The 115,343-nt window shown below is 60.4% G+C and carries 99 protein-coding genes, 1 tRNA gene, 2 rRNA genes and 3 pseudogenes (2 of these 105 only partly in view); 51 read left to right on the top strand and 54 right to left on the bottom strand.

The window, feature by feature from the left end:
• Positions 1-817 carry the 3' portion of a chemotaxis response regulator protein-glutamate methylesterase gene (locus C4J86_RS10325; RefSeq protein WP_124370304.1) on the top strand. The gene continues 266 nt to the left of window position 1, outside the view, so 817 of the gene's 1,083 nt are visible here — the last part of the coding sequence; its start codon lies beyond the left edge, outside the window; its stop codon occupies positions 815-817.
• A 240-nt stretch (positions 818-1,057) separates the two neighbouring features.
• Here the strand turns inward: C4J86_RS10325 and C4J86_RS10320 are convergent.
• The 7 genes from C4J86_RS10320 to C4J86_RS10290 all read right to left on the bottom strand — a co-directional run bounded on the left by C4J86_RS10320 (position 1,058) and on the right by C4J86_RS10290 (position 6,098).
• Positions 1,058-1,133, bottom strand: a tRNA-Gly gene (locus C4J86_RS10320).
• A 59-nt stretch (positions 1,134-1,192) separates the two neighbouring features.
• Positions 1,193-1,753, bottom strand: coding sequence for a CDP-diacylglycerol--glycerol-3-phosphate 3-phosphatidyltransferase (gene pgsA / locus C4J86_RS10315; RefSeq protein ID WP_034119069.1), 561 nt, complete (start codon positions 1,751-1,753; stop codon positions 1,193-1,195).
• A gap of 32 nt (positions 1,754-1,785) precedes the next feature.
• Positions 1,786-3,609 (bottom strand): excinuclease ABC subunit UvrC, encoded by a 1,824-nt coding sequence (gene uvrC / locus C4J86_RS10310; protein WP_124366574.1) that lies wholly within the window; start codon positions 3,607-3,609, stop codon positions 1,786-1,788.
• A 1-nt stretch (position 3,610) separates the two neighbouring features.
• Positions 3,611-4,252, bottom strand: coding sequence for a UvrY/SirA/GacA family response regulator transcription factor (gene uvrY, locus C4J86_RS10305; RefSeq protein WP_017530522.1), 642 nt, complete (start codon positions 4,250-4,252; stop codon positions 3,611-3,613).
• A 151-nt stretch (positions 4,253-4,403) separates the two neighbouring features.
• Positions 4,404-4,769, bottom strand: coding sequence for a helix-turn-helix domain-containing protein (locus C4J86_RS10300; protein ID WP_124366573.1), 366 nt, complete (start codon positions 4,767-4,769; stop codon positions 4,404-4,406).
• A 141-nt stretch (positions 4,770-4,910) separates the two neighbouring features.
• Complete coding sequence (locus C4J86_RS10295; RefSeq protein WP_124370303.1) at positions 4,911-5,348, bottom strand: GNAT family N-acetyltransferase; 438 nt, start codon at positions 5,346-5,348, stop codon at positions 4,911-4,913.
• Complete coding sequence (locus tag C4J86_RS10290) at positions 5,349-6,098, bottom strand: carbon-nitrogen hydrolase family protein (RefSeq protein WP_124370302.1); 750 nt, start codon at positions 6,096-6,098, stop codon at positions 5,349-5,351.
• A 615-nt stretch (positions 6,099-6,713) separates the two neighbouring features.
• Between C4J86_RS10290 and C4J86_RS10285 the strand changes: the two genes are divergently transcribed.
• Positions 6,714-7,793, top strand: a complete 1,080-nt coding sequence (locus tag C4J86_RS10285; protein ID WP_124370301.1) for a 3-deoxy-7-phosphoheptulonate synthase — start codon at positions 6,714-6,716, stop codon at positions 7,791-7,793.
• 43 nt (positions 7,794-7,836) lie between these two features.
• On the opposite strand, the gene C4J86_RS10280 is transcribed toward C4J86_RS10285, so the two are convergent.
• From C4J86_RS10280 to C4J86_RS10245, 8 genes are all read right to left on the bottom strand, one after another.
• Positions 7,837-8,259 carry a chemotaxis protein CheY gene (locus C4J86_RS10280; protein ID WP_124370300.1) on the bottom strand — a complete coding sequence of 141 codons (423 nt, stop codon included), beginning with the start codon at positions 8,257-8,259 and terminating at the stop codon, positions 7,837-7,839.
• 133 nt (positions 8,260-8,392) lie between these two features.
• On the bottom strand, positions 8,393-12,007 hold the full coding sequence (locus tag C4J86_RS10275) for a transporter substrate-binding domain-containing protein (RefSeq protein WP_124370299.1): 3,615 nt from the start codon (positions 12,005-12,007) through the stop codon (positions 8,393-8,395).
• Positions 12,008-12,013: 6 nt separating this feature from the next.
• The gene (locus C4J86_RS10270; protein ID WP_124362148.1) at positions 12,014-12,640 is read right to left on the bottom strand and encodes a response regulator transcription factor; all 627 of its coding nucleotides are present in this window, start codon (positions 12,638-12,640) and stop codon (positions 12,014-12,016) included.
• Positions 12,641-12,942: 302 nt separating this feature from the next.
• On the bottom strand, positions 12,943-13,659 hold the full coding sequence (locus C4J86_RS10265; protein WP_124370298.1) for an MgtC/SapB family protein: 717 nt from the start codon (positions 13,657-13,659) through the stop codon (positions 12,943-12,945).
• Between the two features lie 28 nt (positions 13,660-13,687).
• Complete coding sequence (gene mgtA, locus C4J86_RS10260; protein ID WP_124366567.1) at positions 13,688-16,393, bottom strand: magnesium-translocating P-type ATPase; 2,706 nt, start codon at positions 16,391-16,393, stop codon at positions 13,688-13,690.
• 499 nt (positions 16,394-16,892) lie between these two features.
• Positions 16,893-17,504, bottom strand: coding sequence for a GNAT family N-acetyltransferase (locus tag C4J86_RS10255; protein ID WP_256681731.1), 612 nt, complete (start codon positions 17,502-17,504; stop codon positions 16,893-16,895).
• A gap of 571 nt (positions 17,505-18,075) precedes the next feature.
• The gene (locus C4J86_RS10250; RefSeq protein WP_124370296.1) at positions 18,076-18,420 is read right to left on the bottom strand and encodes an FKBP-type peptidyl-prolyl cis-trans isomerase; all 345 of its coding nucleotides are present in this window, start codon (positions 18,418-18,420) and stop codon (positions 18,076-18,078) included.
• A gap of 375 nt (positions 18,421-18,795) precedes the next feature.
• Positions 18,796-19,416, bottom strand: coding sequence for a hypothetical protein (locus C4J86_RS10245; protein ID WP_124370295.1), 621 nt, complete (start codon positions 19,414-19,416; stop codon positions 18,796-18,798).
• A 214-nt stretch (positions 19,417-19,630) separates the two neighbouring features.
• Between C4J86_RS10245 and C4J86_RS10240 the strand changes: the two genes are divergently transcribed.
• The gene (locus C4J86_RS10240) at positions 19,631-21,127 is read left to right on the top strand and encodes a helix-turn-helix transcriptional regulator (RefSeq protein WP_124370294.1); all 1,497 of its coding nucleotides are present in this window, start codon (positions 19,631-19,633) and stop codon (positions 21,125-21,127) included.
• Positions 21,128-21,229: 102 nt separating this feature from the next.
• Positions 21,230-21,502 carry a DUF1652 domain-containing protein gene (locus tag C4J86_RS10235; protein WP_124370293.1) on the top strand — a complete coding sequence of 91 codons (273 nt, stop codon included), beginning with the start codon at positions 21,230-21,232 and terminating at the stop codon, positions 21,500-21,502.
• Here C4J86_RS10235 and C4J86_RS10230 read toward each other — a convergent pair.
• The 3 genes from C4J86_RS10230 to C4J86_RS10220 all read right to left on the bottom strand — a co-directional run bounded on the left by C4J86_RS10230 (position 21,465) and on the right by C4J86_RS10220 (position 23,755).
• A complete protein-coding gene (locus tag C4J86_RS10230; RefSeq protein ID WP_124370292.1) occupies positions 21,465-22,658 on the bottom strand; it encodes an MFS transporter in 1,194 nt (397 codons plus the stop codon). The genes C4J86_RS10235 and C4J86_RS10230 overlap by 38 nt on opposite strands.
• Before the next feature lie 89 nt (positions 22,659-22,747).
• A complete protein-coding gene (locus C4J86_RS10225; protein WP_124370291.1) occupies positions 22,748-23,056 on the bottom strand; it encodes an RcnB family protein in 309 nt (102 codons plus the stop codon).
• A gap of 240 nt (positions 23,057-23,296) precedes the next feature.
• Positions 23,297-23,755: a transposase gene (locus C4J86_RS10220; RefSeq protein ID WP_124372414.1), complete on the bottom strand. Its 459-nt coding sequence runs from the start codon at positions 23,753-23,755 to the stop codon at positions 23,297-23,299.
• A gap of 297 nt (positions 23,756-24,052) precedes the next feature.
• Here C4J86_RS10220 and C4J86_RS10215 point away from each other — a divergent pair, with 297 nt between their 5' ends.
• A complete protein-coding gene (locus C4J86_RS10215) occupies positions 24,053-24,610 on the top strand; it encodes a helix-turn-helix domain-containing protein (RefSeq protein ID WP_124370290.1) in 558 nt (185 codons plus the stop codon).
• An 11-nt stretch (positions 24,611-24,621) separates the two neighbouring features.
• Positions 24,622-25,968, top strand: coding sequence for a glutamine synthetase family protein (locus C4J86_RS10210; RefSeq protein WP_124370289.1), 1,347 nt, complete (start codon positions 24,622-24,624; stop codon positions 25,966-25,968).
• Between the two features lie 141 nt (positions 25,969-26,109).
• Here C4J86_RS10210 and C4J86_RS10205 read toward each other — a convergent pair whose 3' ends face one another.
• On the bottom strand, positions 26,110-27,000 hold the full coding sequence (locus C4J86_RS10205; protein ID WP_124370288.1) for a LysR family transcriptional regulator: 891 nt from the start codon (positions 26,998-27,000) through the stop codon (positions 26,110-26,112).
• A gap of 129 nt (positions 27,001-27,129) precedes the next feature.
• Between C4J86_RS10205 and C4J86_RS10200 the strand changes: the two genes are divergently transcribed.
• The 6 genes from C4J86_RS10200 to C4J86_RS10175 all read left to right on the top strand — a co-directional run bounded on the left by C4J86_RS10200 (position 27,130) and on the right by C4J86_RS10175 (position 34,860).
• Positions 27,130-28,776, top strand: coding sequence for a GMC family oxidoreductase (locus tag C4J86_RS10200; RefSeq protein ID WP_124370287.1), 1,647 nt, complete (start codon positions 27,130-27,132; stop codon positions 28,774-28,776).
• 65 nt (positions 28,777-28,841) lie between these two features.
• A complete protein-coding gene (locus tag C4J86_RS10195) occupies positions 28,842-30,464 on the top strand; it encodes an MFS transporter (protein ID WP_124370286.1) in 1,623 nt (540 codons plus the stop codon).
• Between the two features lie 165 nt (positions 30,465-30,629).
• Complete coding sequence (locus tag C4J86_RS10190; protein WP_124372413.1) at positions 30,630-32,579, top strand: DNA topoisomerase III; 1,950 nt, start codon at positions 30,630-30,632, stop codon at positions 32,577-32,579.
• A 132-nt stretch (positions 32,580-32,711) separates the two neighbouring features.
• Positions 32,712-33,152 (top strand): CBS domain-containing protein, encoded by a 441-nt coding sequence (locus tag C4J86_RS10185; protein WP_124370285.1) that lies wholly within the window; start codon positions 32,712-32,714, stop codon positions 33,150-33,152.
• Between the two features lie 8 nt (positions 33,153-33,160).
• A complete protein-coding gene (locus tag C4J86_RS10180; RefSeq protein WP_124370284.1) occupies positions 33,161-34,003 on the top strand; it encodes an NAD-dependent protein deacetylase in 843 nt (280 codons plus the stop codon).
• 527 nt (positions 34,004-34,530) lie between these two features.
• The gene (locus C4J86_RS10175; protein WP_057725643.1) at positions 34,531-34,860 is read left to right on the top strand and encodes a hypothetical protein; all 330 of its coding nucleotides are present in this window, start codon (positions 34,531-34,533) and stop codon (positions 34,858-34,860) included.
• A gap of 59 nt (positions 34,861-34,919) precedes the next feature.
• On the opposite strand, the gene C4J86_RS10170 is transcribed toward C4J86_RS10175, so the two are convergent.
• The gene (locus C4J86_RS10170; protein ID WP_124370283.1) at positions 34,920-35,822 is read right to left on the bottom strand and encodes a LysR family transcriptional regulator; all 903 of its coding nucleotides are present in this window, start codon (positions 35,820-35,822) and stop codon (positions 34,920-34,922) included.
• Between the two features lie 132 nt (positions 35,823-35,954).
• Here C4J86_RS10170 and C4J86_RS10165 point away from each other — a divergent pair, with 132 nt between their 5' ends.
• Genes C4J86_RS10165 through C4J86_RS10155 form a run of 3 tightly spaced genes read left to right on the top strand, consistent with a single transcriptional unit; the run spans position 35,955 to position 38,539 of the window.
• A complete protein-coding gene (locus C4J86_RS10165) occupies positions 35,955-36,653 on the top strand; it encodes a CoA transferase subunit A (RefSeq protein WP_124362130.1) in 699 nt (232 codons plus the stop codon).
• Positions 36,654-36,686: 33 nt separating this feature from the next.
• Complete coding sequence (locus C4J86_RS10160; RefSeq protein WP_003211625.1) at positions 36,687-37,346, top strand: CoA transferase subunit B; 660 nt, start codon at positions 36,687-36,689, stop codon at positions 37,344-37,346.
• 11 nt (positions 37,347-37,357) lie between these two features.
• Positions 37,358-38,539 carry an acetyl-CoA C-acetyltransferase gene (locus tag C4J86_RS10155; protein WP_124370282.1) on the top strand — a complete coding sequence of 394 codons (1,182 nt, stop codon included), beginning with the start codon at positions 37,358-37,360 and terminating at the stop codon, positions 38,537-38,539.
• Positions 38,540-39,217: 678 nt separating this feature from the next.
• Here the strand turns inward: C4J86_RS10155 and C4J86_RS10150 are convergent.
• Positions 39,218-40,303, bottom strand: a complete 1,086-nt coding sequence (locus C4J86_RS10150; protein ID WP_124370281.1) for a DUF1615 domain-containing protein — start codon at positions 40,301-40,303, stop codon at positions 39,218-39,220.
• 235 nt (positions 40,304-40,538) lie between these two features.
• Between C4J86_RS10150 and C4J86_RS10145 the strand changes: the two genes are divergently transcribed.
• Positions 40,539-45,332 carry an RHS repeat-associated core domain-containing protein gene (locus tag C4J86_RS10145; RefSeq protein ID WP_124370280.1) on the top strand — a complete coding sequence of 1,598 codons (4,794 nt, stop codon included), beginning with the start codon at positions 40,539-40,541 and terminating at the stop codon, positions 45,330-45,332.
• On the top strand, positions 45,329-45,715 hold the full coding sequence (locus tag C4J86_RS10140; RefSeq protein WP_124370279.1) for a hypothetical protein: 387 nt from the start codon (positions 45,329-45,331) through the stop codon (positions 45,713-45,715). Before C4J86_RS10145 ends, C4J86_RS10140 begins: the two co-directional genes overlap by 4 nt.
• Positions 45,716-45,761: 46 nt before the next feature.
• Here C4J86_RS10140 and C4J86_RS10135 read toward each other — a convergent pair.
• A pseudogene (locus C4J86_RS10135) lies at positions 45,762-46,007 on the bottom strand (porphobilinogen synthase); the annotation flags it as partial.
• A 346-nt stretch (positions 46,008-46,353) separates the two neighbouring features.
• Here C4J86_RS10135 and C4J86_RS10130 point away from each other — a divergent pair.
• Both C4J86_RS10130 and C4J86_RS10125 read left to right on the top strand, forming a co-directional pair.
• Positions 46,354-46,740, top strand: coding sequence for a hypothetical protein (locus tag C4J86_RS10130; RefSeq protein ID WP_124370278.1), 387 nt, complete (start codon positions 46,354-46,356; stop codon positions 46,738-46,740).
• 235 nt (positions 46,741-46,975) lie between these two features.
• Positions 46,976-47,425, top strand: coding sequence for a hypothetical protein (locus tag C4J86_RS10125; RefSeq protein ID WP_305955296.1), 450 nt, complete (start codon positions 46,976-46,978; stop codon positions 47,423-47,425).
• Positions 47,426-47,513: 88 nt separating this feature from the next.
• Here C4J86_RS10125 and hemB read toward each other — a convergent pair whose 3' ends face one another.
• The 3 genes from hemB to C4J86_RS10110 all read right to left on the bottom strand — a co-directional run bounded on the left by hemB (position 47,514) and on the right by C4J86_RS10110 (position 50,138).
• The gene (hemB, locus tag C4J86_RS10120; protein ID WP_016977356.1) at positions 47,514-48,488 is read right to left on the bottom strand and encodes a porphobilinogen synthase; all 975 of its coding nucleotides are present in this window, start codon (positions 48,486-48,488) and stop codon (positions 47,514-47,516) included.
• Between the two features lie 117 nt (positions 48,489-48,605).
• Positions 48,606-49,436, bottom strand: coding sequence for a PhzF family phenazine biosynthesis protein (locus tag C4J86_RS10115; RefSeq protein ID WP_124370277.1), 831 nt, complete (start codon positions 49,434-49,436; stop codon positions 48,606-48,608).
• Between the two features lie 3 nt (positions 49,437-49,439).
• A complete protein-coding gene (locus C4J86_RS10110) occupies positions 49,440-50,138 on the bottom strand; it encodes a glutathione S-transferase N-terminal domain-containing protein (protein ID WP_124370276.1) in 699 nt (232 codons plus the stop codon).
• Positions 50,139-50,392: 254 nt separating this feature from the next.
• Between C4J86_RS10110 and C4J86_RS10105 the strand changes: the two genes are divergently transcribed.
• Both C4J86_RS10105 and C4J86_RS10100 read left to right on the top strand, forming a co-directional pair.
• Positions 50,393-51,094, top strand: coding sequence for a histidine phosphatase family protein (locus C4J86_RS10105; protein ID WP_124370275.1), 702 nt, complete (start codon positions 50,393-50,395; stop codon positions 51,092-51,094).
• A gap of 57 nt (positions 51,095-51,151) precedes the next feature.
• Positions 51,152-52,207 (top strand): permease, encoded by a 1,056-nt coding sequence (locus C4J86_RS10100; protein ID WP_124370274.1) that lies wholly within the window; start codon positions 51,152-51,154, stop codon positions 52,205-52,207.
• A gap of 244 nt (positions 52,208-52,451) precedes the next feature.
• Here C4J86_RS10100 and mnmH read toward each other — a convergent pair whose 3' ends face one another.
• The 4 genes from mnmH to C4J86_RS10080 all read right to left on the bottom strand — a co-directional run bounded on the left by mnmH (position 52,452) and on the right by C4J86_RS10080 (position 55,712).
• Positions 52,452-53,555, bottom strand: coding sequence for a tRNA 2-selenouridine(34) synthase MnmH (gene mnmH / locus C4J86_RS10095; RefSeq protein WP_124370273.1), 1,104 nt, complete (start codon positions 53,553-53,555; stop codon positions 52,452-52,454).
• Entirely contained in the window at positions 53,555-54,589 is a 1,035-nt protein-coding gene (gene selD / locus C4J86_RS10090) for a selenide, water dikinase SelD (protein ID WP_124370272.1), read from the bottom strand. Before selD ends, mnmH begins: the two co-directional genes overlap by 1 nt.
• Positions 54,590-54,682: 93 nt before the next feature.
• Positions 54,683-55,432, bottom strand: a complete 750-nt coding sequence (locus tag C4J86_RS10085) for a TerC family protein (RefSeq protein ID WP_124362117.1) — start codon at positions 55,430-55,432, stop codon at positions 54,683-54,685.
• A 28-nt stretch (positions 55,433-55,460) separates the two neighbouring features.
• Positions 55,461-55,712: a hypothetical protein gene (locus C4J86_RS10080; RefSeq protein WP_124362116.1), complete on the bottom strand. Its 252-nt coding sequence runs from the start codon at positions 55,710-55,712 to the stop codon at positions 55,461-55,463.
• 134 nt (positions 55,713-55,846) lie between these two features.
• Between C4J86_RS10080 and nhaR the strand changes: the two genes are divergently transcribed.
• Entirely contained in the window at positions 55,847-56,749 is a 903-nt protein-coding gene (nhaR, locus tag C4J86_RS10075) for a transcriptional activator NhaR (RefSeq protein ID WP_124362115.1), read from the top strand.
• 161 nt (positions 56,750-56,910) lie between these two features.
• Positions 56,911-58,131: a serine/threonine transporter SstT gene (gene sstT, locus C4J86_RS10070; RefSeq protein WP_124370271.1), complete on the top strand. Its 1,221-nt coding sequence runs from the start codon at positions 56,911-56,913 to the stop codon at positions 58,129-58,131.
• Positions 58,132-58,195: 64 nt separating this feature from the next.
• Here sstT and C4J86_RS10065 read toward each other — a convergent pair whose 3' ends face one another.
• Positions 58,196-58,705 carry a DUF1993 family protein gene (locus C4J86_RS10065; RefSeq protein WP_124362113.1) on the bottom strand — a complete coding sequence of 170 codons (510 nt, stop codon included), beginning with the start codon at positions 58,703-58,705 and terminating at the stop codon, positions 58,196-58,198.
• Between the two features lie 115 nt (positions 58,706-58,820).
• On the opposite strand from C4J86_RS10065, the gene C4J86_RS10060 reads away from it, so the two are divergent.
• Complete coding sequence (locus C4J86_RS10060; RefSeq protein ID WP_124370270.1) at positions 58,821-59,471, top strand: YceH family protein; 651 nt, start codon at positions 58,821-58,823, stop codon at positions 59,469-59,471.
• Positions 59,472-59,529: 58 nt separating this feature from the next.
• Here the strand turns inward: C4J86_RS10060 and C4J86_RS10055 are convergent, their stop codons facing one another.
• The gene (locus C4J86_RS10055) at positions 59,530-60,348 is read right to left on the bottom strand and encodes a shikimate 5-dehydrogenase (protein WP_124370269.1); all 819 of its coding nucleotides are present in this window, start codon (positions 60,346-60,348) and stop codon (positions 59,530-59,532) included.
• A gap of 156 nt (positions 60,349-60,504) precedes the next feature.
• Here C4J86_RS10055 and C4J86_RS10050 point away from each other — a divergent pair, with 156 nt between their 5' ends.
• From C4J86_RS10050 to C4J86_RS26830, 3 genes are all read left to right on the top strand, one after another.
• Positions 60,505-60,864 carry a hypothetical protein gene (locus C4J86_RS10050; protein WP_124362110.1) on the top strand — a complete coding sequence of 120 codons (360 nt, stop codon included), beginning with the start codon at positions 60,505-60,507 and terminating at the stop codon, positions 60,862-60,864.
• Positions 60,865-61,095: 231 nt separating this feature from the next.
• Positions 61,096-61,290 (top strand): hypothetical protein, encoded by a 195-nt coding sequence (locus C4J86_RS10045; RefSeq protein ID WP_033899765.1) that lies wholly within the window; start codon positions 61,096-61,098, stop codon positions 61,288-61,290.
• Between the two features lie 91 nt (positions 61,291-61,381).
• Positions 61,382-61,558: a hypothetical protein gene (locus tag C4J86_RS26830; RefSeq protein WP_164484521.1), complete on the top strand. Its 177-nt coding sequence runs from the start codon at positions 61,382-61,384 to the stop codon at positions 61,556-61,558.
• Here C4J86_RS26830 and C4J86_RS10040 read toward each other — a convergent pair.
• Positions 61,555-62,622, bottom strand: coding sequence for an AI-2E family transporter (locus tag C4J86_RS10040; RefSeq protein WP_124362109.1), 1,068 nt, complete (start codon positions 62,620-62,622; stop codon positions 61,555-61,557). The genes C4J86_RS26830 and C4J86_RS10040 overlap by 4 nt on opposite strands.
• A gap of 175 nt (positions 62,623-62,797) precedes the next feature.
• Between C4J86_RS10040 and yegQ the strand changes: the two genes are divergently transcribed.
• Positions 62,798-64,111 (top strand): tRNA 5-hydroxyuridine modification protein YegQ, encoded by a 1,314-nt coding sequence (yegQ, locus tag C4J86_RS10035; RefSeq protein WP_124370268.1) that lies wholly within the window; start codon positions 62,798-62,800, stop codon positions 64,109-64,111.
• 1 nt (position 64,112) lies between these two features.
• On the opposite strand, the gene C4J86_RS27355 is transcribed toward yegQ, so the two are convergent.
• From C4J86_RS27355 to C4J86_RS10025, 3 genes and pseudogenes are all read right to left on the bottom strand, one after another.
• A complete protein-coding gene (locus C4J86_RS27355) occupies positions 64,113-64,868 on the bottom strand; it encodes a methyl-accepting chemotaxis protein (protein WP_370004746.1) in 756 nt (251 codons plus the stop codon).
• Between the two features lie 102 nt (positions 64,869-64,970).
• A pseudogene (locus C4J86_RS27350) lies at positions 64,971-65,792 on the bottom strand (cache domain-containing protein); the annotation flags it as partial.
• 173 nt (positions 65,793-65,965) lie between these two features.
• On the bottom strand, positions 65,966-67,285 hold the full coding sequence (locus C4J86_RS10025; protein ID WP_164487793.1) for a Na+/H+ antiporter family protein: 1,320 nt from the start codon (positions 67,283-67,285) through the stop codon (positions 65,966-65,968).
• 925 nt (positions 67,286-68,210) lie between these two features.
• On the opposite strand from C4J86_RS10025, the pseudogene C4J86_RS27345 reads away from it, so the two are divergent.
• Positions 68,211-68,306: pseudogene (locus tag C4J86_RS27345) on the top strand (N-acetyltransferase); the annotation flags it as partial.
• A 62-nt stretch (positions 68,307-68,368) separates the two neighbouring features.
• Here C4J86_RS27345 and C4J86_RS10020 read toward each other — a convergent pair.
• Genes C4J86_RS10020 through C4J86_RS10005 form a run of 4 tightly spaced genes read right to left on the bottom strand, consistent with a single transcriptional unit; the run spans position 68,369 to position 70,960 of the window.
• Entirely contained in the window at positions 68,369-69,682 is a 1,314-nt protein-coding gene (locus C4J86_RS10020) for a sensor histidine kinase (RefSeq protein ID WP_124370265.1), read from the bottom strand.
• Entirely contained in the window at positions 69,679-70,347 is a 669-nt protein-coding gene (locus tag C4J86_RS10015) for a response regulator transcription factor (RefSeq protein ID WP_124370264.1), read from the bottom strand. Before C4J86_RS10015 ends, C4J86_RS10020 begins: the two co-directional genes overlap by 4 nt.
• Entirely contained in the window at positions 70,347-70,658 is a 312-nt protein-coding gene (locus C4J86_RS10010) for a PepSY domain-containing protein (protein WP_124362103.1), read from the bottom strand. Before C4J86_RS10010 ends, C4J86_RS10015 begins: the two co-directional genes overlap by 1 nt.
• On the bottom strand, positions 70,658-70,960 hold the full coding sequence (locus C4J86_RS10005; RefSeq protein ID WP_124362102.1) for a PepSY domain-containing protein: 303 nt from the start codon (positions 70,958-70,960) through the stop codon (positions 70,658-70,660). Before C4J86_RS10005 ends, C4J86_RS10010 begins: the two co-directional genes overlap by 1 nt.
• Positions 70,961-71,143: 183 nt before the next feature.
• Here C4J86_RS10005 and C4J86_RS10000 point away from each other — a divergent pair, with 183 nt between their 5' ends.
• The 4 genes from C4J86_RS10000 to codA all read left to right on the top strand — a co-directional run bounded on the left by C4J86_RS10000 (position 71,144) and on the right by codA (position 75,464).
• On the top strand, positions 71,144-72,223 hold the full coding sequence (locus C4J86_RS10000; protein ID WP_124370263.1) for a patatin-like phospholipase family protein: 1,080 nt from the start codon (positions 71,144-71,146) through the stop codon (positions 72,221-72,223).
• Between the two features lie 76 nt (positions 72,224-72,299).
• Entirely contained in the window at positions 72,300-72,656 is a 357-nt protein-coding gene (gene queD / locus C4J86_RS09995; protein WP_017736453.1) for a 6-carboxytetrahydropterin synthase QueD, read from the top strand.
• Positions 72,657-72,894: 238 nt separating this feature from the next.
• On the top strand, positions 72,895-74,163 hold the full coding sequence (gene codB / locus C4J86_RS09990; RefSeq protein ID WP_124370262.1) for a cytosine permease: 1,269 nt from the start codon (positions 72,895-72,897) through the stop codon (positions 74,161-74,163).
• 65 nt (positions 74,164-74,228) lie between these two features.
• Complete coding sequence (gene codA / locus C4J86_RS09985) at positions 74,229-75,464, top strand: cytosine deaminase (RefSeq protein ID WP_124370261.1); 1,236 nt, start codon at positions 74,229-74,231, stop codon at positions 75,462-75,464.
• 9 nt (positions 75,465-75,473) lie between these two features.
• Here the strand turns inward: codA and C4J86_RS09980 are convergent, their stop codons facing one another.
• The 5 genes from C4J86_RS09980 to C4J86_RS09960 form a co-directional block, all read right to left on the bottom strand.
• Complete coding sequence (locus C4J86_RS09980) at positions 75,474-77,612, bottom strand: lipase family protein (protein ID WP_124370260.1); 2,139 nt, start codon at positions 77,610-77,612, stop codon at positions 75,474-75,476.
• Between the two features lie 15 nt (positions 77,613-77,627).
• The gene (locus C4J86_RS09975) at positions 77,628-78,407 is read right to left on the bottom strand and encodes a hypothetical protein (RefSeq protein WP_124370259.1); all 780 of its coding nucleotides are present in this window, start codon (positions 78,405-78,407) and stop codon (positions 77,628-77,630) included.
• Positions 78,400-79,236, bottom strand: a complete 837-nt coding sequence (locus tag C4J86_RS09970; protein WP_124372411.1) for a DUF4123 domain-containing protein — start codon at positions 79,234-79,236, stop codon at positions 78,400-78,402. The genes C4J86_RS09975 and C4J86_RS09970 overlap by 8 nt, the downstream gene beginning before the upstream one ends.
• Positions 79,236-81,254: a type VI secretion system tip protein TssI/VgrG gene (tssI, locus tag C4J86_RS09965; protein ID WP_124370258.1), complete on the bottom strand. Its 2,019-nt coding sequence runs from the start codon at positions 81,252-81,254 to the stop codon at positions 79,236-79,238. The genes C4J86_RS09970 and tssI overlap by 1 nt, the downstream gene beginning before the upstream one ends.
• A 291-nt stretch (positions 81,255-81,545) precedes the next feature.
• On the bottom strand, positions 81,546-82,529 hold the full coding sequence (locus C4J86_RS09960; protein ID WP_124362095.1) for a diaminopimelate epimerase: 984 nt from the start codon (positions 82,527-82,529) through the stop codon (positions 81,546-81,548).
• A 228-nt stretch (positions 82,530-82,757) separates the two neighbouring features.
• Here C4J86_RS09960 and C4J86_RS09955 point away from each other — a divergent pair, with 228 nt between their 5' ends.
• On the top strand, positions 82,758-83,909 hold the full coding sequence (locus C4J86_RS09955; RefSeq protein WP_124362094.1) for an MFS transporter: 1,152 nt from the start codon (positions 82,758-82,760) through the stop codon (positions 83,907-83,909).
• Positions 83,910-83,964: 55 nt separating this feature from the next.
• Here the strand turns inward: C4J86_RS09955 and C4J86_RS09950 are convergent, their stop codons facing one another.
• Entirely contained in the window at positions 83,965-84,909 is a 945-nt protein-coding gene (locus C4J86_RS09950; protein ID WP_256657462.1) for a hypothetical protein, read from the bottom strand.
• 610 nt (positions 84,910-85,519) lie between these two features.
• Positions 85,520-86,317 carry a hypothetical protein gene (locus tag C4J86_RS27045; RefSeq protein ID WP_256681401.1) on the bottom strand — a complete coding sequence of 266 codons (798 nt, stop codon included), beginning with the start codon at positions 86,315-86,317 and terminating at the stop codon, positions 85,520-85,522.
• Between the two features lie 412 nt (positions 86,318-86,729).
• On the opposite strand from C4J86_RS27045, the gene C4J86_RS09935 reads away from it, so the two are divergent.
• The 3 genes from C4J86_RS09935 to C4J86_RS09925 are packed head-to-tail and all read left to right on the top strand — an operon-like array spanning position 86,730 to position 90,248.
• Positions 86,730-87,530: a glucose 1-dehydrogenase gene (locus C4J86_RS09935; protein ID WP_124370256.1), complete on the top strand. Its 801-nt coding sequence runs from the start codon at positions 86,730-86,732 to the stop codon at positions 87,528-87,530.
• On the top strand, positions 87,523-89,349 hold the full coding sequence (locus tag C4J86_RS09930) for a glycoside hydrolase family 15 protein (RefSeq protein WP_124370255.1): 1,827 nt from the start codon (positions 87,523-87,525) through the stop codon (positions 89,347-89,349). Before C4J86_RS09935 ends, C4J86_RS09930 begins: the two co-directional genes overlap by 8 nt.
• Positions 89,337-90,248, top strand: coding sequence for an alpha/beta fold hydrolase (locus C4J86_RS09925; protein WP_124370254.1), 912 nt, complete (start codon positions 89,337-89,339; stop codon positions 90,246-90,248). The genes C4J86_RS09930 and C4J86_RS09925 overlap by 13 nt, the downstream gene beginning before the upstream one ends.
• Here C4J86_RS09925 and C4J86_RS09920 read toward each other — a convergent pair.
• Positions 90,237-91,202 (bottom strand): GlxA family transcriptional regulator, encoded by a 966-nt coding sequence (locus C4J86_RS09920; protein ID WP_124370253.1) that lies wholly within the window; start codon positions 91,200-91,202, stop codon positions 90,237-90,239. The genes C4J86_RS09925 and C4J86_RS09920 overlap by 12 nt on opposite strands.
• A 91-nt stretch (positions 91,203-91,293) precedes the next feature.
• Here C4J86_RS09920 and C4J86_RS09915 point away from each other — a divergent pair, with 91 nt between their 5' ends.
• From C4J86_RS09915 to C4J86_RS09855, 13 genes are all read left to right on the top strand, one after another.
• A complete protein-coding gene (locus C4J86_RS09915) occupies positions 91,294-91,974 on the top strand; it encodes a DJ-1/PfpI family protein (RefSeq protein WP_124370252.1) in 681 nt (226 codons plus the stop codon).
• A 412-nt stretch (positions 91,975-92,386) separates the two neighbouring features.
• On the top strand, positions 92,387-93,826 hold the full coding sequence (locus tag C4J86_RS09910) for an undecaprenyl-phosphate glucose phosphotransferase (RefSeq protein WP_124362087.1): 1,440 nt from the start codon (positions 92,387-92,389) through the stop codon (positions 93,824-93,826).
• Positions 93,826-95,286 carry a mannose-1-phosphate guanylyltransferase/mannose-6-phosphate isomerase gene (locus C4J86_RS09905; RefSeq protein ID WP_124370251.1) on the top strand — a complete coding sequence of 487 codons (1,461 nt, stop codon included), beginning with the start codon at positions 93,826-93,828 and terminating at the stop codon, positions 95,284-95,286. The genes C4J86_RS09910 and C4J86_RS09905 overlap by 1 nt, the downstream gene beginning before the upstream one ends.
• Before the next feature lies 1 nt (position 95,287).
• Positions 95,288-96,199: a glycosyltransferase family 2 protein gene (locus C4J86_RS09900; RefSeq protein WP_124370250.1), complete on the top strand. Its 912-nt coding sequence runs from the start codon at positions 95,288-95,290 to the stop codon at positions 96,197-96,199.
• Positions 96,200-96,228: 29 nt separating this feature from the next.
• Entirely contained in the window at positions 96,229-97,005 is a 777-nt protein-coding gene (locus C4J86_RS09895; RefSeq protein WP_124370249.1) for a polysaccharide biosynthesis/export family protein, read from the top strand.
• A 14-nt stretch (positions 97,006-97,019) separates the two neighbouring features.
• A complete protein-coding gene (locus tag C4J86_RS09890) occupies positions 97,020-99,011 on the top strand; it encodes an exopolysaccharide transport family protein (RefSeq protein ID WP_124362083.1) in 1,992 nt (663 codons plus the stop codon).
• On the top strand, positions 99,011-100,201 hold the full coding sequence (locus C4J86_RS09885; protein WP_124370248.1) for a glycosyltransferase: 1,191 nt from the start codon (positions 99,011-99,013) through the stop codon (positions 100,199-100,201). The genes C4J86_RS09890 and C4J86_RS09885 overlap by 1 nt, the downstream gene beginning before the upstream one ends.
• Positions 100,191-101,519 carry a cellulase family glycosylhydrolase gene (locus C4J86_RS09880; protein ID WP_124370247.1) on the top strand — a complete coding sequence of 443 codons (1,329 nt, stop codon included), beginning with the start codon at positions 100,191-100,193 and terminating at the stop codon, positions 101,517-101,519. The genes C4J86_RS09885 and C4J86_RS09880 overlap by 11 nt, the downstream gene beginning before the upstream one ends.
• A gap of 8 nt (positions 101,520-101,527) precedes the next feature.
• Entirely contained in the window at positions 101,528-102,745 is a 1,218-nt protein-coding gene (locus tag C4J86_RS09875; RefSeq protein WP_124370246.1) for a glycosyltransferase family 4 protein, read from the top strand.
• Positions 102,736-103,839, top strand: coding sequence for a glycosyltransferase family 1 protein (locus C4J86_RS09870; protein WP_124370245.1), 1,104 nt, complete (start codon positions 102,736-102,738; stop codon positions 103,837-103,839). The genes C4J86_RS09875 and C4J86_RS09870 overlap by 10 nt, the downstream gene beginning before the upstream one ends.
• A complete protein-coding gene (locus C4J86_RS09865; RefSeq protein ID WP_124370244.1) occupies positions 103,836-105,269 on the top strand; it encodes an O-antigen ligase in 1,434 nt (477 codons plus the stop codon). Before C4J86_RS09870 ends, C4J86_RS09865 begins: the two co-directional genes overlap by 4 nt.
• The gene (gene murJ / locus C4J86_RS09860) at positions 105,269-106,678 is read left to right on the top strand and encodes a murein biosynthesis integral membrane protein MurJ (protein WP_124370243.1); all 1,410 of its coding nucleotides are present in this window, start codon (positions 105,269-105,271) and stop codon (positions 106,676-106,678) included. Before C4J86_RS09865 ends, murJ begins: the two co-directional genes overlap by 1 nt.
• A gap of 22 nt (positions 106,679-106,700) precedes the next feature.
• Positions 106,701-107,744 carry an acyltransferase family protein gene (locus C4J86_RS09855; RefSeq protein ID WP_124370242.1) on the top strand — a complete coding sequence of 348 codons (1,044 nt, stop codon included), beginning with the start codon at positions 106,701-106,703 and terminating at the stop codon, positions 107,742-107,744.
• Positions 107,745-107,890: 146 nt separating this feature from the next.
• Here C4J86_RS09855 and C4J86_RS09850 read toward each other — a convergent pair whose 3' ends face one another.
• The 4 genes from C4J86_RS09850 to C4J86_RS09835 all read right to left on the bottom strand — a co-directional run bounded on the left by C4J86_RS09850 (position 107,891) and on the right by C4J86_RS09835 (position 112,224).
• Positions 107,891-108,463 (bottom strand): DUF4174 domain-containing protein, encoded by a 573-nt coding sequence (locus C4J86_RS09850; RefSeq protein ID WP_124366507.1) that lies wholly within the window; start codon positions 108,461-108,463, stop codon positions 107,891-107,893.
• A 151-nt stretch (positions 108,464-108,614) separates the two neighbouring features.
• Positions 108,615-109,247, bottom strand: coding sequence for a glutathione S-transferase N-terminal domain-containing protein (locus tag C4J86_RS09845; RefSeq protein ID WP_124362074.1), 633 nt, complete (start codon positions 109,245-109,247; stop codon positions 108,615-108,617).
• A 48-nt stretch (positions 109,248-109,295) separates the two neighbouring features.
• Positions 109,296-111,653, bottom strand: coding sequence for a DNA polymerase II (locus C4J86_RS09840; RefSeq protein ID WP_124370241.1), 2,358 nt, complete (start codon positions 111,651-111,653; stop codon positions 109,296-109,298).
• 103 nt (positions 111,654-111,756) lie between these two features.
• Complete coding sequence (locus C4J86_RS09835) at positions 111,757-112,224, bottom strand: SRPBCC family protein (protein WP_124370240.1); 468 nt, start codon at positions 112,222-112,224, stop codon at positions 111,757-111,759.
• Positions 112,225-112,324: 100 nt separating this feature from the next.
• Here C4J86_RS09835 and C4J86_RS09830 point away from each other — a divergent pair, with 100 nt between their 5' ends.
• The gene (locus C4J86_RS09830; RefSeq protein ID WP_124370239.1) at positions 112,325-112,726 is read left to right on the top strand and encodes a GFA family protein; all 402 of its coding nucleotides are present in this window, start codon (positions 112,325-112,327) and stop codon (positions 112,724-112,726) included.
• 1 nt (position 112,727) lies between these two features.
• On the opposite strand, the gene mrdA is transcribed toward C4J86_RS09830, so the two are convergent.
• The 3 genes from mrdA to C4J86_RS09815 form a co-directional block, all read right to left on the bottom strand.
• Positions 112,728-114,620, bottom strand: coding sequence for a penicillin-binding protein 2 (mrdA, locus tag C4J86_RS09825; protein ID WP_124370238.1), 1,893 nt, complete (start codon positions 114,618-114,620; stop codon positions 112,728-112,730).
• Between the two features lie 262 nt (positions 114,621-114,882).
• Positions 114,883-114,998: ribosomal RNA gene (rrf, locus tag C4J86_RS09820) — 5S ribosomal RNA — on the bottom strand.
• Between the two features lie 157 nt (positions 114,999-115,155).
• Positions 115,156-115,343 (bottom strand): 23S ribosomal RNA (locus C4J86_RS09815) (it continues 2,704 nt past the right edge of the window).

Below are 115,343 nucleotides of genomic sequence, written 5' to 3'. Positions count from 1 at the left end.
GAAAGGCGCCGAAACCTCCCTGCAGGCATTGTCGGCCGGAGCAGTGGAAATCATCACCAAACCCACCACCGGGCTGAAGAACTTCCTGATCGAGTCGGCGGGCGAGCTGGTCGCAGCCATCCGCGCGGCGGCGAACTCCAACGTCAAGAACCTGGGCAAACGAACCGTCCAACCAACACCCGCCCTCGCGCCACCCGGCAAGCTCAGCGCAGACGCAATCCTGCCCGCCGCCAACGGCCACGCCATGGCCCAGACCACTGAACGCATCGTCGCCATCGGCACCTCCACCGGCGGCACCCAGGCCTTGGAGGCTGTGTTGACTGCTCTACCGAGGGTGTGCCCTGGCATGGTGATCGTGCAGCACATGCCCGAAAAATTCACCGCCTCCTTTGCCGAGCGCCTCAACAGCGTGTGCCAGATCGAAGTGCGCGAAGCACGCAACAACGACCGCATCCTGCCCGGCCTCGCCCTGATCGCTCCCGGCGGCAAACACCTGATGGTGACCCGCAGCGGCGCCTATTATCACGCCCAAGTCATCGACGGCCCACTGGTCAACCGCCATCGCCCGTCGGTGGACGTGCTGTTCCGCTCGGTAGCCAAGTTCGCCGGCAAGAACGCCACCGGCATCATCATGACCGGCATGGGCGACGACGGCGCACGCGGGCTAAAGGAAATGCTCGAAGCCGGCGCCGCCACGGTAGCCCAGGACGAAGCCAGTTGCGTGGTGTTCGGCATGCCCAAGGAAGCCATAAAACTCAACGCTGCCCAGCGCATCATGGCGTTGGAGAATATTCATCAGGCGATTTTGTATAAGTGAGCCTGAGCACCAAAGGTATAGGTGTCTTTACAACTTTGGCTCAAGGTTGAACGCTGAACGCCCGGCAGATAGGGCTATTGTGGCGAGCGTGCTTGTCGAATTGTCGCACCGCTCTCGTTGGGCTGCGTGCAGTCCTAGTAAAGTCATGGATGGTGCTGAATTTCCGGAACGAAAAAAGGACCCGAAGGTCCTTTTTTTCAATCGCTTACAGAATTCAGTGGAACTCTGTAGCGCAATATTTGGAGCGGGAAACGAGACTCGAACTCGCGACCCCGACCTTGGCAAGGTCGTGCTCTACCAACTGAGCTATTCCCGCTTGGTGATGCGCATTCTATAGAATCCCCAGCACCCGTCAACCCCTTGATTCAAAAAAGTTTATTTCTTTTCAACGGTGGTGCGCAGGTGGGGCCAGGCGGCGCGCAGGTATTGCAGCATGGACCACAGCGTCAGGCCTGCAGCGATGAGCAACAAGGCGTAGCCGGTGAGGACCCAGAACGAGAAGTCCGACGGATTGGCCAGCAGGATGACCAGCGCGAGCATTTGCGCGGCGGTTTTCCATTTGCCCATGTTCGATACGGCGACGTGGGCGCGGGCGCCGATTTCGGCCATCCATTCGCGCAGGGCCGAGACAACGATCTCGCGACCGATGATCACGGCAGCCGGCAGGGTCAGCCACAGGTTGCCGTGTTCCTGTACCAAGAGCACCAGGGCCACGGCGACCATGAGTTTGTCGGCCACCGGGTCAAGGAACGCGCCAAACGGGGTGCTTTGCTCCAGGCGGCGCGCCAGGTAGCCGTCGAGCCAGTCGGTGGCGGCGGCAAAGGCGAATACCGAACTGGAGGCGACATAGCTCCATTCATACGGCAAATAGAACAGCAGGATAAAAATCGGGATAAGCAGGACGCGTAGAACGGTGATCAGATTAGGGATATTCATCGGCACAACTGGCTACGAGGTGAGAAGGCATTCTATTCGCTGTGCAGATTGGCATAAATCAATTCAGCGAGCTTTTTACTGATACCGGGTGCTTTGGCTATTTCGTCAATGCTGGCACGGGAGAGCTCCTGCAAGCCACCAAAATGTTTAAGCAAGTCGCGACGCCGCGTCGGGCCGACCCCCGCCACCCCTTCCAGGGTTGAGGTTCGGCGGGTTTTGCCGCGTCGTGCACGGTGGCCGGTAATGGCGAAGCGGTGGGCTTCGTCACGAATCTGTTGAATCAGGTGCAGCGCCGGAGAGTCGCCCTTCAAAGTGAACTCATGCGCGGCATCATTCAAGTACAACGTCTCGAAACCGGCCTTGCGCGTGGCGCCCTTGGCCACGCCGAGCAGGATCAGGTCGGGCACGGCCAGTTCATTGAGGACGTCGCGGGCCATGGATAACTGGCCCTTGCCGCCGTCCACCAAGAGGATATCGGGCAATTTGCCCTCGCCGTCCTTCAATCTGCTGAAGCGCCGCGTGAGGGCTTGGTGCATGGCGGCGTAGTCATCGCCGGCGGTAACGCCTTCGATGTTGTAACGCCGGTAGTCGGCCTTGATCGGGCCTTCAGGGCCGAACACTACGCAGGAGGCCACGGTGGCTTCGCCGCTGGAGTGGCTGATGTCGTAGCACTCCAGGCGCTGGGGTGGCTCGTCCAGGTTGAGCACCTCGGCCAGGGCTTCGAAGCGCGCGGCAACGTGCTGTCGATTGGCCAGGCGCGCGCCCAGGGCCTGTTCGGCGTTGGTCACGGCCAGCTGCTGCCAGCGGGCACGGGTGCCGCGAACGCGGTGGCTGATGTCCAGCTCGCGACCGCGCAGTTCATGGATCGCCTCGATCAGGGTCGGGAAATCTTCGTGGACCACGTTGACGATCAGCTCCGACGGCAAGTCGCGCTCAGGACTGCTCACATAATATTGGCCGAGAAACGCGGCCATCACCTCGGAGACGTCTTCATCGATCCCGGTTTGCGGGAAGAAGTTCTTGCTGCCCAGCACCCGCCCGCCACGCACGCTGATCAGGTGCACACAGGCGCCACCCGGGTTGACGAAGGCCGCGATCACGTCGACGTCGCCGGTGCCGCCTTCCATGCTCTGCTGGTCCTGGACGCGGCGCAGCAGCGATATCTGGTCGCGCAGCTCGGCAGCCTTCTCAAAATCCAGGGTGCTGGCCGCCTGCTCCATGGCCCCGGACAGTTCATCGGTCAGCGCATTGCTGCGCCCCTCGAGGAACATCACCGAGTGACGCACATCCTCGGCGTACTCCGCCGGCTCCACCAGGCCCACACAGGGCGCCTTGCAGCGCTTGATCTGGTACTGCAGGCACGGGCGCGTACGGTTCTTGTAGAAGCTGTCTTCACACTGGCGCACAAAAAACGTCTTCTGCAGCAGGCTCAAGCTCTCGCGAATGGCGCCGGCGCTGGGGTAAGGCCCGAAATACTTGCCCTTCTGCTTCTTTGCACCCCGGTGGATGCTCAGGCGCGGGAAAGCGCCATCCGACAAAAACACGTAGGGGTAGGATTTATCGTCACGCAGCAGGATGTTATACGGCGGCCGCCATTCCTTGATCAGCGTCTGCTCAAGCAGCAGCGCTTCAGTTTCATTGGCGGTAATGGTGGTTTCGACCTGGGCGATACGCGCAACCAGGGCGGCGGTTTTCGGCGCGAGACCGGTCTTGCGAAAATAGCTCGCCAGACGGTTTTTCAGGTTCTTGGCCTTGCCCACGTAGAGCAGGCGCGCCTCGCTGTCGAACATACGGTACACGCCGGGGCGGCCGCTGCAGGTCGAGAGAAAGGCACTTGGATCAAACGGTGTGGTCATGTCAGGCGCTAGCGTCCACCATGCCGTGGCGCACCGCGAGCAGGGTCAATTCAACATCACTGCTGATGGCGAGTTTCTCGAAGATGCGATAGCGGTAGGTGTTGACGGTCTTGGGCGAGAGGCACAGCTTATCGGAGATCGACTGCACCTTCTGGCAACCGACGATCATCAAGGCGATCTGGATTTCCCGCTCCGACAGCGCGTCAAACGGCGAGTCGCTGGTGGGCTGGAAGGATTTGATGGCCAACTGCTGGGCAATCTGCGGGCTGATGTAGCGCTGGCCGGCAAATACCAGGCGAATGGCTTGCACCATTTCCGCCAGACCGGCGCCTTTGGTGAGGTAACCCGCGGCTCCCGCCTGCAGCAGACGCGTAGGAAACGGGTCTTCCTCGCACACCGTTACCACCACAACCTTGATATCCGGATGGCTGCGCAATAATTTGGTAGTGGCGCCCAGACCGCCGATCCCCGGCATCTTGACGTCCATCAACACCACATCGGGTTTCAATTCCCGGGCCTTGATCAGAGATTCCTCCCCCGACTCGGCCTGGCCGACTACTTGCAGGCCGTCGATGTCAGCCAGCATTCGTGTAATGCCTGTACGAACGAGATCATGGTCATCGACTACTAGCACCCTAATCAAGCAGACACCTCGCGATATGGTCTTATAGGTTGCTGAACACCTTAGCAAAAAACCAGGGCGCAGACCTAGCTGCAAGCGTCATATATGTGGAGTTTGAGCGCTTGGCACGCCTCTATCGAGCGGCGAACGGCCGGATTTGCTGGGCAAAAGGTCAGGAATCCTGCGGCGCAGGCTTGGTTTTTCCATGGCGAGAAAGGGAATGCTCGGCCAGGGTCGACGTCAGGCGGCGGATTGCCTCTTGGTCTTCCTTGAACAATGCCCGGTAATCAACCAGCACTTTTTCTTCAAGCTGGCTCAGATTTTCCAGTGGAGTCGGCGTCGCGGTCCCGGTCAGCACGTACAGCACATCCACGCCTCTGCTGGCCACGCGAGACAAGTAGTCGGCCTTGGGCGCGCGCCCACCGCTTTCATATTTGCCCTGGGCGTTGGCTTCGACGCCTCCGATTTCACCAAACACTTTTTGCGACAGGCCAAGTCGCTCTCTTTCTTGCCTTAAACGCGAACCGATTCCACTCATCTGGATGCATGATCCTATTTGGCACACCGCAAGAGGTGACAGGCTCATCACTTCGTTAAACAAATTAAACGTTTTTTTGAACTATGCCCGCAATGCGTACCCCTGCACAAGACCAGGCTGAAACATCAAGGAACGGCACCGTCAACAGGATGTTGAGCGACAAACGCGTTCCATCCGCCAGAATCCGGCGTCTTCACCGACAACGCTGAACCCCGTGCGCTGATAAAGCCTTTTGGCCGGGTTGGTCTTGAACACGGTTAAACGCAACAGGCCAGGCACTTGGGCCTTGAGCGCCATCTGCTCCAGCACCCAAGTGCCCGCACCGAGCCCGCGATAGGCCTCGAGCATATGCAGTTCGCGGATATAGAGCGCGTTGCTATCACGGCTCAGGCTGATAAACCCGGCAACGCAGTCATCCGCGTAAATCAGCCAGTTTTCCCGAGCAGCCCAGGCCCTATCAAAGCCATCGTCGGACCACAGCAACTGGTTTTGCACGTAATAACGGTCCATCGCCCGGTGAGTCAGGGATCGTGCAAAAGGCAGGTCGTAGTCCGTCGCAGCGCGCAGGTAGAAAGGCATTTACACAGCCACCACGTGCCCAACCCAGCGTTCGCCATCGCGACGGGCAATCGCCAGCGCTTCGCCGACCCCAGGCACCGCCGCCAGCAAACGACCATCATCCGCCCATATCGCACTGCGGCCGGCACAAGCCCAGCCGCCCGACGGGCCACCATGGTTAGCCATCAACACCAGAAGGCGATGCTCGGCCGCATACCCCTGGAGCAGCGCGCTGTCCGTGGCGTAGCCGCTCTCGCTGATCAATACGCCTGCGGCATAGACCGTGGCGCCCGCCAGCGCCGCCTGGCGCGGATGACTGGCGTGGGAAAAGTCAGCGCACACAGCCAGCGCAATACGATCCTTCCCCCACTCAAGCGCCGCACCGCCCTGCCCGGCCGCAAACGCGAGTTCTTCGCCCGGATGCAGATGCTGCTTGGTGTAGACCGCCACCGAGCCGTCAACTCCCAACACCAAAGCGCCGATCAGCACATCCGCACCTGGCGCCAGGCGGATCGGCATACCCACCACCGCCGTCAACTGCAGCTCCCGGGCCATCTCACGTAATGGCGCCAGCAGTGGGTCTTCAGGCGCAATGGCCAGGTCGGCTGCCAGCGCGGGCTCATAGCCGGTCAGCGACAGCTCTGGGAACACCAGCAATTGCACGCCCTGTGCGGCTGCAGCCTGCATGAACTCAAGATGTCGCGCGATGTTGGCTGCTACGTCGCCTGCGATGGAAAGGGTTTGCGCCGCAGCAAGGGTCAAGGCAGTCATGGTTGCGTCCTGGCAATCTTAAGTGCGTTCAGCATATCGACACTCCCCCCATAGCCGTAAGTCCCCCCATGCGATAGAAATTACTGATTGAATCCACCTGCGCCGCTCTAGTAAGCTCCCCGCATCATTTGGAGACATGCCATGTTGCAACTCACCCACACTCAGGTTTGCCCCGCTGCCAGCGCATCGCGCTCGGTGTCGGCTACCCGTGTGAACGGTTCGAGCGCACTGGTCAGCTTTTATTTTGGGTATTGGTTTAGCCGCTGGCGCGCCTGATACCTGAAATCGGCGCCCACTACTCAAGGGGTCGCCTGCCAGAGAAATCTAACCCCCGGTCGGCTCCCCGACCGGGGGTTTTGTTTTTTTCAGGCCCTGAATTTTTTTGATCCGCACACTTAAATAAAGGAATCACGCCATGAACACCATCACCTATTACCGCCACGACACTTGCGCTGCATGGCGATTTAGCCAGCTCCGTTCGGGACAGCCTGCCGCCTCCGACCGGTCACTTCTTGGTGGCAAGCCAACACACGTAGCCGATACGGCCAATTGTCGAACACCCCAGTAGGCCAAGCGCGCGGGAATTGCCCGCCGCTTGCCCAGGAAATCTAGAATATGAACGTCTCTGTCGCCGCTTTGCCCGTCTCCACCCTGAACAGCGCCAATGAAGCCCTGACCCAGCGCCTGCCCAGCGCCCTTGAACTCAAGCATCAACTGCCCCTCAGCCCGTTCCTCAATGAACAGGTACACGCCCACCGCCAAGCCGTGCGCGCCATCCTCAATGGTCATGATCCACGCTTGCTGGTGATTGTCGGCCCGTGCTCGATACACGACCCGCAATCGGCCCTGGAATACGCGCGTAACCTGAAGAAGCTCGCGCTTGAAGTCAGCGACCAGATGCTGCTGGTCATTCGCGCCTACGTCGAAAAACCGCGCACGACTATTGGCTGGAAAGGCCTGGCTTACGATCCGCACCTCGATGGCAGCGACGACATGGCCGCAGGCCTTGCGCTGTCTCGGGAACTGATGCGCGAAATGCTGCGCCTGGGCTTGCCGGTCGCCACCGAGCTGCTGCAACCCATGGCCGCCGGCTACTTCGATGACCTGCTCAGTTGGGTCGCGATTGGCGCGCGCACCACCGAATCGCAGATCCACCGCGAAATGGCCAGCGGCCTGGGCATGCCCGTTGGCTTCAAAAACGGCACCGACGGCGGCGTCGCGATTGCCTGTGACGCGATGCGCTCGGCCTCGCACCCGCACCGCCACTTCGGCATCGACAGCCAGGGCCATCCGGCGATCATCCAGACGTCGGGCAACCCCGACACCCACCTGGTGCTGCGCGGCGGTCACCGCGGGCCAAACTACGATGCGCAGAGCGTGTCCCAAGTCAAAATTGACCTGGCCAAATCCAACGTTGCGGCACGCATCATGGTCGATTGCAGCCACGCCAACAGCGGCAAAGACCCGTTGCGCCAGCCGGCGGTGTTCAGCGAGGTGCTGGAGCAACGCTTGCAAGGCGATACGTCGCTGATCGGCATGATGCTCGAAAGCCACCTGTTCGAAGGTTGCCAGCCTCTGAGCCCGTCAATGAAATACGGCGTGTCGGTAACCGATGGCTGCCTGGGTTGGGCGGGCACCGAGCAGTTGCTGCGCAGTGCCGCCGAGCGCCTTCGTGAACACAGCCATACCCAGTGATTGGCCGTCATCGGGCACAAGCCACTTGGGCAGTTACGTGGGCCTAGACGCCGACCACCGGTTGGCGGGACAGCGCCCTTAGCCACGGCAAAACCCGCAAGCCGGTCATGGCCTCGGGAGGGTCGATGATGTCCATGAAATGTTCGAGATTGACGTTATCCGGTACGCCCGGCAGGCGTACCGCTACCGTCGGCATTGCGCCGGCGGGATCACCCAGGTCAAGGTTGTCGTAGATCAATACATGGCGTGCCTGAGGGTGGGGCCCACGCGCATGGGGCGCCAGCCCCGCATTGATGATCAGCACATCAAAGGGTTCGGCCGGAATGGCGGTGAGAATCTGGACTTCTTCGAAGGTTTGCACCGGCACGATCCGGTGATACCCCAACTGGTTAAGCATCTTTTCGATGTAGAGCCGCTGCAAGTGCAGATCATCGGCAATCAGAATGGTCAGTGCTTTGTTCGGCATGGCAAGCCCCTGGGCAGGCAGCGCTCGTCAGTGAGCGTGGCCCATTTTCCAGACAAATCCCGACGACAAAATCAGGCATGTTCCCCCATCACGTAGGACTTCTCCCAAAAGCTCCGAATGGTCGTCATCGGGATCAAGACTGATTGCAATGGAGACTCAACCCCTCATGCAAAGCGATGATCGCCTGCGCCACCTCATCGATCGCCACCCCCAGCGCGTTGCGGTCCTGGCTTTCACAGGCTGCCTCCAGTGCTTCACAGCGAGCGATCAACACCTGTGCCTTGACCATGCGGGCACCGCCCTTGGCGCGATGGGCGAGATCGTGCAGCCTGGCAAAGTCAGCCTTGCGCTGCAGCGTCGGCAATAGCGCCCGGTCCGCCTCGAGGCTGTCGAGCAAGGGGGTCAACAATTCGGTAAGCGCGTGATGGTCTTCGCCTGTCAACGCGATCAAGGTGCTCAAATCAAACGCTGCCGCCTCTGGGCTCAGGGCGTAAGTGGAGCGCGACGCCAGCGCCACGCGCAAATCGTCAAGGCCGGTGGGTTTGAACAGGCACCCATCCATACCGGCTTGCCGACAGCGCTCGGCCTCTTCGGGTTGTGCATTGGCGGTAAACCCCAGCAGCAGGCACGGCACCAGGCCTCGTTCACGCTCCAATACGCGGATGTCCCGTGCCAACTGGTAGCCATTCTTGAACGGCATGTTGCAATCGGTGATGACGCCATCGAACTGCCCGGCACGCCACTGCTCGAGCCCCTGAATCCCGTCCTCGGCCGTGGTGATACGGTGGCCCAGGAAACTCAACTGCCGAGCCAGCAGCAAGCGGTTGGCCGGGTAGTCGTCCACCACCAGGATACTCAGGGCATCGGGCGGCTCTGCCGCAGGGTTTGCCGACGCCCCCTCCTGCGCCAATACAGCGGTCATGACCAAGGCCAACGTTACATCTACCCGCGAGCCCTGCCCCAGCACACTGCTCAAGTGCAGTCGCCCCCCCATCATTTCGCACAGGTTGCGGCTGATCACCAACCCCAGGCCGGAGCCGCTACGTGCCGACTGTTCGCCATTGCTGCCCTGGATAAAGGGGCTGAACAGGCGCAGCTGGTCATGGGCGCTGATGCCAATTCCGGTGTCCTGCACCCAGAATTTCAGCTCCAGATGCTCCCCTTCGAACGCAGCATGAGCACCGAGCCTGACCTCGCCCTCGTGGGTAAACTTTATAGCATTGCTCAGCAAATTCGACACCACCTGCTTGAAACGCAGTGGGTCAATCAGGACCACGCGGTCGATCAACGGATCAAGTTCAACCTGCAGCGCCAGCCCCTTGGCCCGCGCCAGACCTTCGAACACCCGCGCCACCGAGGTCAGTAACTCGTGCAGATTGGCCGGTTCCAGGGCCAACGACAGATGACCGGACTCGATCCGTGCGATGTCGAGAATATCGCCGATCAATTCCAGCATGCCACGCGAAGCCTCCGACGCCACTTCCAGGGCATCCCGGTCGGCCACGCCCCGCTCGGCATTCTTCAGGGCCAGCTCGATCATGCCGATCACCGCGTTCATCGGCGTACGGATCTCGTGACTCATGGTCGCCAGGAAGGTGGTCTTGGCCCGGTTTGCAGCGTCAGCCTCGTCCTTGGCTTCTTGCAGCTGACCCAACAACTGTTGGCGCTCGCTGACGTCCACCCAACCGGCAATCATGCCCACCACTTTCTCGTCACCGTCGCGATAGGGCAGCATCCACTGGTAGATGGTCAGGGCATCGCCGTTGGGCAATTTGAGTATTCGATCATGAATCTGCGGCTCGCCTTCTGCCATCAGGCGCAGGTAATCCTGATGAAACGACTGAGCCTGGGGCAGGTTGTCGGCGTCGGTTTCGACCACGGTTTTACCAATCACGTCTTCGAGCTTATAACCGAATACGTCCAGGTAAGCGTTATTGCAGGCCATCAATCGCCCCTGCCGGTCACGCACGTAAATCGGGTGCGGCGTGCCGTCGATCAACACGCTCATGAAGCGCATCTGGTCGCTCAAGGCGCGTTCGGCCTGGACGCGCTTGCGAATCAGGCGGCGCAGGTAGATGGCCCAGCTCAACGTGACGATCAGCAGCAACGCGGCCAGCCCGAATCCCTGAATGATCATGTTGCGGTGCCGTAGCCAATAGCTGTCTTCGATGATCACCTCGCTGCGCCATTGGGTGATCATTTCATCCATTTCCTGCGGGGTGATGCTCAGCAGTGCTTTGTCGAGGATCGAATAAAGCTCCAACTGACTGCGGTTGACCCCGAACGTGATGCGCGCAGGCTCGGAGCCGACCGTACTGGTGATGCGCAACCGGTCGCGGTAATACCGGGCGATCATATAGCGCGCACTGATCAGCGAATTGACCGCCCCCTCCGCTTCGCCTCTGGCTACCATCGCCATCGCCTGCTCCGCGCTGTCCACATCGATAAACACGACGCCGGGAAAATCCCGCATGATCGTATCGCGCAGTCCGTTGCCGCTGATCATCGCCAGGCGTTTACCCACCATATCTTCCAATGTGACCGGGCTGTGTTCATCACCTCGGGTTATCAGCACCAAGGCGTTGGTCAGGTAGGGCCGGGTGAACCGCACCTTTTCGTCGCGTTCGACACTGGGGGTCACGACCGCCAGCATATCCGCCGCGCCCGCACTGACCTGGTCGATCTGTTGGGGTATCGAGCTACCCCGTACCACGTCGAACTTCAAACCGGTGCGCAGGCTGATACGCGACAGCACCTCGGCACTCAGCCCCTCGAACTGGCCCCGATCATCGATGACCGACAGCGGCAGGAGCTTGTCCAGCACCGCGACCTTGACCCGTGGATGCTTGAGGAGCCAGCGTTGTTCACTGGCACTCAAGTGCAACCGACCGGCACCGACAATACCGAGGTTGCCGCCGCTCCAGCGGCGCAATATTTCCATTTGCTCCCCGGCAGGAATCGCCTCCAGCGCCGCATTGATGATCGGCGGCAGCCGCGTATTCTGCCGGGTGAATGCAAAGGCGAACGGGTTGACTTCAAGGGTGGAAAAATCCGCCATGCGCACAATGTTGAGCTGGTTGCGGTGGATCAGGTAATTGGTGCTGATGGCATCGCCCAGATACACATCGGCGCGGCCAAACGCTACTGCACCAATCGCCTCGAAGGCCGAAGAAAACAATTCCACCTGGGCATGGGGGTAAAACGCCCGCACCACTTCAGGCTGCAGATAGTGATAGAGCATCGCCACGCGCTTGCCCGCCAAGTCCTCGGTCAGCGCCTGGCTATCGCTGGTGCGGGTCACCAGGGTGGGTTGGTCATTGGCGTAGGAGCGGGACAGGACCAGTTGCGGGTCGGCCGCTTCATAACCATTGGCCGAGCCGAGGAAATCCACATCGCCTCGCTTGAGGGCTTCGATCACTTCATCGCGCGTTTCGTAACACCGAACTTCAATGGAGATATTCAGGGCCTGGCTGACCAGCGCTGCAAAATCGGCGGTAATGCCTTCGAGCTCCTCACGGTTGTTGGTCAGGTCAAACGGGGCGTAATCGGGAGCGGACACCCCCATCAGCAAGGTGCGCCGTTCGCGCAACCAGCGCCAGTCGGCCTCTTGCAGCGTGACGACGGGAGGGTCAATACGAGAGTGGCCCAACAGCCGCAAAACCGTGGGCTCGTCAAAGGCCATCGCGACCATGGGCAACAGGCTCAACCAGAGGATCGTGGCGAACCGCTTGAACGCGATGGCGATCATTTCAAATCAGATCAGATGATTGCGCTGGGCAAATTTGGACAGGTGCACCACTGAGGACATACGTAACTTTTCCTTGAGGCGTGTTTTGTAAGTGCTGATCGTCTTGTGGCTCAGCAGCATGTCTTCGGCAATTTCCTTGTTGCCCAGCCCCAGGGCCAGTTTCTGCAATACGGTCAATTCACGGTCCGACAAGCACTCGATCATCTGCCGCTCCGTTTCTTGCAGATCGTCACGGCGTACCGAGCTGGTAGGCAGGCTTGGGAAACAGCTGTAGCCGGACTGGATCGCTCTGATGGCCTTTTGCAGTTCGTCCAGCTCGCCGGTCTTGGCCACAAACCCCATGGCCCCGGCTCGCATGCAGCGGGTGGAAAAAAACACGGCCAGGTAGGAGGTCAGCACCAGGATCCTGCACGGCAGGCCCAGGGACTTGATCCGACAGATAACTTCCAACCCACCCAGCTTGGGCATCGCCAGGTCGAGGATGATCAGTTCGGGACGTTGCTCCCGCGCCAATTGCATTGCATCTGCACCGTCACCCGCCTGATAAATGTCATCGAATCCTTCCAACTTCAGCAAATGCTTGACGGTCGCACGTATAAACGGATGGTCATCCACGATTAATGCTTTGCTCATACACACCCCTAGGCTGTCAAAGTACCCTTACACATCAACCGGGACCTAGGTACCTGTGAGAAATGACAGTTCCGACAAACGGTACTGCACCCGCTCAGGACGATAACCGCTCGCAGCCTGGCCCCTTCCATTGAACATCACGAGCAATCACGGCTGGACGAGAACGAGCGCCCAGCCGTAAGTGCCCAACCTTAACAATGCAATGACGTTTTGATTGAAGGGATAGTCCTGACTACTTGTAGGATTTTTCCTCGCAAAAAAGCTTAGCTGATATTGGCTCGACGGGGTTTCAGGCGGGCGGGTCAGTCGGTGGTACTCGGGCTCCAGAACGCCTGCACCACCAGGCTGGAGATGGAAATACGCGCCACCAATGCATCCAGCTCGTCACCGTCGACCGACGTCACGGCCAGGGTGGCCTCGATTTCAACTTCTTCGCTGCCGAACGGCCTTACGTCGACATCACTGGCCGGGTAGTTGCATCGCGCCAGCTCGGCTTCCAGCAGCACCATGACCGCCTGTTGCTGGCTGCGCCGCGCGATGACATAGAGGATGTTGGTGACCTCGGCCGAGACCACGTCCAAAGGCTGGCGGTTGATGTTGTTGACGATCGGCCGCAGCAACGTATTGGCGGCCAGTACGAACAGCGTACCCAGCAAAGCCTCGAGGATCAGGTCGGCCCCCGCACAGGCTCCCACTGCGGCCGATGCCCAGAGGGTGGCAGCTGTGTTGAGCCCGCGCACATTGCCCTCTTCACGCATGATCACCCCAGCCCCCAGAAAGCCGATGCCCGACACTACATACGCGACCACGCGCACCGCGCCTTCCGCACCGCCCAGGCGATTGGCCATGTCGACAAAGATCGCTGCGCCGACCGCCACCAGCACATTGGTGCGCAAGCCTGCGGTGCGTTGGCGGTACTGGCGCTCGAAGCCGATCAAGCCGCCGAGGAGGAACGCCGCCGTGAGGCTGACGACGGTATCCACCAGAGAGTCGAGGTTGATGTTGTTGATTGCCTGCATAAAAAAACCTCCATGACTGCTGCGGCAACTACTGCCAGCCAAACTTGCGGATGTAGTAGCCCTTCACCGCCTGGGTCAGCGCCATGTACGCCAGCAAAATCACTGGCAGGAACACGAAGTACAGCGACGGCAGCGCCTGCAGTTTGAAGTAATGCGCCAGTGGCCCCATCGGCAGGAAGATCCCGACCGCCATGATCACGCCCGTCATCACCATCAACGGCATCGCCGCACGGCTTTGCAGGAACGGGATTTTCGGGGTGCGGATCATGTGCACGATCAACGTCTGGGTGAGCAGCCCCACCACGAACCAGCCCGACTGGAACAGGGTCTGGTGGTCCGGGGTATTGGCATCGAACACGTACCACATGAGTGCGAACGTGGTGATGTCAAAGATCGAGCTGATCGGCCCGAAGAACAGCATGAAGCGGCCCACATCTCCCGGCTGCCAGCGTTGCGGCTTGGCGAGCATCTCCTCGTCGACGTTGTCGAACGGAATCGCGATCTGCGAGATGTCATACAGCAGGTTCTGCACCAGCAGGTGCATCGGCAGCATTGGCAGAAACGGGATAAACGCACTCGCCACCAGCACCGAAAACACGTTGCCGAAGTTGGAGCTGGCGGTCATCTTGATGTACTTGAGCATGTTGGCGAAGGTGCGGCGGCCTTCCAGCACGCCCTCCTCCAGGATCATCAGGCTCTTTTCCAGCAGGATGATGTCGGCGGCTTCCTTGGCGATGTCTACCGCGCTGTCCACCGAAATGCCGATATCGGCCGTACGCAGTGCCGGTGCATCGTTGATGCCGTCCCCCATGAACCCGACCACATGCCCGTTGGCCTTGAGCAGGCGCACGATGCGCTCCTTGTGGCTGGGCGTGAGCTTGGCGAACACATTGGTGGTTTCCACGGCCTGGGCCAGCTCGGCGTCGCTCATGTCCTCGATGTCGTTGCCCATCAGCAGCCCTTGCTGCTCCAGGCCAACTTCACGGCAGATCTTTGCGGTGACCCGTTCGTTGTCGCCCGTCAGCACTTTGACCGCTACGCCATGGGCCTTCAGGGCCTTGAGCGCAGGCGCGGTGCTTTCCTTGGGTGGGTCGAGGAAGGCCACATAGCCGATCAGGGTCAGGTTGTTTTCATCCGCCAGGCTGTAGGTATCGCGACCTGGCGCCATCGGTTGTGCGGCCACGGCCACCACCCGCAGGCCCTCGTCATTGAACGCTGCAGTCACTTGGCGAATGCGTGCCAACAGCTCGTCCGTCAATGCCTCGTTGACCTCGCCGTGGCGCACGGTGCTGCACACTGCCAAAATCTCCTCCACCGCGCCTTTGCAGATCAGCAGATGCGGCTGGTCCTGCTCCGCCACCACTACCGACATGCGACGCCGATTGAAGTCGAATGGAATCTCATCGACCTTCTGGAACGCGGTACCGACCTTTAAGTCACGATGGATTTCGACGTGCTCGAGCACGGCCACATCCAACAGGTTTTTCAAACCGGTCTGGTAGTAGCTGTTGAGGTAGGCCATTTCCAGTACATCCTCGGATTCCTGGCCCCACACATCCACATGGCGCGCCAGGAAAATCCTGTCCTGGGTCAGCGTGCCGGTCTTGTCGGTGCACAACACATCCATGGCGCCGAAATTCTGGATCGCGTCGAGGCGCTTGACGATGACCTTCTTGCGCGACAGGAACACCGCGCCCTTGGCCAACGTCGAGGTGACGATCATCGGCAGCATTTCCGGGGTAAGGCCCACGGCAATCGACAGCGCGAACAGCAAGGCTTCAGTCCAGTCACCCTTGGTGAACCCGTTGATGAACAACACCAGCGGGGCCATCACGAACATGAAACGGATCAACAGCCAGCTGACCTTGTTGACTCCCTGCTGGAACGAGGTGGTGGCACGGTCGGTCGCCGTGACGCGTTGCGCCAGGGCGCCGAAGTACGTGTGATTGCCGGTGGCGAGAATCACCGCCGTGGCGGCGCCGGACACCACGTTGGTGCCCATGAACAGGATGTTTTCCAAGTCCAGCGGGTTGCGAACCTGGGCATCCTGCTGCTGGACGAACTTCTCCACCGGCATCGATTCGCCGGTCATCGCCGCCTGGCTGACAAACAGGTCCTTGGCACTGAGCACGCGGCAATCAGCGGGAATCATGTCGCCGGCCGACAGCACGATCAGATCGCCCGGTACCAGTTGCTTGATCGGCAGTTCGAGGCGCTTGGCCGCGTCCCGGCGCAACACTGTGGCCGTGTTGCTGACCATGGCCTTCAAGGCGTCGGCGGCCTTGTTCGATTTGGCCTCCTGCCAGAAGCGCAACAGGGTCGACAGCACCACCATGGAGAAAATCACCAAAGCGGCCTTCATGTCGTCGGTCAACCAGGAGATCACCGCCAGCAAGGTCAGCAGCAGGTTGAACGGGTTTTTATAGCAGTGCCACACGTGCACCCACCAAGGCAGCGGCTGCTCGTGCTCGACTTCATTGAGCCCGTATTGCCCGCGCAACGCATCGGCTTCCTGGGTGTTCAAACCCTCGGCGTGGCTGCCCAGCATGCCCAGCAGCTGCACGGCACTGCCGTTGGCTGCGGCCACCAGGGTTTGCGCAAGGCTAGGCGGTACTTCGCGGCTGACACTGGCGTCGGTCACGGTCTCCAGCATCGTCAGGCGCCGAAAATGCCGGGCGATATGCCGGGTCCGCAGAAAACCGGCGAAGAACTCTTTGAGCAGCGTGAGGTTCATGGTGTTACTCCTGCGCGATGAAAAACCCTCGTGCAGGTACCGCCCATCCGCACCGCGCCTGTCGAACAGGCGCAGCCGAACCTGGCCCGCCCACCGTAAAAGGCAGGCGCGTCCGTAGCCTCCCGAGGCAACTCGGGTGCTGGTCAGCGTCGATGAGAGGGATCAGGCAGGCGCCAGGAATGGCTGCTGCCGGGATGCCGCTTCTCGCTTTTTCTGGCGAGACAACGGCATCGAAAAAATGCGCGTTACCTTGCCAAGTATGTGCCGGTTACTGAAACCGGCCGACTACTGTCACTCGAACAAGTACCCACTGAGGGTCTCCGCTATTGATGAAAACGCGCGAAGCTTACGCCGCGATTTATGCAGAGTAAACCGTAGGAAAGTTTCCACATGGTGAATAAGAAATTTCTTCAGGATGGGTTCAGGAACCCCTTTCTCGACCACACCAATGAGCAATGTGGGGGGGCTTGCTCCCGATGGCGGTGTGTCAGCTACTAATTCATGCCTGACACTCTGCCTTTGCAGGCAAGCCCCGCAACATGGGCTCGGTGTAAGTTCCAGGCGATGGAGCACCGGGGCGGTCGCGCTCGACCAAGGCCAGATAGGCATCAATACCCTTCTCGGCAATCGGCTTGACCTGAATCAGTACCCTATTCACCTGCCGCCCCATTGCAATCCCCTCTCGAATGCGCACCGTCACATACCCCAGCCTGGGCCAAAAACGCTCGGCCTTGGTATTGCCAACCACAACCGTCAACCGCAACCAGTGGGCACCCTTCCCCACCGCCCATGCCTCGAGGTCCGCGTGCAGCCGCTGCGCCAGCCCGCTGCCGTGCCAACGTGTATGCACCATCAACAATCCGATATGCCACACTCCGACGGCGAGCAAATCTGCGGCGATATTCACCACGGCGACCAATTGGTTTTGCGCATCGCGGTAACCCAACCAGTACATCCGCCTGCAACGCCAGCCTGCGGGCAATTGGCCGTTTAGCTCATCCCGAGCCTCAATCGGGGTAGCGGGTTCGCCGTTAACCGCCTTGAAGTAATCCGGCGCTTGTTCAAAAAAATCTTGCAGCTCAGCCTCGTCACAACCAAGTAGCTCAACCACCCGAATGCCTTCAAGGGCATAGGTATCTACACAACTTTGTAGCAGCTACGGTAACCACGATGCGAAGCGAGTCGCTCTTGCTTGTGATCTTGCTTTTGATCTAGGCGCCCCGTTAAACCACGCTGGCCGGAATTCGATAGTGATTTGGGGGGTAAACCGGCAGGGATGCCGGTTTAGCCGCCCCGCGCCATGGATGGCGCGTGGCGGCGGCCCCCCAAATCACTGTCGGATTACGGGCACACCGAGCCTGGGCGAGGTGCCGAGTGGTGGGGCAAGAGCGTTTTGCTTACTTTTGCGCTTTTCAAAAGTGAGACGCCGTAAGGGCGGAACCTATAGCAGCCGTTACCGCAGCAACGGATATGTACTCGCTCTGATCCAGCATCCTGGTCGGCCCTGAGGCCGCCATCGGGAGCAAGCCCCCTCCCACATTTGGATCGCGGGGCGTCAGTTAGAGAGGCTTCGGCTCCCGAGCAGTCACAGATTCAGGGCCGCGCCCAAAGTTGTGTAGATACCCATGCTTCAAGGGAGCAGCCAGGCAACACGCGTGGATCAACGTCCATATTCAATCCTTTCAATCATCCCGCGTCAGCACTTCCAGCAATTCAATCTCGAAACGCAGGTTGCTGTTTGGCTTGATATGCGCACCCATCGAGCGCTCGCCGTAGGCCAGGTGCGCCGGTACATACAACGTGCGTATACCGCCAACCTGCATGCCCATCAATCCCTGGTCCCAGCCCTTGATCACGCGACCTGTACCAATCACGCACTGAAACGGTTTGCCCCGCCCCCAAGACGAATCGAACACCGTGCCATCTTCCAGGGTGCCGGTGTATTGAGTGGTAATCAGCGCGCCCTTGACCACGGCTTTGCCGTCGCCCAGGCGGATGTCGGTGATCTGCAATTCATCGTTGCTCATGGGGCTCTCATTGAAGGCGTGAAAGGCTGCGGTTTTCCCAGAACCGGGTGGGTTTTGCAAGTGTCATGGCCACGCGATCCAATGTGGGAGGGGGCTTGCTCCCGATGCGGTGCATCAGTCACCCCATCATGACTGACAGCCTGCTATCGGGAGCAAGCCCCCTCCCACATTTTGATCGCAGGCATCAGTTGGATAGCAGTCGGCTGTGAGGCTGTCAGTTGCCTCGCCACAGGTCCAGGCCCGTACCACAATTTACTGTGGGAGGGGGCTTGCTCCCGATAGCGGTGCATCAGCCACCCCATCATTGACTGACACCCTGCTATTGAGGGCAAGCCCCCTCCCACATTTTGATTCGCGTGCATCCAGCACCGGGCTTTATAACCAATGCCAGAACCGACTCCAAAACCCCCGCCCCAATTCATCCTTGCACCCGGCATACTGCCGCGCATACATCTGCGAACGGGCCTGCACTTTGCTCGCCACCGGCGGCAGCCAGGCTTTGCTGGCATAGGTGCGCTGACGATAACAACCCCAGCCTTCGTGGTAGTTCAGGTATTGGCCGTAGGCGTCGTATTTATAGACACCGTTGATGCTGTAGGTCTTGTCCATGTACCAACCGATAAAGTCGATGGCGTCATCGAAATCCTCGCGATCGGCGCCGCTGCGGCCGGTGCTTTTGCGGTAGTCATTCCACACTTCATCCTTGGCCTGGGCATAGCCGGAAGCGGTGGAAACGCGTCCCCAGGGAATGATCCACAGTAGGTATTTACGCGGCGTCTTGGCATCGTAGCGAAAGCCCGACTCCTGATACATGATCGCGAAGGGCACCTGGATCGGCACGCCCCAGCGGTTTTGCGTGACCTTGGCCGCGTCGTACCAGTCATCCTTTTCGCGAAAGATGCCGCAGATATCATTGGGCGTGCGTGGCGGCGAGGTGCCGCACGCCGCCAGCAGGGAAGTGAGTAGTAACAGTCCGACGGTTTTGCTTGCGCTCAAAGGGCACCCTTGCGTGAAACGCGTGAAATGCCGGCATTTTACGCGTTCACACAGGCGGCGTCCTTACCGCAAACCGCACCAAGCCAATGGCACGCGACGGGGCCCGTATGCACTACCCCGCCTGGTCCATTCGTACTCCCACCCGGACAACTTCTCTGCACTATCCTGAACCGGGGATGTCGTAAAACCCATGCGTCCACACCTTGGAGAACCTATGACACAGGATGTTCTTGCCAAAGAAACCAACCGCCGCCAATTGCAGCAGATCATCTCCGGGTTGTCCGACGGCGTGATCCTGGCCGAGGTCGACCAGACCATTCTCTGGGCCAACGAAGCCGCATTGACCATGCACGGCGTCACTGACGTCATGGGGCTGGGCGCCAATGGGCAGGAATACGCCGAACGCTTCACCTTGCGTTATCGCAACTACCACCCATTGCAACTGGATAACTACCCCCTGGCCCGCGCGGCGGCGGGTGATGAGTTCAGCGACGTGATCGTGGAAGTCATTCCTACGGCCGATGAAGAAAAGACCTGGGTTCACCGCCTGCGCAGCCTGGTGATTACCGACTCGCACGGCGAGCCGGAACTGTTGGTGCTGATCCTCAGTGACGCCACCGAATGGGCGAGCGCCGAGCAGCGTTTCGAGAAAACCTTCAACGCCAACCCCGCGCCCGCCGTGATCTGCCGCCTCAGCGACCTGCGCTACATCAAGGTCAATCAGGGCTTCCTGGAGATGACCGGCTACAACCGCGACCAAGTCATCGGTAAATCCGTGTATGAACTGGACGTGCTCGAACAGGCCGAACGCAAGGACTTGGCTATCGAGCGGCTGGGGCAAGGCTCGACCATTCCACAGATGCAGGCAGAGCTGCGACTGCCCGAAGGCGGCAGCAAGCTGGTGATCGTCGCCGGCCAGCCCCTGGACATGAACGAAGAGGACTGCATGCTGTTCTCGTTCATGGACCTGGAGCCGCGACGCAAAGCGGAAATCGCCCTGCGCCAGAGTGAAGAACGCTTCGCCAAGTCCTTCCGCCTGACGCCCGTGCCAACCCTGGTGTGCAACGCCGCCAATCGCCAAGTGGTGGATATCAACGAAGCGTTCATGAGTATCACCGGCTATATCAGTGAAGAACTGATCGGCAAATCCATCGAAGACATCGACTTCATCGACAGCCCCCAGGCCGGCGCCCAGTTGTTCGCGACCCTGGAGAAAGCCGGAAACCTGGAAGGTCATGACCTCAAGGTGCGCAAGAAAGGCGATGAAGTGATCGACTGCGTGGTGTCGGCCGACACCGTGATCATCCAGGACATGCCGTGCTACCTGCTGGTATTCATGAACATCACCGAACGTAAACGCTCGGAGCTGGAACTGGTGGCGGCCATCGAGGAAGTCATGCAGGACACCTCCTGGTTCAGCCAGACCCTGATCGAAAAACTCGCCAATGCCAAAAGCGTCAACAGCCCTGACCTGCCCAACGTTTCCTTTACCGACCTCACCGCCCGTGAGCGCGACGTGCTGGGTTTGATCTGCGAGGGCCTGGCCGACAAGGAGATCGCCTCGCGCCTGAAGCTGGCACCCAACACCGTGCGCAACCACGTGGCGACGGTGTACTCCAAGCTGGGCGTGCACAGCCGCAGTACGGCCATCGTCTGGGCCCGCGAACGCGGGCTGTTTGCCGGTGAAGTACGGATAAAGAACAAACGTTAAGAGTGCAAATGCACTAGTGCAGCTAGTGCTAATTCGCCTTATGAGGCAGCAGGCTAATCAATAACCTTTAAGGCATCGTCTCTGTGCCTTGAAGGAACCTGCATGTTTACCCTCTCTCAACTGCGAAATTGCATCGAAGAAGGCTTGTCGCCGCTGACCTGCGAATTCACCCTGTGCCGGGACGCATCCTTGACCCTCAAGGTATTCGACGCCGAAACCGGACGGGTCGATCTGGTGGTCACCGGGATCAGCACCAAACGGCTGCAGACCCCGGAGGAAGTGGCGAAAATGGTGGATGAATTGCGCTATGAGCTGCAAAGCAACAACGTCGGCAAGCTCACGCTGGATGACTTGCCTTCAGCTTCGCCCCAATGAAGTAGAACACCCCGCCGCCGACGATAAACATCCCGAGCATATAAAACATGTAATGCGCCGGCAGGCTGGCCAGCACCATCCCGCATAACACCGGCCCCAAGGCGGCGCCGAGATTGGACAGGTTTTGCGCGCCGTAATACATCCCCCGCAGCGCATCAGGCGCAATTCGGTCGATAAACATGTACTCGGCCGGGAACACAATAATTTCCCCCACGGTAAACACCGCCATCGCCAGCACCCACCACATCACGCTGCTGGCCAACGCAAAGCCAATCAGCCCCAGCATGAACATGCCCAAACCTGCGATCAGCCACTGGCTCAGGTAACGGTGCGAGATGCGCCGGCCAATCAGGTACTGCAAGGCAATCACCAGCACGGCGTTGGTGGTGAGCACGGCGCTGATTACAGTGTAGGTATATTCGGCAGTGGTGGTAGTCACCAGGTATTGCGATAGGTAGGCCGTAAATTGGCCGAATACCACCGCACTGAGCAGGCCACCGAGGGTGAAACACACCAGGCGATGATCCTTGAGCAGCACACGGCCCACGGCGAGAAACGGCACCGGTTTTTGCGTGGCGTCGACGGTGGTCAATGTGCGGTCGCCCAAACGCCAGTACAGCAGGAAAAATCCCACGCCCAACAGCGCCGACAGTATAAACGGCAGGCTGATATCCAGCTTCGCCACCATCGCGCCAAAAAATGGCCCCACGGCGTAGCCGATATTGGTCAGCGTATATTTGATCGAGAACACTTCGCTGCGCCCCTCCTCGGGCAGCAAGCTGGCGAAGCCGGCCTTGATCGCGATATCGATGACCGCATAGGCCAGGTTGATCAGGATCAGGCAGCTGTAGAACGCCCAGATATTCTGCGCCACAACCGTACCGATAAAGCCCAGCACAAACACCAGGCTCAGACCGAGCAGCAAACGGTAACTGTTGACGCGATCGACAAGGAACCCGCCATAGACGCTGAGCAACGAGCCGACAATCAGCGAGCTGCCGATAACCAGGCCGACCTGGCTGATGTCGAGGGCAAAGTGGCGGGTGAGGTAGATCACCAGGTACGGAAAGGTGATCGCCTTGGCCAACGTCAGCAGCAACGTGGCGGACAGCAACAGATTCACCGTGCGGGGGTAGTTTTTGATGGTGGCAAGCATCCTGCTCTCTTTTCTTTGAAGGTAACGCGACCATTGCGGTCGGTTACCTTAACGCAAGAAAGGTGAAACGAGCAGGTGGTGCGGCAGGATTATTTCTTGACCGGTGTGATCTCAAGGATGGTGCCGTTGGTGGTCTTGAGCAGTACATATTTATCGCCGACCCGCGCCCACTGGCTCTCTTCCTCGGGCTGCTTGAGGCCACGTTTTTTCCAGTCGCTGAGGGCCGACTCCTTACGCATGAGGATATCCGGGGCGCGGTCACCTTCCTTCAAATCACGGGTATTGATGTTGGAAGGCTGCACGGTTTCCTGGGGCGTATCGCCGGCCTGCACCACAAAACTGGCGGTAGACAGGCCTGCCGCAACGAGAACACAGGCAACGAGGGATCTGGACTTCATGGGTGCTCCTTCAATTTTGAGTGCGTACCCAGGTTCCGACCGCAGGGGCGTGAAAACATTCAGGTCAAAACACTACCCGATCGCCAATAACCCTTGTGGCGAGGGAGCTTGCTCCCGCTGGCTGCGCAGCAGCCCCAAACAGCCCGACCGATATATCCCTGAACGAACGTGGTGGATGGATTGGGGCCGCTTCGCGGCCCAGCGGGAGCAAGCTCCCTCGCCACACGCGGGAACTCAAACTCATAACCAGATTGCATCCCAGAGCGAGTAGTCGCCGATATGCTCGACCAGCCCCGCCCGCAAGGGATTGGCAATGATGTAACGCGCGATTTTTATAAGATCTTCCTGGGCTCGCACCGCGCGATCATGGTATCCGCTCTGCCAAAACGCGCCCTTCGTACGACAGGCTTGATTGATGGTCAACGTGCTGCGTGACTTCACTTGTCGCATCACCTGCGGCAACGTTGCGTCACGCAGCTCAAACATCCAGTGAAGATGATCCGGCATGATGACCCAGGCCAACGAACCGACCAGACCGCAATCATGGGCGCGTTTGAGCTCTGCAACCAATAACCGGGCCAGAGACAATTCAGCAAAAACCGGATACCGCTGATAAACCACTGCCGTCACCAGATACACACGCCCTGCTTCTGAATAACGACCTCGCCGTAGCAAATGAGAGTTGGGCCTTTGAAGCAATCCGTCGCTCCCTTTGATTGAATGACTCATTCAACCTAGCAGGCCCGAGAAAGGTCGCTCCACGACTCAATTTCATTATGTTTCCCCACGCCCCGTGGCGAGGGAGCTTGCTCCCGCTGGGCTGCGCAGCAGCCCCAAAAAAGCCGGCCGAGACACACCTGAACAAATGAGGTGGCCGAATTAGGGCAGCTTCGCTGCCCAGCGGGAGCTAGCTCCTCACCACCATGAATCGCCACTATCATTGCTTCCATGAAATTAATCCTGTAATTTTTCATGAAATTATTCGAATTAAATTTCATGACACCTCAAGATGAACTCGCCACCCTTGCCGCCCTGATCCACGACCTGCGCAAGCACAAGAAACTCACCCTGGCGCAATTGGCGCACAAGATCCAACGTTCAGTGGGTTTCCTGTCCCAAGTGGAACGTGGCTTGTCGCGCCCGACCGTGGCCGACCTGACCGCCATCAGCCACGCCCTCGACGTGCCTACCACTTACTTCTACAGCCTGCCCAAACCCAAGGCGGTGGACTGGGTAACGCGGCCCAGCGAGCGGCGCACGGTGTACTACGCCAATGGCATCACCGACATCCTCGTCTCGCCGAGCATGAACGGTGCGTTTTCGATGCTCGACAGCCTGTTGGCGCCCGGCGCCAACAGTGGTGAGCAGAGCATGAGCGACCGTGCCGAACAGGCCGGTTTTGTGCTGGAGGGTGAGTTGACGCTGTGGGTTGAAGGCGAGGCCGATGCGGTCACCCTCGGCCCTGGCGACAGCTTTCATCTGGCCAGTTTCGCCCACTGTCGCTACGCCAACCTGACCGACCTGCCCGCCCGCGTGCTGTGGGTTTACAACTAGGAGCTGCACCCGTGAAAAGCCCATCTGCAACCTTGCTGGCCGAAGTACGGACCTTCCGCCAGAACTATCCCGAGGTGCGCTACGTCGATTTGATCGCCCTGGACATTCCGGGGCATTTCTACGGCAAGCGCTACCCGGTGGATATGCTTGAAAAAGTCGCCGCCGGCAGCCCGTTGAAGCTGCCGCAGAACGCCGTGTTGTTGGGTGCCCAGGGCGGGTTGTTCAAGATCGGCGACTACTGCTTCAACGACGGTGACCCGGATGCCAATCGGCGCCTGGTGCCGGGTACGCTGAAGCCGGTGAGCTGGGAATCGCAGCCGCTGGGGCAGATGCTGATCACTTCCGATGGCACCGAAGCGCCCATCGAATTCGAACCCCGCGAAGTGCTGACCAAAGTGGTGGAACGCCTGCACCACAAAGGCATTCACCCGGTGGTGGCATTCGAACTGGAGTTCTACCTGTTCGACAAAAAGCTCGACGACGGCCTGCCGCAATTCGCCCGCGACCCGCTGAGCGACGATGCCGATGACCAGCCCAACTTGCATATCGAGCGGCTGTCGCGCTTCAGCGACGTGCTGGACGACATGGCACAAACCGCCAAGGCCCAGGGCATCGATATCACGGTGATCACCGCCGAAATCGGCCCGGGCCAATTCGAAATCAATTTTTGCCATTGCGATGACGGCCTGCGCGCCGCCGACTGGGCCGCCCTGTTCTGCCGCAGCACCCGCGGCGTGGCGCTCAAACACGGTTACCGCGCCAGCTTCATGGCCAAGCCTTACCTGCAGTTTCCCGGCAGCGGCATGCATGTGCATGTCAGCCTGTATGACGGCGCGGGCAATAACGTGCTGGCGGCGCACCAGCAGCAACCGCTGCGCCACGCCGTGGCCGGTTGCCTGGCGTTGCTGCCCCACTGCATGCCGATCTTCTCGCCCAACCACAACGCGTTCCGCCGCCTCGGCGGTACGGTCAACGCCGCTACCCGCGCCAGTTGGGGCTTCGAAGACCGTGATGCGTGCGTGCGCATCCCCGAGTCCGACCCACGTAACCTGCGGATCGAGCATCGCCTGGCCAGCGCCGACGCCAACCCATACCTGGTGCTGGCGGCGATCCTCGCCGGTTTGGAGCATGGCCTTGAAACCAGGCAGGAGCCCATCGCGCCGCTGAACGAAGACCGCAGCAGTGGCACCGATTTCCCCGTGGACATGCTCGACGCCGTGCGCGCCATGCAACATCAGTCGGTGGTGCGCGACAAGCTGGGCGCGGAATTCGTCGATGTGTATTGCGAGAACAAACGCCAGGATCATCTGGCGTTTCAGCAGGAGATTTCTGCGCGGGAATACCGCTGGTTTCTTTAAAAATCGCCACGTCCTGCGTGGGGAGATCCAATGTGGGAGGGGGCTTGCCCCCGATAGCAGTGGTTCAGTCACAGCTGCATTTGCTGATACACCGCCATCGGGAGCAAGCCCCCTCCCACAGTGTTGATTCGGTTTCGTCAGTCAGCCCTCACCCAGCAACAGTTTCTGCTCCCGCGCGCACAACTCCACCACGTAATCCCATAACACCCGCAACCGCACCGACTTGTGCAACTCCCGACGCGAGCTGATCCAATAGCTGCGCTGGATGCTCTCCCCCGGCAACAACGGCACCAGGCCCGCATCGCCCGCCGCCATGAAACAGGGTAATACCGCAATGCCCAAACCCGACCGCGCGGCCTGGTGTTGCGCAATCACGCTGGTGCTGTGGAAGACCACCTTGGGGTTGCGACAGAAGCTGCTGAGGAATTTCAGTTCCTGGCTGAACAGCAGGTCGTCGACATAATCGATCCATGAATGGGCCGCGAGGTCTTCGCGTTTTTCAATCGGCGGATGACGCTCCAGATAAGCGCGGCTGGCATACAGCGCCAGGCGGTAATCGGTGAGTTTGCGGGTGACCAACTGATCGACGCTGGGGCGTTCCAGGTGAATGCTGATTTCCGCTTCGCGGTTGAGGATGCTGACAAAGCGCGGCACCGCGAGCAATTCCACTTCCAAGCCGGGATAACGTTCAAACAGCCCAGCCATGCGACCGGCGAGGAACATCACCCCCAGGCCCTCCGCCACCCCGAGACGAATCTTGCCCAGAGGCGCTGCAGAATGGGTGAGTTCGTCTTCCGCCAGCAGTGCGACGTTTTCCATGGCTTCGGCATGTTTGAGCAAGGCTTCGCCGGCCGGCGTCAGCTCATACCCCTGGGCGTGCTGCACGAACAGCGCGGTACCGAGGCTTTTTTCGATGGCCTCGATATGCCGGGCCACCGTGGCGTGCGTGGTTTTCAAACGTTGCGCGGCGGTGAGCAAACGGCCGCTGCGCTGCAATTCGAGAAAAAACCGCAGGTCATTCCAGTCGAACATATCGCCTCCGTTGCGCACCCATGGGCAGCGCTGTTTAAAAACGCACAGCAGCTGGGCAAAAACTAACATTTTTAAGACGAAAACTAACAACTAGGATGGAGCCAATAAGAAAAACAAGCGAGACCCCAGATGCCCATTGCAACTGCTGAATACGATTACGTAATCGTCGGCGCCGGCCCCGCCGGCTGCTTGCTGGCCAATCGGCTGTCCGCCAACCCGGCCCATCGCGTGCTGCTGCTGGAGGCCGGTGGTCGCGACAACTACCCCTGGATCCATATTCCAGTCGGTTACCTGTTCTGCATCGGCAACCCGCGCACCGACTGGTGCTTCAAGACCGAAGCCCAGGCTGGCCTGCAAGGTCGTGCCTTGAGTTACCCGCGCGGCAAAGTGCTGGGGGGCTGTTCCTCCATCAACGGCATGATCTACATGCGCGGCCAGGCTCAGGACTATGACGGCTGGGCGGCGCAAGGTAATCCAGGTTGGGCCTGGAACGACGTATTGCCACTGTTCAAGCACAGCGAAAACCATTTTGCCGGCGCCTCGCCATTCCACAGCGACGGCGGCGAGTGGCGTGTCGAGCAGCAGCGTCTGTCGTGGCCGATCCTGGATGCGTTTCGCGAGGCCGCAAAGCAAAGCGGCATCGCCAACATCAGCGATTTCAATCAGGGCGATAACGAAGGCTGCGGCTATTTCCAGGTCAACCAGAAGGCCGGAGTGCGCTGGAATGCGGCCAAGGCGTTTCTCAAACCGGTGCGCCAACGGCCCAACCTGACCGTGTTGACCGATGTTGAGGTCGATCGCGTGGTGCTGGAGAACGGCCGCGCTTCTCAGGTCGTCGGGCGCCAACTCGGCCAGCCACTGAGCTGGAAAGCGCGCAAGGAAATCGTACTGTGCGCCGGCGCCGTCGGCTCGCCAGGCATCCTGCAACGCTCGGGTATCGGCCCCGCCCATGTGCTCAAGCCGTTGGGCATCGACGTGGTTCATGAACTGCCGGGCGTGGGTGGCAACCTGCAGGACCACCTGCAACTGCGCCTGATCTACAAGCTGGAAAACGCCCGCACCCTGAACCAGATCGCCGGCACCCTCTGGGGCAAGATGGGCATGGGCTTGCGCTACCTGTACGACCGCAGCGGGCCGCTGTCGATGGCGCCCAGCCAGCTTGGCGCGTTTGCCCGCTCCGGGCCGGAGCAGACCTCGGCCAACCTTGAATACCATGTACAGCCGCTATCCCTGGAGCGTTTTGGCGAGCCGCTGCACGCGTTCCCCGCGTTTACCGCATCGGTCTGCGACCTGCGCCCGCACAGTCGCGGGCGCATCGACATACGCTCGGCCAACCCAGCGGACGCACCGCTGATCCGGCCCAACTACCTCAGCCATCCCGAAGACCTGCGCGTAGCCGCCGACGCCATTCGCCTGACACGGCGGATCGTGGCCGCCCCGGCCCTCAGCCAGTTCAAGCCGGTGGAATATTTGCCCGGTGACGCTCTGCAAACCGAAGAACAGCTGCACGAAGCGGCGGCGCGTATCGGCACGACGATCTTCCATCCGGTGGGCACCTGCCGCATGGGCAATGACCAGGACGCGGTGGTCGACGCGCAGTTGCGCGTGCATGGCGTGCCGGGCCTGCGCATCGCCGATGCCTCGATCATGCCGCGCATTACCTCCGGCAACACCTGCTCACCGACGCTGATGATCGCCGAGAAGGCTGCGCAACTGATCCTTTCACCGAACACAAGGAGCCTCGCCCCGCAGAGAGAAACGGTTCACGCAATCTGAATAGCGGCGCCGCACCTGGCGCCGACAGTGGAACAACAATAAATAATCACTGTGAGGGCTACCCGATGTCAGAACATGCTCAACCCCTGGGCTCGGCGATACATGCGAGCACCCGCAACGACTCGAAGAAAGTCATTTTCGCCTCGTCTCTCGGGACGGTGTTCGAATGGTATGACTTCTTCCTCTACGGCGCCCTCGCGGCGGTGATCAGCAAGCAGTTCTTTGCCGGGGTCAACGACACCACGGCGTTCATCTTCGCATTGATGGCGTTCGCCGCAGGCTTCGTGGTGCGGCCCTTCGGCGCGCTGGTATTCGGCCGCCTGGGCGACATGATCGGGCGCAAGTACACCTTCCTCGTCACGATCATCCTGATGGGCGTGGCAACCTTTTGCGTGGGGCTGCTGCCGACCTATGCCAGCATCGGCATCGCAGCGCCGATCATTCTGATCGTGCTGCGCATGCTGCAAGGCCTGGCTCTGGGCGGTGAATACGGTGGCGCCGCCACCTATGTCGCCGAACATGCGCCTGCCGGCAAACGCGGCTTGCACACCAGCTGGATTCAATCCACCGCCACCCTCGGCCTGTTGCTGTCGTTGCTGGTAGTGCTGGCCTGCCGTTACTTCACCGGCGACCAGTTCGAGGTGTGGGGCTGGCGTATTCCGTTCCTGTTTTCCATCGTGTTGCTGGGCATCTCCACCTGGATTCGCATGAGCCTGCACGAGTCGCCAGCGTTCCTGAAAATGAAAGAGGAAGGCAAGGCCAGCAAGGCGCCGATCCGCGAGTCGTTCGGTAAATGGGAAAACCTCAAGGTCGTATTGATCGCGCTGTTCAGCATCAACGGCGGGCAGGCGGTGACCTTCTATGCGGCGCAGTTTTATGTACTGTTCTTCCTCACCCAGTTCCTGAAGATGGACCCGGCCTTGGCCAACATGCTGCTGATCATCAGTGTGGTGATTGGCGCGCCGTTCTTCATCCTGTTTGGCTGGCTGTCGGACAAGGTCGGACGCAAACCGGTGCTGATGCTCGGCCTGCTGCTGGCGACCGTGCTGTATTTCCCGATCTTCAAGAGCCTGGCGCACTACACCAACCCGGCGATGGACCAGGCCAGCCACCAGGCACCGATTACCGTGCTGGCCGACCCGGCCACCTGCACCTTCCAATTCGATCCGGTGGGCAAGGCGCGCTTTGACAGCCCGTGCGACAAGGTCAAGACCTTCCTGGTCAAGCAAGGCCTGCCGTACAGCAGCATCGCCGCCCCAGCCGGCGCGCCGGTGCAGGTCAGCGTCGGTGACGTGCGTATTGATGGCTTCGATGAAGCGGCACTGCGCGGCGCGGTGACCTTGGCCGGCTACCCAAGCTCGGCGGACATGGCCCAGGTCAATAAGGTCATGGTGGTGGCGCTGATCGTGGCACTGATCCTGATCGCCGCCATGTGCTACGGCCCTCTGGCGGCGCTGATGGTGGAGCTGTTCCCGACACGCATCCGCTACACCTCGATGTCGCTGCCCTACCATATCGGTAACGGCTGGTTTGGCGGGTTCCTGCCAACCGTGTCGTTTGCCTTGGTGGTGTACACCGGCGATATCTTCTATGGCTTGTGGTACCCGGTGGTGGTGACCGGGGTCAGCCTGGTGGTCGGCTTGTTCTGCCTCAAGGAAACCCGGCATGTGGATATCGATAACAACTGAATGAGCTTTAAGGGGCAAGCTGCAAGCGGCAAGTAAAAGCCACTCGGCTCTTTCTTGTAGCTTGTAGTTTGAAACTTTAAGCTGTACATCCATACAGATAATGGTTGCTCAAATCTCTCTGACTAAGCATTCTGCCAGGCATCAACCCGATCTGATGTGATGACCATGCAGCTGTACCTCTGTGAAAAACCCTCCCAGGCCAAGGACATCGCGGCCGTGCTCGGCGCCAGCCGCCGGGGCGATGGATGCTGGCTGGGCAACGGGGTCACAGTCACCTGGTGCATCGGCCACCTGTTGGAAACCGCCCCGCCTGACGCCTATGACGCCAAATACAAACGCTGGGTGCTCGCCGACCTGCCGATCGTCCCGCAAACATGGAAAATGCAGGTCAAGCCCAAGACCGCCAGCCAATTCAAGGTGGTCAAGCGCTTACTGGGGGAAGCCCGGGAACTGGTGATCGCAACCGACGCCGACCGTGAGGGTGAAATGATTGCCCGTGAACTGGTGGAACATTGCCGTTATCGCGGGCCGATCCAGCGGTTGTGGTTGTCGGCACTGGACGAGGCCTCCATCCGCAAGGCCCTGGCCGCCCTCAAGCCCGGTGCGCAAACCTTCAGCCTGTATCACTCGGCCCTGGGCCGCTCCCGCGCCGACTGGCTGATCGGCATGAACATGAGCCGCTTGTTTACCTTGCTTGGGCGACAATCCGGCTATCAGGGCGTATTGCCGGTGGGCCGCGTGCAAACCCCCACCTTGCGCCTGGTGGTCGACCGTGACCGCAGCATCGCCGATTTCGTACCCGTGGCGTATTGGGCCATCGACGTGGACCTGCTCCACGAGCGCATGACCTTCACTGCCCAATGGCGCGCCGTCGACGATGCCTGCGATGACCAGGGCCGTTGCCTCAACCCGCAACTGGCCCGGGACGCCGCTGACGCCATGTCCCGCGCTGCCAGTGCGCGATTGGTTAAGCTGCGCACCGAGCGCATGCGCGAGGTCGCGCCCCTGCCCTTCGACCTCGGCACCCTGCAGGAAATCTGCTCCAAGAAGCTCGGCCTCGGCGCCCAGGAAACCCTGGATATCGCCCAATCCCTCTACGAAACCCACAAGGTCATCACCTACCCGCGCAGCGATTGCGGCTACCTGCCGTTGAGCCAGCACAGCGAAGCGCCGAAGATCCTCGCCGCTCTCGGCCGCGCGGATGCGGCCCTGGCCGAGCTGATGGCCTACATGGACCCCAATCGTCGCTCACGCGCCTGGAACGACGCCAAGGTCAGCGCCCACCACGGCATCATTCCCACCGGCGCCGGCAAGGACGTCAGCCAACTCACCGGCAAGCACCGTGCGGTCTACACGCTGATACGCGCGCGCTACCTGGCGCAATTCCTGCCCAACCATGAATACGACCGTACCCAGGCGGATTTCGATTGTGCCGGCCAGGCGTTGCGCGCGGTGGGCAAAGTTGTCATCGAACCAGGCTGGAAACGCGCGCTGCCCGAAGCCCTTGCTCCCGCCAAAGGCAGGGAAACGCCTGCACCTCAAGCCTTGCCAATGCTGGTGCAAGGCCAGGACTGTGCCGTGGCCAAGGTCAATCTCAAGGACCTGTGGACCCAACCGCCCAAGCCCTTTACCGAAGGCGACCTGATCAAAGCGATGAAAAACGTCGCCAAGCTGGTCGAAGACCCGCTGCTCAAGCAGAAGCTCAAGGACACCACTGGCATTGGCACCGAAGCCACCCGCGCCGGGATCATCCAGGGCCTGCTGGACCGAGGTTACCTGGTGAAGAACGGCAAGGCGCTGTCGGCCACCGCAGCGGCTTTCAGCCTGATTGACGCGGTGCCTCGCGCCATCGCTGATCCCGGCACCACCGCCATCTGGGAGCAGGCGCTGGATATGGTGCAAAGCGGCGAAATGAGCCTGGAGGAGTTTGTCGCCAAACAAGCGGCGTGGATGAGCAAGCAGGTGGCTCGCTGTCATGGCATGCGCATGACCATCACCGGTCCCGCCAGCCCGGCAGGCAAAGGCGCCACACCGTGGAAAAACAAGCGCAAGAGCGCGCCACGCAAGACGACGGCCAACCCCAAACGGGCGAAAAAGCCGGTAAAAGCCGGATAAAACGCAAAAAAAACCGGCGAATGACGCTTTTCGACGGGTTTAACGCCGCTTTGGACCTTGCTGCAACGTGGCCCGTCTAGGATTCTGTAGGGGCAATCGCTGACTACTAACAACAACACCGGAGTGGCCGCCATGAAAACCGTCGCAGAATTACTCAAAGCCAAGGACCAGAAGAACCAGGACGTCCACACTATCCAGTGGGACCACACCGTATTCGAGGCGCTGGTGCGGATGTCCGAGAAAAACGTCGGGGCCTTGCCGGTGGTCAAGGACGGCGCCGTGGTCGGGATCATCAGCGAGCGCGATTACGCACGTAAACTCATCCTCAAGGGTCTGTCGTCGGTGACCACCAGGGTTCATGAAGTGATGAGTTCGCCGGTAATCACCGTAGATCCCCACAAAACGGTCGAAGCGTGCATGAACATCATGACCGACAGTCACCTGCGCCACTTGCCCGTGGTGGAAGACGGCGAATTGCTGGGGCTTTTGTCCATCGGTGACCTGGTCAAAGAGGCCATTGCTGAACAAGCGGCCTTGATCAAACAGCTGGAGCAGTACATTCGCGGCGAATAGGAGGCCCCATGCTCGACACGCTGGACCATCAAGCAGACCACCTCGATACCTTGCATCGGGCGATGGCCGAAAAACGCTTCCTGGTGCTGACCGGTGCGGGGATCAGCACCTCATCGGGCATCCCCGACTACCGTGACAGCGAAGGAGTGCGCCGGGGCAAGGCGCCGATGATGTACCAGGAGTTCCTCGCCACCGCGCAAGCACGGCGCCGTTATTGGGCCAGGGCAATGCTGGGTTGGCCACGGGTGCGCCTGGCCCGGCCGAACAAGGCTCATCAGGCGCTGGCGACCTTGCAGCAACGTCAGCTCATCAGCGGCCTGATCACGCAAAACGTCGACACGCTGCACGATCAGGCCGGCAGCCATGATGTGATCGAGTTGCATGGCAGTTTGCACCGGGTGCTGTGCCTGGATTGCCAGCAGCGCAGCGAGCGCGATGTGATCCAGCGGCAGATGGAAATCGACAACCCGCACTTCGCGCACGTCCATGCGGTGCAAGCGCCTGACGGTGACACCTTGCTCGACCCTACGCTTGAGGAGCACTTCCAAGTGCCACGCTGCCCCCATTGCGAAGGCCAACGGCTGAAGCCCGACGTGGTGTTTTTTGGCGAAAACGTAGCCCCCGCTACCGCAGCCAGGGCCATGGCTGCGGTGCACGATGCCGAGGGGCTGCTGGTCGTGGGGTCATCGCTGATGGCTTACTCGGCGTTTCGCCTGTGCAAGGCGGCAGTGGAACAGGGTAAGCCGGTGATTGCGATCAACCTGGGCAAGACCCGTGGGGATGAGCTGCTGCAGGTGAAAATCGAAGCGTCGTGCGAGCAATTACTGCCCTTGCTGGCCGAACGACTGTAGGAGCGAGCTTGCTCGCGAAAAACTTCCAGTCGCAATGTGCACCCAGGAAACACTAGTTACTCCTGAGACCAGCCGCCCCAAAAAATGACGCCCAAGTCACGTTTCCCCGCATCTTCCCGCCCCCACAGCGATTTATGTAGTGCCTGAAAATAATCACTACATAATCGTTGACGTAAGCTTTTTGTCCTTGCATTATCGAGACGTCTCCCGGATCGGGAGTGTTGGTAACACGCGTTTTGAACAGGCTCGTCTGACCGCCGAGCTGTTTTTCCGGATGTGCACTGCCCACAAGGCAGATTGATGAAGCTGACCGGCCCCGAACGGGATCGGTACAAGGAGCTAAGGCGCTGCTTGTCTTCGTTACGAAAGCGTTGCGTAGCGGTTCATCAGCAAAACTACATGCATCAGGTTCAAGACCCTGCCCGTATTCGGCAGACCGTCACCGACGCCCGGTTTTCTGAGCCGGAGACAACTTGAAGTTTCAATGAATCAATTGATAGATCGCCAACTGGTCAAGGGGCTTACACATGAATCTGAACAACCAACCAACTATCGATGAATTGGCTGAGATGTTCGCAGCGCAGAAAGACACACTCGACGACCATATCCTGTGGATTGGCAAATCGGGCGAAGTTCAACTTGACTGCCTGGCGCCCCACACCGAAGAAGCCGAGTTCGACCGCAATCACCGCGAACTGGCGGCGCGCCTGAAGATGTACCGTCGTGGCCAGGGTTATGTCGGCAAGAAAGCCGCAGCCGATCGCAACTTTATCGAGCAGGTGTTCGACACACTTAACAATGCCTGGGCCTCTTTCAAAGACAGCTCGCAAGTTAAAGTGATCGACCGTTACTACTAAGTGGTACTTGATCTATTGTGGGAGCTGGCTTGCCAGCTCCCACTTTTGTTGTGTGAACTTCAGAACGTCGGAAACCGTCCCTTCCCCGCTTCATCCTGAAAGATATCAAACAACACCTGCGCCGCCGCCGACAGTTCATGCCCTGGTTTGGTCAGTACCCCAATGGGCCGCTCGATCACCGGGCCGGTCAAGGTGATGCAATGGGCGCCCGCCTCCTCCATCTGCCGCGCGCACAATGCGGGCACAGCGCTGACGCCCAAGCCGCTGGCAACCATCTTGCCCACTGTGGCCAGTTGATGACTTTCCAGCGCAACCGGCAGTTTCATCTGCAAGGCACCCAGGTGCTCTTCGAGCATTACCCGCACGGTCGATGGGCGCTGAAGGGTAATGAAGGGGTGTTCCAACAGGCTTTTCCAGTCGATCTCGTTCAATTGCGCCAACGGCGAATCTCCCGGTACCACTGCAATAAAACGGTCCAGGTACAGCGGCGTGAATGCCAATGACGAACCGTCGGACGGTTCGAACGCTACGCCCAATTCCACCTGGCGGTCGCGCACCATCTCCAGCACCTGCTCGTTGATCAGGTCATGCACCGTCACGTTCACCTGCGGGTAACGGGCGCGGAATATCTTCAGGATCGGCGGCAGCAGGTTACCGGCAAATGACGGCATTGCCGCCACCGTCACGCGCCCACGTTGCAAGGTGAAGCGTTGACGCAGTTCGTCCTCCGCGTTGTCCCAGTCGGCAATCAAACGGCGAGCCAGCGGGAGCAGCGATTCACCTTCAGGCGTGAGCGCTACATTGCGCGTATTGCGACTGAACAGGCGTCCACCCAGCCCTTCCTCGAGGCCTTTGATAGTCAGGCTCAGCGCCGACTGGGACAGGTGCAGGCGCTCACAGGCAGCGGCAAAACTCAGGCTTTGGGCCACGGCCAGGAAGGCACGCATCTGTTTAACGGTCATGACACAACTCCGCACGGTGGTTCGACTATGCTGTTTTCTAAATCAATCAACCTAAAAAAACAACTTAACAAATCAATCAGTCGGCGCAACACTCGGTCCATTGGCTGGCCCACTAATAATAACGAGGTGCATATGGCAGGTTTCGATAAGCGCGTGGCGTCCTATGAAGAGGCGCTGGCAGGCCTGGAAGATGGCATGACCGTACTCTCCGGTGGTTTTGGCCTGTGTGGCATTCCGGAAAACCTCATCGCCGAGATCAAGCGCAAAGGCACCCGTGACCTGACCGTGGTTTCCAACAACTGCGGCGTCGACGGTTTCGGCCTGGGCATCCTGCTGGAAGAAAAGCAGATCAGCAAAGTGATCGCCTCCTACGTTGGTGAAAACGCCCTGTTCGAGAAGCAACTGCTCAGCGGTGAAATAGAAGTAGTGCTGACCCCCCAAGGCACCCTGGCGGAAAAAATGCGTGCAGGCGGTGCTGGCATCCCGGCCTTCTTCACCGCCACCGGCGTCGGCACCCCGGTTGCCGAAGGCAAGGAAACCCGCGAATTCAAGGGCCGCCCCTATCTGATGGAAGAGTCCATCACCGGCGACTTCGCCATCGTCAAAGGCTGGAAAGCCGACCACTTCGGCAATGTCATCTATCGGCACACCGCCCAGAACTTCAACCCACTGGCCGCCACCGCCGGCAAGATCACCGTGGTCGAAGTCGAGGAAATCGTCGAACCGGGCGAGCTGGACCCCGCGCAGATCCACACCCCTGGCATCTACGTCGACCGGATCATCTGCGGCACCTTCGAGAAGCGCATCGAACAGCGCACCGTGCGCAAGTAATCCGCCCCGGCCCGAACAATAAGGACTCATGACATGGCTCTTACCCGCGAACAAATGGCTCAACGCGTCGCCCGCGAAATGCAGGACGGATTCTACGTCAACCTCGGCATCGGCATTCCGACCCTGGTGGCCAACTACATTCCCGAAGGCATGGAAGTGATGCTGCAGTCGGAAAATGGCCTGCTCGGCATGGGCCCGTTCCCGACCGAAGAAACCATCGATGCCGACATGATCAACGCCGGCAAACAAACCGTCACCGCACGCATCGGCGCCTCGATTTTCTCCTCCGCCGAGTCCTTCGCGATGATTCGCGGCGGCCACGTGGACCTCACCGTACTCGGCGCGTTCGAAGTGGACGTACAGGGCAACATCGCCTCGTGGATGATCCCCGGCAAGCTGGTCAAGGGCATGGGCGGCGCGATGGACCTGGTGGCTGGTGCGGAAAATATCATCGTGATCATGACCCATGCGTCCAAGGACGGTGAGTCGAAATTGCTCAGCCAGTGCAGCCTGCCGCTGACCGGCGCCAACTGCATCAAGCGCGTGCTCACGGACCTGGCCTACCTGGAAATCGAAAATGGCGCTTTTGTCCTCAAGGAACGCGCACCTGGCGTCAGCGTTGAAGAGATTGTGAGCAAGACCGCCGGTAAACTGATCGTCCCGGACCATGTTCCAGAAATGCATTTCCAGTGAGGACAGATTCCATGCAAGACGTCGTGATTGTTGCTGCCACCCGCACCGCCGTGGGCAGCTTTCAAGGTTCGCTGGCCAGTATCCCGGCCCCTGAACTGGGCGCTGCGGTAATCCGTCGCCTGCTGGAGCAGACCGGCCTCGACCCGGCCGAAGTGGATGAAGTGATCCTCGGCCAGGTGCTCACCGCTGGCAGCGGCCAGAACCCGGCGCGCCAAGCCTCGATTCTCGCCGGCCTGCCCCATGCCGTTCCCGCCCTGACGTTGAACAAGGTCTGTGGCTCGGGCCTCAAGGCCCTGCACCTGGGCGCACAGGCGATCCGTTGCGGCGACGCCGACGTCATCATCGCCGGCGGCATGGAAAACATGAGCCTCGCGCCGTACGTGCTGCCCGCCGCGCGCACCGGTTTGCGCATGGGCCACGCCAAGATGATCGACAGCATGATCACCGACGGCCTGTGGGATGCGTTCAACGACTACCACATGGGCATCACCGCCGAAAACCTGGTGGACAAGTACGGCATCAGCCGCGAGGCGCAGGACGCCTTTGCCGCCGCCTCCCAGCAAAAAGCTATCGCCGCTATCGAAGCCGGACGGTTTGCCGATGAAATCACGCCGATCCTGATTCCCCAGCGTAAAGGCGACCCGCTGGCCTTTGCGGTGGACGAACAACCGCGCGCGGGTACCACCGCCGAGTCCCTGGCCAAGCTCAAGCCCGCCTTCAAAAAAGACGGCAGCGTCACCGCCGGCAACGCCTCCAGCCTTAATGACGGTGCCGCTGCGGTGCTGCTGATGAGCGCCGCCAAAGCCAAGGCCCTTGGCCTGCCGGTGCTGGCGCGTATCGCCAGCTATGCCAACGCAGGGGTCGACCCGGCAATCATGGGCATCGGCCCGGTTTCGGCCACCCGCCGCTGCCTGGACAAGGCCGGTTGGCAATTGAGCGACTTGGATCTGATCGAAGCCAACGAAGCCTTCGCCGCGCAATCCCTGGCGGTGGGCAAAGAGCTGGAATGGGACGCTGACAAGGTCAATGTCAACGGCGGCGCCATCGCCATCGGCCACCCTATTGGAGCTTCAGGCTGCCGCGTTCTGGTGACGCTGCTGCATGAAATGATCAAGCGCGACGCCAAGAAAGGCTTGGCGACACTGTGCATCGGCGGCGGCCAGGGCGTGGCGCTGGCCCTCGAACGCAGCTGATTCAACGAGCAACACGGAAAGGGCCTGGCTCCACGAAAAGCCGGGCCTTTTCTTTATCGAGCCCCCTGAAAGAACTCGGTCAACATATGGGAGCTGGCTTGGCTGCGATGGCCATGGGTATCTACACAACTTTGGGCGCGGCCCTGAATCTGTGACTGCTCGGGAGCCGAAGCCTCTCTAACTGACGCCCCGCGATCCAAATGTGGGAGGGGCGGTGCGACGATTCGACTTGCTCCCGATGGCGGCCTCAGGGCCGACCAGGATGCTGGATCAGAGCGAGTACATATCCGTTGCTGCGGTAACGGCGGCTTAGGGTTCCGCCCTTACGGCGTCTCACTTTTGAAAAGCGCAAAAGTAAGCAAAACGCTCATGCCCCACCACTCGGCACCTCGCCTAGGCTCGGTGTGCCCGTAATCCGACAGTGATTTGGGGGGCCGCCGCCACGCGCCATCCATGGCGCGGGGCGGCTAAACCGGCATCCCTGCCGGTTTACCCCCCAAATCACTGTCGAATTCCGGCCAGCGTGGTTTAACGGGGCGCCTAGATCAAAAGCAAGATCACAAGCAAGATCACAAGCAAGAGCGACTCGCTTCGCATCGTGGTTACCGTAGCTGCTACAAAGTTGTGTAGATACCTATGCTGCGATGGCAACGCTTCAGCCCGACGCGCCGCACCTGATCAACGTTTCATACAGCGCTGATACCGCTCATCCACGCGCTTGGCGAACCAGGCCGTGGTCAGGTTGCGGGTGATCTTCGGGCTTTTGAGCACGATGCCCGGCAGGATGGCTCGCGGCAGCGGCTTGCCTGCGGCTTTATCGGCCAGGACGAATACGCGCTTGTAGAGCGTGGTGTCCTCAAAATCCAACTGATCACCCTGCTCCAGCTGGCTACGGATGCTGGGATTGCGCATATCCAATTTCGCTCCCAGTGAACGCACCGCCAGTTCGGTGGTACCGGGCAGCAGCGAACCATAGCGAATCAAATCCCCATCCAGCGTCAATTCGGTGCCTGAGACACGGCTGACCGCAGCCTGGAACGCGGCATTGCGGCTGGCGTACCAACCCGCATTGAAATCGGCGAAGCGGTACAGCGGCTGGTCATAGCTCACCGGGTAGCCGAGTAAATGGGCGATGCCGAAGTACATGCCGCCACGACGCGTGAATACTTCGCGGCGAATCGTGCCGTCCACCGTGTAGGGATAACCCCGTGCCTGCTTTTGCGCGAAGTCGATGCTGACCTGCATCGGGCCGGCGGTGTGCACCGGGTTGAAGCCGCCAAACAGGGTGTTGCCCAGGGGCACCATGCTGATGAAGTCGTCGAAGATCGCGCTCAGGTCCTTCTCCGTACGTGCGGCGTTCAAACGCTCGGCGTAGGTTTTGCCGGTGGGCGAGCGCACTTGCAAGGCGCTGCGTACGACAAACTCCGGTACATGAACTTTCCCGGCACGCCGCAGGATTTCATCCTGGGCGATCTTGCCCATGCCTGGCACCGGTGGGTCGACCTGAAAGGTGGACTCCTGCTCGGTCACCGCCAGCACGGCGCAGATATTTTCGGTGCTGGGGTAGATCTTCTGGGTGTCGAACGCTGTGTAGATGTCCTGGGCCCAACCGTCGCGGTCCGCGACCTTGGCGGGGAGCAGGCGCACGATCTGCGCCTTCACCTCGGCCTCGCTACGCTCGGGTTGTTGCGGCCCCCGCGAGGTGGAGCAACCGGCCAGCAGCAGCAAGGTAGCGAGGCAGAGGATCAGGCGGCTTGAATACATGAGGCTTCCTTGGTGGACGGCGGGCCGGGCAATGGGGATATCGACAGGCAAGTCTAACCGGGGTTCGCTGCTATGCCGAACCTGGTACGGCACTGGCTGAAACTTCCCACGTAACCGCCGGATAAGCTCTACTCCCCTGCCCTGAAAACCTCTGCAAAGTCCCTCGCCTGATCAAACAGTGCGAGGGAGTGCAGATGGTTTTTCCAGTGAGAGCCCTGATCGATGGGGCTCATTCATGATCGAAGCAACCGGCCGAGCCATAGGCTTTCTGGTGCTGGCCGCAATGGATTCAAAGACGCGAGACGTCGAGTCCGTGCTCAGCGATTTCCGCAGCTGCCTCAACCACTACGAGAGCTGGGCGCAGGGCTTTTTCAGCGCGTCGGCACTGGATGTGGAGCAGGTGTTCAAGGTTGGGAATGAGGTGGCTCTGGTCGCCCCGATCAACCGTTCGATCTTCCCCAGCAGCACCGTCGCTACATGCCAGGCCAACGGCACGTTGACACTGGTGCATATGTTCCAGAGCTCGCGCTTCGTGCCGATCGGCAACACGCCGGTGATGTTGCAGCGCATCGATCCAGGCGGCGGCCCGCTGGGCGAGCCCATTCATAAAACCATCGGCCCAAGCGGCATCCTCGAAGTCACCGAGTGCGACCGCAACCAGCGGTACCGGGTCAGTTTCTACCCCGACGTTTCCCCGGCGCATTTCAAGGCACTGTACGCCTCTTATCAGTCGGTCATCACGCCACTGGAAGGCTGGCTGCGCAGTGAATGGGACACCACCTTCGAACCGCTGTGGAAGAACTATTCCGAAGCGAATTTTCTCCAGCGCTACCTCTCGCTGCACCGCGCTTATGCCCAAGGCTTTGGCGAAGTTCTTTACTCGGTTTGGGACAACATCACGCAGTTACTCCAGTGGTTGTCCGACCCGCTGGCCAACGCTGAAAAGCTACTGCATTACCTTTCCCAGGACGAGCTTGAAAAACTACTCGCGTTAAGTGCCGAGACCCTCGCCAAGGGTTTGCTGGTGCTCAGCGATGAGCCGTTGCTGTTCGTTCACCTGGCGGCCCTGGTCAGCTGGATGCGCATGCTGCCACCGCCGTATATGAACGAAATGCTCGGGGCGATTGGCGCCGAGGTCGTCATCACCCTGTTATTGGGGCTGGCGTCGGCCGGCATGGGTTTTGTGGTGCGCATCAGCACCAAAGTACTGGCCGGCATCAAGTCACGTCGGGTGCGCAGGTGGCTGGAGCAGATAGCCGCGCAGTTCGGCACAGCTCGCTTGGGGGAGCACACCGAAGCGCTTAAGCCGGTGCTGCTGGGCAGTGCCCCAATACCGATCAAGGCGGTGCCGGTGGCGCCGTTGAAGGCGGGTGACACGCTTGTTTCGAACGCGGTGCCGGCGGTGCGCAGCAAGACGCAGCGTACGGCGTTGGTGCGGCAGGAGCATGTGGATGATGTGCCTGCTGTTGCGTCGAATCCGAAGGGCGATGCGGCGGCTCCGGCGGATAAAACCGTTACGAACGGTTGCCCGGTGTCGATGGTCACTGGCGAGGAATTGCTGACCCTTACCGATGGCGCGCTGGATGGGGTCTTGCCGTTCGAGTGGACGCGCTTGTATCGCACCAGTGCGGTGGAAGTGGATTGTGGGTTGGGGTTTGGCTGGAGTCATGCGCTGGCGCAGCGGCTTGTGGTTGTGGGCGATTCGGTGGTGTGGACGGACCACGAAAATCGCTCGACCACCCTGCCCTTGCCGACGGTGGCTCGGCCGGCGATCACCAACAGCCTGGCCGAAGCGGCGATCTATTTGGGCTCGGTTCCTGACGAGTTGGTGCTGGCCCAGGCTTCTCGGTTTTATCACTTTTGCGACGGCGTGCTGACGGCGATCAGCGATGCGTATGACAACCGGTTGTTGGTTGTTCGGGATCGGTTGGGACGGATTGAGCGGCTGGACAACGGCGTGGGCCGCTCTTTGCTCTTGCGCTATGAGCTGGATCGCATCGTGGCGGTGGACTACCAGGTTCATCGCGCCATGGGGCGTGAACCCTTTGTTTGGGTGACCGAGCAGAACGTCGTTTCCTACGCCTATGACGACGCTGGACGACTGGTGTCGGCGACCAACGCTGTCGGTGAATGTGAGCGTTATCGGTACGACGAACAGCACGTCATTCTTGAACGGCAGCTGGCCGGTGGGGCGAGTTTCTTCTGGGAATGGGAACGCGCTGGCAAGGCGGCGCGCTGTGTCAGGCATTGGGCCAGTTTTTCGCAGATGGATACGCGGTATGCCTGGGGCGATGACGGTCGAGTCACTGTGCACAACGCCGATGGCAGCCAAGAGGTTTATGTACATGACGACCGAGCGAGATTAGTACAGCGCATCGATCCCGACGGCGCCCAACATTTCAAATCCTACGATGACAAGGGCCGCCTGACGGTCGAGCAAGACCCGATGGGCGCGGTGACGGCGTATCAGTACGACGCCGCCGGACGCTTGAACGCGTTGTTTCTGGGGGATGATGAGCCGACGTCCTACGAGCATGACAACGGCTTCGTACGGGTTATGCGCCGTGGTGAGGCGGTCTGGAAATACGAGCGTAATGACCAAGGCGATGTCATTCGCAAGATCGACCCCGATGGCAATGCGACCGACTACAGCTACGACAAGCAAGGGCAACTGACCGGGGTTTGGTACCCCGACAACAGCTGCCATCGCTTGGTGTGGAACGAACGCGGGCAGCTCGTTGAAGAGCAGTTACCGAATGGCGGGATCAAGCGCTATCGCTATGACGACCTGGGCCGTCAGGTTGCGCGTGAGGATGAACAGGGCGCGCTGACCCAGTATCAATGGGACGCTGTAGGACGCCTGCTGAAACTGACCCAGCCCGGGGGAACTAGCCGGGAATTCAGCTACAACCCCTACGGAAAAATCATCGCCGAACGCGATGAACTCGGCCACGTCACCCGCTATGAATACGCCGATGGCCTGCACCTGATCAGCCGCCGCATCAATGCCGACGGCACCCAGGTCAACTACCGCTACGACAACGCCCGCTTACTGCTCACCGCCATCGAAAACGAAGTCGGCGAAACCTACCAGCTCGACTACCACCCCAACGGCCTGATCCAACAGGAAACCGGCTTCGACGGCCAACGCACCGCCTACGCCTACGACCTCAACGGCAACCTGCTGAAGAAAACCGAATACGGCGACGATGGCAGTCAGCTCGTCACTCAATACCATCGCGACCATGCCGGTCGCCTCGTAAGAAAAACCCTGCCCGACGGCAGCGCTGTCGATTATGCCTACGACCGCCAAGGCAACCTCCTCAGCGTCGACGACGGCCACTGGTTTCTGGCCTACGAATACGACCGCCAAAACCGCCTCACCGCCGAACACCAGGGCTGGGGCACGCTGCGCTACGGCTACGACGCCTGCGGCCAACTTCAGCATTTACGCCTACCGGACAACAACCGCCTCACTTTCAACCACGACAAAGGCGGCCATCTCGCCACCGTCGAGCTCAACGGAGAAGTGCTCACCTCGCATCTGTTCAAGAGCGGCCGCGAACACCAACGCCAACAAGGCCAACTGCTCAGCCACTACCACTACGACGAGCAAAACCGGCTACATACCCACGCCGTCACCCAACAGCAAAACCACCTCTACCAACGCCACTACGACTACGACAAAACCGGCAACCTCACCCGCCTGCACGACACCCGCAAAGGCGAACACCTTTACCGCTACGACCCACTCCACCGCCTGACCCGCGCCGATCACTCGCAAGACGTCCAGGAACGCTTCGGCCACAACCCTGCCGGCAACCTGCTGATGCAGGACAGGCCGGGCCCGGACATCGTTGCGGGTAATCGGTTGATGATCCAAGGCGATCACCATTACGACTATGACGTCTTCGGCAACCTGATACGCGAGCGACGTGGCAAGGGTCATTCACTCGTTACCGAGTACCGCTACGACTGTCAGCACCGGCTGATCGGCATCACAAAGCCCAATGGCCAAACCGCCAGTTATCGCTACGATCCGTTTGGGCGGCGCATCAGCAAAACCGTGGATGGCATCACCAAAGAATTTTTCTGGCAAGGCGACAAAGTAGTCGCTGAGCATCACGCGGATCGTCATCGCAGCTACCTCTACGAACCCGACAGCTTCCGCCCATTGGCATTGCTGGAAGGCTTCGGCCCACAAGAAACCAAGCCCTATCACTACCAACTCGACCACCTCGGCACGCCGCAAGAACTCACCACGCCCGACGGCGAAATCGTCTGGTCCGCCCACTACCGCGCCTACGGCGAAATCAGCCGCCTCGACGTAGGCAAAGTCGACAACCCACTACGTTTTCAAGGCCAATACTTCGACCCGGAAAGCGGTCTGCACTACAACCGCCATCGCTACTACAATCCGGATATTGGTCGTTACCTGACAGCTGATCCGGTAAAGCTGGCCGGTGGGATCAATGCATACCAGTACGTGCCCAATCCTACTGGGTGGGTGGATCCGCTAGGTTTAAGTACATGCCCAGGCGCGGGGGGATGTAAACCACAGCTTAATACGGAAAAATCTCACGGGCAGGGAAAGGTGGATGAGGGGGCTCCCCCGCTACCCAGCTCAGAAAAAAAACGAGAATATCTATATCGCGGTGACTTAAGAGGACCAGACGAAATCTTTAATAATGGATTTGAAAGTCGAGGAGACAGCACAGACCTTTTCCTGCACGCCTTGAATAATGCCAGCCCTCCTAGCAAATTCGTCCCCACTTCAACCTCAAGGAAACAAGCGTTGGCATTTGCTTCAAACTTTGGATTCGAAGAGGGTTTCCTTTACACACTGAGGAAAATCCCTGGAAGAGACGTGAACAAAGAGCTCGGAAAGCTCTCAAAACATAAAAACGAATTAGAAATCGCAATTCCCGGACGAATAGATACCAAGGATATTTTAGGAGCATCGCCCGTTAATGAAGACGGAACCTTTAAGGGATATACAATTTTGAACCCGCATAGGAAATACCCATGAAATCACGTGAAATCACCATTATCAAAGACGGGATACGTGACAGTGCAGTGGTCAAATATGAAGGCGGCAAACCCACCCTTTATCTATTTCTAAGCAACGGGATCCAAAAAACCTATACAGCAATGGACTTATACGATTGCTTCGGTTTATTAAGAGCTGATATGAAAGACACATTGTTTCTTTGCAAAGGCGCCAAAATCAACGTCCACACGTCAGGTATGTCTTCACATATGTCAAACGGTCTTGTTGCCTACGAAATGACTATGGGGCAGCCAGAAGGGGAACTTGTGCATATATTTTCTTATGAAGAAAACGATCTCACCAATGATATACAAGAGCAGCATGATTTCTGCCAGCGCTGGGCTGAATCGGTGCAAACTTAGCAAATGCATCTGTGACGAGCACGCTCGCCACAGAATGAGCGCCTACCTAAACCCCCGCCAACGCCAAATCCATCGCAAAGTACGTAAAAATCAAATCCGCCCCCGCCCGCTTGATCGAGCCCAAGGTCTCGCGCACGACACGTGCCTCATCGATCGCACTCACCTGGGCGCCTAATTTGATCATCGCGTACTCACCACTCACCTGATACGCCGCCATCGGCAGGCGTGAGGCTTCGCGGATGTCGCGGATGATGTCGAGGTAGGCGCCGGCCGGTTTGACCATCAGCGCATTAAAAACTAATAAATCTGTCCCCTTTTCCCGAATTTTTTCCGGCGATGCAAAAAGAAGCGTCCGTTACGGCCTTCATGAAATGAACAGCAAGCCGAGCAAGCATCATTACCATGAGGAAACATGGACGTTTGAGCTAAAGACCAACACGACGAATGTAGATAATACTGTTGTACGAGTCCCATTAACGAAGAAGTGAAATGAAAATATTAACTATCGATGTTTTTTCCGAACGAGAAATTTTATATGTGGAATTCAGCTCACCTTTTGGAAATGGCACGGCTTTCTGGCACGGCGCCAACCCCAGCGTCGGTCTACCCAGTAATCAACCCAAATAGAAGCTAAAAAAATGAAAGCACTAGAGATATTCGTAATCAAAAACTCAACTCGAGAAACGGCCACAATAGAATGCGACGGAAGAACAGCAACACTTTCAATAACCTTTGCCAGCGGACTGAAAAAAACGTATAGCGAAGCAGATATTTATCTATGCTTTGGCTCATTGAGAAAAGAATTTAGTGATATTAAATTTCTATGTAAAGGTTCAAAAATAAATGTCTATCCTTCAGCCATGGCATCACAAATGTCTAGCGGCATCGTAGCTTATGAAACCCAAATAGGTGATTCCGATGCAAAACTTGTTCGTATATTCGACTATGAAGAAAACGAACTTACAAATGACATCAACGAACAGATTTCTTACCGCAAAAAATGGGCCGAATCACTGCAAATTTAGCTCGACGACCATGAAACAAGCAAACCCCGAGCCACAGACCATAATAGAAAAACTCGACAGTTACTTACTCAAGGAATAAAACTAATCAATATGGCCCGCTCAGTCAATTAGATCCGTGTAGCCAGTTAAGTGGCTGCCGCCCAGTCCCACTCGAGCAAGTTCGCTCACCACAGAATTACGGCGTTCTTGAATTTCTGCCAACACCTAATCTAGCTCCAAGGGGAGGTTAGCCGCATTGAATATTCCATACCAAACCCTAACAGAAAATAAAATGGAAACAAAAAATATAAAAGTAATAATCAACAATGAACACAAACAAGTCACCGTCAAATATGACCCAACAAAACTCACCATGACATTTTCAGAAGCCGAAAACTTTAAGAAAATTTATAGAGGAAGAGACCTGTACGTCTGCTTCGCAAATATTAGAGCGGATTTTCCGCACATCACCTTTCTATGTAAAGGGGCCAAAATAAATGTAAAACCATCAAGAATGGCCTCTCAGATGAGCGCTGGACTTGTGGCATACGAAATGACTTTAGGCCAACAAGCAACCAAGGACAACATTGTCCATTTATTCGACTATGAAGAAGAAAACCTAACAAACAACCCACAGGATCAAATTGATTTCTTCAAGAAATGGTTAAAGTCATTAGGTGCGGAAGATTACGAAAAATTTAATTGAGCGCTGTTCAAAATCAATATACAAGGTCGCCCTCCTACCCCTGCGGCAAGCAAATCCGACCCGCTCACCACAGGGATAAATGGCGCCCTTAAATCCCCGCCAACGCCAAATCCATCGCAAAGTAAGTAAAAATCAAATCCGCCCCCGCCCGCTTGATCGAGCCCAAGGTCTCGCGCACCACGCGGTCTTCGTCAATCGCCCCCGCCTGGGCGCCGAATTTGATCATTGCGTACTCACCGCTCACCTGATACGCCGCCACTGGCAGGCGTGAGGCTTCGCGGATGTCGCGGATGATGTCGAGGTAGGCGCCGGCCGGTTTGACCATCAGCGCGTCGGCGCCTTCCTGCTCGTCGAGCAGCGATTCGCGGACGGCTTCGCGGCGGTTCATCGGGTTCATCTGGTAGCTTTTGCGGTCGCCCTTGAGGGCGCTGCCGCCGGCTTCGCGGAACGGGCCGTAGAGGGCCGAGGCGAATTTGGTGGAGTAGGCCATGATCGGGATGTGGGTGAAACCGGCGTCGTCCAGGGCGCGGCGGATGGCCTGGACCTGGCCGTCCATCGCCGCCGAGGGCGCGATCACGTCGGCGCCGGCGCGGGCGGCGGCCACGGCTTGTTTGCCCAGGTTGACCAGGGTCGCGTCATTGTCGACGTGGGCGCCATGCATCACGCCACAGTGGCCGTGGTCGGTATATTCGCAGAAGCAGGTGTCGGACATCACGATCATTTCCGGCACGGCGTCCTTGATGATCGACGACATGCGCGAGACCAGGCCGCGTTCTTTCCACGTGTCGCTGCCGCTGGCGTCCAGATGGTGGGACACGCCAAAGGTCATCACCGACTTGATGCCGGCACGGGCATAACGCTCGATCTCGCCGGCCAGTTTTTTCTCAGGAATACGCAATACGCCCGGCATGCTGGTGATCGGCACGAAGTCGTCGATTTCTTCTTCGACGAAAATCGGCAGCACCAGGTCGTTGAGGGTGAATTCGCTTTCCTGGAACAAGCCACGCAGCTCCGGGGAGCGGCGCAGGCGACGGGGGCGGGCTTGGGGGAACTGGCTGGTCATGGCTTTCCTGAAAAAATGGCTGAAATCTTTGGGACCAAAGCTTATGCCCCAAGCACCCGCAGCACAAATGCCGAGGGCCGAACAGTGTATTGCGCGGCACGTAACAATTGCATTGATCTAGAGCTGTAGACGGCCTTCGATGCATACCGCAACGGCGCCGCCGACCCAAACTTCATCACCCTGGCGCTCGATACGAATACGCCCGACGCGGCCCATGACCGTGCCCTGGCTGACCACATAGCGCTCCGGCGCCAGGCCCTCGCTGAGCAACCATTGGGCCAGGCCGGCGTTCAAGCTGCCGGTGGCCGGGTCTTCCTGGGCACCGTCGCCAGCGATAAAGGCACGCACCTCAAACTGTGCGTCCTCACCGTTGCAGGGAGCAATGACGCCAACGGCCAACCCGAGCAGTTGCGCATAGTCAGGCTTCACCTCCAGCACGGCCCGGCGATCAGCCAGCATCACCGCCAGCCAACCCGCGCCGTTATCCACCCACTGGCTGCGCACAATCGCGTCAGGGGCCAGGCCCAACCCCAGGCGCACACGCTCCAGCAGCGGCGCCTCGACAACGCCCGAACGCAACAGCGGTGGCGCGATAAACGCCAGTTCGTCGCCTTCACGTCGGATGCGGACCAAACCGATTTCGCACTCCTGAATGACCTCTTGCCCACGCGGAACACCGCCTGCGTGCAACCATGCCTGGCAACTGCCCAACGTCGGATGCCCGGCAAACGGCAGTTCGTGCAAGGTGGTGAAAATTCTCACTCGGTAATCGGCGCGTGGGTCACGGGGCTTCAGCAAGAACGTGGTTTCGCTGAGGTTGGTCCACTTGGCGAAGTCGGCCATCTGCTGGTCCGTCAGGCTGTCGGCCCCGAGCACCACGGCCAGCGGGTTGCCTTTGAAGGGCACGCTGCTGAATACATCCAGTTGCTTGAAATCGAAAGTCGGCATGCTTCAGCTCGGAATGTTCAGGCCACGGATCACCGCAGGGCGTGCGATAAAGCCATCCAACGCGCGCAGTACATTGGGGAAATCGGCGATACCCACCAGGTCGCCCGATTCATAGAAGCCGATCAGGTTGCGAATCCAGGGGAAGGTGGCGATGTCAGCGATGCTGTAGTCATCCCCCATGATCCACGTGCGACCCAGCAGGCGTTTCTCGAGCACCTGGAGCAAGCGGCGGGACTCGGCGACATAGCGGTCACGCGGGCGCTTGTCTTCATAAGCCTTGCCGGCGAATTTATTGAAGAACCCCACCTGTCCGAACATTGGGCCGACCCCGGCCATCTGGAACATCAACCACTGAAGGGTTTCATAGCGGGTGGCCGGATCTTCGGAGAGCAACCGGCTGGTTTTTTCCGCCAGGTAAATCAGGATCGCGCCGGACTCGAACAACGCCAGCGGCTGCCCGCTTGGGCCATTGGGGTCGATGATCGCGGGGATCTTGTTGTTGGGGTTCAGGGACATGAACTCGGGAGACAACTGGTCCTGGGTGTCGAAACTGACCTTGTGTGCCTCGTAGGGCAGGCCCAGCTCTTCAAGCATGATTGATACTTTTACACCGTTGGGCGTAGGCAACGAGTACAGTTGCAAGCGCTCCGGGTGCTGGGCGGGCCATTTACTGTTGATCGGGAAAGCGGCAAGTGCATTCATCGGGAGACATCCCTGGGCGGAAAGCCCCCATGATAGTCATCTGTTCGCCACCCTGCATGGGTCATCATTAAGCAACATTGCCTGGCTAGAATCCCACACGGGCGAACCAAAACGCTCAAGCGCACTCTTAAATGCGCTCGCAGGGTGAATGGAGGCACCTGGCTATACCGACAAGGAACACCCCCAGGACGCACACTGCGCCATTGGGCCGGGCCTGTCCGCCTTAACCCGACGCATGAAGACTCGAACCCATAATGAAGATCAAGCCTCTGCGCCTTGTGCAACAATTCAAACGCCATTCATACATGATGTTACCGCTGCTGCTGGTCACCGCTGGCATTGTCACGGCATTGGATGCCCGCGAAAGCCGCGCACAACCGGTGGACGGCGTGCAAACCCTGGTCTTCCTGCGCCACGGCGAAAAACCTGCCGGCGGCCTGGGCCAACTCAATTGCCAAGGCCTGAACCGCGCCATGAACCTGGCCAGTGTATTACCGGAAAAATTCGGCAAAGCCGATTACGTATTCGCCGCCAACCCCACGCGCAATGTCGAGGAAGGCGAGCTGGATAACTCCTACAGCTATATCCGCCCACTGATGACCATCAGTCCCAGCGCAATCAAGCTGGGTTTGCCGGTCAACATCAAGTTTTCCGCGAACGACACCAGTGCCCTGGCCGATGAGCTGGTCGAGGACAAGTACCACAACGCGACGATCTACACCGCCTGGTCCCACGGTTACCTGCCGGAGTTGATCAACAAAGTCGCCAGTGAAGCGGCCGGCGAGAAGCACACCATCACTGAAGACTGGTCCGGTAACGACTATGACTCGCTGTACGTGCTGACACTGACCTGGCACAACGGCAAGGCCTCGCTGCTCAGCCGCAACTACAAGCAGGGGCTCAATAATGGTGAGGAAACCTGCCCGGATCCGACCCAGGTCAGTGCAGATACCTGAAGGTTGAGCGTCAGGCGCGTATGATGGCCGCTATTGACTCATCTGCGGATCATCTCCATGCCCAACCTCGCTTCTGCCCAGCCCAACCGGGGCTGGTCGTTCTGGTGCAAACCTGCGCTGTTTCTGCTGGTGGCCTGCATCGGCCTCTACTATGTGAAATGGTCGCCCTACTACCTCAAGGCTTTTGTAGCGGCCGATAACCACAGCATCGGCGCGTCGATTCTCAATGACCAGCAAGGCTCGCCCCTCGCGGCGGCGCTGGCCTATGCCCAGGTGTATTTCCTGGCGATCTGGAAGGCCGCCGTACTGGCGGTATTCCTCGGTTCGCTGCTGCAGGTGTTGATCCCTCGCGACTGGCTGTTGCGCCTGTTTGGCCGCGCGGGCCTGGGCTCGACCCTGCGTGGCGGGCTGTTCGCCTTGCCGGGCATGATGTGCAGCTGCTGCGCGGCGCCTGTCGCAGCGGGTATGCGGCGCCAGAAAGTATCGGTCGGTGCGGCGCTGGCGTTCTGGATCGCCAACCCGGTCTTGAATCCGGCCACCTTGGTGTTCATGGGGTTTGTGCTGGGCTGGGGCTTTACCGCGCTGCGGCTGGTGGCGGGGATTGTGCTGGTGGTGGGTGTGTCGTTGGTGGCGCAGCGCATTGCACGTCCGGAGCAAGTGCCCGAAGCGGCGCTGCAGGCTGTGGCCGAAGTCAGCACCGTTGAGTCCGAAGCTTTCCTGGCGCGCTGGTTACGGACCTTGTGGCAGCTGTTCTGGAGCACCATCCCGGTGTATATCCTCGCGGTGCTGATCCTTGGCGCGGCGCGGGTCTGGCTGTTCCCCCATGTGGACGGGGCGATGGCCGACAGCCTGGTGTGGCTGGTACCGCTGGCGATTGTCGGCACGTTGTTCGTGATTCCTACGGCGGCGGAGATTCCCATCGTACAAACCATGATGACCCTGGGCATGGGCACCGGCCCGGCCGTCGCCTTGCTGATGACCCTGCCGAGCGTGAGCCTGCCGTCGTTGCTGATGCTGCGTAAGGATTTCGATGCGCGAGTACTGGTGACGGTGGCCGGGCTGACCATGCTGATGGGAGTGGTGTGCGGGTTGATCGGGGCGGTGATTCTTTAGCTTTTGCGTGAAGGCTTCAGTGCACCCCCGCGACCTAAGTGTGGGAGGGGGCTTGCTCCCGATGGCGGTCTGTCAGTTAAAAAATGGGTGACTGCTACACCGCAATCGGGGGCAAGCCCCCTCCCACATTGGGCCTGCGGCGTTTGGACTGGATCATCCGGCGCTCGAGAGCCAAAACTCCTGTTTCCCGGCATTAACTGAAGAAACCGGCTCAACCTGTTGTGAGCTCAATGGCATCCGAAACTCACCCCACCCGAGCAGCCCGCTCGCGCAAATACTCCACCACCGCGCCCTGCTCCCCGGCAAATTCGATTCGTGCGCCTTTGCTCTCACGCTGAAACGCATACATCGGGTCGTAATACTCACGCAACAGCCCTTCAATCCACACCCGGTGCTCATCCACGGCGCCACTGCGCGCCTGCTCCGCCAGGGCATCCTGCAAAATCGCCTGCAGCCGCTGGAAGCGTTCGCCACCCAGGCGCTTATGGATATTGGCCAGGCTCTGGGTAAGCCGTTCGGCAAACATCGCCTGGCCATTCTCGCCCCATACGTCGATGAACTCGGCGCACAGGTCGACCACGTAATCGCGCAGGATGCGTTCCACGCGGCCTTCAACGCTGTCTTCCAGCCACACCATTGGAAACGCCTGCATACCTTTGTGCAACGGCAGCGGCAGCGCGCAACTGCCGATCATGCGGCTCTCATCCTCGACCACGAACTGCTCGATGCCTGCCGCGCGCTTTTTCAGCAGGTCTACCGCAAGGCGGTTTTCGAAGTCGATAGTGGACGGTTGCGCCGTGGCACGCTTGCCGAAGCTGGAGCCGCGATGGTTGGCGTGGCCTTCCAGGTCCAGGGCGTTGCGGAGTTGGCCGAGCACTTCGGTCTTGCCGGTGCCGGTCATGCCGCCGAGTAAGACGAAATCACATTGGACGGTGGCCTGCTCGAGCGTGTCCAGCAGGAAGGTGCGCATGGCCTTGTAGCCGCCGCCGACGCGGGGGTATTCGATACCCGCCTCGGTTTTCAACCATTGCTGCACGATCTGTGAACGCAGCCCGCCGCGAAAGCAATACAGGTAGCCGTCTGGATTGGCCTGGGCGAACTGGGCCCACTGCGCGATGCGTTCGGCCTTGATCGGCCCCGACACCAACTCATGGCCCAGCACGATTGCAGCTTGCTGGCCTTGCTGCTTGTAGCAGGTGCCTACACGTTGGCGCTCCTGGTCGGTCATCAACGGCAGGTTGACCACCCCGGGAAACGCGCCTTTGATGAATTCGACCGGCGCGCGAGTATCCATCATCGGCCGGTCGTTGAGGAAAATGTCGCGGTAATCGGTGATGTCAGTCGCCATCAAACCACCTCTACCGCGTTGCTCTGTCGCTCAAGCAGTTCGCCGATCGGCTCGAGGGTAAGGCCCAGTTCAGCGGCCACCGCGTGGAACTCGGCGTCGCCTTCGGGCGTGACGGCGATCAGCAGGCCGCCGCTGGTTTGCGGATCGCACAGCACGCGCTTGTGCAGTTCCTGCACACGCCCGAGCTTGCTGGCGTAGCTGTCGAAGTTGCGCAAGGTCCCACCCGGTACGCAACCCTGCTCCAGGTAGTACTCGACGCCCGGCAGACGGGGCACTTTTGCATACTCGATGCGGGCCGTGAGGCCGCTGCCGTCGGCCATCTCTACCAGGTGACCAAGCAGGCCGAAACCGGTGACATCGGTCATCGCCGTCACCCCGGCCAATTTGCCGAAACGGCTACCGGGTTTGTTGAGGGTGCACATCCAGTCGCGGGCCAGGCCGATATCCTCCTCGCGCAACTTGCCTTTCTTTTCGGCGGTCGTGAGGATGCCGATGCCCAAAGGTTTGGTCAGGTACAGCTTGCACCCGGCGGTGGCGGTGTCGTTGCGCTTCATATGGCGCTTGTGCACGATGCCGGTCACGGCCAGGCCGAAGATCGGCTCCGGGGCGTCGATGGAGTGCCCACCGGCCAGCGGGATACCGGCAGCGTCGCAGACCGCGCGGCCGCCACGAATGACTTCGCGGGCAATCTCCGGTGCCAGCACATTCACCGGCCAACCGAGAATGGCAATGGCCATCAACGGGTCGCCGCCCATGGCGTAGATGTCGCTGATGGCATTGGTGGCGGCGATGCGGCCGAAGTCAAAGGGGTCGTCGACGATCGGCATGAAAAAATCGGTGGTGGAGACCACGCCGCGCTCGTCGTCGATGGCGTACACCGCCGCATCGTCACGGGAGGCGTTGCCTACCCACAGGTTGGGGTCGAGGTTCTGTGCGCCACTGCCGGCAAGGATCACTTCCAGCACCTGGGGCGAGATCTTGCAGCCGCAACCCGCACCGTGGCTGTACTGGGTAAGGCGAATCGGCTCGTTCATGGTGGACCTCAAGCTATCAAGTGCGCCGATTCTAGCAGACAGCAAAAGGCCGGCTGGGCTCATATGAACCCAGCCGGCCTTTTGGTGCAGCGCTTACTGGCGAGCAGCGAGCAAACGCTTGTGGCGGTTACGCCGTGCGATATTCAGGCACTCGATAGCCGCCGAGAACGCCATGGCCGCATACACGTAGCCTTTGGGCACATGGGCGCCGAAGCCTTCGGCGATCAGCGTCATGCCGATCATGATCAAAAAGCCCAGGGCCAGCATCACTACGGTCGGGTTGTCGTTGATGAACTTGGCCAACGGTTCTGCCGCCACCAGCATCACGATCACCGAGGTCACCACGGCGATGATCATGATCGGCAAGTGTTCGGTCATGCCGACTGCCGTGATGATGCTGTCGATGGAGAACACCAGGTCGAGCAGCAGGATCTGTCCGATGGCGGCCGCAAAGCCGATGGCAACCGTATTGCCAACGCTGGCTTTGTCTTCGGGCTCCGGGTCCATGCTGTGATGGATCTCGGTGGTCGCCTTCCACACCAGGAACAAGCCACCGGCAATCAGGATCATGTCCTTCCACGAGAACGCCTGGCCGAACACTTCGAATACCGGCGTCGTCAATTGCACGATAAACGCGATGGTGCTCAACAGGCCCAGGCGCAACACCAACGCCATGCTGATGCCAATGCGTCGCGCCTTGGCCCGGTGCTGCTCGGGTAATTTGTTGGTGAGGATCGAGATGAAGATCAGGTTATCGATGCCCAGCACGATTTCCATGACGATCAAGGTCGCCAGTGCGATCCAGGCGGTGGGGCTGGCGGCCAGTTGTAAAAGATAATCCATAGGTCAGTCCTGACGTTGTGCTGGGAAATTAGGTTTCTTGGGTATCGGATTCTGCATCTTTTTCTGGCTGATCATCCTTTTTCTGCGGATTGATCAGGCCCTGGGTCGCTTCACTCAATGCCTGCTCGGCGGCTTTCTGGGTGTCATCGATTGCTTGCTTGGCCGTTTCGGTGGCTTTGCCCAGTACCTGCTGCGCGCTTTTCTCGACTTGATCACACCCGCCGATCATCACCAATGAAAGCGCAAGCAGTGCAGCCGCGCCCAGGGAATTGAGTTTCATGATGTATTCCTCGTTAGAACGCTTGGGTCCAAATAGTAGCCCCGCGATAGCGACGCATTCTATGCAGGCAAACAGTTCAGGAAAATTCGTATTTTTCTCGCGTATACTTCGATTTTTACGAAGTGTAGAAAGCAATGCTCAATTATCGACAGTTGCATTACTTCTGGGTGGTGGCAAAGACCGGCAGCATCGTGCGCGCCTGCGAGCAACTGAACCTCACGCCCCAGACCATCAGCGGGCAGATCAGCCTGTTGGAACACACTTTTGGTATCGCACTGTTTCAGCGCGTCGGCCGCCAGCTGGAGCTGACCGAAGCCGGACGCCAGGCGCTGCCCTATGCCGAGCAAATGTTCCAGACCGGCAATGAATTGGAGGCGATGCTGCGCGCACAACCCAACGAGCAGCAGATTGTATTTCGCGTCGGCGTGGCGGACGTGGTGCCCAAATCCATCGTGTACCGGCTGATTGCCCCCACCATGGAGCTGAGCGAACCGATCCGCATCACCTGCCGTGAAGACAAACTCGAACGGTTATTGGCCGACCTGGCCATCCAGCGCCTGGACCTGGTGATCTCCGACAGCCCGATGCCCACGCACCTGGACATCAAGGGCTACAGCCAGAAGCTGGGGGAATGTGGCATCAGTTTTTTCGCCACCCAGGCATTGGCTGATCAACATAGCGGCGATTTCCCAGGGTGTTTGCACGGCGCGCCGTTGTTGATCCCCGGCGCGGAGACCGTGGTGCGCAGCCGTTTGCAACGCTGGTTTGCCGATCAGCAGATTCAACCCAGGATCATCGGCGAGTTCGACGACAGCGCGTTGATGCAGGCCTTCGGGCAATCGGGCAGCGGCATCTTTATCGCTCCCAGCGTGATCGCCGATGAAGTGGTGCGCCAATACGGCGTGGCGCTGATCGGCCAGACCGACGCGGTGACCGAGTCGTTTTATGCCATCTCGGTGGAGCGCAAGGTCAAGCACCCTGGCATCGTGGCGATTACCGAGGGCGCCCGACGCGAGCTGTTTACCACCCTGCCCTGATGACACGCCCGCGCCGATGAATCCAAATCCGACAGTGCGGGTGACGGAATGACGCAGCGAACGGGACTCGTCCTACAGCATGTTAGACTTCGCGCCTGCTGCCTACAGTACTTTCTCCTTGCAATGCTGTGCCCTACTAAAAAAATCAGAGACAACTGTTTATGACTGCTGCCCCTTCCCTGCTGCAACGTTTAACGCGCGCCAGCCTGGTCACCCAAATTATCATCGGCCTGATCGCCGGGATTCTGCTGGCCCTGTTGTTGCCTGAGGCCGCCAAGGCCACCGGGTTTATCGGCAAAGTGTTCGTCACGGCGCTGAAGGCCGTCGCGCCGATCCTGGTGTTCGTGCTGGTGATGGCGTCTATCGCCAATCATAAACACGGCCAGGAAACCCATATCCGGCCGATCCTGTTCCTGTATCTGCTGGGTACCTTTGCCGCTGCCGTGGTTGCGGTGGTTGCCAGCATGCTGTTTCCGTCGTCCCTGGTCCTGGCCACCCATGACGCCACCGTGAGCGCTCCCGGCGGTATCGGCGAGGTGCTGCAAAGCCTGCTGCTGAGCGTGGTCGATAACCCGGTCAGCGCACTGATGAATGCCAATTTCATCGGCATCCTGGCCTGGGCCATCGGCATGGGCATTGCCATTCGCCATGCCGGCGAAACCACCCGCACGGTGCTCGATGACCTGTCCAACGGTGTGACGCTGATCGTGCGCGTGGTGATCCGTTTTGCCCCGCTGGGGATCTTCGGCCTGGTCGCCTCGACCCTGGCCACCTCCGGCTTCGGCGCCCTGCTCGGCTATGCCCACCTGCTGGTGGTGCTGATCGGCTGCATGCTGTTCGTGGCGCTGGTGGTCAACCCGGCCATCGTATTCTGGAAACTGCGCCGTAACCCGTATCCGCTGGTGCTGCTGTGCCTGCGCGAAAGCGGTATTACCGCGTTCTTCACCCGCAGTTCGGCGGCGAATATTCCGGTGAACCTGGCGCTGAGCAAACGCCTGGGCCTGCATGAAGACACCTACTCGGTATCGATCCCGCTTGGGGCCACGATCAATATGGCCGGTGCCGCGATCACCATTACGGTGCTGACCCTGGCGGCCGTGCATACGCTGGGCATTGCCGTAGACCTGCCCACCGCCGTGCTGCTCAGTGTGGTCGCGGCCATTTGCGCCTGCGGGGCTTCGGGCGTGGCCGGTGGTTCGCTGCTGTTGATTCCGCTGGCGTGCAGCCTGTTCGGCATTCCGAGCGAGATCGCCATGCAGGTGGTGGCAGTAGGTTTCATCATCGGCGTGCTGCAGGATTCGGCGGAAACCGCGCTCAACTCGTCCACCGATGTGCTGTTCACTGCGGCGGCGTGCCTGGACAAGGATGAACGGTTGGCTTGAACGCCAGCTGTAAAAAAGCCCGGGCCGTTCATTGAAGAACGCACCCGGGCTTTTTAGTGGGTGCTTAGAAAGCGCCCATGTAATCACGCTTGCCCACTTCAACGCCGTTGTGGCGCAGCAAGGCGTAAGCGGTAGTGACGTGGAAGAAGAACTGCGGCAGGCCGTAGGTCAGCAGGTAGGACTGGCCGCTGAAGCGCTTCTCTTTCGGGGTGCCTGGGCGGGTGACGATTTCGATGCCTTCCTTGCCGTCGATCTGCTCGGGCTTGATGGTATCGACGAAGGCCAGCACCTTGGCGATCAGCGCTTGCAGGTCGGCGAAGGTGACTTCGCTGTCTTCGTACTTCGGCACTTCGATCTCGGCCAGGCGCGCGGAAACGCCCTTGGCGAAGTCGACGGCGATCTGCACCTGGCGCACCAGCGCGAACATATCCGGGAACAGGCGCGCTTGCAGCAGAGCGTTCGGCTCGATGTTCTTGGCGGTGGCGTGGGCTTCGGCTTTGTTCAGCACATCGCTGAGGGCGTTGAGCATTTGCTTGAAGACTGGGATAGAAGCGGCATACAGGGAAATAGTCATGTCAGTCTCGTGGTAATGGCAGGGTTGGAACCAGCGACGATTATAGCCATGCCTGCCGCTTGTCTTTTATTTTTTCCGGCTTAGGCTAGTGGATTCACTGCATAGGGAAAGCGCGATGACCGCCGAGCACGATACCGACACGCCTGAGCCGCGCCTGAATAGCACGGAAATCCGCATCCTGGGCTGCCTGATCGAAAAACAGGCGACCAACCCGGAAACCTACCCCCTTACCCTCAACGCCCTGGTGCTGGCGTGCAACCAGAAGACCAGCCGGGAACCGGTGACCAATCTCAGCCAGGGCCAGGTCGGCCAGAGCTTGCGCGTGCTGGAAGGCCAGGGTTATACCCGGCTGGTCATGGGCAGCCGCGCCGACCGCTGGGAACACCGCGTGGACAAGGCGCTGGAACTGGTGCCCGCGCAAATGATCCTGATCGGGCTGCTGTTCCTGCGCGGCCCGCAGACGGTCAATGAGTTGCTGACGCGCAGCGGGCGCATGCATGATTTTGAGGATGCCGAGCAGGTGGTGCACCAACTCGAACGCCTGATTGCACGGGGCCTGGCGCTATTGGTGCCGCGCCAGGCGGGGCAGCGCGAGGACCGGTATACCCATGCGCTGGGGGACCCGACGGATATCGAAACGATTATTGCCGCGCGCGGTAACCCGGTGGAGCGCGGCGGCGGGGGCGTCTCCGTCGAGCGTATCGAGGAGCTGGAAGCGCGAATTGCGGCGCTGGAAGAACGCCTGGCGCAGTTGGAACAGGCCTGACGAGGGTCCCACCGGAGAGCGGGGTTGCCCGCTCTGCCGGTTGGCGCTGCGCAGCGTATCAGCTTCGGGCGAACGCCACGGCCGCCTGAAATTGCTCCGGTGTAGGACGCACGCCGGTATACAACACAAACTGCTCCAACGCCTGGATCGCAATCACTTCAAGGCCGGTAATCACCCGCTTGCCCTGGGCACGCCCGCGCACGATCAACGGGGTTTCAGCGGGGATCGCCACGACATCGAACACCGTCTCGGCTTGATCAACGGCATCGGCTTCAAACGCCAACTGATCCGCCTCTGCCCCGCCGGTCATGCCAATCGGTGTCACGTTAACCAGCATGCGTGGGCGCAACCCGCCCAGTTCAGCCTGCCACTCATACCCCAGGTTACGTGCGAGCGCCCTGCCCGCCACCTCATTGCGCGCCACGATCACGCCATTGGCGTAACCGCCGTCACGCAAGGCGCTGGCCACGGCCTTGGCCATGCCGCCGCTGCCGCGCAGGGCGAAGCTTGAGTCCTTCGGTACCTGGTGTTTTTTCAGCAGTTGCTCGACGGCAATGTAGTCGGTGTTGTACGCCTTGAGACGGCCGCCGGTGTTGACGATGGTGTTCAGGGAATCGATGGCTTGAACCGAATCGTCCAGTTCGTCCACTAAAGCGATGGCAGCCTCCTTGAACGGCATCGACACGCCGCAACCCCGGATGCCCAGCGCCCGTATGCCACCGATCGCGCCGGGCAGATCCTGGCTGCTGAAGGCTTTATAGTAAAAATTCAGGCCCAGCTGCTCATACAGATGGTTATGGAAGCGCAGGCCGAAATTCCCGGGACGCGCCGACAGTGACATGCACAGTTGGGTGTCCTTGTTGGGGTGCATCTGCATGGGTAGCTCCTTGAAGTAAGCAAATCGGTACAGACCTTACACAACCTTTACCTACCAGCTGTGCTGTTTTTCAGAAATACGTTGTCTTAAAAGTATCCCCGCGACAATCCTTGAGTCTATTGATTGCAGACCACAAGCGCAGGGGCTAACCGAGGAATGACCATGATGCGTAAAGTCCCCAGGATCGCCTTGCTTATTGGCGCACTCGCGATGGCAGGCCAAGCCTCCGCCCACGGTGGTGGTTGGGGCGGCCCGGCCGTATTGGGTGCTCTTGTCGGTGCAGCCGTTGTCGGCTCCGTGGTTGCCAGCCAGCCGCGTGAGGTCTATGTGCAGCAACCGGTGTACGTCCAGCCGCAGCCGGTGTATGCCGCTCCGCCGCCGGTCTACTACGCACCGCCACCACCGGTGTACGTGCAGCAACAGGTTTATTACCGTCCGGCGCCGGTCTATTACGGCCCGCCACGGGGTTATGGCTACTATGGCCCGCCCCACGGCTACTACCGCCACGGCTGGTAACACATGGCTGTACATGCAACAGGCCTCGCCCACACGCGGGGCCTTTTTTTGCCTGAAACGTCTGGATTTATCTTGCCAAGGTCGTTGTGAGGACAACGCTCGGGCGGCAATCCCACATGATCCGGTTGGGATCTCCTCTTGCTCGACTGGTACGAACGCTGTCATGTTTGTGTCACGAGCCCGTTTCACTATCGACCTTGTCCACCCAATAACAATTACGGACGATTGACCATGCCTACACAAAATCCGCATCGCACCGCTGGCCTCTGCACATCCAGCAAGGTTTATAGTGCCCTGACCGAACTCAAGCACCTGGAAGGCCACCGCAGCGCGAAGTTCCTGGCATTACTGGCAGAGAACCTGGTGCGCAAGGGCCTGCTCAGTGAACAGGAAGTTGTGCACATGCTCGACCAGGTGGTGGACTGACGCCTGGCGTTGATGTTGACTATCGAGCCAGGTGATTTTTCCCGGGCGCGATCGCACCGTAAGGTGACCTCCATAACGTTTGGAGGTACTTATGCCCACTGTTCAGATCATGTCCGTCATCGGCAGCGCCGTTCCCGCCCCTCTTCGCAAGCTGGGCTTGCTCGCCTGCTGGTACGTAGTACGCGATGGCGAGCCTATCAGCGGCCCGCTCACTTCGTTATCCGACGCCCAACTGCAACTGGCTGCCAACTACAGGCTTGAAGCCTAGGGCAACGGCAATTTGACGCGCGGCTTGGTTTCCACGAACAACGCCCAGCAGGAAATGAACAGCGCCGCGACCAGCGGCCCGATCACGAAGCCGTTCAGGCCGAACACCGACAGGCCGCCCAGCGTCGAGATCAGGATCAGGTAGTCCGGCATCTTGGTGTCCTTGCCCACCAGAATCGGGCGCAGTACGTTGTCCACCAGGCCGATCACGAACACGCCGAACAGCGCCAGCACCACGCCCTGCCAGATCGACCCGCTCAACAGGAAGTAGGCGGCCACCGGCCCCCATACAATCCCGGCGCCCACCGCAGGCAGCAGGGATAGAAACGCCATCAATACCGCCCAGAGCAACGCGCTGGGAATATCCAGGAACCAGAAAATAAAGCCCCCCAGCGCACCTTGAGTGACGGCCACCAGCACGTTGCCCTTGACCGTGGCTCGCACCACCCGGTTGAACTTGAGTTGCAGGCGGCGCTTTTGCGGCTCGGCCAATGGCACCGCCGTGCGCACCTTGCGTACCAGTTCCGGGCCGTCGCGCAGCAGGAAGAACAGCAGGTAGAGCATGATGAAAAAGCTCACCAGGAAATCGAACGTACCCTGGCCGAAGCTGAACGCCTGTGTGGCGAAGAACTGGCTGCCCTGCATCGCACCTTTCACCACCTTTTCCCGCAGCCCTTCCAGGTTGCCCATGCCGAAGCGGTCCAGCAGGTGCTGGAAATACGGCGGCAGGAAATGCTTGAACTGCTCGATATAACCGGCCACATCCAACTGGCCGCTTTCGACGTTCTTGTAAAGGGTGGCGCCCTCTTGCACCAGCAAGGCGCTGGTAATGATCACCGGCAAAATCGCGATCACCAGGCACACCGTCAAGGTGGTCAGGGAGGTCAGGTTGCGGTTCCAGCCAAAGCGCTGCTGCAGGCGGCGCTGCATGGGCGCGAAGATGATGCCGAGGATCACCGCCCAGAACACCGCGCCGTAGAACGGCAGCAATATCCAGATGAAGGCGACGGTCACCAGGGCCAGCAGTAACAGCAGGGTCTTGAATTGCAGGTTGGTTTGATTCATGTCCGATCCATGTCAAAAAAGCACAGGGCCGGTGTCGGCCCTGTTGCTTAGTCCGCAGCGAAACCTGGGAGTGCCCTGGTTGATCGAACAAGCATAGATCGGCTTATCTAGACGTGGGTCAATGCACCACGCCAAGGCCTGCACTACCCTCGCGCCTTTTGCGGCTCACACCTCCATGCTCCCACTGATCGCCCCCGAACTGCTCGCGCCCGCCGGCACGTTGAAGAACATGCGTTACGCCTTTGCCTATGGCGCCGATGCGGTGTACGCCGGCCAGCCGCGCTACAGCCTGCGCGTGCGCAACAATGAATTTGACCACGCCAACCTGGCCCTCGGGATCCAGGAAGCCCATGCACAGGGCAAGCGTTTCTACGTGGTGGTGAACATCGCGCCGCACAATGCCAAGCTGAAAACCTTTCTCAAGGATCTGGCCCCGGTGGTCGCCATGGGCCCGGACGCGCTGATCATGTCTGACCCAGGGCTGATCATGCTGGTGCGCCAGCATTTTGCGCAGATGCCGGTTCACTTGTCGGTTCAAGCCAATACCGTCAACTGGGCCAGTGTGGCGTTCTGGCAACAACAAGGCATCTGCCGGGTGATCCTGTCACGAGAGTTGTCCCTGGAAGAGATCGGCGAGATTCGCCAACACGTGCCGGCCATGGAGCTGGAGGTGTTCGTCCATGGCGCCCTGTGCATGGCCTATTCCGGGCGTTGCCTGCTATCGGGATACATGAACAAGCGCGACGCTAACCAGGGCACCTGCACCAATGCATGTCGATGGAAATACCAGGCCACCCCGGCGGTGGAAAACGCCACGGGTGACATCGTCCAGGCATTCGAACCGACGCTGGGCATCGGCACGCCGACCGACCAGGTATTCCTGTTGCAGGAAGCCAATCGCCCCACTGAGCAGATGCCGGCGTTCGAAGACGAACACGGCACCTACATCATGAACGCCAAGGATCTGCGCGCCGTGCAGCACGTGGAGCGCCTGACCCGCATGGGCGTGCATTCACTGAAGATCGAAGGCCGTACCAAATCGCACTTCTATTGCGCGCGCACCACCCAGGTGTATCGCCGCGCAATTGATGATGCGATGGCCGGTCGCGCCTTTGACCGCCGCTTGATGACCGACCTCGAATCCCTGGCCCAGCGCGGTTACACCGAAGGTTTCCTGCGCCGCCATGTGCACGACGAATACCAGAACTACCAGAACGGCAGCTCCGTCTCCGAGCGCCAGCAGTTTGTGGGTGAGTTGACCGGCGAACGCCGGGGCGAGCTGGCCGAGGTCAAGGTGAAGAACCGCTTTGACGTGGGCAATCAGCTGGAACTGATGACGCCGGCCGGCAACTTTCACTTTGCCCTGGCCACCTTGCATAACGCCAAGGGCGACGCCATCGAGATAGCGCCGGGGGATGGGCACACGATATATGTGCCCCTGCCGGCCGAGCTGGACCTGGCGTTTGGTTTGCTGATGCGCGACGTGTAGGTCAGATCCTGAACTGGCCCACCAACTGCCCGAGGCGCTGGCCCAAGTCCGCCAGGCTGCGGGAAGTCTGGGCGCCGAGCTGGGTTTCATCGGCCACGCTGTCCACCGCCACGGCAATCTGGTGCACGCTGCGGTTGATCTCTTCCGCCACGGCGGTTTGTTCCTCGGCGGCGCTGGCGATCTGTGCGTTCATCGAGTTGATGGTGCCGATCAACTGGGCCATGGTGTCGAGCGACGCGCCGGCCTGATTGGCCTGGGCCGATGTGCCGTCCCCGGCATCGCTGGAGCGGCGCATGGCATCCACGGCGGCTTCGGTGCCTTTTTGCAGGCGGTCGATCATGCCCTGGATTTCCTGAGTGCTGGTCTGGGTGCGGCTGGCCAGGGCGCGCACTTCATCGGCGACCACCGCAAACCCACGTCCGGCCTCCCCTGCCCGCGCAGCTTCAATTGCCGCGTTGAGCGCCAGCAGGTTGGTTTGTTCGGCAATCGAGCGAATTACGCCCAGCACACTGACAATCGACGACACGTCCTGTTGCAGGCTGTCGAGGGACACACCGCTGCTGCGGATATCGTTCACCAGCGCGTGAATCTGCGCGATGCTGCCGTCTACCACACGCTTGGCGGCCTGGCCCTCGGCATCGGTCTGCTGCGCGGCGACGGCGGCCCCCTGGGCACTGCGCGCCACTTCATGGGCGGCGGACGACATCTGGTTGATCGCGGTGGCGACCTGATCGGTTTCGTGACGCTGGCGTTCCATGGCGGTTTCCGAGCGCTGGGCTTGCTCGGACACCTGGCTCACCAGGCCGGTGAGTTGCGCGGTCATTTCGGTGATCTGGCGGACCAGGCCGTGGATCTTGTCGACAAACCGATTGAACGCGCCGGCCAGGTCGCCGAGTTCATCCTGGCTGGTAATGGCCAGGCGGCGTGTCAAGTCACCTTCACCGGCGGCGATATCGTCCAGGTTGGCCTTCATCAGGCTCAGTGGGCGCAGGATCGTGTTGGCCACCAGCAGGCCGACGGCGGCAATCACCAGCAATACCACGACCGCCAGACCGAGAATGCTCAACAGTACGCCTTCCATGCGTTTCTCTACCTTGGCCTCGACCACCGCAACCTGAGCATCGATGCCATCCAGGTTGACCGAGGTACCGATGACCATGTCCCACTTGGGCAGGTATTCGGTATAGCCGAGCTTGGGCACCAGCTCGGTCTGGCCGGGCTGGGTCGAGCTGTATTGCAGGTAGTGGGTACCGTCCTTGCCGACTTTGACCAGGTCGCGGTTGACGTAGACGCCGTTGGGGTCGCGGTTGTCCTTGAAACTCTTGCCCACGCCGTCCGGGCTGTTGCCCTTGAACAGGCGAATGGTCTCGGAATCGTAGCCGAAGAAATAACCGTCCTTGCCGTAGCTGGTGTTGGACAGCAACTTGACCACCTGCGCCCGCGCTGCCGTATCACCGGGGGCGGCCGCGTCGTAGAACGGCTTGATGGTGGTCAGGGCCACCTCGACATAACTGTGCAGCGTGGCCTTGGCGTCATTGAGCAGACGTTGGCGGGTTTCATCCACTTCGTTGCGCGCCTGGCCCTGAAGTATCCACACGGTGGTCAGGCTGATCACCAGGGCGAACAGCAACACCGGCACTATGGCAAGGGTCAGGACTTTGGCCTTGAGGCTCAGACGCATGGCTTTTCTCTCTTATTAGGGGCGGCTTGAGAGGTTAGCGGCCAAACGTCAATTTTCTAGAGCACTCTCTTGTGGCGAGGGAGCTTGCTCCCGCTCGGGTGCGCAGCGCCCGCCAGCTTTTGGGGCCGCTTCGCAGCCCAGCGGGAGCAAGCTCCCTCGCCACGATGGACGCCTCAGAGCGTCATCGCCGCCAGCCAGCCAAACGCCAGCAGCGGCAGGTTGTAGTGCAGGAAGGTCGGCACCACGGTGTCCCAGATATGATGGTGCTGGCCGTCGATATTCAGGCCGGAGGTCGGCCCGAGGGTGGAGTCCGACGCCGGTGAACCGGCGTCGCCCAAGGCCCCGGCGGTGCCGACGATACACACGATCGCCAGCGGGCTGAAACCCAGCTGCACGCACAACGGCACAAAAATCGCGGCCAGGATCGGCACTGTGGAAAACGACGAACCGATGCCCATGGTCACCAACAGCCCCACCAGCAGCATCAACAGCGCCCCTACCCCACGGCTATGGCCGATGAACGCCGCCGAGGCCTCCACCAGCGAGCGCACATCACCGGTGGCCTTGAGCACTTCGGCAAAGCCCGACGAGGCGATCATGATGAAGCCGATCATCGCCATCATCTTCATGCCTTCGGTGAACAGGTCATCGGTGTCGCGCCAACGCACGATGCCCGACACCGAGAAAATCAGGAACCCGGCCAGCGCACCGATGATCATCGAGTCCAGCCACAGCTGAATGATGAACGCCGAGGCAATCGCCAGGCCGGCGACCAGCAGGGTCAACGGGTTGTACTGCACCGCCACCTGCTCGACACGCTCGATTTTCTCCAGGTCGTACACGCGCTTTTTGCGGTAGCTGATAAACACCGCCACCAGCAGCCCGACCACCATGCCCAGCGCGGGCAGGCTCATGGCGTGGGTCACGTTGACCTGGCTGATGTCCACGCCGCTCTTGGCGACGTTGGCCAGCAGGATCTGGTTGAGGAAGATATTGCCGAAGCCCACCGGCAGGAACATGTAGGGCGTGATCAAGCCGAACGTCATGACGCAAGCGATCAGGCGGCGATCCAGTTGCAGCTTGGTCAAAACATATAACAGCGGCGGCACCAGCAGCGGGATGAACGCGATGTGGATCGGCAGGATGTTCTGCGAAGCAATCGCCACCCCCCACAACAGGCCGATCAACAGCCATTTGACGTGATTGCCGCCGCTGGCTTCCTGGCGATCGACCAGCAACAGCGCTTTGTCCGCCAGGGCATGGGCCAGGCCGGATTTGGCAATCGCCACCGCGAAAGCGCCAAGTAAGGCGTAGGACAACGCCACCGTCGCACCGCCGCCCAAACCGCTGTTAAACGCTTTGAGCGTGGCGTCGATGCCCAAGCCACCGGTCAAGCCGCCCACCAGGGCGCCCACGATGATGGCGATGACCACATGCACGCGGGACAGGCTGAGCACCAGCATGGTGCCGACCGCGGCGATAACAGCGTTAATCATGGTTACCTCAAGACAGAAACATAAAAGACAGGCATGCCCGCGCCTCAGCGGCCATTGAAGGTGCTGCCGGCGTACGGACTCAAAGAGGTCTTATTAGAGGCCGCGCACTTTGCAGCAGCCGGGCGGCCATGTCAAAAAGCGACGCCGTTTTGAGGGTTAAATTGAATGGTGCCCTGGCCAGCAGCACACAAACTGGCGAATCAGCAGCAGGGGCTGATGGGCCAGTTCAGGGTGTAACGACTCTGATCCTGGCGCAGATCCAATGTGGGAGGGGCGGTGCGACGATTCGACTTGCCTCCGATGGCGGTGGGTCAGTCATTGATGTGCTGACGACACTCCCTCATCGGGGCATAGGTATCTACACAACTTTGGCACGGCCCTGAACCTGTGGCGGCTCAGGAGCCGAAACCTCTCTAGCTGACGCCCCGCGTTCCAAATGTGGGAGGGGCGGTGCGACGATTCGACTTGCTCCCGATGGCGGCCTGACAGCCGACCAGGATGTTGGATCAGAGCGAGTACATATCCGTTGCTGCGGTAACGGCTGCTATGGGTTCCGCCCTTACGGCGTCTCACTTTTGAAAAGCGCAAAAGTAAGCAAAACGCTCTTGCCCCACCACTCGGCACCTCGCCTAGGCTCGGTGTGCCCGTAATCCGATAGTGATTTAGGGGGCCGCCGCCACGCGCCATCCATGGCGCGGGGCGGCTAAACCGGCATCCCTGCCGGTTTACCCCCCAAATCACTGTCGAATTCCGGCCAGCGTGGTTTAACGGGGCGCCTAGATCAAAAGCAAGATCACAAGCAAGAGCGGCTCGCTTCGCATCGTGGTTACTTAGACTGCTACAAAGTTGTGTAGATACCCATGCTCATCGGGGGCAAGCCCTAATGCCAGTCAGTTAAGAAGTAGCAGGAGCGAGAACTAACTTGTGGCGAGGGAGCTTGCTCCCGCTGGGGCGCGAAGCGGCCCCAAACAATGGGACTGCTGCGCAGTCCAGCGGGAGCAAGCTCCCTCGCCACAGGTTCGGTGTCGCCTTAACTGACTGGCATTAGGGCAAGCCCCCTCCCACATTTTTAAATCGGCATTACCGCCGGGGCAATTCGATCAACGCCTTGAGTCCGCCCAACTCACTTTCCTGCAACTGCAACGTCCCGCCCCACACCTCGACGATGTCGCGCACGATGCCCAGTCCCAGACCGTGGCCGTCGACCTGCTCGTCCAGGCGTGCGCCACGGCTGAACACTTGGTCACGCTGGGTCTCGGGAATGCCGGGGCCATCGTCTTCGACGGCCAGCAGGTAGCTGTGCGGCGTCTCACTCACGCTCAGTCGTACTTCGGCATCCGCCCATTTGCAGGCGTTATCCAGCAGGTTGCCGAGCAACTCGAGCAAGTCTTCACGGTCCCAGGGCAGTTGCAGGCCGGGGGCGACGTGATAGCGCAGGTCCAGGTGTTCGCCGTGGATCATGTTCAGGGTGGCCAACAGCCCCGGCAGTTCTTTTTCACAGTCGAACAACGCCCCCGGCAGGGTTTCGCCAGCCAGGCGCGCGCGATTGAGCTCGCGGTTGAGGCGCTGCTGCACCTGCTCAAGCTGGTCGCGCAACAACTTGCTCAACTGCGGCTGATCCCTGAGTGCCTCGCTCGACGCCGCACTCAACATCACCGCCAATGGGGTCTTCAGCGCGTGCCCCAGGTTGCCCAGGGCATTGCGCGAGCGCTTGAGGCTGTCTTCGGTGTGTGCCAGCAAATGGTTGATCTGCGCCACCAGCGGCTCCAGCTCCAGCGGCACCTGGGTGTCCAGTTGCGAACGCTGGCCCTGTTGCAACTGAGCAATCTGATTGCGCGCAGTTTCCAACGGGCGCAAGGCGCGGCGCACGGTGATTCGTTGCAATACCAGCACCACCAGCAATGCCGCCAGCCCCAGTACCAGGCCGATCTGGCGCATCAGGCGAAAGCTTTCCCGTACCGGCGTGTAGTCCTGCGCCACGCTGATGGAGATCGGCAGGCCGAAGCGTTTGTAGTCGGAGCGCAATACCAGCAGTTTCTGGCCTTCAGGCCCCAGTTGCAGGTTGCCCTTGAGCCCGGCCTCGGGGAGCGTCGGCAGTTCCTGGTCCCACAAGGAGCGGGAGCGCCAGTGAGTGTCGGCAAAATCGATGCGGAAGTAATGCCCCGAGAAGGGGCGTTGATAGGCGGGCGACAGGCGATGCTCGTCCAACTGTACGCCGTTGGGCCCACGCACCAGCGCCACCAGCAGGTTTTCGCTGTCGTTGCGCAGGCCGGCCTCCAGATAACGCTGCAAACCGGCTTCGAACAGCCACAGGCTGGTTTGCGCCAGCACCACGCCGACGATCACCAGCACGCTGATCAACCCCAGGCTCAAGCGCCGCTGGATCGATTTCATGCAGGGCTGGCGCCAAACCGGTAGCCCTGGCCGCGCCGGGTTTCGATCACGCTGCGCCCCAGCTTGCGGCGCAGATGATTGACGTGGACTTCCAGCACGTTGGAGTCGCGCTCGGTCTCGCCGTCATAAAGATGCTCTGCCAGATGGCTTTTCGACAGGATCTGTTCGGGGTGCAGCATGAAATAACGCAACAGGCGGAACTCGGCGGCCGTGAGCTGGATCTCGTCACCGTCGCGCAGCACGCACTGGCGGCCTTCGTCCAGGTGCAGGCCGGCGGCTTGCAGGGTCGGTTGGTTGGCATGCCCGTGAGACCTTCGTAACAGCGCCTGAATGCGCAGGTGCAGTTCTTCGGGGTGAAACGGCTTGCTCAGGTAATCATCGGCGCCGGCCTTGAGCCCTTCGATACGTTCTGCCCAGGAATCCCGTGCCGTCAGCACCAGCACCGGCGTGGCCAGGGCTGCCGCGCGCCATTGCGCCAGCACCTCCAGCCCCGGCAAACCCGGCAGGCCAAGGTCGAGGATAATCAGGTCATAGGGTTCGCTGCGGCCCTGGTACGCCGCGTCGCGCCCGTCGGCCAGCCAGTCGACCGCATAGCCTTGGCGCTGCAGGCCGGCCAGCAGCTCATCGGCCAGCGGGACGTTGTCTTCCACCAGGAGAAGGCGCATCAGTCTTCCTTATCTTTGATCAATGTACCGTTGGTTGCGTCGAGCTTGATTTCGCGCACCACGCCTTCGGTGGTCACCAGTTCCACTTCATAGGCATATTCGCCGTGCTTTTTCTCCAGCTCCGCCTCCAGCAGCCGCGCTCCAGGGTAGCGTGACATGGCCGTATGCAACAGGTCCTCCAGCGGCAGGATCACCCCCTGCTGGCGCAGCGCCAAGGCTTCATCCTGATTGAGATCGCGAGCAGCCAGGCTTGAGCAAAAGGCCAGGAGCGCCAGCAGCACCAGACTACCGGCGCGTCGATATAGCGTCATTACGTGTCCTGATGATTCTTGAGAACGTGCCCGGTGAGCGCATCCAATTCAACGTCCCACTCAAGGCCATGGGCATCTTCCAGTTCGACCTGGTAGACGTACTTGCCATACTCCTCGTCCAGGTCAGTGCCCAGCAAGGTGGAACCCGGATGCAAGGCCAGGGCCGTGGCTTCAAGCTGATCGAAGGCGACAATGGTAACAGTGCCAGGCAATTTCAGCGGTTTGTCGGGGTCCATTGCCCAGCCCTGCGTGATCGAGGATGCAATGATACCGGCGGCGACCAGCGCTGTAAGGCGCTTCATGATGAGTCTCCGTTTCAGGATGTTTTTCCTACACCTGATCACGGTACGCGCGGCAACTTAACTGAAACTGAATTGCCACCATGGCAATTTCGCTTCGATCTCCCACGCCATACTGTTTACTCTGGATACAACCGTTATCGTTAACGTTTTTCGCGAGCACCCTCGCCCCTGCCCGAGACGTGTATGACCGCCATTCACATCAAATTCCCCGCCCTGACGCTCAAGGCCGGCACGCGCGCCTTCGCCCGTATTCGCGAGCAAGGCCTTGCGCCTGCTGACGTGGGCATCCTTCCCGGCGCGGCCGGCGGCCCCAAGGCCCTGGGCATTCAGGGCCTTGACCTGGCGCTGTTCGGCGACTGGCTGGCGCGTGCGCCTCGGGAGCGCGCGCTGATCGGTGCGTCCATCGGTTCCTGGCGATTTGCCAGCGCTTGCCTGCCCGACCCGGTGCAAGGCCTGCTCGACCTGGGCCGCCTGTATAACGAACAGCGTTTTGCCAAAGGCGTGACCATGACCGCAGTCAGCCAGAGCTGCGAGCGTATGCTCGACGACCTGCTGGCCGGCCGCGATGCACAGGTGCTGGACAACCCCGACTACCGCCTGAACATCATGGTGGTGAAAAGCCACGGCTTGCTCGCCGATGACCACCGAGGCCGGCTGGGCCTGGGCCTGTCCTCGGTGATCGCCGATAACCTGCGCGGCCGCGCACGGTTGTCGCGGCATTTCGAACGCCTGATCGTCCACGACCCCCGCCAGGCGCCCCCGGTGCACCCGCTGAAGGATTTTCCGTCGCGCTTCCTTGCACTGGAAATGGGCAACCTGCGCCAGGCGCTGCTGGCGTCCGGCTCGATTCCCATGGTGATGCAGGGCGTACGCGACCTGCCCGGTGCGGGCGCCGGAACCTACCGCGACGGCGGCTTGTTGGACTACCACCTCGACCTGCCCTACTGCGGCGACGATATCGTGTTGTACCCGCACTTTACCGACCGGGTCATTCCCGGCTGGTTCGACAAAGGCCTGCCCTGGCGGCGCAGCAATCCACAGGGTTTGCAGGATGTCTTGCTGCTGGCACCGTCCAGGGACTACCTGGCCCGTCTGCCTCACGGCAAATTGCCGGACCGTAGCGACTTCAAGCGCTTCATGGGCGACGACAAAAGTCGCAACAAATACTGGCAGACGGCAATGAGCGAGAGTCGGCGGTTGGGCGATGAGTTTCTGCAGCTGGCGGACAACGGTGGACTGGGCGAGCGTTTGCAAGCACTTTGACCCAGCGGTATGCGCGGCGACGGGTCAAGCTGTTAAACTCGCCGCCTGCCAGATACCTGACCGAGCTGAAAATACCGTGGAAATCTTCAAAGAGTTTACGTTCGAATCCGCCCACCGCCTGCCCCACGTCCCCGACGGCCATAAATGCGGACGCCTGCACGGGCATTCGTTCAAGGTGGCGATCCACTTGAGCGGCGACCTGGATCCCCATACCGGCTGGATTCGCGACTTCTCGGAAATCAAGGCGATTTTCAAGCCGCTCTACGAGCGTCTCGACCACAACTACCTCAACGACATCCCCGGCCTGGAAAACCCCACCAGCGAAGTGCTGGCCAAGTGGATCTGGACTGAATTGAAACCCTTGCTGCCGGAACTCAGCGCGATTCGCATCCATGAGACGTGCACCAGCGGATGTATCTATCGCGGCGAGTAAGTCCTGGACTGTTGAAAAAACCACCTGCGGGTGGTTTTTTTATGCCTGCCGTCAACTGATCCAATTTGTATCACGGCTGCACCGCTTTCGCGCTTGATGGGGCAGCACTTCCCCTTGCGCCGACGACTTCCCTGCGTTTGGCTATAACTACCGGGCGCCCCAGGGCGCATGCACCCGCGCCGCCGTTTTGGCACGCACGGTGCAACAGGCCTGCGTCATTATCCAGGGAGCAAGGCACATGACCCAGCAAGAATCCGGTAACGATTACCCGCTCAGCGAAGTGCCCCTGCATGCGCGCAAGGGCCTGGCCTCCACGGCCATGGTGCTGCTGGGGTTCACGTTTTTTACGGCGACCATGTTTGCCGGCGGCAAGTTGGGGGTGGCGTTCAGCTTTACCGACATGCTCGGCGTTGTGGCCCTGGGTAACCTGCTGCTGGGTATCTACGCCGCGGGCCTGGGCTACATCGCCTTCAGGAGCGGTTTGAACTCGGTATTGATGGGGCGTTTCTGCTTTGGTGAAATCGGCAGCAAGCTCAGTGACCTGATCCTCGGTTTCACCCAGATTGGCTGGTATGCCTGGGGCACCGCCACGGCCGCCGTGGTACTGGGCAAGTATTTCGAGCTGAGCCAGGGCAGCGTGCTGGCATTGATGGTGGTGTTTGGCCTGGTGTTCTGTGCCACGGCATACGTGGGGTATCGAGGGCTGGAAATCCTGTCTTACATCGCGGTGCCCGCCATGGGCATTTTGCTGGTGCTGTCGATGTGGGTCGCGACTGTAAAGGTTGGCGGGCTGGACGGCCTGCTGGCGGTGGTGCCGACCGCCGAGCTGGACCTGTCCACGGCGATCACCCTGGTGTTCGGCACCTTTGTCAGCGGCGCGACCCAGGCCACCAACTGGACGCGGTTTTCTCGCTCGGCCAAGGTCGCGGTACTGGCCAGCCTGATCGGCTTTTTTATCGGCAACGGCCTGATGGTATTGATCGGAGCCTACGGCGCCATCGTCTATCAGCAGCCAGACGTTGTGGAAGTCTTGCTGCTGCAGGGTTTCGCCATGGCGGCGATGGCCATGCTGCTGCTCAATATCTGGAGCACTCAGGACAACACCATCTACAACTTCGCCGTCGCCGGCTGCAACCTGCTGCGCACCCGGCGGCGCAAAACCGTGACCCTGGCCGGTGCAGTGATCGGCACCCTGCTCGCCTTGCTGGGCATGTACGACATGCTCGTGCCGTACCTGATTCTGTTGGGCACGGTGATCCCGCCGATTGGCGGCGTGATCATGGCAGACTTCTTCTACCGTTATCGCGGCCAATACCCACGCCTGGCGGATGCCCGCCTGCCCGCGTTCAATTGGCCCGGGCTGGCGGCGTACGCGGTGGGCACGCTGTTGGCGTTCAACTCACCCTGGGTTGCACCGCTGGTGGGGATCGCTGCCGCGTCACTCACCTACATGCTGCTCATCGCTTTACTGCGCGTGCGCGAACCTCTGGCCGACGCCCCGGCATGAGCCTGAGCACTGCCAATGGTAACCTGATGGCCGCCTGATTGAATTTAGCCAAGAGGAACTTGCCCATGCACATCATCAATGCCCGCCTGCGCAACCGTGAAGGCCTGCATGATCTGCACCTGGAACATGGCCGGATCGCCAGCATCACTGCACAAACAAGCATTCCGACCTTAATGACCGGCGACCTGGATGCCGCCGGCAATCTGGTGATCCCGCCCTTCGTCGAACCGCACATTCACCTGGACGCCACCCTTACCGCCGGCGAACCACGCTGGAACATGAGCGGCACCCTGTTCGAAGGCATCGAATGCTGGGGGGAACGCAAAGCCACCATCACGGAGGAAGACACCAAAACCCGCGCCAAAAAAACCATCCAGGCCCTCGCCGCCCACGGTATCCAGCATGTGCGCACCCACGTCGACGTGACCGACCCGGACCTCACCGCGCTCAAAGCCATGCTGCAAGTGCGCGAAGAAAGCTCGCACCTGATCGACCTGCAAATCGTTGCCTTTCCCCAGGAAGGCATCGAGTCATTCCGCAATGGCCGTGAACTGATGGAAGAAGCCATTCGCCTGGGCGCCGACGTCATCGGCGGCATCCCCCACTTCGAGTACACCCGCGATCAAGGGGTGAGTTCGGTGAAGTTCCTCATGGACCTCGCCGAACGCACCGGCTGCCTGGTGGATGTCCACTGCGACGAAACCGACGACCCGCACTCACGCTTTCTCGAAGTGCTGGCCGAGGAAGCACGCAGCCGCGACATGGGTGCTCGCGTCACCGCCAGCCACACCACCGCCATGGGCTCCTACGACAACGCCTACTGCGCCAAACTGTTTCGCCTGCTGGGCCACTCCGGCATCAGCTTCGTCTCCTGCCCCACCGAAAGTATTCACTTGCAAGGCCGCTTTGACAGCTTCCCCAAACGCCGGGGCGTCACACGCGTCAACGAACTGCTCGAGGCCGGCATGAACGTGTGTTTCGGCCAGGACTCCATCGTCGACCCCTGGTACCCGTTGGGCAACGGCAACATCCTGCGCGTATTGGAAGCCGGTTTGCACATCTGCCATATGCTCGGCTACCGCAACCTGCAGAACGCCCTGGACCTGGTCACCGACAACAGCGCCAAGGCCATGGCCCTCGGCGATCGGTACGGCCTGGAACGCGGTCGACCGGCCAACCTGCTGGTGCTCTCGGCAGACAGTGACTATGAGGTGATTCGCAGCCAGGGCCTGCCGTTGTATTCGATCCGCAACGGCAAGGTGCTGATGAAACGTCAGCCGGCGCAGGTGGAGTTTGTGTAATGCACTGAGCTAGACGATCGCGTCGATGTCCAGTATTTGCGCTTTTCCCCGGTCGCTGTGGAGGGCTGACGGAACACTGGCCACCTGGGACAAGGCGCGGTTTTCCCGGTGAGTGAACCAGCGTTTGAGACCCAGTTGCAGATTGGCACTGTGGGCATGGCTACCGTACACATCGCGCGCATCGAGGCGGCGCCAGCGCAGGCTGGCCAGGCGCTCGCGGCTGGTGTGCAAGCGGTCGATCTCGGCGTTCAAGGCGTCGTTGTGCTCATGGCTACGGTCATTGGCCGGGCGCAATCGGGCAAGCTCGCGGCGTTTGGTCCTCAACTGCTCGCGCATGTCTTCGAGGGCGCGATCCAGCAGCTCGAATTCCCGCGCGGTCACCAGAGGGCCCTGACTCTCCAGGGTTTGCTGCCAGCGCCGCAATGTCGCCCAGGCTGCGGGAATGTAGCTGGCGGTCATGAAGTGCTGGTTGGCCTGGAACAGTTGCCGCAACAGGTTGTCGCGGTCGGGCATGTCGCCGTGTAACTGCAGCGCTCGATTACAACCAGCTTCCTGGATCGACTCACAGCCAGGTTTCCACAACACCGAAGCGTGCGTGCCATCGGCAAGTCTAATCGGCATGAAGTGCTGCTGTTCACCGTGGTGCTGGTAGGCACTCCCACCGACGCGTACCAGGCCAGCGGCAAACAACAAGCCGCCGGCGGTGGGGGCACTGAATAAGGTGACGGCGCCTGGCACCCAGAGTTTGGCAGTGGTGTTCATCCACGGCGCCGGCACACTGGGGACGGGATCATTGTGGTTGACGATGCGGTGATGGACCAGGGCGCGGGCGCCTGCGGTGAATTCGGAATCGGCGGCGCGGGGCGCACCGTAGGTGTAGAGCAGGATGTTGTAGTCGGCGTCCGGGATGCGGCGCAGCCCTTCAGCGAGTAGCAAGGCAATCGCGCCGCCGAGGCTGTGGCCGCAGATAACCACGCGTTGATCAATGTGATATCGCGAAAGGTACTCCAGAACAAAATGATACAGGGCCTTAAATCCTTGGTAAAAACCTCGATGAGCTTTGCCTGCACCTTCGACGAAAGGGACTTGATGAGCATCTGCATCCCGCAAAGCATCTGCGCCACTGGCCGTACCACGCACAGCTATAAGTACAACCTCGTCGTGATGACAGATGAAAGCTTGAGTGTCAGTGCCGAATTCAACGTCGTTAAAAAAATGTATGCGCTCCGGATGCTCGCCCTGCAAGTGATTGCGCTCATACAAGTCAGGATCAAAAGGCAAAATCTCAAAGCGACGAGAGTAGGCGACGTCTTCATACAATGGATAAAACCGCTGCACTTGTTCTGAGTCGAACTTCCAAGCCTCCCGGTAACACGACAACTGCTCTACAAACACGTTTCCTATACTTGGGTTCAGCGGAAAACTGACCGTATCCCCACCTCCCGTTGGAGGATCCTGGCCAAATTCGCAGTAACTCAATGTGGCCATAAGCGCCAGCTGGTAAAGGTTCAATGCACAAAACTGATCATCCGTGGAAATGATCGGCCGTAGCGCTCGTAGAGGACGTATCTCCAATGCCGTAAATTGGTTCGGCAATAGCGCCAACCCCTTGAATAAGGATTCCGGAGGACCGAACCCCAGGTCCGCCATCAGCCCGAGCGTATTGTGCATGGGACGGCGAGCTTCAGACGACGGCGGAGGTAAGTGGGCTTTGTAGCGAACCAGATCGCTTACCTCCACCTGATGAAAACGATCTGCTTTTTGCCGTGCCGGGTTATTTTCGACACGCTGACCATCCTTGTTCTGAAAACATGTTTGCTCTGCGCGTACTTGAAGCTCCGTAATGGGTAACGCGTAATTAGGCCGCGACATAAGCCGGCGGTAAGGCGCTTCTCCTCCAGAATAAGGCTCGTCCATCAAAAGGATTACCGGGCCACAATAAATACCCTCTAGCTTGGCAAACCCGCTCCCATCCAAACGCCCTTTATATTGCTGCCCTGCACTGTCCAGGAGAGTGTAAGGCAGGCCGCCATAGGCCTTGCCGTTCCCCGTTTCATCTACCAGGCAAAAGGACAACCAATCGCCGTGCAACGGGCAGGCAGGCATCTTGTCGATAAAAAACTGTTGCTTCCATGCATTCTGTTTCATGAGGTTTCTCCATTATTAATTACACGTTGGATAAACGTTGCATAGGCGGCCATCTGGCATTTTGAAAGCCTTGAAGTCGACTACATTCCCGCGACAAAACGCGAGTAGGTCCTCCTCGCTTTCGCCCCTGCAGCGCTTCCAGCCACCGGCAACCTTTACCCAGTTATCAGCCACAGCCGGTTCTTCTTCCTCTGTAAATGCCAACACCATTCTTAACGTCTTCCCGGACAGTCCGTCACGGTGCACATGCCCGCCAGGCCGGGCCCTCTTGAGTTTTCCAGCAGCATCCAGTGATTTGCACCAAAGGATTTTGAGAATGGCGTGCTTTGGGCCAGCGGTACGAAACAACCACTGGCATCGCCCAGGAAGCTCCTGGACTCCGGTATCAGGCATCAAAGGCATTCCAGGTTCCCAGCTATCGTGGAAATAGATGACGGCATAATCCCTTCCGATGTCCGACCAACGCTGCCCCCAGCTGGCATTAATAGCGAAAACGAGGCGGCGCAATACTAAAGGGCAGCCATTTACTTGCTCCGTGAATGGCACTTCAAAACTGACCCTGTTGGCGACGGGTTTGCTGGCAGCCTTGAATATTTTGAGCTCAGGACGCCTGCCATTTCTTCTAGGCAGTTTGCAGACTTCGCCTGATGCGGGTGCATATGAAGCGTCCCCTACCACGGCAAACCCCGCCGGCAAATCCACCTCCAGCGTAAAGCTATCCGTCGCCTTCCCCGCACACCCCGTAAGCCACATCATTCCAACAGCCAGCAATGCACGTCCCATCCACCTACTCATCCTTGAGCCCCTCCTTGCGCCATTGCTCCAGCACTCGCTCAAAATGCTGTGTCGGTGCCTCCCCCTCCAACGGCTGCCACCGAATGACACTGCCCCGAGTCGCCTCTTCCAACCGGCCCACCACCAGAAACTCAAGTTGCTCAGGCGAACGCCATTGCCAGCTTCGGGCCTGCTCCAATACTTGGGCCAGCCAGATCCTGGGGTCGTGAAACTCCACCAGAGCAGCCAGGTCTTCACTGTGCTCGGCCAGCAGGTAGCGCAGGATATTGGCCTGCAGAATGGTCGCGGCCTGAGGGTTGGGCGCCTGCAACCAGGGCGCGGGATCGGGGACCGCATACTCGCCCGGCGCGGGATTGTCGTGGCTGCACCAGCGGCCCTCATGCCAGTAGCACACGCTGGTCAGCGGGCCCAGGTAGATGGGCCATTGCTCTGCCGGCAGATATGCAAGGGCACGGGCCAGGGTGCGGTTGTCGTGGAAACGGTACAGGGCCTTTTTGCCTTCTGGCCCGACCAGCAGTCGCTCACGCCAATGTCGGATCACAACGGCCAGATCATCGCTGGGTAAACTGCCCAGCCACCCCCGGTTTGCCTCCGGGTTTTGCAGATGATTGGCCAGCGCAGGCTCCCTTACCTGTTCCACCATCAGGATCACGGGGCCCTTGCTCGCCAGTTCCGCTACTGCTGTTTCTCCATAGAGCGGGCAATACTGCGAGGGGTCGCGAGCCGCCATCAGCGACTGGCAGTTCTCATTATTTGCTTCGAGCATGAGGCATAAATGACGCCCCGCCTGTTGCTGCTGCGCCATCCATTGATAAGGCACGTCTTGCATCATGCGGCCCTCCCGGCGAAATCGCATTGGCCTTCGCGACAACGCTCGCAGATCGGGCAAAAATCCGCGTCCAGTTGGCGGGCCATGTCCATGATGAGGCCCTGCACAACAGAAACCTCGGGAGCGCCCGCAACAGAGGAAGGGCTGGCCGACCGTGCAGCGGATGGCGCCCCACCGACAGTGATTGGCCGGCTGCTGAAAATCCCGCCGGCCTGAATCTGCAAATGCTCGCCGCCGGCCTTGAAACTCAACTGCGCGCCTGCATCGATGACAAGGCTGGCACCCGCCTTCAGGTGAATCTGTTGACCGGCTTCGATCACCATCACCTGTGTCACCTGGGTGTGGCTGTCGCCTTGCACGGCCAGATGGTCGTTTGCCGTCAGCGCAACACTGCGGTCTCCCGTGATGTGGCGCTGCTCTCCGCTCTCAAGACGCACCGTGCTCAAGCCTCGGATGATTTCACTGCGCTCGCCGAACACTTCCAAACGGCTGTCATGGCCCACCTGCTGTTCCAGGTCACGCTGGGCTCGCAGGTAGATCAGCTCTTCGCCACGGCGGTCTTCAAGATGCAGCTCATTGCTGCCCGCGCCCCCGGGGACACTGCGACTGCGCAACACGCTGCGGGTCTTGTGCTGCGGCAAGGAATAAGCCGGCATGTGCGATGCATTGGGCAGGCAACCGTTGATCAATGGCTGGTCCGGGTCGCCCTCCAGGAAGGTTACCAACACCTCCATGCCCACCCGTGGAATCATCATGGCGCCAAACCCGGCACCGGCCCACCCGGAGGCAACCCTTACCCAACAACTGCTCTTGTCATCCGTCTGGTCCAGGCGATCCCAATGAAACCGCACCTTCACTCGACCATAGGCATCGCAGTGCACCTCTTCATCCGCAGGCCCTGTAACAGTCGCCGTCTGGCTGCCGTTGATGGACGGCTTGGGATGTTTGAGCTGGGGTCGATGCACCGCACGCCAGGGGGTCGCAATGAAGCGGTTGCGATACCCGACGAAGGTGTCCGTATCGGCTACCGCTTCCTCCAGCACCTGTGGCTGATAGCCTTCGTGACGCACCGAGGTGAGCAACCACAGGTCGTTGCAGACCGAATCCGGATGGCCTTGCAACTCAAGAAAATGGCCACTGCGCAACAGGGGCTGGTCGCTCTTGCCTGACGCACAATGGCGGTCGGATTGATGTCGCTCCAGGCTGCGACGCGCCAGTTGCGCCCCCCGTGCATGGCCGGTGAAACCGGCTGGGTAACGGTAGTCTTCAAGCGCTGCGTCCGGTACACCGCCGGCGGTATCCTGCAACCGCAGCGACGGGTGTTCGAAGTCATGGTCACGGCGCACCGTTCGTCGGCTGCGGGTTTGCAGGCGTACATCGAAGCGGTGAATACCTTTCGTTGCGGCCAGCGGATCGATCGTCGAGCAGTATCGCTGCATCGGCAGGCGCTGAAATACGGTTTGATCATCCCCAAACACCAGCAGATGAGCGTCGACACTATGGCGGAAGTGGTAATGGATACCCTCCTCCTCGCACAGGCGCTGAATGAAGTGCAGATCCGTTTCCGCATACTGCACGCAAAAGAGCCGAGGCGGATAAACCACCGGGCCGAGCTCGAAGGCGTAGGCATCTGCCAGGATGCCGTGCTGTTCAAGAACGCTGGCAATCATCTGCGGCACGCTACGCTGCTGGAAAACCCGCTGGTCACGGCGATGGGCAAGGCAGGCCAGGCGGGGCGCGAGCGTAAGGTGATAACGGGTGAGCCGGGCACCCGGAGCATCGCGGCCGATGGTATAGACCAACCCGTGCAGGCCTTGCGCCGTTTCGCCCAGGTACAGATAGACCGGCTGATGAAGCAACGCCTCCAGATCCAGGTCAGGGCTTTCGCTGACGAATAGCACCTGGATGAAATACGGTTGATCAAGACACTCATTGCCGTTGAAGGCGAGTACCTGCAAGTGGGCAGTGACGCCTTGAATCATTAATTTGAAACGTGACGAAACAAACGCGTCAACCATCCGTTGTTACCCGCCAATCAATAACCCGCTGATTAAAAGCTCTCCTCGTGACTGCCGAATACCGGCCGAGAAAAAGCGCCTGAACGCCCTGAAGCTTAGCGATCTCAGGGAAAATTCGGCCCTTGGAAAATAAAAAAGAAGTTTCGTACGACGAGGTTGGAAGTGTCTTTTACAAAATAAGAAATTCGTTTAATAAACAAATTATCAACAATAAGAAAATTCCTACTTCGACACTTCCAAATAGAACTATCTATTAAGGAAATAGCTGACCCACATCACCATGGCAATTGCTTACGCCAATGAATGCGCGGTCCCGAAAAGACTGACGCTCGACAACGTTTCAGCTTCAACCCGCAGACGTACTGGCGCCGTGCCGCCCGGCATCACCACCGCCACTTCCCCGGCGCCGACCCAACCTGCTCGCCATGCCGCACAGGCCACTGCGCTGGCGCTGGTACCCGAAGACGCAGTAGGCCCTTCGCCGCGCTCGAACACCCGCGCGATTACCTGATTACCCGACGCGCGCGCGGCCCATTGCAAATTGACCCCCGCGACACAGGGACGACCGCTGCCCACAGGCGGAGCGAAGGCGATCGCTTGCAATCGCTCAAACAGTGCCAATTGATGCATGGCGAGATAGGTGGGCAATGCCGCCATCTGCTCGACAAGTGTTACGCAATGGGGATTGCCCACCCGCACGAACTGGCTTCTATCCCATTGCGGGTCTATCGCCGCCAACGCGGCCACGTGACTGAACTCACCCTGCTGCGCCACACCGCTATCCACTCCCGCACCGGCTGCCGATGGGCCGAAACCCGGTTGCCCCAGGTCCAGCCAAAAGCCCTCGACCTGCTGGTACACCGCAGGCTCCACCCGCGTGACCACCGGTGAAACTGCATCCGCTTTATCGTGATGCACCCGCAACTCGCAGCCTTCTGACATAACGCCTTGGTCGGTCAATGCCTGGGCAAAGATGGTTAACCCGTTGCCACTGCGCTCGGCGAGGCTACCGTCAGTATTGACGATCAATAGATCGAAAGGTGGCGCAGCCTGAAACGGCCCAACCAGCAACCCGTCGCAGCGATGAGCCTTGGCACCGGGCGCCGGCGACACCGCTCCCCACCCGCATTCGGCAGCGATGGCCGATGCGCTCCATGCCTGGCGCGCACTCGCGGCGAGGTCGGCGCCGTCGGGCAGGTCAACACCCCGGCGACGTAAATAATCGGGGCTGACTACTCCATAGATATTGCCGCGCGCGTCATAGAACCGAGTCACGCTGTTAGCTGCTTGAAAAAAGTCATCGGTCTGTTCGTCGGTAGCCTGAAAGAGAGAGCAACAGCGTATTACAGAACGCCCACTTCTACACACGCGACACCTTCAGGTTGGAAATACCGTCACGGGCCGCTCGCTAATCCCAAGGGAACCCGGCTCGCCCGACGAAGCCTGATGTGCAAGGATGTCACGCCGGACATCGTTCGTTGAACGCAACACCAAGGATTATTCATGACTGCCATCCCCACTTCCGCCCCCGTGGTTCCCGGGCGGCTGGAGCAAATGTCGACCCGTATCGCTTTTTTCATCGCCGGCTTCGGCATCGCGGCCTGGGCACCGCTGGTGCCGTACGCCAAGGCGCGCGCGCAACTCAACGAAGGCACGCTGGGCCTGTTGCTATTGTGCCTGGGGGTAGGATCGATCCTCGCCATGCCCGTGGCCGGGGTGTTGGCGTCACGCTTTGGCTGCCGGCGCGTGTTGACCGCCGGCACGGTCTTGATTTGCCTGGCGTTGCCGATGCTGGCCACCGTCAGTTCGATTCCGCTGCTGATGGCGGGGTTGTTCCTGTTTGGCGCAGGGCTGGGCACGGTGGATTCGACGGTCAACCTGCAAGCGGTGATCGTTGAACGCGCCAGCGGGAAAACCATGATGTCGGGCTTCCACGGGTTGTTCAGCCTGGGTGGGATCGTCGGTGCGGCGGGGGTCTCCGGCTTGCTGGGGCTGGGCTTGTCGCCGCTGCAGGCAACCCTGGTGGTGATCGTCATCATGGCAGTGGCACTGCTCAAGGCCAGGCCGCATCTGCTCCCCTATGGCAGTGAAAGCTCAGGGCCGGCGTTTGCCATTCCTCATGGCGTGGTGCTGTTTATCGGCTGCTTGTGTTTCATCGTTTTCCTGGCCGAAGGCGCAGTACTGGACTGGAGCGCGGTGTTCCTCAGTGCCGAACGCGGCCTGGACGAAGCTTATGCAGGCCTCGGCTACGCGGCATTCGCCCTGACCATGACCGCCGGGCGCTTGACCGGTGACGTGATTGTGCGGCGCCTGGGCGCTACCTGGGTGATCGTGGCCGGTGGCACGTTGGCAGCGGCCGGTGTGTTCCTGGCCACGCTGTCCCCCGCCTGGGAAATGGCGCTGCTTGGGTATGCGCTGGTGGGCGCCGGCTGCTCCAATATCGTCCCGGTGCTTTATACCGCCGTGGGCAAACAGAAGGTGATGCCGGAACATATTGCCGTGCCCGCCATCACCACGCTGGGCTATGCGGGCATATTGGCCGGGCCGGCAGTGATCGGGTTCATTGCCCATGCCAGCAGCGTGGCAACCGCGTTCCTGCTGATCGGTGGGTTGCTGGCAGCGGTGGCGATCAGCGGCAGGATAGTGCGTGTATAAACGCTCGCCGGTATGAGCGGCCTGATTTGCCACCCCGCTCATACCTGCGACGCCTTCAGTTACCCTTTTCTTTCTTATCGTTTTCCAACCATCGATCGATGCTGTAGTTCTTCAGCCAGCCATCAATGTTGTGGCTCCCAAAAATGTTGGTGCCGTTCGCTTTGTTGCTGTCCAGGGAGTCGAGCAATCCTGGTCGCTCAACAATGTTCTTGGCGACGTATACCTGCTGCTCGCTGTATTTTTTCTTGGGGAACCCAGTCGCCGGATCCCGTACGACATTACCGTTCTTGTCGGTCTCGTCAGGATCTTTGCTCATTTCGATCAGTGTGTCTGTCTTGACGTATCGGTGCTTCTCGAAAAAGAAGGTGTAGTCTTCGGATTTATCCCGCAGTTGATCAAACATGCCCCTGAACGCTTGCACGACTTGTGCATTGGTTTTCGAATGGAATGGATCCACACTTTGGGTATTGGGGTTGGTGTTGCCAACGACCAGGTCAGATGCATTGGCCAGGCTTTCAGGCGTGATTTTACCGCCATCGACTAGAATCGCCTCGTTGAGCCTGGGGCGATTGAGTATCTCCCTGGCCAACATGATGGTGCGTTCAGAGACGCTGCTTTTGTGCACGTCTTCAGCGGCAATTTGTTGCAGTCCGCTCTGGGTCAGATGGCCATCTTTCTTGAACTTATCCAGCATGGAAAAGTTGTTATTCAGATCTGTCGCCAGCAGGCGGTCGTCCGAACTGATATAGGGATTTCCCACATTTGACATTCCGCCATACAACCCTTGGCCGTCAAAATGCCGGCTGGCGCCATTGACCATCAAGCTGTCGGGGGCAAAACTCGAGGTCGTTCCGAGCGGTTGCTGGGTTCCCAACGCCTTGTCCACGACGCTGAGCCGCGCGTAACCACCACCGGCTGGAGCAGGCGCCTGATTCGCACCGGCAGTCCAATTCTGCAGATGCGGTAATCCAGAGCCTGAAGTATTTATCCCGTTAGTCATGTTGATTCCCACCTTATTTAGATTGCATTACTTGGACCTCGAGTGCTCCGTCTTCAAAAGCGCTGTGACGGTCAGCGCGAGGCAAGTATCGAATATGTGGCAACCTAAAAATAATGGTTCCGGCAAGCCGCCAGCCTGCTCCCGGTAAACCTTGAACATTTGTGACCAGCCAGCGACGTCAGTGGGTTGACTGTCATTGACGGCGTGACAATTTGCTCCACAGCGCTTCGAGCAATGACACTGCTGACCGAGGCGCCGGCCCCTCCCCTACGGCTCGCGAGCCCCTATCGAAGTCTTCAGTCGTAGGCGCCTTGAAACTGAACTTGGGTGACGACGTGAGATTGAGCCCCTTTGCTTGAGATGAGCCCAGGCCGTGTAGCGTAGTTGCCGGAGCGGGCAGGTTTGCAACAGCGTACTGGGAGTGAGATTGGCGAGGTTCAAATGATGTCGAATTCATAGGCCATTACCTGTTCCAGTAAACGAAGGCATCCATGGGTCACACCAATGGATGCTTTCTTCGTGGTAAATACTTGCAAATGGTTCCAGCATCACTACGGAGCGATTTCCTGGCCAAGTGTTTACCAACCGATGCGACGCATTGGGCCAGGTATTAGCGCAAGAGCCGATACAGGTCGTCTCGGGTGATCTTGCCATCGCGCAGGAACCCGAAGACGTTATCCATCGAGCCCTTCAACTCCGAACGCGCCATGACTTCTCGCGATAGCTGGGTAATGCTGTCGGTGGGTCCATGACCATAAAGCGGACGCGACGCAAACTTTGCGAAGGTGTTGACGTCGATGGCGTTTCTATCGGCGCTCCACCACGGCCCTTTCAACGCGTTGAAGTTATTCAAGACATTCTGGGCAAGTTGCCTGTCGTCCTGAAGCTTGAGTGGGTTCGACGAAAGAATGAATTTGCTGATGTCTTGTTTAGACAGGGATTTGTCCAGGGCCCCCGTCCCATCATTTCGATCGAGGGCCTGCATCAGGCCCGGGCGCTTGAGCAATTCCCTGGCAAGCCTGATGTTCTCGTCCACCTTCGAAAACCCGGTCAAGGGTCGACCTGCCATATTATTTATATGCTCAGGCGTGACGGTCGGTGCGTACCAGGGTTTGAACTTGTCGTATTTATTCAATAGCCCCTGGGCCAACAGCTCGTTGCTCTGTTTTCCGTAAAGAGGATCCGGCAGTGTGGGGTTGGGACGTGGGGGCGGGCCTGGATTGAAGCCTGGTTTGCGCGACTGCGCTGCGCTGTCGAAAACCGGGCCGGACTGACTCGCCGACTGCTCGAAACTCGGGCCCGCCGCGCCCGCAGCCTTGGCCACCGCGCTGGGTTGTGCGTCTGCGCGAGTCTGCGCCAGGTTGTCAGTTGATGAGGCGAACGCTTGATTGGATGCGGATACCGACATGGGGTACTCCAGTGCTGAGTTAGGGCGATACCTTGCTGCCGCAGCCTTGCCAACGATGGATGAATCGTGGCGCAGGTCTGCACCAGCAGGCCTTTGCTGTGTGGCAGAGCGATGGCAATAGGTTCCTCGACGTGCTGAAAACATCCAACTAGGGGTAGGAAGGAGGTCTTGCGTAACGAAGAGCGAACCGGGAAATTTCCCTGCCCACGGCAACGCAAATCGCCTTATGTCCACGACATCCATCCCCGGGCACGTCAACGCTCGTAGGTTCACTTGAGGATAAAGACGCGTCTACTGTCAGAAATTACAGTTGCATTGGTCCGCGACCCTTTCAAATGCACAGCGGCGTGCTGAACTTCCATCACCGCGCATCAGTCAGCACAAAAGACTCTCATTAAACAGCGGGTGGGCGATGCAGATTTCCTTGCAGCAACAAGTGGCCCTGGTCACCGGTGCCAGCTCCGGCATCGGCGCCGGTGCGGCCAAGGCGTTGGCCGAAGCCGGCGCGGCCGTCGTACTTAACTACAACTCCCAGGCGGCACCGGCCGAAGCCCTCGCCGCGCAGATCAACTCCAACGGCGGCCGGGCGATTGCCATCGGTGGCGATGTGTCGAAAGAAGCCGACGTCGAACGCCTGTTCGCCCACACCCTCGATGCCTTCGGCCACCTGGATATCCTCGTGGCCAACTCCGGCCTGCAAAAAGACGCCAACCTGGTCGACATGAGCCTCGACGACTGGAACACCGTGATCGGCGTCAACCTCACCGGCCAATTTCTCTGCGCACGCGCCGCCGTGCGTATTTTTAACCGGCAAGGCGTGCGCGCTGGGGTGTCCCGCGCGGCCGGCAAGATCATTCATATGAGCTCGGTGCACCAATTGATTCCCTGGGCCGGGCATGCGAATTACGCGGCGTCCAAGGGCGGCGTGGAGATGCTGATGCGCACCCTCGCCCAGGAAGTCAGCGAGCAGCGCATTCGAATCAACGGGATTGCGCCGGGCGCGATTCGCACCGCAATCAACCGTGCGGCCACCGAAGGCGCAGCCGAAAAAGAGCTGCTCAAGTTGATTCCCTATGGCCGGGTCGGCGATGTGGAGGACGTAGCGAACGCGGTGGTGTGGCTGGCCAGCGACGCGTCCGATTACGTGGTCGGCAGCACGCTGTTCATCGATGGCGGCATGAGCCTTTATCCGGAGTTTCGTGGCAATGGTTGATTTGAAGAACGAGCCACAAAGCCCCATCGGTGCCCACGGCATCATTGGCGACATGCGCAGCGCCGCGCTGGTGAATGACCAGGGCAGCATCGACTTTTTCTGCTGGCCGGAATTCGACAGCCCGTCGATTTTCTGTGCGTTGCTCGACACACCCGACGCCGGCACCTTCCAGCTCACCCCGGACCTGCCCAATGCGCGCCGCGAGCAGATCTACCTGCCCGACACCAATGTGCTGCAGACCCGTTGGCTGAGCGATGCGGCGGTGGTGGAAGTCACCGATTTGCTGGCCGTCAGTGAAGAGGTCGACGACCTGCCGCTATTGATCCGCCGCGTGCGGGTGGTCAGCGGCACCGCCACATTCCACCTGCGCTGCGCCGTGCGCCATGACTATGCCCGCGCCCACACGCACGCCGCAGCCTGCGACACTGGCATAGTGTTCAGCGCTGACGGCCAGCCTGGCCTGCGCCTGACCGGCAGCCACGCGCTGACGCTGGACGAGAATGTGGCGGTGGCCCGCTTCAGCCTGGCCCAGGACGAAAGCGCCGAATTCGTCCTCGGCGGCCAGGACGATCCACGCGTGACGAATGCCTGCACCGACCTCTACCTGCAACGCACCTTGAAGTTCTGGCGTGGTTGGATCAGCCAATCGAACTACCGTGGGCGCTGGCGCGAAATGGTCAACCGTTCGGCCTTGGCGCTGAAGCTGCTGACCTCGCGCAAACAGGGCGCAATCATCGCCGCCGCTACCTTCGGCCTGCCGGAAAGCCCTGGCGGCGAGCGCAACTGGGACTACCGCTACACCTGGATCCGCGACGCCTCCTTTACCGTTTACGCCTTCATGCGCCTGGGCTTCATCGAGGAAGCCAATGCCTATATGCGCTGGCTCAGAGGCCGGGTCAGCGACTGCTGCGGCCAGACCACCAAGATCAACATCCTGTACGGCATTGATGGCCGCCAGGAACTGCCGGAAACCACACTGGACCACTTGCGTGGTCATGGTGGCGCCCAGCCGGTGCGCGTGGGCAATGAAGCGTTCGACCAGATCCAGCTGGATATCTACGGCGAACTGATGGACGCGGTGTACCTGGTCAATAAATACGGCGAAGCGATTTCCCACCAAGGTTGGAAACACACCGTGGAAGTGGTCGACCAGGTCTGCGAAATCTGGAACCGGAAAGACGTCGGCATCTGGGAAATGCGCGGCGAGCAGCACCACTTCCTGCACTCGCGCCTGATGTGCTGGGTGGCCCTGGACCGTGCGATCCGCCTGGCCTCCAAGCGTTCACTACCGGCGCCGTTCGCGCGTTGGGACCAGACGCGCCAGGCCATCTATGCCGACATCTGGAGCAACTTCTGGAACGAGGAACGTGGGCATTTCGTGCAGCACATCGACAGCACTGCCCTTGACGGCTCGATGCTGTTGATGCCGCTGGTGCGCTTCGTTGCCGCGACTGATCCACGCTGGCTGTCGACACTGGAGGCGATCGAGAAAAGCCTGGTACGCGACGGCATGGTCTACCGTTACCGCAATGACGACAGCCAGATCGATGGGCTGCAAGGCACCGAAGGCGCGTTTACCGCGTGTTCGTTCTGGTACGTCGAATGCCTGGCCCGCGCCGGGCAAGTGGAAAAGGCTCACCTGGAGTTCGAACAGTTGCTGCGCTACGCCAACCCGCTGGGGTTGTACGCCGAAGAGTTCGACAGCCAGGCCCGGCACCTGGGCAACACACCCCAGGCCTTGAGCCATTTGGCGTTGATCAGTGCGGCGACGTTTCTGGACCGTAAGCTCAGTGGAGAGAAAACCGTATGGCAACCCTGAGGCCACCTGCCCCGCTGCTGTACGTGCGCACGCCCATGCTCGATGTGGCTTACGAAACCCACGGCCCTGTGGATGGCGAGCCCGTCATCCTGCTCCATGGCTTTCCCTACGACCCGCGCAGCTACGACGAAATCGCGCCAGTACTGGCGCAGCGTGGCTACCGGGTGCTGGTGCCGTACCTGCGCGGCTATGGGCCTACGCGTTTTATCAACGATCAAGTCATGCGTTCCGGTCAGCAGGCAGCGCTGGCCAAGGACTTGCTGGATTTCATGGATGCGCTGGCCATTCCCTGCGCCACGCTGGCCGGTTATGACTGGGGTGGGCGCGCCGCGTGTATCGTCGCGGCGCTGTGGCCGGAACGGGTGCGGGGTCTGGTGACCGCAGAGGGCTACAACATCCAGGACATCGCCAAGTCGTCCAAGCCACGGGCGCCCGCGACAGAACATCGGTTGTGGTACCAGTATTACTTTCACACCCAGCGCGGCGTGGATGGCTTGACCGCCAACCGCCGCGAACTGTGCCAGCTGTTGTGGGCGTTATGGTCACCGTCGTGGGCGCGCGGGCCGAGCCTGTATGGGCACACCGCGCCATCGTTCGATAACCCGGATTTCGTCGCGGTGGTGATCCACTCCTACCGCCACCGCTTCGGGTATGCGCCGGGGGACCCTGGGCTGGAATTCATCGAGCAGGCATTGGCGCTGCAACCGCCGATTTCGGTGCCGAGCATTTCCCTGTGCGGTGCCGATGACGGCGTGGGGCCGCCACCGGAAGAGGACGATGACGTCGAGCATTTCCGCAGTTTTTATCGACGCCAGGTGTTGCCCGGCGTGGGTCACAATATTCCCCAGGAAGCGCCCGAGGCCACCCTGGCAGCACTGCTGGAATTGCTACACCGGTGAAAACCGCTCGCGATAGGCCTGCGGCGTTACCGACAAGGCCCGCAGGAAACTGCGTCGCAAGGTCTCTTCACAGCCAAACCCGCAGTGCACGGCGATGCGTTTGATCGCAATGCTGCTGTCCACCAATTGCTGGCGTGCGCTTTCGACCCGAATCAGCTCCACGGCCCGCGCCGGGGTCTGGCCGGTTTCGGCTCGGTAGTGGCGCACAAAGCTGCGCTCGCTCATCCCAGCCTGGGCGGCCAGGGTGGAAATACTCAGGTCCAACGTCAGGTTGTCGGCGATCCAGGCGTGTAACTCGGCAAAGCGGCTGTCGCTTTTTTGCAGGGACAAGGTCACGCTGAATTGCGATTGCCCGCCGGGACGCTTGAGAAACACCACCAATTGGCGCGCTACGTCCAGGGCGACGGCGCGGCCCAGGTCCTCCTCCACCAAGGCCAGGCACAGGTCGATACCGGCAGTCACGCCGGCCGAGGTCCACAGCGCGCCTTGCTGGATAAAAATCGGATTGGCCTCCACCGTCAGCGCCGGAAACTTGCGCGCCAGTTCCTCACAGCGCGTCCAGTGTGTAGCCACGCGGCATCCGTCGAGCAGGCCACTGGCGGCCAGCAGAAAAGCACCAGTGCAGACCGAGGCCATGCGCCGGGTGTGCCGGGATTTCTCGCGTACCCAGTGCACCAGCGCCGGGTCTTCGGCGGCACCGTAGACGCCCCAGCCACCGGCGATCACCAAGGTGTCACATGGCTGATCGACGGCGGGCAGCGGCTCGGCCATCAGCGCCAGGCCTGCCGAGGTCATCACCGGTTTGGCCTGGTCAGCGATCACATTCACCGCATAGGGCGCAGGCAAACCGCGCTGGCGAGCCAGGTCGTTGGCCGAGGCGAACACCTGCAGAGGCCCGGTGACGTCGAGCACCTGGGCATTATCAAAAGCGAGCACATGAATGAGTCGGGGCATGATTGGCGTGATCTGTGGGCTCAATGGCGTATGCGCCAAAGCCTAGGCATCTACAGTGAAGCCGTCCACCCCCTTGATTGGAGTTTCATTCATGACCTTGCACATCGGCTTCCTGCTATTCCCCGGCATCCAGCAACTGGACCTTACCGGCCCCTATGACGTGCTCGGTTCGCTGCCGGACGTGAAACTGCACCTGGTCTGGCAAGACCTGGCGCCGATCACCTCCAGCACCGGCCTGGTGTTCACGCCGACCATCACCTATGCCGACTGCCCGAAGCTGGACGTGCTGTGCGTGCCCGGCGGTGCCGGTGTCGGCGCACTGATGGAGGATCCCTCCACGCTGAACTTCCTCAAGGCCCAGGCGCAAACCGTGCGCTACATGACCTCAGTGTGTACCGGTTCGCTGGTGCTGGGCGCGGCGGGTTTGCTGCGCGGTCGCAAGGCCACCACGCACTGGGCCTATCACGACTTGCTCGCGCCATTGGGGGCCATCCCGGTACAGGCGCGCGTGGTACGTGACGGCAACCTGTTTACCGGCGGTGGAATTACGGCGGGGATCGACTTTGCGCTGACCCTGGCGGCGGAGCTGTACAGCGAAGCGGCGGCGCAATTGGTGCAGCTGCAAATCGAATATGCGCCGGCCCCGCCATTTGATGCGGGCCGGCCGGATACGGCCCCCAGGCACGTGCTGGAGGAAGCCAACAAGCGCACGGCAGAATCGCGCAGGGTGCGCGCAGAGATTGTTACGCGGGCGGCGGCACGCCTGGGTTAAATGGATGGTTCCCACGCTCTGCGTGGGAACGCCTCCGGGGACGCTCCGCGTCCCGCCAACTGCCCTCTTCCTGACTCCCCGCCAAAAAAACCTTTTCCCGCCAAACAGGAAAATTCTGACATTTGTTCCTACACTCAAAATCACACCCAGATGCCCAAGTGCCAGCACTACGACCGTCATAAAAATGGCACACAAAACTTCACTTAACATGACTATAATGCGAACTTCGCAGAATGGTCAACTTATTGACTATGCCGTAAAAAGGAACTCCTTTAGCCACTAGCTCCGCAAAACTTCCTTCATTTGGATGGTTTCACTTGGATGAATGGTTGCGTTTTAACCAGATGTGGCCCGTTGACTGCTCCGTTGAACAGCTGCGGCGCAAACTTGGTGTGCAATGAGGGATGGTTGTATGCGCGAGAAATCATCAGTGGTCAGTTTGTTTCTGACCCGGGCCGGCTTCGTTGAGTTTTTTGTTGTTTTTGTCAAGTTGGTGCATGGCCTGACCGCCATTTTGCCGCCGCTGGTCCTGGCGATTTTCCTCGACCCGATGGACGCCGAGATGCGCTCGCATTTCCTGGGGCTGCTGCTGTTTTTTGCAGTGTTGACGGTTATTTTGTTCCAGGCCCTGGGCATTTATTCCGAAGAGCTGTTCAGCAACCGCTTGCGCCTGCGCGCCAATATCGTGGCCTGGTCGTCGGCGTTCTGCATCCTGCTGTTCATGTACCAGATCCTGCAGGTGTTTCCGCAATTGAACCCGCGCAACCTGGTGGTGTGGTACTTCGCCAGCCTCGGGCTGTTCTGCCTGGAGCGCCTGGTGATGCTGCGCCTGTACCGCAACCTGATGCGCAAGGGCAAGTTCCTGCAACGCACGGTGATCCTGGGCTTTACCGACACCGCCGTGCATGTCGCCGACCACCTGCAGCGCAACGGCGATATCCGCTCCGGCCTGATCGGTTTTATCGACGACCGCACCGAACGCATTCCCAAGGAACTGAGCAACCTGCCGCTGCTGGGCAATACCCGCGACCTGGAAAAGCTGATCCGCGCCGAGCAGGTCAACCAAGTGATGATCTGCCTGCCGTGGGCCGCCGAGCAGCGTATCCACGGGCTGGTCAATCGCCTGCGGCAGATGTCGGTGAACGTGATGCTGGTGCCGGACATGGCCGCCCTGCGCTACGGCCACAGCCGCATCACCGATGTGGGCGGCATCCTGATGTTCAACACCTCGCAGTTACCGCTGCGTGGCTGGTCGCCCTTTATCAAGCGCTGCGAAGACCTGCTGCTGGCGAGCATCACCCTGGTGGTGCTGTCGCCGGTGATGCTGTTGACGGCGATCGCGATCAAGCTCGATTCCAAGGGCCCGGTGCTGTTTCGCCAGAACCGCTATGGCTATAACGATAATGAAATCCGCGTGTTCAAGTTCCGTTCGATGTTCACCGACCAGAGCGATTTCACCGCCGAACGCCAGACCACCCGCCAGGATCCGCGCATCACCCGAGTCGGGCGCATCATCCGCAAAACCAGCATCGACGAGCTGCCGCAGTTGTTCAACGTCCTGCAGGGCAACATGTCCATGGTCGGCCCCCGGCCCCACGCCACCGCCACCAAGGCGGCGGGCATTCCTTTCGAAGTGGCGGTCAGCGAATACAGCTCACGGCACCGGGTCAAGCCAGGCATCACCGGGTGGGCGCAAATCAACGGCTACCGGGGCGAAACCGACACCCTGTTCAAAATCCAGAAACGCGTCGAGTACGACCTGGAGTACATCTCCAAATGGTCGGTGTGGTTTGACTTGTACATCGTTTTCATGACGGTCCCGGCCGTCCTTTCCACCAAGGAAGTCTATTGATGAATACCCTCAACGGATTAATTCCCTGCATCATTTCCGGTGGTTCGGGCACGCGCTTGTGGCCGGTGTCCCGGCAGAACATGCCCAAGCCGTTCATGCGCATGCGCGACGGCCAGAGCCTGCTGCAGAAAACCTTCCAGCGCGCCGCCCGCCTGCCCGGCGTGGAAAGCGTGCTCACGGTGACCAACCGTGACCTGTTGTTTCGCACCCTGGATGACTACCGTGGGGTCAACAAGGCCCACCTGCCCCTGGACCTGTTGCTCGAACCCTTCGGGCGCAACACCGCAGCAGCGATCGCCGTGGCGGCGCTGCATGTGCAGGAACATTTCGGTGGCGACGCGCAACTTCTGGTAATGCCCGCCGACCATCTGGTGCTCAACGAGACCGCATTCGCCGACGCCGTGGCCCAGGCCCGCGAGTTGGCCGACGCCGGCTACCTGGTGACCTTCGGCATTCAACCCGACCACCCGGAGACCGGTTTCGGCTATATCGAAAAAGGCGAAGCGCTGAGCCAGGGCAACCTGGTCAAACGCTTTGTCGAAAAACCCGACCTGGCCACTGCCCAAGCCTACCTCGACGGCGGCAAACACCTGTGGAATGCCGGCATGTTCTGCTTCAAGGCCAGCACCCTGGTGGATGAACTGAACACCCACGCGCCCGACGTGCTGATCGCTGCGCGTGCCGCCCTTGAGCACAGCCAGCACCTGCAAAACAAAACCTCGCGCCAGCGCGAACTGGACAGTGACGCCTTCGGCAGCGCACCGGACATTTCCATTGACGTGGCGCTGATGGAAAAGTCCACGCAAGTGGCCGTGGTGCCGTGCGACATCGGCTGGAGCGATATCGGTTCCTGGGAAGCCCTACGCCAGCTCACCCCCAGCGATGCCCAGGGCAACCAGGTCAATGGCGAAGCGATTTTGCATGACGTGCACAACTGCTACATCGACTCGCCCAAGCGCGTGCTCGGCGCGGTCGGCGTGCGTGACCTGATCATCGTCGACACCCCCGATGCCCTGCTGATCGCCGACGCCCACCGCAGCCAGGACGTGCGCTACATCGTGGCCGAGCTCAAGCGCCAGAACCACCCGGCCTTCAGCCTGCACCGCACCGTCACCCGGCCGTGGGGCACCTACACCGTGCTGGAGGAAAGCAGCCGCTTCAAGATCAAGCGCATTGTGGTCAAGCCCCAGGCGTCGTTGTCGCTGCAAATGCACCATCACCGCAGCGAACATTGGGTGGTGGTCAGCGGCGCGGCGCAGATCACCAATGGCGAGCGCGAATTTCTGATCAACGCCAACGAATCCACCTACATCCCGGCCGGGCACAAACACCGCCTGACCAATCCCGGCATCATCGACCTGGTGATGATCGAGGTGCAGAGCGGCGAGTACCTGGGCGAAGACGACATCGTGCGCTTCGATGACATCTATGGGCGTGCGCCTGCCGAAGTGAAGCCATGACATGCGCACCTCGCTGATCATCCCGACCCGTAACGCCGCAAGCCACCTGGCGCGGCTGCTGCCTGCGCTGAAGATGCAAACCCTGCAACCGGACGAGATGCTGGTGGTCGACAGTGCGTCCAGCGATGACACCGTGGCGCGCTTTCGCGAATACGGCGCGCGGGTCGAGGTGATCGACGCCCGCGCCTTCAACCACGGCGGCACGCGGCGTTGGGCCAGCGAACAGGTAAGCGGCGATGCCCTGATCGTCATGACCCAGGACGCCATTCCCGCCGCGCCCGAGACCTTCGCCAACCTGCTCGCTGAATTGCAGCAAGACCCGCTCAACGGCGTGGCCTATGGTCGCCAACTGCCGCACCCCGACGCCGGTGTGCTGGGCGCGCAGTCGCGCCACTTCAATTACCCGGCCCACAGCCGCAGCAAGCGCCTGGCCGATGCGCCGGAGCTGGGGATCAAGACCTGTTTCAGCTCCGACTCGTTTTCCGTTTACCGACGCAGCGCCCTGCAAGCCGTAGGTGGTTTCCCCGCCGATGTCATCGGTAGCGAAGACGCCTACGTCGCAGCGCGCATGCTGATCGAAGGCTACACCGTGCGCTACGCCGCCTCCGCGCAGGTGTACCACTCCCACGATTACCGACTCATGGATGAGTTTCACCGCTACTTCGACATTGGCGTGTTCTACGGTCGCGAACCCTGGATACGCCAGGCCTTTGGCGATGCCGGCGGTGAAGGTAAACGCTATGTACTGGCTGAACTCGCGGCATTGCGCGCAGCCGGTGCATGGCACCGCGTACCCGAAGTACTGGTGCGCAGCGCGTTCAAGTTGCTCGGCTATCGGCTGGGCCAGCAGGAACGCCGGCTACCCCTCGCCCTCAAGCGGCGCATCAGCATGTTCCCCGGTTATTGGAGGTGAGCATCATGACCTACAGGAAGTCCTATTTGATGAAACGAACCCTGCTCGTCCTGGCCATGATGGTCCTGGCCGCCTGCAATACCCCCGCGCGCATCGTCGCGCCTGACGGCAAGACCGTCGAGGACGGCAAGCGTGCCCTCGACCAACTGGCCCAACTGCCGCCGGCGGTGGAACGCATCCGCATCGGCGATCAGTTGCGCATCGTGCGCGATGCCGGGGAAATGCCGACCCTGTCGGCGTTCAACGTCAGCACCATCTATGAGCTGACGCTGTACACGGTGCAAACCGACGGCAAGATCAACTACCCGTTCCTGGGCCCGATCCAGGTGGCCCGGCGCACCCCGTCCGAGGTGGCGAATGAGCTGAGCAGCAAGCTTGCGCCGGTGTATCGCGAGCCACGGGTGACGGTGAACATCAACCAGGCGCCGGGCAATTCGATCATCGTCGGCGGCGCGGTCAACAACCCGACCACGGTGCCGATCGCCTCGGCCAACACCCTGGAGCAAGCCATTGTCGGCGCCGGCGGGGTCAACCCGGCAGGCAATGCCAGCATGGTTGCGCTGCTGCGCGAAGATACCCAAGGCGTCTATCGCGCCTACTTCCTGGACTTCAGCCAATACCTCAAGACCGGGCCCAACGGGCGCAAACAAGTGCCCCTGCAACGCGGTGATGTGGTGTTCGTGCCCAAATCCAATGTGGGCGAGCGCATCCAGGGCGTGGATACCTACCTGAACCAGCTGATCCCATTCACCAAGTCGATCGGGGTTGGCTACAACTACACCCGAACCAGCGGCGGCAGTAACTAAAGGAGCGACATCCCATGATCGAGATCCGTTCTTTTCGCGATCTTCTGCGCCTGTTCTTCATCTTCCGGCATGAGTTCAAGCTGGCGGCCATCGCGGCGCTGGTGATCATTTTGCTGGGCGCCTTCCTGCTGCCCGCCAAGTTCGAATCCACCGCGCGCCTGCTGGTCAAGCCGGGGCGTGATTCGACACTGCCGATCGAGATCAGCAACCGCCAGGCGCTGGTCATGCCCAGCACCCAGCGCGACCCGATTGTCGATGAGGAGCGCCTGCTGACCGGCCGCCCGATCGTGCGTGCGGTGGCCGAGCATTACCTGGAAGTCATCGACAAAATGCCGCCGCCGGAAGGTGTCTGGAAGCGCACCAAGTACTACGTCAAAAACGCTATCGGCGCGGTGTTCGACGGCGTGCGCGTGGTGCTGGAAACCGTGGGCGTGATTGAACAGACCACGCCGGTGGAACGCCTCGCCGCGAGCCTGGAAAAGAACTTCGAAGTCAGCCATGCGGCCGGGTCCACGGTGATGGACATCAGCTTCAAGTGGAGCGACCCCGAGATCGCCCAAGCGGTGGTCAAGAGTTGGGTCGAAACCTACATCAACGAACGCACCCAGGCCCTGGGGCGCAAGAGCCTATATGCCTTCTATGAAGGCCAGGTGTCCAACAGCGCCACCGAGATCAAGAGCTACAAGCAGCAGATCCTGACCCACTTGAACCAGATTGGCGCGGCGAGCATCACCGATCGCCTGGAAGATTTGTCCGAGCGCATCAACGTGCTGCGCGGCGAAACCTTCAACACCACGCGCTTGATCGCGTCTTCAGACAGCGCCCTCGAGAGCACACGCACCCAGCTCAAGACTCAGCCCAAGGAGGTGACCACGGTTCGCCAGATTGCGCTGAACCCGCAGCAGCAGGACTTGCGTCGCTTGCTTAACCAGAAGCTGCTGGAAAAAGCCGACATGATGCGCACCTACACCGATAACGCGCCGCCGGTCAAAGCCCTGGATGCGTCGATTCGGGCAATGCAGGCCCAGGTCGCCGGTGAAAGCAACACTGTACAAAGCTCGGAAAACCGCGCGCCGAATACCCTGGAAATCCACTTGCAGCGCGTGCTGCTCGATGAGTCCAGCAACAACCTGGCGTTGCGCACCCAACTGGTGCAGCAGCAAAAGCAACTGGTCAACCTCGAAGCGCAACGCAAGGAAGCCCTGGAGATTGAACCGGAGCTGGCGCGCCTGTCCCGCGAGCTGAGTGCCACCGAGCGTAACTACGCGCTGTACGTGGACAACCTGGAAAAATCACGCATCGACCGTGAACTGGACAACAGCCAGATCAGCAACATCGCAGTGATCGAGGAAGCGACCCTGAACCCAGGTCGCATCTTCCCCAAAACCCTGCTGATGCTGTTGCTGGCGATCCCGTTTGCCATCGTCGTCGGCCTGCTGGTGATCTACCTGTGCTACCTGCTCGACCAGCGCATTCACGATGGCGGCCTGGTGGAACGCAAGTTCGGCCTGCCGCTGTGGACCACCCTGCCGGAGCTGGACACCAGCACCGCGCAAGGCACCAATGCGTTCAATGCGAGCATCTACCGGCTGTACGGTCTGCTGCAGTTGGACCGCGTCGCCGAACGCGGGCTGACCCTCGGGCTGACATCGGCGCGCCACGGTGAAGGCGTGACCTTCGTGGTGGAGCAACTGCGCCAACTGCTCCAGGAAAATGGCATTACCGTGCGCGTCGGCGGGGCGGCGCCTGCAGCACCGGGCGAAGTGGTGTTGCTGGATGCCTCGGCGCTGCTGGACAACCGCGATGCGTTCGTCAACCTGCGGCGCGCCGACCTGATCGCGCTGGTGGTGGAAGCGCAGAAAAGCACGGTGCCGGTGGTGGAACACGCGCTGTCGATCCTCAATACCGCGTTCGGCAAAGTCGATGGCATCATCATCAACCGGCGTAAATTCGAAGTGCCGGCCAAGGTGCTGCACAGCATCGCCAAATACCGGGGGGCGTTCTGATGCGCATTGCCCTGCTCGCGCCTTTGCCACCGGAAAAGAATGGGATCGCCGACTACGCGAACCATTTCAAGACGGCATTGGAGCAGCTGGGCGTGACGGTGCTGACACCGTTGAGCGGCGTGGAAGGCACGAGCGCGGCGATCAAGCAGGCCGTCGCCGCGTTCGACTGGCGCAGCGTGGACCTGGTCCACGCCGAGCTGGGCGGCGGGCGCCTGGGGGAGTTTCTGGCGTTGCGCACGTTGCGCAGCGCCTACCCGAACCTGCCGCTGACGGCCACCGTGCATGACCCCGAGCGCATCGTATGGCGGCGCGAGCACCTGCCCTTCCCGCTCAACCTGCTGCAGCGCCTGCCCAGCCCATTGCCGCAGGCGGCGGTGGTGCTGGCAGACCCGTTGACCCTGCGCGAAGAACGCCATGTCGCCCGTGGCCTGACAAGGCTGATCACCCTGACCCGCCTGGGCGCTGATTGCCTCAGCCAGCGGATGCAATTGCCCGCCGGCAAAGTGGCGGTGATCCACCACGCCAACCTAGCGATTGCAGCGGTGGCGCTGCCGCCGCTGGACACGCTGCACCTGCTGTATTTCGGTTTTATCTACCGTGGCAAAGGCATTGAAGACCTGTTGCACTCCCTGGCCGCCGTTTTCAAGCAAGCCCCCGAATTGCGTGACCGTGTGCGCCTGACCCTGGCCGGTGGCACTGCCGCCGAAATGGCGTTTGGCGCGGGCGGTAATTACCTGGAGCAGTTGAACCGCCAGATTGCCGACCTCGGCCTGGCGAGCGTCATCGACTGGCGGCTGAACCTGCCGGCCGACGAGATTGCGCAAACGATCCAAGCCCACCATGTGATGGTGCTGCCGTATCGCGAATCGAAAAAACTCGGCCTGCTCGGCCGTCAGCGCGGCACCAGTGGCGCGCTGTCCTGGGCCGCCGCGTGCGGGCGTGGGGCGATTACCTCGGATGCCCGGGCGTTTGCCGAGGAAGTCGCCAGCGGTAACGGCGCGATCTACCCCGAAGGCGATGTGGCCGCGCTGGGCGAGCAATTGTTGCGCCTGGCCCGTACACCCACATTGGCCCGGGACTGGGCCGAACGCGCCGGCGCAATCGGCCGCGAACGCTTGTGGCCGCTGACGGCGCAGCGCTTCAAGCAGCTCTTCGAACAGGCAATCACAGAGGCCCCGTATGGCGCGTAAACGGACCTACTTCGCCACCCTTGCGCTGGTCGCGGCCCTGGGCCTGGTCGCCTTTATCTGGGGGCGCCCGGCCGACGCCGAGAACCATGTGCTCAAGGGCAACAAGGTGGTGGTGTGGAAGGATTTCCTCGGGGTGAACGCGCAGTTCCTGTGGTTCAGCCCCGAGCGCTACCAGCTGCAGATCGACCGCCTCAAGGACCTGGGCCTGGAATGGGTGCGCCTGGATTTGCATTGGGACCGGCTGGAGCCAGCCGCCGACCAGTACCAGGTGGCGACCCTGGATGAGCTGGTGACCAAGCTCAAGGACAACCAGCTCAAGTCGGTGTTTTACCTGGTCGGCTCGGCGCCCTTTATTACCACCGCGCCGGTGGGCGCGCCCTATCAGGACCAGTACCCGCCACAGGACCCGAATGTATTTGCGATCCGCATGGCCCTGTTGGCCCAACGCTACCCCAGCGTCGACGCCTGGCAGGTATGGAACGAACCTAACCTGCTGGGCTTCTGGCGCCCGGCGGCGGACCCGGCCGGTTATGCCAGGTTGCTGCGCACCACCGCCGCCGCACTGCGCGCCGTCGCCCCGAACAAACCGGTGGTGGCCGCCGGCATGGCGTTTTTCAGCGAAATGCCCAACGGTCAGACCATGCTCGACGCCCTCGACGCCCTCGGTGTGCCCAAGCTGAACACCGTGATGTCCTACCACCCTTACACGCAACTGCCCGAGGGCAACGACCCGGCCAACCTCGACTTCGTGGCCAAGACCACCGCGCTCAACCAGAAGCTGCGCGCCAGTGGCGTGAAAACCCTATGGAGCACCGAGTGGGGCTGGTCGAACTACGCCGGCCCCAAAGAAGCCCAGGACATCATCACCCAGCAGGGCCAGGCCGATTATGTGATACGCCGCCTGGCGCTGATGAGCGCGCTGGATTTCGACAAGATTTTCCTGTTTACCCTGAGCGACCTCGACCAGCGCGCCAGCGTGCGCGACCGTGCCTACGGCCTGCTCGATATCGACGCCAAGCCCAAGCCGGTCTACACCGCGTTGAAGAACTTCCTCGACGTCAGTGGGCCGCAGCTGACCCCCGCCGACCCGCCCACCGCCGACCAGTTGCCCGATGGCCTGTTCAGCATCGGCTGGACCCGCGCCGACGGGCGCAAACTGTGGTTTTTCTGGTCGGCCCGTGGCGGTAACGCGCACTTGCCGGGCCTTGCCAGCGCGACGCTGTATGACCCGTTGCGCGGCACACAGACACCGCTGAGCGGCACTAACGGGTTGACTGTCCCGGTCAAGTCGAACCTGCAAATTCTGTTATGGGATTGAAGCCCGCCATGCGCATTTTATGGATCCTGCCCTATTCGCCCTGGCCCGCCACCAGCGGCGGCAAGACGCGCCAGTTCCACCTGCTGCGCAGCCTGGCGGCGCGTGGGCACCGGATCACGTTGCTTTTGCATGACAAGCACCCGGTGTCGCTGAGCGATCGCCAAGTGCTGGAAGGCTTTCTCGAGCAGCTGATCATCCTGCCGCGTCGGCCACTGCGCAGCCTGAAAACCCTGCTGGCCGGGCTGTTTGCACCTTACCCGTTGCTGGCCAGCGTGAATGGCCTGTCGGGGCAATTGGAGGACCGGTTCAACCAACTGCTCAACGAACATTGGGACGTGGTGCAGATTGAGCACACCTATACCTTCCAACCTTACGAAGATGCCCTGGCGCGCAAATCCCAACCCTTCGTGTTGACTGAACATAACGTTGAGTCGGCGCTCGGCGCGGCGACGTACGACCGTTTGCCGCGTTGGGCGCTGCCGTTCATTCGCTATGACCAATGGCGCTACACGCGCTGGGAGCGTCGCGTGATGCGCCAGGCCAGCCAAGTGGTGGCCGTCACCGACAGCGATGCGCGGGTGCTGGAAAAAATCGCCGGTAAACCGGTGCCGGTGGTGGTCAACGGCGTTGACTGCGATCACTTCGCCGGCGCCCGTCCTGACCCCTCGACCCGTCGCGTGCTGTTCCTCGGCAACTATGAATACGCCCCCAATGTGGATGCCATCGAATGGGCCCTGGATGAAATCCTGCCGAAAGTCTGGGAGCGCTGCCCCGAGGCGCGCATGAGCGTGTGCGGCTTCGGCATGCCCGACGGTTGGCGCGAACGCTGGCCGGACCCGCGCATCGAGTGGCAGGGCTTTGTGCCAAACCTGTTGAGTCTGCAATCGAGCTGTTCGGTGTTTCTGGCGCCGTTGCGCCATGGCGGCGGTTCCAAGCTCAAAGTGCTCGAAGCGTTGGCCGCCGGCCTGCCGCTGGCCAGTACCGAACAGGGCGTGTCGGGCCTGGACCTGGTCGAGGGCCTGGATTATCTGGGCGGGCAAACTGCCGTCGGCCTGGCCGACGCCGTGGTGCGCCTGCTGCACGCTCCCGAAGCCGCCGCGCCCATGGGTGAAGCCGGCCGCGCCTATGCGCGGCGAGCCCATGACTGGAGCGTTGCCGCCAGCCAACTGGAGCAGGTGTACGCCACCCTTTCGCCGCTCAATCAAAAGGAGCCCGCATGCGTGTAGGCCTGGATTACCGCACCGTCGGCACCTCACCGCAATCGGGCATCAGCCGCCAGGTGTATGCGCTGGAAAGCGCCCTGCGCAGCCTGCCGGACATCGAACTGGAGCGATTTACCGTCGCGCCCCTGGGCGATCAAACCCGGTTGCAGGCGCACTGCCCGGCCTGGGGCTGCGCGAAAACGGCGATGCACCAGCCACAGAATCGCCTGCGCTTCGAAGCCGGTTTTTTACCCCGCGCCCTGCGCGAACAGCACATCGATCTGTACATCAGCACCTTCAATATGGGCCTGCCGCTACCGCCCAAGCCTGAAGGGTTGCGCACCGTGGTGCTGCTGCACGACCTGTTTCAGATCACCCTGGACAACTACCACGCCAGCCGCCTGAAGGCGCTGGTGTACAGAACCACCGATCGCCTGTCGATTGCCTACGCGGTGCGCAGCGCCGACCGGGTGTGGACGCCTTCCCAATACAGCGCCGACGAAACAGTACGCCTGTTTCCCCAGGCGGCGGGCAAGGTTCGCGTCCTGCCCAACCAAGTGGAAGGTTTCAACGAACCGCCAGCGGATTTGTCCGCGCGCCAATTGCCCACGGGTTTCTGGCTGCTGGTCGGTACCCGCGAACTGCGCAAGAACGTGCCGTTCCTGGTGGATGCCTGGCAACGGGCGCGGCGCGACTCCCCCAGCGTGCCGGAACTGGTCCTGGTGGGCAGCCTCGAGCATTTGCCCGAAGCCCAGCGCCAACTGCCGGGGATTCATGCGTTGAGTGGCGTCTCCGACGCCGAGTTGCAGGCGCTGTACCGCCAGGCGTCACGCGTGTGGCAACCGTCCTACGCGGAAGGTTTTGGTTTGCCGGTGATTGAAGCGCTGAGCGTCGGCACCCCGGTCGCCGTGGCCAGCGGCACCTCGCTGGACGAAATCACCCCGCCGTCGGCGCCGCGCTTTTCACCCACCGATGGCCCCGCGTTGGTCCAGTTGATGCTGAACCTGGGTGAGCGCGCCGATGAAGCCACGCCCGAACACCACCGCCGATGGGCCGAACGCTTTAACCAACACGCCTATCGCCGGCGCCTGGCCGAACTGATCGAGGAACTGAAATGAGACTCTCCCTGGCAAGCCTCGTCGCGATCCTCTTCGGCGTGCTGTTTGGTGTGGTCGCGCTGGCGCTGTCACCGGCCAAGGCGTTTCTCGCCGTGATCGGCCTGGCGGCGGCCGTGACCATCCTGCGCTTTCCGTTCTGGGGCTTGCTGCTGTTCGCCCTGGTCGCGACCTTCATGCCCTACTCCACGCTTAATCTGGGCATCCGCAGTACGGTGAGCGAAGCCATTCTTGCGCTGACCTGGGGCGCGGTGCTGTGGCACGGCTTTCTGTCGCGCCTGCCGGACGCGCCGCGCCTGGCGCTTCGCCCCACCGACCAGATGCTGCTGTGGCTGATGCTGTTCAGCGTGTTCCCGTTTATCGTCGGCCAGGTCAGCATCCACGCCGAAAGCAGCGGCGTGGCCAACTGGCTGCGCTGGTTGCTGAACCTCTCGGGAGTATTTCTCACGGCCAAGCTGCTGGTGGACTACAAACACCGCGAAAGCCTGGTGATCGCCCTGCTGCTGGGCACCCTGGCGATGCTGGTGATGTCGATTGCGGTGTTCGTGCGCACACGCTCCGGGGCGGGGATTGCGCCGATCCTGGCGCTGCTCAACTACGGCAACTTCGACACATTGAAATTCGGCCTGGAAGCCATGTCGTCACGCATGGGCTCGCCGTGGATGCACCCGAATGCCATTGGCGGAATCATGGCGCTGCTGCTGCCTTTGGCGTTCTGCTACGGCATGACCGAACAAGGTTGGAAACGCGCGTTGGGCCTGAGCGTAGCCTGCCTGGGCGCGGCGGCGTTGCTGCTGGCCAGCAGCCGCGGGGCGATGGTCAGCCTGGCGCTGGTGCTGATGTGGCTGGCCACGCGACGTGTGCCTTACACCGGACGTTTATTGATGATCGGCGCGGCGTTGACCGTGGCGTTGGTGATGGCTTATCCGCCGCTGCAGGAACGCCTGGCGACCATCTTCTCCACGAGCAACGCCAGTACCGAAGTGCGTTTCGACGAGTACCGCATGTTCCCGCAGGCTGTGGCAGCGTACCCGTTCGGCATCGGTTTCAAGGTCGACCCGCCGGTACCGGGCACGCACTTGCTGGGGATCTCCAACCTGTGGCTGAACTTCATCTACAAGACCGGCGTTGTCGGCATGCTGTTGTTTATTGCAGTCACCGTGCGCTGGTGGCGTGAAGCCCGGCCGGAAAAGGGCCCGATCCGCCTGACCAAGGACAATGCGCTGTGGCTGGGCAGCACCGCCGGGATTCTGTCGGCGCTGGTCAGCGGTTTGTTTGACCACTACTTCAGCTTTGCCGTGGTGATGGTCGCGCTGTTCTGGCTGATGGTGGGGATTAACGTGCTGGAGGCGCGGCGCTTGTTCCCGGCGCGCCTGCCCCAGGTCAAGGCGTTGGCGTTTCGCAAGCCGATGCTTGATGGCGCGCGGCCCTGATGCTGGGTTCTGCCGTATGGCTGACCGTGGCGACCCTGCTGGGCCTGTGCCTGGGGTTTGCGCGCGAATGGTTGCTGGTGGCGGCCTGGGGCGCGGGGGAGCGCAGTGATGCGTTCCTGATCGCGCTGTTCCTGCCCGAGGCGCTGCGCATGTCGCTGGCCGGCGGCGTGTTGAGCGCCGCCGCGTTGCCGCTGTATCTGCAAAGAAAGGACAGCGAACGCCTGGACTGGCTGGCCGTATTGTTCCCGGCGTTGCTGTTGATTGCGCTGGTCACCAGCCTGCTGCTGATGCTGTTGGCGCCGTGGCTGGTGCAACTGCTCGGCCCGGGGTTGGCGGCCAGCGCCACGGCCCTGGCCGGCGGCAATCTGCAGATCGTGGCGTGGTGCGTGCCGGGCCTGCTGCTGCATGCGCTGTTCAGTGTGCCCTTGCAGGCCAGCGAGCGCTTTGTGCTGGCGGGGTTGGGCTCGCTGCTGTTCAACCTGCCGCCGGTGGCGTACCTCGCCTTGGCAGGCACCGCCAGCCAGCCGCACAGTCTCGCGCTGGCGTGCTTGGTCGGCAGTGGCTTGATGCCGTTGGCGCTGCTGCCGTCGCTCTGGCGCCTGGGCTGGCGACCCTGGCGCGTGCAACTGTCCTTCGCGCCTTTGCGGGAGTTGGGCCAACGTATCGGCCCCTTGTTACTCAGCAATGGCGCCAGCCAGGGCCTGGCGTTGATCGAGCGCCTGGTGGCGTCGCTGCTGGGGGAAGGCGCGGTGACCTGGGTCAACCTGGCACGCAAGCTGATGAACCTGCCCTTGATTGCGCTGATGAGCCTCAATCAAGTGCTGCTGGGCATGATGAGCCGACGCCAGGGCGATGAACGCCTGGCCCTGCTCAAGCGCGGCCTGGAAACCGCTAGCGTGCTGACCTTGCCGGCCGGCGTCGGCCTGGTGGCGGCGGCGCCGAGCCTGGTCGCGCTGCTGCTGCCCGCACAATCGGCAGACTCGCCGCTGCCGCTGTTGCTCGCCTGGTTTGCCGTGCCCCTGGTATTCGGTGCCTGGAACGCCCTGCTCGCGCGCTACGCCTACGCCGCCGGCGACACGCGCCAGCCGCTGCGCTGCGAACTGCTCGGCAGCCTGGTCAATATGCTGCTGCTGGGCGTATTGCCGTTTGCGTTTGGCCTGGCCGGCATTCCACTGGCGGCGCTGGCGGGCGTGATCTGCACCGCGCTGCTGCTGATGCAGCGCCAGGCGTTGCTCGGCGCCCTGCCCTGGGCGCGGCAATGGCTGCTCAGTACGGTGCTGATGGGGCTGGCGGCGCTGGTGTTGTTTCGAATCGAAGACGTGTGGCTGCAAGTGGGGCTGAGCACCCTGGCAGGCGCCGTGGTGTTGCTGGGTATGGGGCTGTGGCTGACGCCGTGGCGCAAGGCGTGAATGATCGTTCGGGAAGACTCACATGAAGCATCGTTGGATTCAAATGGATATCGCCAAAGGCGTCGGTATTCTGATTATCGTGTACGGCCACAGTTGGTTTGTCGCCAACTCGCTGGATTTGCTGTACCCGATCCTGGCGTCGTTCGTGCTGCCGTTGTTCTTCTTTTTGTCCGGGGTGTTCTTCAAGCCCGAGCAGCCCTTCGTGGAGATGGCGGTGCGCAAGGCCGACGGCCTGCTCAAGCCGTTCTTCTTCACCATGCTGGTGTATGTGATCGTGCGCGATGTGCTGCGCGGGCAACCGTTGCTGGGGGATATCGGCGGCGTGCTGTATGCCTCCGTGGACACCATCCCGTGGCAGGCGTTGTGGTTCTTGCCGCACTTCTGGGTGGCGATCCTGTTCAGTTGGTTGATGCTGCGGCTGATTCAGCGCCTGAAGCTGCCATTGCTGGCCGCTTGCCTGCTGATCGGCGCGCAACTGTTGCTCGGCATCTGGATGTTGAAGTGGTTCTGGCAAGTGCCGGTCACCCTCGGCGAACAAACATGGACGTTGCCCGGCCTGCCCTTCAGCCTCGATGTGACCCTGATCAGCAGCACCTACTTCATCTACGGCTACCTGCTGCGTGATTGGCTGCGCCGGCATGAAGGCTCGCTGCTGACCCTGCTGATTTCGCTGGTGCTGTTCGCCGCCGTGTTCCTCTACAGCCACGACACCATGGACCTGGCGCAACGTCGCTACGACCACTGGTTGTGGACCAGCCTGCTGGCGGTGATCGGTGTGTACCTGTGCTGGGCGCTGGCGCGGGTGTTGATGGTGTCGCCCCTGCTGACGCGGGCGATGACCTACATCGGCCAATCCACCTTGATCCTGTTGATCTTCCACGGCGAGATCCAGCACAAGACCTTCGACCTGATGGAGCGCTTGGGTTTGCATCCGTTCATGGCCGCGTGCGTGGGTTTCGTGGTGGCGGTGGTGGTGCCGTTGCTGATCGGGGAAGTGATCAAGCGGGTGGCATTCCTGCGGTTTTTCTACTTTCCGTTTCCGCTGCGTAAAGCGCCAAAGCCTTGATTGCGCGCCTAGCTGAGGTGCAGCGGCTTGCCCTGATGTAGGAGCGAGCTTGCTCGCGAAAAACCCCCAGGCACCGCGCTCATTCTGGATAAACGTGGTGGCCCTGAGTTCTTCGCGAGCAAGCTCGCTCCTACAGGGTTATGTATTCAATCGTCGAGGGGTTGCGGCGCCGGCTTGCTGCCGGGTTTGACCGGTTTGGCGCCCTTGGCCGGTGCAGGTGCAACGGGCGCTGGTTCCGGCGCGGCAGCCGCTTCTTTCTCGGCCATCGGCATCTGGTCGATGGCACTGAAGAACTCTTTGAGATCAAGGCTATCGGGCGGCACGGTCTTCTCGAGTTTCTTCTCGCCATCCTTGCCGATCAGGATCACCTTGGTGCCGCTGCCGACACCGAGCTTGAGGGCGCGGATCAGTGCATTGGTTTCAGGCGGGGTGAGCTTTTTACTGTCCTTGGGATCCTTGGCGAACTTCTCGCCCTCGGCGCCGATGCTGCCGAACTTCACGGTGTAGAACACCATGCTGCGCTCTTCGAAGGACTGCTTGGTGGCAGGCTCTTCCAGTTGTTTCCTGAGCGTGGCCAACGTCGGGTTACCCGCATCGAGTTCCACCACCACCAGAGGGCGGGTTTTGCCCATCTCCAGCTTGAGCGGATTATCATCAGCAGCCAACAACGGCCCCGTAAAAGCCATCAAGGTAGCCAGGGTCAGCGACCGGATGAGCATGCGCACCTCCTTTGAATTCCATGCAGGGTTCTTGAGTTTCATGTCTGCGACAGTCAAATTCAAGGATGATTCCTACGCTACATTGAGAAGCGTAGGTCAGGATGCCCGCGCCGCAAGGGATTGGCGGGCGGCGGGGCATTGTTTCTTCTGATTACGAGACCTGCCACTGCGGCCAATGCCGGGCGAACACGGGCGCCACGACCGGGTCGGCATCCACGCGCTCCAGGGCGTGGGCAAAGCCCGGTGCCAGGCTGCGGAGCACCTCGCGCCCCTCGTCCCAGCGCGACACCGCCGCCGCCATGATGCCCAGTGCATTGGGTACGTTGTCGGGCGTAAACAACTGGTCGGCAAACTGATCGGCGAACACCACCCAGGCCTGATGCAGATAACGCCGCGTGCCGGTGGTCAGTTGCGTTTGCAGGCTTTCACCGGCGTCGCCCAGCCAGCGTTGCGGATAGTCGATGATGCCGATGGCCGAATAGCAATTGGCCGCGATGTACAACAGACCGCGCAGGATCTGCGCGCGGTTGCCGGCCAGCAGGTTCGCGTCGGGAAACTCCAAGCCCAGGTGGATCAGGATGGCGGCGCTTTCGGTCAGCACCTGGCCATCGGGGGTGACCAGAGTGGGGATCTGTTTGAGCGGGTTGATGCGCGCGAGGGCTTCGCTGCCCTCGCCTTCATGCCAGGAGCTGGCATCCACGCGATGCCACGGCACGCCACAGCGCTGCAGCGCAATCTCGATCATGCAGGAGCCGGATTCGTCGGTACCATAGAGTGTGTACATGGGCGTTCCTCCTAAGCTTCAGGTGCAACGGGGATAGTGGCCGATTGCCTAGAACAGGCCCATCTGCCCGCCCACCAGGGTGGCGAAATCATCGTTCACGAACGGCAGGATGGCGTCAGCCACGGGCTGCAATTGGCGCGTCACATAATGATCGTAGTCGATAGGCGCTTGCTGCACTTCCAGCGGCTGCGGGCCATTGACGCTGATCACATAGCGGATCCAGCCGCCGCGCTGGTACTGGCGCGGGCGCCCGAGGCGGTCGTTGTATTCGTCGGCCAGGCGTGCGGCGCGCACATGGGGCGGGACGTTGCGTTCGTAGTCATGCAAGGGTCGGCGCAGGCGCTTGCGGTAGATCAACAGCTCGTCGAGTTCGCCGCTCAAGGTACGGCGCACATAGTCGCGTACATAATCCTGATGGGGCTGGCGATGGAAGATGCGCCGGTAGAGCTCCTGCTGGAATTGCCTGGCCAGGGGCGACCAGTCACTGCGCACGGTTTCCAAGCCCTTGTAGACCATCTCTTCGCTGCCATCGGCGCGCACCACCAGGCCGGCGTAGCGCTTCTTGCTGCCCTCTTCCGCGCCGCGAATGGTCGGCATCAGGAAGCGGCTGAAATGGGTTTCGTATTGCAGCTCCAGGGCGCTTTGCAAGCCGTATTCCGTGTGCAGATGGCTGCGCCACCAGTCGTTGACGTGCTGCACCAGCGCCTGGCCGATGCGGCTGGCGTCCTCAAGAGAGTGGGCGCCGCCGAGCCAGACGAAAGTGGAGTCGGTGTCGCCGTAGATCACTTCATAACCCTGGGCCTCCACCAGCTCGCGGGTCTGGCGCATGATCTGGTGCCCGCGCATTGTGATCGAGGACGCCAGCCGGGTATCGAAGAACCGGCAACCGCTGGAACCGAGCACGCCGTAGAAGGCGTTCATGATGATCTTCAGGGCTTGGGACAGCGGTGCATTGTGTTCGCGCTTGGCCACTTCGCGGCCTTCGGACACCCGCGTGACGATAGACGGCAGGCAATGCCGGGTGCGGGAGAAACGCGCACCGCGAAAGCCTTCCACCGAGTCGCTGTCGTCGGGATGCTTGAGGCCTTCGATCAAGCCCACCGGGTCGATCAGAAAACTGCGGATGATCGACGGGTACAGGCTCTTGTAGTCCAGCACCAGCACCGACTCGTACAGGCCTGGGCGCGAGTCCATGACAAACCCGCCGGGGCTGGCCTGGGGCGGCTTGTCGCCGAGGTTCGGCGCGACAAAGCCCTGGCGGTGCATCAACGGCATGTAGAGGTGGGTGAACGCCGCGACGGAGCCGCCATTGCGGTCGGCAGGCAGACCGGTGACGCTGGCGCGCTCGAGCAGGAACTTGAGCAGCTCGGTCTTCTCGAAAATCCGCGTGACCAACTCGCAGTCCTTGAGGTTGTAGCGCGCCAGGGCGGGCTTGTCCTCGGCGAACATGCGGTTGATCTCGTCCATGCGCTGGTACGGCGTGGAGATGTCCTTGCCTTCACCCAGCAGGGTTTGCGCGACATTCTCCAGGCTGAACGACTCGAAACTCCACGTGGCTGAGCGCAGGGCTTCGATGCCGTCGATGATCAACCGGCCGGCTGCCGCAGCGAAGTAATGATTGCGGCTGCCATGTTCGCGCCAGGCCATGGCTTCACCGCCCCGCCCCAGCAGCAGCGGCACGTTCAGGCGTTGGGCATGTTCGTGGAGTACGCGCAGGTCGAACTGCACCACATTCCAGCCGATGATCGCATCCGGATCGTGGGTGGCCAGCCATTGGTTGAGGCGTTCGAGCAGTTGGGCGCGGGTGTCGCAATAGTCGAGCTTGAAATCCACCGCGCAGGCGTTGTTGGGCGGACCGAGCATGTACACCTGGCGCTCGCCACACCCTTCAAGCGCGATGGAATAAAGATCGCCCTGGGCGGTGGTTTCAATATCCAGGGACACCAGTTTCAGGGTCGGTCGGTAATCGGCAGCGGGCTTCATCTGCGCATCGAGCAGCGTACCGCTGGCATCCGGCGTGCCGCCGAACCACACCGGCGCAGTGATGAACCGTTCCATCATATAGCGCTCGGGCGGGCGTACATCACCTTCGTAGACATCCACCCCGGCAGCGCGCAAGCGCTTTTCGATATCCATTATCTGGCGGTGCTGCCGGGCGTAGAGACCCAGGACCGGTCGATGATGGAAGTCGCACAACTGCAACCCACGCAATTCGATATCGCGCTCGCCCTTAAGCAGCCAGTCCAGCGGCTTGCGATGGGCCTCGGGAATGAACACCACCGAGGTTTGCACGGGTAGGCGAATACACCGTGGCCCTTGGTCGGTGGCCAACCAGAAGCTGACCTCCGTACCCGCCGGGGTGTCGCGCCAATGCCGGGTCAGGACAAACCCCTGCTGTAAATCCACCGTACCGCACCTCAGGAATCGCTTTCAGGGCGTGATTCTACTCGGCATCCGGGCAAACGCGGCAGGTTAACTGCGATCTCACAAACGTGGATGCCCGTTCGCGTCAGGCTCGCCGGGCCTTGTCCAGATAGTTTTCGATATTGCCCATTTGCTCGTCCCAGCCACGGGAGTTCATCTTGAACGCTTTCAGGCGCCTGGCCTGTGGCACCTTGTCGAAACCGGACTCGACCACCCGCAACAAAATGCCCGGCGCGCGATCCTCGATGGTGAACTCCACCAGCGTCGGGGTTTCCTGGTCATAGTCGACGTCTTCCTCCACCGCAAAGGGATGCCACCAGAAGGAAAACAGGGTTTGCGGCAGAATACGTTCGATCCTGGCCTTCCACACGACATGTTCGTAGCCTGGGTAGGTGATCGGCGCTTCGATGGGTTCTCCGGCAACAAAGGTTTTTCCCTTGAGGGCGATACCGAACCACTCGCCAAATTGTTCGGCATTCGTGAGCGCTTCCCAGACGTGTTTACGCGATGCGTTGAGCAGGACTTTCCGTTCGATGCGATCTAATACGTGCATAAGTCACCTCCTCCATTGAACACTAGGCGACATCGACCAATGCGCAACCTTTGGTTATGCGCAATGATGATGACCCCCATCCTTGACCTGGCCATAAGTTATGACTGAACCGTTGAATGGAAGTTGCTTGTGTAAAGGTGTGTGCTATCGGGTGGAGCGTCTGGACATGCCCATCAGTCACTGCCATTGCGGCAGCTGTCGCAAGGCGCATGCGGCAGCCTTTGTCGCCACGGCCGGGGTGATGCGCGAGCACTTTCGCTGGACGCACGGTGAAGAATTGCTGTCGTCGTTTGAGTCATCGCCAGGCAAACGGCGCCATTTCTGTTCGCGCTGTGGCTCGCATTTGATCGCCGAGCGCGCGCACCAGCCCCACGTCATCGTGCGGGTGGCGACGCTGGACGATGATCCGGGCGCCAGGCCCACCGCGCATATCTGGACAACCCATGATGTGCCCTGGCTCGTTTATGACGACATAAAGCGCTGGGGCGAATGGGAAGTGTGACTTAAACGTGCGGATCGCCGGGCGCTTTGGCCGGCGTCGCATATTGGGGCTTCAGGTGACCCTCCTCGTCGAGCAGCCAGGCGTCCATGATCTGTCGCACCACCGGGCCGGCTACACGGCCACCGGCCTCACCGTTTTCAATCATCACTGAAATCACGATCTTGGGGTGTTCGGCTGGCGCAAAGCCAACAAACAAGGCGTTGTCGCGGTGACGCTCCAGGGTCTTATTGCGGTTGTAGCGCTCCCCCTGCTTGATCGCCACCACCTGCGCGGTACCGCTCTTGCCGGCGATGCGATATTGGGCGCCCTGCGCGGCGGCCCGAGCGATACCGCGCGGGTCGTGCATTACCAATTGCATGCCGTGGTTGACCTGTTCCCAATCACGCGGGTCCTTGAGCACTACGTTGGGCATCGGATTCTCATCCACCGGAGGCACGCCGTTGATGGTCTTGGCCAGGTGCGGGCGGTTCCATACACCCTTATTGGCGATCAGCGCAGTGGCTTGGGCCAGTTGCAGCGGCGTGACTTGCATATAACCCTGGCCGATACCCAGGATCACGGTTTCGCCCGGGAACCAGGGCTGGCGACGTGTCGCGCGCTTCCAGGCCTGGGACGGCATCAGGCCTGCGGATTCTTCGAACATGTCCAGGGACACCTTCTGGCCCAGGCCGAATTCGGCCAGGTAATCATGCAGTCGATCAATGCCGAGCTTGTGGGCCAGATCATAGAAGTAGGTGTCATTGGAGCGCATGATGGCGGCGTCCATGTCTACCCAGCCGTCGCCACTGTGGTTCCAGTTGCGGTATTTGTGATCGAAGTCCGGCAACTGGTAGTAACCGGGATCAAACACGCGGGTTTGCGGGGTGACAACGCCGCTGTCGAGCCCTGCGATGGCCACTTCAGGCTTGATGGTTGAGCCGGGCGCATACAGCCCGCGCAGCACGCGGTTGAACAGCGGGCGATCGATGGAATCATGCAGCGCGGCATATTCCTTGAAGCTGATACCGGTGACGAACAGGTTCGGGTCGAAACTCGGCTTGCTGACCATGGCCAGCACTTCACCGGTTTGCGGGTCCAGGGCCACCACCGAGCCACGGCGGTCACCCAGGGCTTCTTCGGCGGCTTCCTGGAGCTTGACGTCGAGGCTCAGGACAATGTTTTTGCCGGGGATAGGGTCAGTGTGCTTGAGCACGCGCAATACCCGTCCTTGGGCGTTGGTTTCGACTTCTTCATAACCCACGTGACCATGCAGTTCAGACTCGTAGAAGCGTTCGATACCGGTTTTGCCAATAGACTGGGTGCCGCGGTATTCCACCGAATCGAGGGCCTTGGATTCTTTCTCGTTGATTCGTCCGACATAGCCGATGGAGTGAGCGAAGTGCGCACCCAGCGGGTAGTGGCGGACGAACTGAGGCTCAACGTCTACACCCGGTAGACGGAACTCGTTGACGGCCAGAACGGCAATTTGTTCTTCTGTCAGCTCGTAGAACAGCGTGACAGGGACGAACGGATGGCGAGCCTGCTTGAGCGCTTTGTCGAACACGGCACGGTCTTCGGCGGGCAGGTGCAACAGACTGACGATCGCGTCCAACTCTCCCTTAAGGTCGGTGGTGCGTTCGCGGGTTATGGTCAGGTTGTAGCTGGGTCGGTTGTCAGCCAGGACTACACCGTTGCGGTCATAGATCAAGCCGCGCGTAGGGGTGATGGGCAGCACGTGAACGCGATTGTTTTCAGAAATGGTGGCGTGATAGTCGTATTGCACGACCTGCAGGAAGTACATGCGCCCCACCAGGGCGCAGGTGATGCCAATCACCAGGAGTGCACAGGCGAGCAAACGTTTGTTCACCAGACGGTGTTCTTTTTCGTGGTCCTTGATGGGTATCGGTTCAGGCATTGCTACAGCATCTCGTTGAAAAAGGTCGACGCCGCGTCCTGCGGATAAGGGTCAATCCTTGTGAAAATGTGCTGCACCATACCAAAAATGCAGAAACACTTTGCATCGATTTCCCTTAACGGCGGGTTATTTCATCATTGAGAAAGCAAGAATCGAGGCGTGGACTTTAGCACTGAAGGCCACTGCAATGAGCGTCTTGGCACTTTTCGACCGCCCAAAACAAAACCCCATCTGCTTTCGCAAATGGGGTTTCGGAATTTAATCTTGACGATGACCTACTCTCACATGGGGAAACCCCACACTACCATCGGCGATGCATCGTTTCACTACTGAGTTCGGGATGGGATCAGGTGGTTCCAATGCTCTATGGTCGTCAAGAAATTCGGGTACTGAGTCGTGGCCATGTGGCCTCGCTTCAGCAAATTGGGTATGGGATAGAAGTCGGTGTTTTGTGAGCATCGAACTTTCGGTTCATTGCGTCTTCACACACCGCAATCTGATGCTCTCTCGAGTAGTCAAATTGCTTGGGTGTTATATGGTCAAGCCTCACGGGCAATTAGTATTGGTTAGCTCAACGCCTCACAGCGCTTACACACCCAACCTATCAACGTCGTAGTCTTCGACGGCCCTTCAGGGGACTCAAGGTCCCAGTGAGATCTCATCTTGAGGCTAGTTTCCCGCTTAGATGCTTTCAGCGGTTATCTATTCCGAACATAGCTACCC

Origin of the sequence: Pseudomonas sp. R2-7-07, from assembly GCF_003852355.1 — a bacterium.
Taxonomy (GTDB): Bacteria; Pseudomonadota; Gammaproteobacteria; order Pseudomonadales; family Pseudomonadaceae; genus Aquipseudomonas.
Note: the sequence above shows the minus strand (reverse complement) of the source record. Positions and strands in the feature narration are given on the sequence as shown.

Excerpts from the sequence above, each read along its gene's own strand:
- pgsA (WP_034119069.1), bottom strand. The coding sequence starts at position 1,753 with ATGAATATCCCTAATCTGATCACCGTTCTACGCGTCCTGCTTATCCCG.
- uvrC (WP_124366574.1), bottom strand. The coding sequence starts at position 3,609 with ATGACCACACCGTTTGATCCAAGTGCCTTTCTCTCGACCTGCAGCGGC.
- C4J86_RS10300 (WP_124366573.1), bottom strand. The coding sequence starts at position 4,769 with ATGAGTGGAATCGGTTCGCGTTTAAGGCAAGAAAGAGAGCGACTTGGC.
- C4J86_RS10295 (WP_124370303.1), bottom strand. The coding sequence starts at position 5,348 with ATGCCTTTCTACCTGCGCGCTGCGACGGACTACGACCTGCCTTTTGCA.
- C4J86_RS10290 (WP_124370302.1), bottom strand. The coding sequence starts at position 6,098 with ATGACTGCCTTGACCCTTGCTGCGGCGCAAACCCTTTCCATCGCAGGC.
- C4J86_RS10285 (WP_124370301.1), top strand. The coding sequence starts at position 6,714 with ATGAACGTCTCTGTCGCCGCTTTGCCCGTCTCCACCCTGAACAGCGCC.
- C4J86_RS10280 (WP_124370300.1), bottom strand. The coding sequence starts at position 8,259 with ATGCCGAACAAAGCACTGACCATTCTGATTGCCGATGATCTGCACTTG.
- C4J86_RS10275 (WP_124370299.1), bottom strand. The coding sequence starts at position 12,007 with ATGATCGCCATCGCGTTCAAGCGGTTCGCCACGATCCTCTGGTTGAGC.
- C4J86_RS10270 (WP_124362148.1), bottom strand. The coding sequence starts at position 12,640 with ATGAGCAAAGCATTAATCGTGGATGACCATCCGTTTATACGTGCGACC.
- C4J86_RS10265 (WP_124370298.1), bottom strand. The coding sequence starts at position 13,659 with ATGCAGGCAATCAACAACATCAACCTCGACTCTCTGGTGGATACCGTC.
- mgtA (WP_124366567.1), bottom strand. The coding sequence starts at position 16,393 with ATGAACCTCACGCTGCTCAAAGAGTTCTTCGCCGGTTTTCTGCGGACC.
- C4J86_RS10250 (WP_124370296.1), bottom strand. The coding sequence starts at position 18,420 with ATGAGCAACGATGAATTGCAGATCACCGACATCCGCCTGGGCGACGGC.
- C4J86_RS10240 (WP_124370294.1), top strand. The coding sequence starts at position 19,631 with ATGACACAGGATGTTCTTGCCAAAGAAACCAACCGCCGCCAATTGCAG.
- C4J86_RS10235 (WP_124370293.1), top strand. The coding sequence starts at position 21,230 with ATGTTTACCCTCTCTCAACTGCGAAATTGCATCGAAGAAGGCTTGTCG.
- C4J86_RS10230 (WP_124370292.1), bottom strand. The coding sequence starts at position 22,658 with ATGCTTGCCACCATCAAAAACTACCCCCGCACGGTGAATCTGTTGCTG.
- C4J86_RS10225 (WP_124370291.1), bottom strand. The coding sequence starts at position 23,056 with ATGAAGTCCAGATCCCTCGTTGCCTGTGTTCTCGTTGCGGCAGGCCTG.
- C4J86_RS10215 (WP_124370290.1), top strand. The coding sequence starts at position 24,053 with ATGACACCTCAAGATGAACTCGCCACCCTTGCCGCCCTGATCCACGAC.
- C4J86_RS10205 (WP_124370288.1), bottom strand. The coding sequence starts at position 27,000 with ATGTTCGACTGGAATGACCTGCGGTTTTTTCTCGAATTGCAGCGCAGC.
- C4J86_RS10200 (WP_124370287.1), top strand. The coding sequence starts at position 27,130 with ATGCCCATTGCAACTGCTGAATACGATTACGTAATCGTCGGCGCCGGC.
- C4J86_RS10195 (WP_124370286.1), top strand. The coding sequence starts at position 28,842 with ATGTCAGAACATGCTCAACCCCTGGGCTCGGCGATACATGCGAGCACC.
- C4J86_RS10190 (WP_124372413.1), top strand. The coding sequence starts at position 30,630 with ATGCAGCTGTACCTCTGTGAAAAACCCTCCCAGGCCAAGGACATCGCG.
- C4J86_RS10185 (WP_124370285.1), top strand. The coding sequence starts at position 32,712 with ATGAAAACCGTCGCAGAATTACTCAAAGCCAAGGACCAGAAGAACCAG.
- C4J86_RS10180 (WP_124370284.1), top strand. The coding sequence starts at position 33,161 with ATGCTCGACACGCTGGACCATCAAGCAGACCACCTCGATACCTTGCAT.
- C4J86_RS10175 (WP_057725643.1), top strand. The coding sequence starts at position 34,531 with ATGAATCTGAACAACCAACCAACTATCGATGAATTGGCTGAGATGTTC.
- C4J86_RS10170 (WP_124370283.1), bottom strand. The coding sequence starts at position 35,822 with ATGACCGTTAAACAGATGCGTGCCTTCCTGGCCGTGGCCCAAAGCCTG.
- C4J86_RS10165 (WP_124362130.1), top strand. The coding sequence starts at position 35,955 with ATGGCAGGTTTCGATAAGCGCGTGGCGTCCTATGAAGAGGCGCTGGCA.
- C4J86_RS10160 (WP_003211625.1), top strand. The coding sequence starts at position 36,687 with ATGGCTCTTACCCGCGAACAAATGGCTCAACGCGTCGCCCGCGAAATG.
- C4J86_RS10155 (WP_124370282.1), top strand. The coding sequence starts at position 37,358 with ATGCAAGACGTCGTGATTGTTGCTGCCACCCGCACCGCCGTGGGCAGC.
- C4J86_RS10150 (WP_124370281.1), bottom strand. The coding sequence starts at position 40,303 with ATGTATTCAAGCCGCCTGATCCTCTGCCTCGCTACCTTGCTGCTGCTG.
- C4J86_RS10145 (WP_124370280.1), top strand. The coding sequence starts at position 40,539 with ATGATCGAAGCAACCGGCCGAGCCATAGGCTTTCTGGTGCTGGCCGCA.
- C4J86_RS10140 (WP_124370279.1), top strand. The coding sequence starts at position 45,329 with ATGAAATCACGTGAAATCACCATTATCAAAGACGGGATACGTGACAGT.
- C4J86_RS10130 (WP_124370278.1), top strand. The coding sequence starts at position 46,354 with ATGAAAGCACTAGAGATATTCGTAATCAAAAACTCAACTCGAGAAACG.
- hemB (WP_016977356.1), bottom strand. The coding sequence starts at position 48,488 with ATGACCAGCCAGTTCCCCCAAGCCCGCCCCCGTCGCCTGCGCCGCTCC.
- C4J86_RS10115 (WP_124370277.1), bottom strand. The coding sequence starts at position 49,436 with ATGCCGACTTTCGATTTCAAGCAACTGGATGTATTCAGCAGCGTGCCC.
- C4J86_RS10110 (WP_124370276.1), bottom strand. The coding sequence starts at position 50,138 with ATGAATGCACTTGCCGCTTTCCCGATCAACAGTAAATGGCCCGCCCAG.
- C4J86_RS10105 (WP_124370275.1), top strand. The coding sequence starts at position 50,393 with ATGAAGATCAAGCCTCTGCGCCTTGTGCAACAATTCAAACGCCATTCA.
- C4J86_RS10100 (WP_124370274.1), top strand. The coding sequence starts at position 51,152 with ATGCCCAACCTCGCTTCTGCCCAGCCCAACCGGGGCTGGTCGTTCTGG.
- mnmH (WP_124370273.1), bottom strand. The coding sequence starts at position 53,555 with ATGGCGACTGACATCACCGATTACCGCGACATTTTCCTCAACGACCGG.
- selD (WP_124370272.1), bottom strand. The coding sequence starts at position 54,589 with ATGAACGAGCCGATTCGCCTTACCCAGTACAGCCACGGTGCGGGTTGC.
- C4J86_RS10085 (WP_124362117.1), bottom strand. The coding sequence starts at position 55,432 with ATGGATTATCTTTTACAACTGGCCGCCAGCCCCACCGCCTGGATCGCA.
- C4J86_RS10080 (WP_124362116.1), bottom strand. The coding sequence starts at position 55,712 with ATGAAACTCAATTCCCTGGGCGCGGCTGCACTGCTTGCGCTTTCATTG.
- nhaR (WP_124362115.1), top strand. The coding sequence starts at position 55,847 with ATGCTCAATTATCGACAGTTGCATTACTTCTGGGTGGTGGCAAAGACC.
- sstT (WP_124370271.1), top strand. The coding sequence starts at position 56,911 with ATGACTGCTGCCCCTTCCCTGCTGCAACGTTTAACGCGCGCCAGCCTG.
- C4J86_RS10065 (WP_124362113.1), bottom strand. The coding sequence starts at position 58,705 with ATGACTATTTCCCTGTATGCCGCTTCTATCCCAGTCTTCAAGCAAATG.
- C4J86_RS10060 (WP_124370270.1), top strand. The coding sequence starts at position 58,821 with ATGACCGCCGAGCACGATACCGACACGCCTGAGCCGCGCCTGAATAGC.
- C4J86_RS10055 (WP_124370269.1), bottom strand. The coding sequence starts at position 60,348 with ATGCAGATGCACCCCAACAAGGACACCCAACTGTGCATGTCACTGTCG.
- C4J86_RS10050 (WP_124362110.1), top strand. The coding sequence starts at position 60,505 with ATGACCATGATGCGTAAAGTCCCCAGGATCGCCTTGCTTATTGGCGCA.
- C4J86_RS10045 (WP_033899765.1), top strand. The coding sequence starts at position 61,096 with ATGCCTACACAAAATCCGCATCGCACCGCTGGCCTCTGCACATCCAGC.
- C4J86_RS26830 (WP_164484521.1), top strand. The coding sequence starts at position 61,382 with ATGCCCACTGTTCAGATCATGTCCGTCATCGGCAGCGCCGTTCCCGCC.
- C4J86_RS10040 (WP_124362109.1), bottom strand. The coding sequence starts at position 62,622 with ATGAATCAAACCAACCTGCAATTCAAGACCCTGCTGTTACTGCTGGCC.
- yegQ (WP_124370268.1), top strand. The coding sequence starts at position 62,798 with ATGCTCCCACTGATCGCCCCCGAACTGCTCGCGCCCGCCGGCACGTTG.
- C4J86_RS27355 (WP_370004746.1), bottom strand. The coding sequence starts at position 64,868 with ATGGAACGCCAGCGTCACGAAACCGATCAGGTCGCCACCGCGATCAAC.
- C4J86_RS10020 (WP_124370265.1), bottom strand. The coding sequence starts at position 69,682 with ATGAAATCGATCCAGCGGCGCTTGAGCCTGGGGTTGATCAGCGTGCTG.
- C4J86_RS10015 (WP_124370264.1), bottom strand. The coding sequence starts at position 70,347 with ATGCGCCTTCTCCTGGTGGAAGACAACGTCCCGCTGGCCGATGAGCTG.
- C4J86_RS10010 (WP_124362103.1), bottom strand. The coding sequence starts at position 70,658 with ATGACGCTATATCGACGCGCCGGTAGTCTGGTGCTGCTGGCGCTCCTG.
- C4J86_RS10005 (WP_124362102.1), bottom strand. The coding sequence starts at position 70,960 with ATGAAGCGCCTTACAGCGCTGGTCGCCGCCGGTATCATTGCATCCTCG.
- C4J86_RS10000 (WP_124370263.1), top strand. The coding sequence starts at position 71,144 with ATGACCGCCATTCACATCAAATTCCCCGCCCTGACGCTCAAGGCCGGC.
- codB (WP_124370262.1), top strand. The coding sequence starts at position 72,895 with ATGACCCAGCAAGAATCCGGTAACGATTACCCGCTCAGCGAAGTGCCC.
- codA (WP_124370261.1), top strand. The coding sequence starts at position 74,229 with ATGCACATCATCAATGCCCGCCTGCGCAACCGTGAAGGCCTGCATGAT.
- C4J86_RS09980 (WP_124370260.1), bottom strand. The coding sequence starts at position 77,612 with ATGAAACAGAATGCATGGAAGCAACAGTTTTTTATCGACAAGATGCCT.
- C4J86_RS09975 (WP_124370259.1), bottom strand. The coding sequence starts at position 78,407 with ATGAGTAGGTGGATGGGACGTGCATTGCTGGCTGTTGGAATGATGTGG.
- C4J86_RS09970 (WP_124372411.1), bottom strand. The coding sequence starts at position 79,236 with ATGCAAGACGTGCCTTATCAATGGATGGCGCAGCAGCAACAGGCGGGG.
- tssI (WP_124370258.1), bottom strand. The coding sequence starts at position 81,254 with ATGGTTGACGCGTTTGTTTCGTCACGTTTCAAATTAATGATTCAAGGC.
- C4J86_RS09955 (WP_124362094.1), top strand. The coding sequence starts at position 82,758 with ATGACTGCCATCCCCACTTCCGCCCCCGTGGTTCCCGGGCGGCTGGAG.
- C4J86_RS09950 (WP_256657462.1), bottom strand. The coding sequence starts at position 84,909 with ATGACTAACGGGATAAATACTTCAGGCTCTGGATTACCGCATCTGCAG.
- C4J86_RS27045 (WP_256681401.1), bottom strand. The coding sequence starts at position 86,317 with ATGTCGGTATCCGCATCCAATCAAGCGTTCGCCTCATCAACTGACAAC.
- C4J86_RS09935 (WP_124370256.1), top strand. The coding sequence starts at position 86,730 with ATGCAGATTTCCTTGCAGCAACAAGTGGCCCTGGTCACCGGTGCCAGC.
- C4J86_RS09930 (WP_124370255.1), top strand. The coding sequence starts at position 87,523 with ATGGTTGATTTGAAGAACGAGCCACAAAGCCCCATCGGTGCCCACGGC.
- C4J86_RS09925 (WP_124370254.1), top strand. The coding sequence starts at position 89,337 with ATGGCAACCCTGAGGCCACCTGCCCCGCTGCTGTACGTGCGCACGCCC.
- C4J86_RS09920 (WP_124370253.1), bottom strand. The coding sequence starts at position 91,202 with ATGCCCCGACTCATTCATGTGCTCGCTTTTGATAATGCCCAGGTGCTC.
- C4J86_RS09915 (WP_124370252.1), top strand. The coding sequence starts at position 91,294 with ATGACCTTGCACATCGGCTTCCTGCTATTCCCCGGCATCCAGCAACTG.
- C4J86_RS09910 (WP_124362087.1), top strand. The coding sequence starts at position 92,387 with ATGCGCGAGAAATCATCAGTGGTCAGTTTGTTTCTGACCCGGGCCGGC.
- C4J86_RS09905 (WP_124370251.1), top strand. The coding sequence starts at position 93,826 with ATGAATACCCTCAACGGATTAATTCCCTGCATCATTTCCGGTGGTTCG.
- C4J86_RS09900 (WP_124370250.1), top strand. The coding sequence starts at position 95,288 with ATGCGCACCTCGCTGATCATCCCGACCCGTAACGCCGCAAGCCACCTG.
- C4J86_RS09895 (WP_124370249.1), top strand. The coding sequence starts at position 96,229 with ATGAAACGAACCCTGCTCGTCCTGGCCATGATGGTCCTGGCCGCCTGC.
- C4J86_RS09890 (WP_124362083.1), top strand. The coding sequence starts at position 97,020 with ATGATCGAGATCCGTTCTTTTCGCGATCTTCTGCGCCTGTTCTTCATC.
- C4J86_RS09885 (WP_124370248.1), top strand. The coding sequence starts at position 99,011 with ATGCGCATTGCCCTGCTCGCGCCTTTGCCACCGGAAAAGAATGGGATC.
- C4J86_RS09880 (WP_124370247.1), top strand. The coding sequence starts at position 100,191 with ATGGCGCGTAAACGGACCTACTTCGCCACCCTTGCGCTGGTCGCGGCC.
- C4J86_RS09875 (WP_124370246.1), top strand. The coding sequence starts at position 101,528 with ATGCGCATTTTATGGATCCTGCCCTATTCGCCCTGGCCCGCCACCAGC.
- C4J86_RS09870 (WP_124370245.1), top strand. The coding sequence starts at position 102,736 with ATGCGTGTAGGCCTGGATTACCGCACCGTCGGCACCTCACCGCAATCG.
- C4J86_RS09865 (WP_124370244.1), top strand. The coding sequence starts at position 103,836 with ATGAGACTCTCCCTGGCAAGCCTCGTCGCGATCCTCTTCGGCGTGCTG.
- murJ (WP_124370243.1), top strand. The coding sequence starts at position 105,269 with ATGCTGGGTTCTGCCGTATGGCTGACCGTGGCGACCCTGCTGGGCCTG.
- C4J86_RS09855 (WP_124370242.1), top strand. The coding sequence starts at position 106,701 with ATGAAGCATCGTTGGATTCAAATGGATATCGCCAAAGGCGTCGGTATT.
- C4J86_RS09850 (WP_124366507.1), bottom strand. The coding sequence starts at position 108,463 with ATGCTCATCCGGTCGCTGACCCTGGCTACCTTGATGGCTTTTACGGGG.
- C4J86_RS09845 (WP_124362074.1), bottom strand. The coding sequence starts at position 109,247 with ATGTACACACTCTATGGTACCGACGAATCCGGCTCCTGCATGATCGAG.
- C4J86_RS09835 (WP_124370240.1), bottom strand. The coding sequence starts at position 112,224 with ATGCACGTATTAGATCGCATCGAACGGAAAGTCCTGCTCAACGCATCG.
- C4J86_RS09830 (WP_124370239.1), top strand. The coding sequence starts at position 112,325 with ATGACTGAACCGTTGAATGGAAGTTGCTTGTGTAAAGGTGTGTGCTAT.
- mrdA (WP_124370238.1), bottom strand. The coding sequence starts at position 114,620 with ATGCCTGAACCGATACCCATCAAGGACCACGAAAAAGAACACCGTCTG.